Annotated in this window: 94 protein-coding genes, 2 pseudogenes and 1 riboswitch (1 of these 97 only partly in view); of the genes and pseudogenes, 50 read left to right on the top strand and 46 right to left on the bottom strand. The window is 64.9% G+C overall.

Features of this window, described 5'->3' with window-relative positions:
- Together flgK and flgL are read left to right on the top strand one after the other, a co-directional pair.
- Positions 1 to 785, top strand: partial view of a flagellar hook-associated protein FlgK gene (gene flgK / locus HDG39_RS23085; protein ID WP_184008932.1) — the 3' portion only. The gene continues 1210 nt to the left of window position 1, outside the view; 785 of the gene's 1995 nt are visible here — the last part of the coding sequence; the start codon falls outside the window, past its left edge; its stop codon occupies positions 783 to 785.
- 11 nt (positions 786 to 796) lie between these two features.
- The gene (gene flgL / locus HDG39_RS23090) at positions 797 to 2023 is read left to right on the top strand and encodes a flagellar hook-associated protein FlgL (RefSeq protein WP_184008934.1); all 1227 of its coding nucleotides are present in this window, start codon (positions 797 to 799) and stop codon (positions 2021 to 2023) included.
- Between the two features lie 67 nt (positions 2024 to 2090).
- Here the strand turns inward: flgL and fliR are convergent, their stop codons facing one another.
- The 13 genes from fliR to fliF all read right to left on the bottom strand — a co-directional run bounded on the left by fliR (position 2091) and on the right by fliF (position 14768).
- Positions 2091 to 2873 (bottom strand): flagellar biosynthetic protein FliR, encoded by a 783-nt coding sequence (gene fliR / locus HDG39_RS23095; RefSeq protein ID WP_184008936.1) that lies wholly within the window; start codon positions 2871 to 2873, stop codon positions 2091 to 2093.
- 31 nt (positions 2874 to 2904) lie between these two features.
- Positions 2905 to 3174, bottom strand: coding sequence for a flagellar biosynthesis protein FliQ (gene fliQ / locus HDG39_RS23100; protein WP_026225505.1), 270 nt, complete (start codon positions 3172 to 3174; stop codon positions 2905 to 2907).
- Positions 3175 to 3208: 34 nt separating this feature from the next.
- Complete coding sequence (gene fliP / locus HDG39_RS23105) at positions 3209 to 4018, bottom strand: flagellar type III secretion system pore protein FliP (protein ID WP_018418754.1); 810 nt, start codon at positions 4016 to 4018, stop codon at positions 3209 to 3211.
- Complete coding sequence (gene fliO / locus HDG39_RS23110) at positions 4018 to 4533, bottom strand: flagellar biosynthetic protein FliO (RefSeq protein ID WP_018418753.1); 516 nt, start codon at positions 4531 to 4533, stop codon at positions 4018 to 4020. Before fliO ends, fliP begins: the two co-directional genes overlap by 1 nt.
- A complete protein-coding gene (gene fliN, locus HDG39_RS23115) occupies positions 4530 to 4994 on the bottom strand; it encodes a flagellar motor switch protein FliN (protein ID WP_184008938.1) in 465 nt (154 codons plus the stop codon). Before fliN ends, fliO begins: the two co-directional genes overlap by 4 nt.
- On the bottom strand, positions 4987 to 5985 hold the full coding sequence (gene fliM, locus HDG39_RS23120; RefSeq protein ID WP_018418751.1) for a flagellar motor switch protein FliM: 999 nt from the start codon (positions 5983 to 5985) through the stop codon (positions 4987 to 4989). The genes fliN and fliM overlap by 8 nt, the downstream gene beginning before the upstream one ends.
- Positions 5986 to 6043: 58 nt before the next feature.
- Positions 6044 to 6544, bottom strand: coding sequence for a flagellar basal body-associated protein FliL (gene fliL, locus HDG39_RS23125; RefSeq protein WP_184008940.1), 501 nt, complete (start codon positions 6542 to 6544; stop codon positions 6044 to 6046).
- Positions 6545 to 7302: 758 nt separating this feature from the next.
- On the bottom strand, positions 7303 to 8832 hold the full coding sequence (locus HDG39_RS23130) for a flagellar hook-length control protein FliK (protein ID WP_184008941.1): 1530 nt from the start codon (positions 8830 to 8832) through the stop codon (positions 7303 to 7305).
- 61 nt (positions 8833 to 8893) lie between these two features.
- A complete protein-coding gene (gene fliJ, locus HDG39_RS23135; RefSeq protein ID WP_184008944.1) occupies positions 8894 to 9343 on the bottom strand; it encodes a flagellar export protein FliJ in 450 nt (149 codons plus the stop codon).
- 330 nt (positions 9344 to 9673) lie between these two features.
- Positions 9674 to 11317: a flagellar protein export ATPase FliI gene (gene fliI / locus HDG39_RS23140; protein ID WP_184008946.1), complete on the bottom strand. Its 1644-nt coding sequence runs from the start codon at positions 11315 to 11317 to the stop codon at positions 9674 to 9676.
- Entirely contained in the window at positions 11311 to 11994 is a 684-nt protein-coding gene (gene fliH / locus HDG39_RS23145; protein WP_184008948.1) for a flagellar assembly protein FliH, read from the bottom strand. Before fliH ends, fliI begins: the two co-directional genes overlap by 7 nt.
- Positions 11987 to 12982 carry a flagellar motor switch protein FliG gene (gene fliG, locus HDG39_RS23150; RefSeq protein ID WP_184008949.1) on the bottom strand — a complete coding sequence of 332 codons (996 nt, stop codon included), beginning with the start codon at positions 12980 to 12982 and terminating at the stop codon, positions 11987 to 11989. Before fliG ends, fliH begins: the two co-directional genes overlap by 8 nt.
- Positions 12972 to 14768: a flagellar basal-body MS-ring/collar protein FliF gene (fliF, locus tag HDG39_RS23155; protein WP_184008951.1), complete on the bottom strand. Its 1797-nt coding sequence runs from the start codon at positions 14766 to 14768 to the stop codon at positions 12972 to 12974. Before fliF ends, fliG begins: the two co-directional genes overlap by 11 nt.
- A 236-nt stretch (positions 14769 to 15004) precedes the next feature.
- On the opposite strand from fliF, the gene fliE reads away from it, so the two are divergent.
- The 5 genes from fliE (at position 15005) to HDG39_RS23180 (ending at position 18241) form a co-directional block, all read left to right on the top strand.
- The gene (fliE, locus tag HDG39_RS23160) at positions 15005 to 15340 is read left to right on the top strand and encodes a flagellar hook-basal body complex protein FliE (RefSeq protein WP_184008953.1); all 336 of its coding nucleotides are present in this window, start codon (positions 15005 to 15007) and stop codon (positions 15338 to 15340) included.
- A gap of 271 nt (positions 15341 to 15611) precedes the next feature.
- On the top strand, positions 15612 to 16046 hold the full coding sequence (gene fliS, locus HDG39_RS23165; protein ID WP_026225503.1) for a flagellar export chaperone FliS: 435 nt from the start codon (positions 15612 to 15614) through the stop codon (positions 16044 to 16046).
- Positions 16043 to 16369 carry a flagellar protein FliT gene (locus HDG39_RS23170; RefSeq protein WP_184008955.1) on the top strand — a complete coding sequence of 109 codons (327 nt, stop codon included), beginning with the start codon at positions 16043 to 16045 and terminating at the stop codon, positions 16367 to 16369. Before fliS ends, HDG39_RS23170 begins: the two co-directional genes overlap by 4 nt.
- Before the next feature lie 106 nt (positions 16370 to 16475).
- Positions 16476 to 17882 carry a flagellar hook-length control protein FliK gene (gene fliK / locus HDG39_RS23175; protein WP_184008957.1) on the top strand — a complete coding sequence of 469 codons (1407 nt, stop codon included), beginning with the start codon at positions 16476 to 16478 and terminating at the stop codon, positions 17880 to 17882.
- Positions 17882 to 18241, top strand: coding sequence for an EscU/YscU/HrcU family type III secretion system export apparatus switch protein (locus tag HDG39_RS23180; RefSeq protein WP_184008959.1), 360 nt, complete (start codon positions 17882 to 17884; stop codon positions 18239 to 18241). Before fliK ends, HDG39_RS23180 begins: the two co-directional genes overlap by 1 nt.
- A gap of 672 nt (positions 18242 to 18913) precedes the next feature.
- Here the strand turns inward: HDG39_RS23180 and HDG39_RS23185 are convergent.
- A complete protein-coding gene (locus HDG39_RS23185; RefSeq protein ID WP_184008961.1) occupies positions 18914 to 20332 on the bottom strand; it encodes a coniferyl aldehyde dehydrogenase in 1419 nt (472 codons plus the stop codon).
- Between the two features lie 107 nt (positions 20333 to 20439).
- The gene (locus HDG39_RS23190; RefSeq protein WP_184008963.1) at positions 20440 to 22128 is read right to left on the bottom strand and encodes an isovaleryl-CoA dehydrogenase; all 1689 of its coding nucleotides are present in this window, start codon (positions 22126 to 22128) and stop codon (positions 20440 to 20442) included.
- Positions 22129 to 22443: 315 nt separating this feature from the next.
- On the opposite strand from HDG39_RS23190, the gene HDG39_RS23195 reads away from it, so the two are divergent.
- Positions 22444 to 24105 carry a GMC family oxidoreductase gene (locus HDG39_RS23195; RefSeq protein ID WP_184008965.1) on the top strand — a complete coding sequence of 554 codons (1662 nt, stop codon included), beginning with the start codon at positions 22444 to 22446 and terminating at the stop codon, positions 24103 to 24105.
- Between the two features lie 59 nt (positions 24106 to 24164).
- Here HDG39_RS23195 and HDG39_RS23200 read toward each other — a convergent pair whose 3' ends face one another.
- A complete protein-coding gene (locus tag HDG39_RS23200) occupies positions 24165 to 25133 on the bottom strand; it encodes a LysR family transcriptional regulator (RefSeq protein ID WP_184008967.1) in 969 nt (322 codons plus the stop codon).
- 112 nt (positions 25134 to 25245) lie between these two features.
- Between HDG39_RS23200 and HDG39_RS23205 the strand changes: the two genes are divergently transcribed.
- The 12 genes from HDG39_RS23205 to HDG39_RS23260 all read left to right on the top strand — a co-directional run bounded on the left by HDG39_RS23205 (position 25246) and on the right by HDG39_RS23260 (position 38489).
- Positions 25246 to 25737 (top strand): CidA/LrgA family protein, encoded by a 492-nt coding sequence (locus HDG39_RS23205; protein WP_184008969.1) that lies wholly within the window; start codon positions 25246 to 25248, stop codon positions 25735 to 25737.
- On the top strand, positions 25734 to 26459 hold the full coding sequence (locus HDG39_RS23210; protein ID WP_184008971.1) for an LrgB family protein: 726 nt from the start codon (positions 25734 to 25736) through the stop codon (positions 26457 to 26459). The genes HDG39_RS23205 and HDG39_RS23210 overlap by 4 nt, the downstream gene beginning before the upstream one ends.
- A gap of 65 nt (positions 26460 to 26524) precedes the next feature.
- A riboswitch (S-adenosyl-L-homocysteine riboswitch) is annotated at positions 26525 to 26658 on the top strand.
- 33 nt (positions 26659 to 26691) lie between these two features.
- Positions 26692 to 28110, top strand: coding sequence for an adenosylhomocysteinase (gene ahcY / locus HDG39_RS23215; protein ID WP_184008973.1), 1419 nt, complete (start codon positions 26692 to 26694; stop codon positions 28108 to 28110).
- A gap of 173 nt (positions 28111 to 28283) precedes the next feature.
- A complete protein-coding gene (locus HDG39_RS23220; RefSeq protein ID WP_018418731.1) occupies positions 28284 to 28637 on the top strand; it encodes a phage holin family protein in 354 nt (117 codons plus the stop codon).
- A gap of 11 nt (positions 28638 to 28648) precedes the next feature.
- Positions 28649 to 29479 (top strand): methylenetetrahydrofolate reductase [NAD(P)H], encoded by an 831-nt coding sequence (gene metF / locus HDG39_RS23225; protein WP_184009087.1) that lies wholly within the window; start codon positions 28649 to 28651, stop codon positions 29477 to 29479.
- A 158-nt stretch (positions 29480 to 29637) separates the two neighbouring features.
- On the top strand, positions 29638 to 31296 hold the full coding sequence (locus tag HDG39_RS23230) for an ABC transporter substrate-binding protein (RefSeq protein WP_184008975.1): 1659 nt from the start codon (positions 29638 to 29640) through the stop codon (positions 31294 to 31296).
- A gap of 204 nt (positions 31297 to 31500) precedes the next feature.
- Positions 31501 to 33132 carry an ABC transporter substrate-binding protein gene (locus tag HDG39_RS23235; RefSeq protein WP_184008977.1) on the top strand — a complete coding sequence of 544 codons (1632 nt, stop codon included), beginning with the start codon at positions 31501 to 31503 and terminating at the stop codon, positions 33130 to 33132.
- 156 nt (positions 33133 to 33288) lie between these two features.
- Positions 33289 to 34299: an ABC transporter permease subunit gene (locus HDG39_RS23240; protein ID WP_184008979.1), complete on the top strand. Its 1011-nt coding sequence runs from the start codon at positions 33289 to 33291 to the stop codon at positions 34297 to 34299.
- Between the two features lie 6 nt (positions 34300 to 34305).
- Entirely contained in the window at positions 34306 to 35223 is a 918-nt protein-coding gene (locus tag HDG39_RS23245) for an ABC transporter permease subunit (RefSeq protein ID WP_090802566.1), read from the top strand.
- Positions 35224 to 35225: 2 nt separating this feature from the next.
- Positions 35226 to 36230, top strand: a complete 1005-nt coding sequence (locus HDG39_RS23250; protein WP_184008981.1) for an ABC transporter ATP-binding protein — start codon at positions 35226 to 35228, stop codon at positions 36228 to 36230.
- Positions 36227 to 37246: a peptide ABC transporter ATP-binding protein gene (locus HDG39_RS23255; protein ID WP_184008983.1), complete on the top strand. Its 1020-nt coding sequence runs from the start codon at positions 36227 to 36229 to the stop codon at positions 37244 to 37246. The genes HDG39_RS23250 and HDG39_RS23255 overlap by 4 nt, the downstream gene beginning before the upstream one ends.
- On the top strand, positions 37239 to 38489 hold the full coding sequence (locus HDG39_RS23260) for a TraB/GumN family protein (RefSeq protein ID WP_184009089.1): 1251 nt from the start codon (positions 37239 to 37241) through the stop codon (positions 38487 to 38489). Before HDG39_RS23255 ends, HDG39_RS23260 begins: the two co-directional genes overlap by 8 nt.
- Before the next feature lie 65 nt (positions 38490 to 38554).
- Here the strand turns inward: HDG39_RS23260 and HDG39_RS23265 are convergent, their stop codons facing one another.
- The 5 genes from HDG39_RS23265 to pxpB all read right to left on the bottom strand — a co-directional run bounded on the left by HDG39_RS23265 (position 38555) and on the right by pxpB (position 43034).
- A complete protein-coding gene (locus HDG39_RS23265; protein ID WP_184008985.1) occupies positions 38555 to 39511 on the bottom strand; it encodes a DUF979 domain-containing protein in 957 nt (318 codons plus the stop codon).
- On the bottom strand, positions 39508 to 40281 hold the full coding sequence (locus HDG39_RS23270) for a DUF969 domain-containing protein (RefSeq protein WP_184008987.1): 774 nt from the start codon (positions 40279 to 40281) through the stop codon (positions 39508 to 39510). The genes HDG39_RS23265 and HDG39_RS23270 overlap by 4 nt, the downstream gene beginning before the upstream one ends.
- Positions 40282 to 40558: 277 nt before the next feature.
- A complete protein-coding gene (pxpA, locus tag HDG39_RS23275; protein WP_184008989.1) occupies positions 40559 to 41311 on the bottom strand; it encodes a 5-oxoprolinase subunit PxpA in 753 nt (250 codons plus the stop codon).
- A 20-nt stretch (positions 41312 to 41331) separates the two neighbouring features.
- On the bottom strand, positions 41332 to 42384 hold the full coding sequence (locus HDG39_RS23280) for a 5-oxoprolinase subunit C family protein (protein ID WP_184008991.1): 1053 nt from the start codon (positions 42382 to 42384) through the stop codon (positions 41332 to 41334).
- On the bottom strand, positions 42381 to 43034 hold the full coding sequence (gene pxpB, locus HDG39_RS23285; RefSeq protein WP_184009000.1) for a 5-oxoprolinase subunit PxpB: 654 nt from the start codon (positions 43032 to 43034) through the stop codon (positions 42381 to 42383). Before pxpB ends, HDG39_RS23280 begins: the two co-directional genes overlap by 4 nt.
- 212 nt (positions 43035 to 43246) lie before the next feature.
- On the opposite strand from pxpB, the gene HDG39_RS23290 reads away from it, so the two are divergent.
- Positions 43247 to 43759, top strand: coding sequence for a winged helix DNA-binding protein (locus HDG39_RS23290; RefSeq protein WP_184009002.1), 513 nt, complete (start codon positions 43247 to 43249; stop codon positions 43757 to 43759).
- Positions 43760 to 43810: 51 nt separating this feature from the next.
- Here HDG39_RS23290 and HDG39_RS23295 read toward each other — a convergent pair whose 3' ends face one another.
- Entirely contained in the window at positions 43811 to 44353 is a 543-nt protein-coding gene (locus tag HDG39_RS23295; protein ID WP_260328199.1) for a 5-formyltetrahydrofolate cyclo-ligase, read from the bottom strand.
- Positions 44354 to 44430: 77 nt separating this feature from the next.
- Here HDG39_RS23295 and HDG39_RS23300 point away from each other — a divergent pair, with 77 nt between their 5' ends.
- From HDG39_RS23300 to HDG39_RS23315, 4 genes are all read left to right on the top strand, one after another.
- The gene (locus tag HDG39_RS23300; protein ID WP_184009006.1) at positions 44431 to 46398 is read left to right on the top strand and encodes a lytic transglycosylase domain-containing protein; all 1968 of its coding nucleotides are present in this window, start codon (positions 44431 to 44433) and stop codon (positions 46396 to 46398) included.
- 81 nt (positions 46399 to 46479) lie between these two features.
- The gene (locus tag HDG39_RS23305; protein WP_184009007.1) at positions 46480 to 47433 is read left to right on the top strand and encodes a complex I NDUFA9 subunit family protein; all 954 of its coding nucleotides are present in this window, start codon (positions 46480 to 46482) and stop codon (positions 47431 to 47433) included.
- 29 nt (positions 47434 to 47462) lie between these two features.
- The gene (locus tag HDG39_RS23310; protein ID WP_184009009.1) at positions 47463 to 48116 is read left to right on the top strand and encodes a glutathione S-transferase family protein; all 654 of its coding nucleotides are present in this window, start codon (positions 47463 to 47465) and stop codon (positions 48114 to 48116) included.
- Entirely contained in the window at positions 48113 to 49345 is a 1233-nt protein-coding gene (locus tag HDG39_RS23315; RefSeq protein WP_184009012.1) for a multifunctional CCA addition/repair protein, read from the top strand. The genes HDG39_RS23310 and HDG39_RS23315 overlap by 4 nt, the downstream gene beginning before the upstream one ends.
- A 34-nt stretch (positions 49346 to 49379) precedes the next feature.
- Here the strand turns inward: HDG39_RS23315 and HDG39_RS23320 are convergent, their stop codons facing one another.
- Positions 49380 to 49574 carry a DUF2905 domain-containing protein gene (locus tag HDG39_RS23320; RefSeq protein ID WP_018418711.1) on the bottom strand — a complete coding sequence of 65 codons (195 nt, stop codon included), beginning with the start codon at positions 49572 to 49574 and terminating at the stop codon, positions 49380 to 49382.
- Positions 49575 to 49605: 31 nt separating this feature from the next.
- On the bottom strand, positions 49606 to 50808 hold the full coding sequence (locus tag HDG39_RS23325) for a class I SAM-dependent methyltransferase (RefSeq protein WP_184009013.1): 1203 nt from the start codon (positions 50806 to 50808) through the stop codon (positions 49606 to 49608).
- Positions 50809 to 50821: 13 nt separating this feature from the next.
- On the opposite strand from HDG39_RS23325, the gene HDG39_RS23330 reads away from it, so the two are divergent.
- From HDG39_RS23330 to HDG39_RS23355, 6 genes are all read left to right on the top strand, one after another.
- Positions 50822 to 51649 (top strand): SDR family oxidoreductase, encoded by an 828-nt coding sequence (locus HDG39_RS23330; protein WP_184009015.1) that lies wholly within the window; start codon positions 50822 to 50824, stop codon positions 51647 to 51649.
- 91 nt (positions 51650 to 51740) lie between these two features.
- Positions 51741 to 52136 (top strand): dihydroneopterin aldolase, encoded by a 396-nt coding sequence (locus HDG39_RS23335; RefSeq protein WP_018418708.1) that lies wholly within the window; start codon positions 51741 to 51743, stop codon positions 52134 to 52136.
- Positions 52137 to 52139: 3 nt separating this feature from the next.
- A complete protein-coding gene (gene ttcA / locus HDG39_RS23340; protein ID WP_018418707.1) occupies positions 52140 to 53141 on the top strand; it encodes a tRNA 2-thiocytidine(32) synthetase TtcA in 1002 nt (333 codons plus the stop codon).
- Positions 53142 to 53282: 141 nt separating this feature from the next.
- Positions 53283 to 54644 (top strand): bifunctional UDP-N-acetylglucosamine diphosphorylase/glucosamine-1-phosphate N-acetyltransferase GlmU, encoded by a 1362-nt coding sequence (glmU, locus tag HDG39_RS23345; RefSeq protein ID WP_184009017.1) that lies wholly within the window; start codon positions 53283 to 53285, stop codon positions 54642 to 54644.
- A 59-nt stretch (positions 54645 to 54703) separates the two neighbouring features.
- Positions 54704 to 56521 (top strand): glutamine--fructose-6-phosphate transaminase (isomerizing), encoded by a 1818-nt coding sequence (gene glmS / locus HDG39_RS23350; protein WP_184009019.1) that lies wholly within the window; start codon positions 54704 to 54706, stop codon positions 56519 to 56521.
- Positions 56522 to 56683: 162 nt separating this feature from the next.
- Positions 56684 to 57283 (top strand): rhomboid family intramembrane serine protease, encoded by a 600-nt coding sequence (locus HDG39_RS23355; RefSeq protein ID WP_184009021.1) that lies wholly within the window; start codon positions 56684 to 56686, stop codon positions 57281 to 57283.
- A gap of 51 nt (positions 57284 to 57334) precedes the next feature.
- Here HDG39_RS23355 and HDG39_RS23360 read toward each other — a convergent pair whose 3' ends face one another.
- Positions 57335 to 57595 (bottom strand): DUF6723 family protein, encoded by a 261-nt coding sequence (locus HDG39_RS23360; protein ID WP_018418703.1) that lies wholly within the window; start codon positions 57593 to 57595, stop codon positions 57335 to 57337.
- 240 nt (positions 57596 to 57835) lie between these two features.
- On the opposite strand from HDG39_RS23360, the gene HDG39_RS23365 reads away from it, so the two are divergent.
- The 5 genes from HDG39_RS23365 (at position 57836) to HDG39_RS23385 (ending at position 63332) form a co-directional block, all read left to right on the top strand.
- Positions 57836 to 59071, top strand: a complete 1236-nt coding sequence (locus tag HDG39_RS23365) for an alkaline phosphatase family protein (RefSeq protein WP_184009024.1) — start codon at positions 57836 to 57838, stop codon at positions 59069 to 59071.
- Positions 59072 to 59094: 23 nt separating this feature from the next.
- The gene (locus HDG39_RS23370) at positions 59095 to 60366 is read left to right on the top strand and encodes a cytochrome-c peroxidase (RefSeq protein ID WP_184009026.1); all 1272 of its coding nucleotides are present in this window, start codon (positions 59095 to 59097) and stop codon (positions 60364 to 60366) included.
- 125 nt (positions 60367 to 60491) lie between these two features.
- Positions 60492 to 61184, top strand: coding sequence for a lytic transglycosylase domain-containing protein (locus HDG39_RS23375; protein WP_184009028.1), 693 nt, complete (start codon positions 60492 to 60494; stop codon positions 61182 to 61184).
- Positions 61185 to 61378: 194 nt separating this feature from the next.
- Positions 61379 to 62296 (top strand): DUF2242 domain-containing protein, encoded by a 918-nt coding sequence (locus HDG39_RS23380; protein ID WP_184009030.1) that lies wholly within the window; start codon positions 61379 to 61381, stop codon positions 62294 to 62296.
- Positions 62297 to 63080: 784 nt separating this feature from the next.
- Complete coding sequence (locus HDG39_RS23385; protein WP_184009032.1) at positions 63081 to 63332, top strand: hypothetical protein; 252 nt, start codon at positions 63081 to 63083, stop codon at positions 63330 to 63332.
- 86 nt (positions 63333 to 63418) lie between these two features.
- Here the strand turns inward: HDG39_RS23385 and HDG39_RS23390 are convergent, their stop codons facing one another.
- Positions 63419 to 64348, bottom strand: a complete 930-nt coding sequence (locus HDG39_RS23390) for a DMT family transporter (protein ID WP_184009034.1) — start codon at positions 64346 to 64348, stop codon at positions 63419 to 63421.
- Positions 64349 to 64584: 236 nt separating this feature from the next.
- On the opposite strand from HDG39_RS23390, the gene HDG39_RS23395 reads away from it, so the two are divergent.
- The gene (locus HDG39_RS23395; RefSeq protein WP_184009035.1) at positions 64585 to 65337 is read left to right on the top strand and encodes an IclR family transcriptional regulator domain-containing protein; all 753 of its coding nucleotides are present in this window, start codon (positions 64585 to 64587) and stop codon (positions 65335 to 65337) included.
- Between the two features lie 265 nt (positions 65338 to 65602).
- Entirely contained in the window at positions 65603 to 65812 is a 210-nt protein-coding gene (locus tag HDG39_RS23400) for a hypothetical protein (RefSeq protein ID WP_184009037.1), read from the top strand.
- 151 nt (positions 65813 to 65963) lie between these two features.
- On the opposite strand, the gene HDG39_RS23405 is transcribed toward HDG39_RS23400, so the two are convergent.
- Positions 65964 to 66239 carry a hypothetical protein gene (locus HDG39_RS23405; protein ID WP_018418694.1) on the bottom strand — a complete coding sequence of 92 codons (276 nt, stop codon included), beginning with the start codon at positions 66237 to 66239 and terminating at the stop codon, positions 65964 to 65966.
- 53 nt (positions 66240 to 66292) lie between these two features.
- Positions 66293 to 67051: a Mut7-C RNAse domain-containing protein gene (locus HDG39_RS23410; RefSeq protein ID WP_184009091.1), complete on the bottom strand. Its 759-nt coding sequence runs from the start codon at positions 67049 to 67051 to the stop codon at positions 66293 to 66295.
- Positions 67052 to 67144: 93 nt separating this feature from the next.
- On the opposite strand from HDG39_RS23410, the gene HDG39_RS23415 reads away from it, so the two are divergent.
- Entirely contained in the window at positions 67145 to 68014 is an 870-nt protein-coding gene (locus tag HDG39_RS23415; protein WP_184009039.1) for an NAD(P)-dependent oxidoreductase, read from the top strand.
- Positions 68015 to 68120: 106 nt separating this feature from the next.
- Positions 68121 to 68756 (top strand): LysE family translocator, encoded by a 636-nt coding sequence (locus HDG39_RS23420; protein ID WP_184009041.1) that lies wholly within the window; start codon positions 68121 to 68123, stop codon positions 68754 to 68756.
- A gap of 243 nt (positions 68757 to 68999) precedes the next feature.
- Here the strand turns inward: HDG39_RS23420 and HDG39_RS23425 are convergent.
- The 5 genes and pseudogenes from HDG39_RS23425 to HDG39_RS23445 form a co-directional block, all read right to left on the bottom strand.
- Positions 69000 to 69284, bottom strand: a pseudogene (locus HDG39_RS23425) (OmpW family outer membrane protein); the annotation flags it as partial.
- A pseudogene (locus HDG39_RS23430) lies at positions 69269 to 70390 on the bottom strand (DUF2957 domain-containing protein); the annotation flags it as partial. The pseudogenes HDG39_RS23425 and HDG39_RS23430, both read right to left, overlap by 16 nt.
- Positions 70391 to 70865: 475 nt before the next feature.
- A complete protein-coding gene (argC, locus tag HDG39_RS23435; RefSeq protein ID WP_184009042.1) occupies positions 70866 to 71813 on the bottom strand; it encodes an N-acetyl-gamma-glutamyl-phosphate reductase in 948 nt (315 codons plus the stop codon).
- Between the two features lie 222 nt (positions 71814 to 72035).
- Entirely contained in the window at positions 72036 to 72608 is a 573-nt protein-coding gene (locus tag HDG39_RS23440; protein ID WP_184009044.1) for a flavodoxin family protein, read from the bottom strand.
- A gap of 91 nt (positions 72609 to 72699) precedes the next feature.
- Positions 72700 to 73296 carry a YbhB/YbcL family Raf kinase inhibitor-like protein gene (locus HDG39_RS23445; protein WP_184009046.1) on the bottom strand — a complete coding sequence of 199 codons (597 nt, stop codon included), beginning with the start codon at positions 73294 to 73296 and terminating at the stop codon, positions 72700 to 72702.
- Positions 73297 to 73565: 269 nt separating this feature from the next.
- On the opposite strand from HDG39_RS23445, the gene HDG39_RS23450 reads away from it, so the two are divergent.
- On the top strand, positions 73566 to 74255 hold the full coding sequence (locus HDG39_RS23450; protein ID WP_184009048.1) for a response regulator: 690 nt from the start codon (positions 73566 to 73568) through the stop codon (positions 74253 to 74255).
- A 144-nt stretch (positions 74256 to 74399) separates the two neighbouring features.
- On the opposite strand, the gene HDG39_RS23455 is transcribed toward HDG39_RS23450, so the two are convergent.
- The gene (locus HDG39_RS23455; RefSeq protein WP_184009050.1) at positions 74400 to 75086 is read right to left on the bottom strand and encodes an orotate phosphoribosyltransferase; all 687 of its coding nucleotides are present in this window, start codon (positions 75084 to 75086) and stop codon (positions 74400 to 74402) included.
- Between the two features lie 312 nt (positions 75087 to 75398).
- On the opposite strand from HDG39_RS23455, the gene HDG39_RS23460 reads away from it, so the two are divergent.
- Positions 75399 to 76649 (top strand): MFS transporter, encoded by a 1251-nt coding sequence (locus HDG39_RS23460; protein WP_184009051.1) that lies wholly within the window; start codon positions 75399 to 75401, stop codon positions 76647 to 76649.
- Between the two features lie 361 nt (positions 76650 to 77010).
- The gene (locus HDG39_RS23465; RefSeq protein WP_184009053.1) at positions 77011 to 79293 is read left to right on the top strand and encodes an NADP-dependent malic enzyme; all 2283 of its coding nucleotides are present in this window, start codon (positions 77011 to 77013) and stop codon (positions 79291 to 79293) included.
- A gap of 161 nt (positions 79294 to 79454) precedes the next feature.
- On the opposite strand, the gene HDG39_RS23470 is transcribed toward HDG39_RS23465, so the two are convergent.
- Positions 79455 to 83051 carry an indolepyruvate ferredoxin oxidoreductase family protein gene (locus HDG39_RS23470; RefSeq protein ID WP_184009055.1) on the bottom strand — a complete coding sequence of 1199 codons (3597 nt, stop codon included), beginning with the start codon at positions 83049 to 83051 and terminating at the stop codon, positions 79455 to 79457.
- Positions 83052 to 83437: 386 nt separating this feature from the next.
- On the opposite strand from HDG39_RS23470, the gene HDG39_RS23475 reads away from it, so the two are divergent.
- Positions 83438 to 83638, top strand: a complete 201-nt coding sequence (locus HDG39_RS23475; RefSeq protein ID WP_184009057.1) for a hypothetical protein — start codon at positions 83438 to 83440, stop codon at positions 83636 to 83638.
- 139 nt (positions 83639 to 83777) lie between these two features.
- Here HDG39_RS23475 and hppD read toward each other — a convergent pair whose 3' ends face one another.
- Positions 83778 to 84875 carry a 4-hydroxyphenylpyruvate dioxygenase gene (hppD, locus tag HDG39_RS23480; RefSeq protein ID WP_184009058.1) on the bottom strand — a complete coding sequence of 366 codons (1098 nt, stop codon included), beginning with the start codon at positions 84873 to 84875 and terminating at the stop codon, positions 83778 to 83780.
- A 189-nt stretch (positions 84876 to 85064) separates the two neighbouring features.
- Here hppD and HDG39_RS23485 point away from each other — a divergent pair, with 189 nt between their 5' ends.
- Complete coding sequence (locus HDG39_RS23485) at positions 85065 to 85562, top strand: Lrp/AsnC family transcriptional regulator (RefSeq protein WP_018418679.1); 498 nt, start codon at positions 85065 to 85067, stop codon at positions 85560 to 85562.
- 96 nt (positions 85563 to 85658) lie between these two features.
- Here the strand turns inward: HDG39_RS23485 and HDG39_RS23490 are convergent, their stop codons facing one another.
- The 8 genes from HDG39_RS23490 to paaA form a co-directional block, all read right to left on the bottom strand.
- Positions 85659 to 86327 (bottom strand): GNAT family N-acetyltransferase, encoded by a 669-nt coding sequence (locus tag HDG39_RS23490; RefSeq protein ID WP_184009060.1) that lies wholly within the window; start codon positions 86325 to 86327, stop codon positions 85659 to 85661.
- 277 nt (positions 86328 to 86604) lie between these two features.
- A complete protein-coding gene (locus HDG39_RS23495) occupies positions 86605 to 87216 on the bottom strand; it encodes a TetR/AcrR family transcriptional regulator (protein ID WP_018418677.1) in 612 nt (203 codons plus the stop codon).
- A gap of 17 nt (positions 87217 to 87233) precedes the next feature.
- Positions 87234 to 88049, bottom strand: coding sequence for a DUF1835 domain-containing protein (locus HDG39_RS23500; protein ID WP_184009062.1), 816 nt, complete (start codon positions 88047 to 88049; stop codon positions 87234 to 87236).
- A gap of 174 nt (positions 88050 to 88223) precedes the next feature.
- Positions 88224 to 89312: a 1,2-phenylacetyl-CoA epoxidase subunit PaaE gene (gene paaE, locus HDG39_RS23505; protein WP_184009064.1), complete on the bottom strand. Its 1089-nt coding sequence runs from the start codon at positions 89310 to 89312 to the stop codon at positions 88224 to 88226.
- A 1-nt stretch (position 89313) separates the two neighbouring features.
- Complete coding sequence (gene paaD / locus HDG39_RS23510; RefSeq protein WP_184009066.1) at positions 89314 to 89883, bottom strand: 1,2-phenylacetyl-CoA epoxidase subunit PaaD; 570 nt, start codon at positions 89881 to 89883, stop codon at positions 89314 to 89316.
- Positions 89884 to 89890: 7 nt separating this feature from the next.
- Positions 89891 to 90712, bottom strand: coding sequence for a 1,2-phenylacetyl-CoA epoxidase subunit PaaC (gene paaC / locus HDG39_RS23515; RefSeq protein WP_184009069.1), 822 nt, complete (start codon positions 90710 to 90712; stop codon positions 89891 to 89893).
- Positions 90713 to 90720: 8 nt separating this feature from the next.
- A complete protein-coding gene (gene paaB, locus HDG39_RS23520; RefSeq protein ID WP_018418671.1) occupies positions 90721 to 91005 on the bottom strand; it encodes a 1,2-phenylacetyl-CoA epoxidase subunit PaaB in 285 nt (94 codons plus the stop codon).
- 36 nt (positions 91006 to 91041) lie between these two features.
- The gene (paaA, locus tag HDG39_RS23525) at positions 91042 to 92040 is read right to left on the bottom strand and encodes a 1,2-phenylacetyl-CoA epoxidase subunit PaaA (RefSeq protein ID WP_184009071.1); all 999 of its coding nucleotides are present in this window, start codon (positions 92038 to 92040) and stop codon (positions 91042 to 91044) included.
- A gap of 477 nt (positions 92041 to 92517) precedes the next feature.
- On the opposite strand from paaA, the gene HDG39_RS35215 reads away from it, so the two are divergent.
- The gene (locus HDG39_RS35215) at positions 92518 to 92853 is read left to right on the top strand and encodes a CHAD domain-containing protein (protein ID WP_260328205.1); all 336 of its coding nucleotides are present in this window, start codon (positions 92518 to 92520) and stop codon (positions 92851 to 92853) included.
- A gap of 15 nt (positions 92854 to 92868) precedes the next feature.
- Here HDG39_RS35215 and HDG39_RS23535 read toward each other — a convergent pair whose 3' ends face one another.
- Positions 92869 to 93228 (bottom strand): hypothetical protein, encoded by a 360-nt coding sequence (locus tag HDG39_RS23535; RefSeq protein ID WP_184009074.1) that lies wholly within the window; start codon positions 93226 to 93228, stop codon positions 92869 to 92871.
- Positions 93229 to 93752: 524 nt separating this feature from the next.
- Between HDG39_RS23535 and HDG39_RS23540 the strand changes: the two genes are divergently transcribed.
- A complete protein-coding gene (locus HDG39_RS23540; protein ID WP_221305831.1) occupies positions 93753 to 94403 on the top strand; it encodes a hypothetical protein in 651 nt (216 codons plus the stop codon).
- A gap of 190 nt (positions 94404 to 94593) precedes the next feature.
- Positions 94594 to 95727 (top strand): TolC family protein, encoded by a 1134-nt coding sequence (locus HDG39_RS23545; RefSeq protein WP_409339022.1) that lies wholly within the window; start codon positions 94594 to 94596, stop codon positions 95725 to 95727.
- Between the two features lie 16 nt (positions 95728 to 95743).
- On the opposite strand, the gene HDG39_RS23550 is transcribed toward HDG39_RS23545, so the two are convergent.
- The gene (locus HDG39_RS23550) at positions 95744 to 96193 is read right to left on the bottom strand and encodes a hypothetical protein (RefSeq protein WP_035470484.1); all 450 of its coding nucleotides are present in this window, start codon (positions 96191 to 96193) and stop codon (positions 95744 to 95746) included.
- A gap of 685 nt (positions 96194 to 96878) precedes the next feature.
- On the opposite strand from HDG39_RS23550, the gene HDG39_RS23555 reads away from it, so the two are divergent.
- A complete protein-coding gene (locus tag HDG39_RS23555; RefSeq protein WP_184009076.1) occupies positions 96879 to 98501 on the top strand; it encodes an NAD(P)/FAD-dependent oxidoreductase in 1623 nt (540 codons plus the stop codon).
- A gap of 103 nt (positions 98502 to 98604) precedes the next feature.
- A complete protein-coding gene (locus tag HDG39_RS23560; protein WP_184009078.1) occupies positions 98605 to 99885 on the top strand; it encodes an SGNH/GDSL hydrolase family protein in 1281 nt (426 codons plus the stop codon).
- Positions 99886 to 100034 lie beyond the last annotated feature (149 nt).

Below are 100034 nucleotides of genomic sequence, written 5' to 3' on the forward strand. Positions count from 1 at the left end.
GCGGCACGATGAAGGCCGGCGACTCGTTCTCGGTCGAACCGACCCGCGGCGCGCTCGACGGCTTCGCGCTGACCACCACTTCGGCGTCGGCAATCGCGGCCGCGGCGCCGGTGCTCGCGTCGGCGTCGACGTCGAACACCGGCACCGGGACGATCACGCAAGGCACGGTATCTGCCGGCTACAGCGCGCCGACCAGCACCTCGACGATCACTTACACCGCGGGCACCGGCCTGACCGGCTTCCCGGTCGGCACGGTGGTGACAGTCGCCGGCTCGCCGTCCACGCAGTACACGATCAGCTCGGCGACGACCGCGGTGCCATACTCGCCGAGCTCGGGCGCGACGCTGACGATCACCAACCCGAGCAATTCGGCGAGCGCGGGCGTGATGAACAACGTGACGGTCACGATCAGCGGCACGCCTGCCAACGGCGACTCGTTCACGATCGGACCGAACACCGGCGCGACCAACGACGGCCGCAACGCGCAACTGCTGTCGAACCTGACTTCGGCGCAGGTGCTCAACGGCGGCACCTCGACGCTGACGGGCGCGTACGCGAGCTACGTCAACAACATCGGCAACCAGACCACGCAGATCCAGACGTCGGCGACCGCGCAAAGCACGCTCGTCACGCAGATCACGTCGGCGCAGCAGTCGGTGTCGGGCGTCAATATCAATGAGGAAGCGGCCAACCTGCTTCAGTACCAGCAGCTCTATCAGGCCAACAGCAAGGTCATCCAGACGGCGCAGACGCTGTTCCAGACTTTGCTTGGCATCTTCTCGTAAGGCGTTGAACCATGCGAATTTCGACCCAGCAGTACTTCAGCATGAACGTCGCGAACATGAGCAATCAGCAGGCTCAGTTGTCGCAGATCTATCAGGAAATCTCGAGCGGCCAAAGCCTGACCACGCCCGCCGACAATCCGCTCGGCGCCGCGCAGGCCGTGCAGCTCAGCTCGACGGCGTCCGCGCTGTCGCAGTACACGACGAACCAGAACGCGGCGCTCACGTCGTTGCAGGCCGAGGACTCGACGCTCTCCACCGTCATCACGACGTTGCAAAGCGCGAACACGTTAGGTCTGCGCGCCGGCGACGGCGGTTTGAACGACGCCGACCGCACGGCGATCGCCGCACAGCTGACCACCCTGCGCGACCAGCTCGTCACCTACGCGAATTCGACCGACAGCTCCGGCAATGCGCTGTTCGCCGGTTTCCAGAATTCGACCCAGGCCTTCACGACCGATGCGGCCGGCAACGTCACCTATACGGGCGACACGGGCACGCGCACCGTGCAGGTCACCGATAGCAACGCGGTCTCGACCGGTGACAACGGGTTGTCGGTGTTCATGAGCGTCGGCGCGACCAATGCGCAGCCGATCGCCTCGGGCGACCCGGCCAATACCGGCACCGGCGTGATCGGTGCGGTGTCGGTCAACGATCCGACCAACGCGGGGAACGCCGACTCGTACCAGATCAAGTTCAGCGGCAGCGGCAGCTCCCTCACCTACACGGTCACTGACACGACGACCGGCGTCGCGGGTACGGTGCAGCCGTACACGGCGGGCTCGGGCATCACGATCGCGGGCCAGACTGTCGAAATCACAGGCACGCCGGCCGCCAACGACAAATTCACGGTGCAGCCGGCCAACCAGGCGGGCACCAACGTGTTCGCGAACCTGAACGCGATGATCGCCGCGCTCCAGCAGCCGGTGAGCGGCAACCCCGCGGCCTCGGCGAAGCTGCAGAACTCGTTGAATACGGGCCTGTCGCAGCTTGGCAACACGCTGAACAACGTCACCGCGGTGCAGGCATCGGTCGGCGGCCGCGAGCAGGAAGTCAAGGCGCTGCAAACGGTTACGGAGACCAACTCACTGCAAACGCAAAGCGATCTCGCGGACCTGACTCAGACCGACATGGTCTCGACGATCAGCAAGTACACGATGGAGCAGGCGGCCTTGCAGGCTTCGCAGCAAGCTTTCGTGCAGATCCAGAACATGTCGCTGTTCCAGTACATCAACGGCTGATGCCGCTGCGGCGGCGCAATAAAGAAACCGGCGCGAGCCGGTTTTTTTATGTCCGCGATTTTCGGCGTTATCCCAGCGCCGCCGCGACCCGTCCCATCTCATCGATGCCGCTATCGAACAAGTGCACGAAGAATGGGATCATGTTCGGCAGCATCAGCTGCACGAGCAGCAGGCCGACCAGCATCGTCAGCGGAAAGCCGATCTGGAACACGCCGATCTGCGGCGCCGCGCGATTGAGAATGCCGAGCGCGAGGTTCGCGATCAGCAGTGCGACGACGACCGGCAACGCGAGCAGCAGCCCCGCCGAGAAGATCGAGCCGCCCCAGTTCGCGAGCGTCTGCCAACCGTGCGGCGCAAGCAGATTCGCCGACACCGGCACCGACTGGAACGTCGTCACGAGCGCGGCGATCATCTGCAGATGACCGTCGACGGCGAGAAACACCAGCGTCGCGATCGTCGTCATGTAGCGTGAGATCACGACGCCCGAGCCGGTCGCCTGCTGGTCGAAGAAGGTCGCGAAGCCAAGGCCCATGCCGAGGCCGATGAAGTAGCCGGTCGCGTCGACCGCCTGGAACACGACCTGCATCGTCACGCCGAGCGCGATGCCGATCAGGAACTGGTTGACGAGAATCCACACGCCGGCCGCGGAAAACACGGTGACCTGCGGCAGCGCGCCGATCGTCGGGGCGACGATGATCGTCGTGAACGCGGCGAGACCGATTTTCACGCGCGAGGGCAGCGACGTGTTGCCGAGCACCGGTGCGGTCGCGATCAGCGCGGCGATGCGCGCGAACGGCCACAGGAACGCGGTCAGCCAGACGTTCAGTTGCGCGTAGGTGACCGTGAACATGGAGTGGGGAGAGCGGAGGTGCCAGCGGCGCTCAGTTGACGAGCGTCGGAATGCTGGTGATCGTGTGGCGCAAATAGTCGAGCATCGTGGTCAGCATCCAAGGTCCGGCGATCACCAGCGTGAGCGCGATCGCGAGCAGCTTCGGGATGAACGACAGCGTGCTTTCGTTGATCTGCGTGGCCGCCTGGAACAGGCTCACGACCAGACCGACGACGAGCGCGACGAGCAGCAGCGGGGCGGCCAGCACGAGGCTGACGTACATGGCCTGGTGGGCCAGCGTCATGACTGCTTCGGGTGTCATCGTGAGTGCCTGAAGAACAAGGAGCGGAAAAATATCAGACGAAGCTCTGCGCGAGCGAGCCGAGCAGCAACTGCCAGCCGTCGACGAGCACGAACAGCATCAGCTTGAACGGCAGCGAAATCGTCGCCGGCGACACCATCATCATGCCCATCGACATCAGCACGCTCGCGACCACCATGTCGATGATCAGGAACGGAATGAAGATCGTGAAGCCGATCGTGAAGCCGGTCTTCAGCTCGCTCGTCACGAACGACGGCACCAGCAGCGACAGCGGCACGTCTTCGGGCCCCTGCATCGGCGCCGCGTGCGAGATGCGCGCGAACAGCGCAAGGTCGCTTTCGCGGGTCTGACGCAGCATGAAGGTCTTGAACGGCGCGACGCCGCGCGCCACCGCCTGATCCATCGACATCGTGCCTTCGGAGAACGGCTTGTAACCTTCGTTATAGGCTTTATCGAGCACCGGCGACATCACGAACAGCGTCAGAAACAGCGCGAGACCGACGAGCACCTGGTTCGGCGGCGTCGTGGTCGTGCCGAGCGCCTGGCGCAGCAGCGACAACACGATCACGATGCGCGTGAAGCTCGTCATCATCAGCACCATCGCTGGGAGGAACGACAGCATCGTGAGCAGCAGCATCGTCTGCACGCTCAGCGAGTAGGTCGTGCCGCCGTTGGGGCCGGGGCTCGTCGTGAACGCCGGCAGGCCGGCGGTTTGCGCGAAAGACAGCGTCGGCAGCGCGAACAGCAGTGCCGGCAGCGCGAGTTGAAGCGCTGCGGGGAGCGCCCGCCCCGCACGGCGCGTAAGCGTGAAGAACCAGCCTGACTGCCTGAAACTGACCTGCATTACCGATCCCCGCCGCCGTGCGCGTTGAAACGTTTGCCCACTTCGCTTTTCAGGGCGTCGCGAAAGCGTTGACCAAAAGTGCCGGAAAGCGGTGCTGGCGAAGCGGCAACCGTATCGGCCGAGACGGAACCCGCCGGCATCGTATGCAGCAGCCGCACGTTGCCGGGCGCGGCGCCGAGCACGAGCCACGTATCGCCGATCTCGACGACCGCGACGCGTTCCTTGCCACCGAGCGAAGCGCCGCCGACCGTCTTCACCAGACCGCCGCGCTGGCCCGGTTGCAGGCCGAAGCGTCGCGCGAGCCACGCGCAGCCGAACACGAGGCCGATCACGACCGCCAGCCCGACGAAGGTTTGCAGGACCGCGCCGACGCCGAGCGCCGGCACCGCGCTACCCGCGCCGACACCCGAGGCGATCTTCGCGGCGTTGTTGACCGCGTTCATGTCGGCGGCGTGCGCGACGGTGGACGCGAAAAGCGACGCGAGCAGCACGCCGCGACCTGCCAAACGGTTCATCGATTGAGTTTCCGGATGCGTTCGGACGGCGTGATGATGTCGGTCAGCCGGATACCGAACTTGTCGTTGACGACCACCACCTCGCCCTGCGCGATCAGGCAGCCGTTGACGAGCACGTCCATCGGCTCGCCGGCCATGCCGTCGAGTTCGACGACCGAGCCCTGCGCGAGCTGCAGCAGATTGCGGATCGCGATCTTGGTGCGGCCGAGTTCGACCGTCATCTGGACGGGAATGTCCAGGATCATGTCGATGTCGTTGTGCGTCGAGGTCGGCGCGGCCTTCGACAGCGGCTGGAACACGGCGCCCGCGGCCGGGTTGATTTCGTCGTTGCCGTTCTGCTCCGCGAGCGCGCTTGCCCAGTCGGCCATCGCCGCGTCGTCTTCCGCGACGGACAGCTCGCCGGCGGCGAGTTGCTCGGCTGCCGCGAGATCGGTCTCGGGCTTTGCGTTCAGGTCACTCATATCCACCTTCCTTCATCGTGTCGGCTGCGCTGATCATCTTCTGGACCCGCAACGCGTACTGACCATTGAAAATTCCGTAGCCGCATTCCATCACCGGCACGCCGTCTACTTTCGCGGTGATGTGCTCGGGGATGTTGATCGGCAGAACATCGCCTTTGCGCATGTTCAGGATCTGTTCGAACGTGACCGGCACCTGCGCGAGATCGGCGCTCAGCTGCACTTCGGCGGCCTGCACCTGCTGCGACAGCACGCGCACCCAGCGTCGGTCGACGTCCACCGCCTCGCCCTGGATCGGCGACGAGAGAATGTCGCGGATCGGCTCGATCATCGAGTAGGGCATGCAGATGTGCAGCGTGCCGCCCGTCGAGCCGAACTCGATCGAGAACTGCGTGACGATGACGATTTCGTTCGGCGTCGCGACGTTGGCGAACTGCGTGTGCATTTCCGAGCGCACGTATTCGAACTGCAGCGGACGCACGCTCTTCCACGACGCCGCGTAGTGCTCGAACGTCAGATTGAGCAGCTTCGTGATGATGCGCTGCTCGGTCTGCGTGAAATCGCGTCCTTCGACGCGCGTATGGAAACGACCGTCGCCGCCGAACAGGTTGTCGACCACGAAGAACACGAGGTTCGGATCGAACACGAACAGCGACGTGCCGCGCAGCGGCTTCACGTGGACCAGGTTCAGGTTGGTCGGGATCGGCAGGTTGCGCGTGAACTCGCTGTACTTTTGCACCTTCACCGGGCCGACGGAAATTTCCGCCGAGCGCCGCATGAAGTTGAAAATGCCGACGCGCAACAGGCGCGCGAAGCGGTCGTTGATGATTTCGAGGCCCGGCATCCGGCCGCGGACGATACGTTCCTGCGTCGCGATGTTGTACGGGCGCACGCCCGTGCGGTCGTTTTGCTCGGATTCCGTGTCGGATTCGCCGGTGACGCCCTTCAGAAGGGCATCGACCTCCTCCTGGGACATGAACTCTTCGTGGCCCATTGCTTATTCCTCGTGCGTCCCTTGGCGATTGATGGTGGCAGCGCTAAACAACGTCACGTCACTGCACGACGAATTCAGTGAACAGCACGTCCTGCACGCGGATCGGTGCGACGCTCTTGTCGGTCGGCGCGGTGATCAGCGTCTTCAGCTCTTCGGCGAGCGCGCGCTTGCCTTCGAGCGGCGCGAGTTCTTCGGGGTGCTTGTTCGACAGCGCGAGCAGGATGCGGCTGCGCACTTCCGGCATGTGATCGGTGAGCGCCTGCTGGGTGACGGCGTCGCCGAGCTTCAGCGTGAGGCCGATGCGCAGGAAGTGTTGCTGGCCGTCGTCCGATTGCAGGTTGACGGTCATCGATTCGAGCGGGAAGAACAGCGGCACGGCGGATTGCGCCGGCGCGGCTTCGGCCGATACGGCGACGGGTGCGCGCTTCGACAGGAAGAACCACACGCCGGCACCGGCAGCGCCCGCGGCGATCAGCGCAATGAGGACGATCAGGATAATGCGCTTCATGGGGCCCGGCGAGGCGGGCGCGGCTTGTTGCGGGGCGGTCGTGGTTGCCATTTGGGTTGCCAGCTTGTTGCTGGCCTAGTAAGGGTTAGGGTGATTGTTGTTGATTTGCCTGCGGCGCTATGGGTCGAAAAGAAGGGCTATTTCTGGCTATTTCTGGCCGTTTCTGGTTTTTGGGTTTTTTTTTGTCGTTGTTCTGGCTTTGTTGGCCTTTCCTTGCTGTCTTATCGGTCTATTAGCGTTGCCCCTGTGCGGGGCGGCACCTACTTTCTTTGCTGCTGCAAAGAAAGTAGGCAAAGAAGACAGCTAAAACCGCCAACTCTTAAGCGGGTCCCTCGGTCTGCATGAGGTAGTGGTGCATCTGGAATCCGTGCTCGCGCACATTCCGCGCCAATGACAAGGCAGTCATTCTTCCGGCGGCGCTGCGCGCGCCGAAACCCCGTTCCCAAACCACCGGTTGTTTCGGCGCATCGCCGAGGCGCAGCCGAGGGTCCCCGCTGCGCGGGCAAAACCATTGGTTTCCCTGGCGGACCCGTCCGCGACGCACGTAGTGCGGAGTGGGAGGGATGACGGCTTTGTCACGAACGGGGAATGTGCGGCGGCCCGGATTCCAGATGCACCACTACCCCTTCCAAGCCAGGGGACCCGCTTAAGAGTTGGCGGTTTGAGCTGTCTTCTTTGCCTACTTTCTTTGCAGCAGCAAAGAAAGTAGGTGCCGCCCCGCACAGGGGCAACGCTAATAGACCGATAACAAAGCAAGGAAAGGCCAACAAAGCCAGAACAACGACAAAAAAAAAGCGCCCCGCCTCGCTTCAGGCAAACGTATCGACCAGTCCAACCTGCTGCCGCACGGCAACACTCCCGATGGCATCGCTGGACTCCACCGAGCTGTCCCCTGCAAGGGCACCACCACCACTGCCCCTCTTCCCCCCACCCGCGCCAGCGCCCTGCTGTTGTTGCCCGCTCTGCCGCGCAAACCCATCACTCACACTCGCACTGCCAAGCCCAATCCCATTCGACTCCATCGCCTCGCGAAGCTTCGGCAACGCCGCCTCGACCGCCTCCCGCACCGACTGGTGCTGCGAAACGAACAGCGCATGCGCATGGTTATCCGCCACCTGCAACACGACCTGCAACGGCCCCAGATCCTTCGGATTGAGCGTCAGCTCAGCACTCTGCGAATGCGCATTCGACAAAAACACCACCTTCTGGCTCAGCGCGTCTTCCCAGTCGCTCGTGCCGACCTGCGGCGTCAACGCATTCGCGGCGGCGGCCGCGCTCGCATTGCCCGTACTCTGCGCTGCCGCCGTCGTGCTCGCGGCGTTCGCTGCCGCCTGCGTCGCGGCCAGCGCGGCGTTCGCCGCCTCGGACGCGCTGCGCGCCGATGCGAGGTTGTCCGCCTGGCCGCTCGTCGCGGCCGTGGCGCTCAACGCATCGGCGGCCGACTTCGCTGCCGACGGATCGGCCAGCGCGGTCGCGGCGGCCGTCGCCGTCGACGTCGTGTGGGTCGTCGAGGCGCCCTTGCCGTTGCCGAACAGGCCGCTCGCGAGCGTCTTGTCGTCCGACGTGCCGTTCAGGCCGTTTTTCGTGTTGCCCAAGCCGCCCGCCGCGCTCGACACACTCGCGGCTTTCGCGGCCGCGCCGCCAGCAAGCGCGGCCGCGGGCACCGCGCCCTGGCCGCTCGACAGCGCGGACAGCGCACTCTGCAACGCATCCTGCAGCGACTTCGGATCGACCGCGCCTTTCCTGCTTGCCGCGGCGGCCGCGAGCGCGCCCGTGGCCGTGCCGGCCAGCGCGCTCACCGCATCGGCGGCGGAGCTTGCGGCATCGGTCGTGGTGGTGGCGCTCGAGTCGGCGTTATTGGCGACGGCCTGTGCCTGCGCTTGCGCCTGAGCCTGGGCGGCAGCCGCAGCGGCGGCGAGCGCGCCAGCGTCGGTTTGCGCCTTGGTGTCTTTCTGCCTGGCTTGCGTCGCGGTCGTCTGGCTGTTCGAGGCCTGCTGCGTTGGTGTCGTCGGCGCCGTGGACGACGGCGATGACGCGCTGCTGCTGGCCGCGTTGCTCGCTGTGCCGTTGCCGTTCTGGCTGCCGCTCGCGCTCTGCTGCGAGGAAGCGGGAGCGGACGCTGGCGGCGGCGCGCTGGGCGCGCTCGACGCCGAGGCATGCGACGCCGTCGCTGAACTGGTCTGCTGTTGATTCGCGCTGTTCTGCTGGTCGATGCTTTGCTGCAAGGTCTGCGCGAACGGGCTCGAGCCCGCGGCGTTCGCGGCCGCGCTGCTCGACCCATTGCCGCTCGTGTCGAGCAGCGTGCTCAGTTGGGAGCCGATCTGTGAAAGAAGCGACATAAAGAATCCTGTGAATCGGTCGAACGGGTGTGCCGTAGGGCGTTAGCCGCGAGGCAAGGCCTCACGCGCCGTCGGCTCGCATGCGCAGACTCCGCGCGGCATATTCGTCGGCGTCGCGCTGTTCGCGCCGCGCCGCAACCTTCGCCTCGGCCGCTTCGCCGCGCGCCTGCAGCACTTCGTACGAGCCGAGCTTCTGCTTGTGGCGCTGCCAGTCGGGCTTCGCCGCCTCGAGGCGCGCGCTCGCCGCCGCCAGCAGGCTGCGCTGCTGCTCGATAGCGGCATCGAGCGTGTCGACGAACGCCTGGAAGTTGCGCATGTTGCCGGCCGGCATGCCCGACTGCGCGCTCTCCATGAAGCGTGCGTAGTATTCGTCGCGGTACTGCACGAGCGCATCGAGTTGCGCCTGTACGTCGTTGCGCTCGCGCTGCGCGCGGCCGAGCCGCTGCGCGGCGGCGTCCACGTCGTCCTGCGCGAGACCGATCAGCGTCTTGATCGGAAAATGTTTCGACATCGTCAGCCTCCTCGGCCCCAGGGTCTGTTTACATATGGAACGCACGTGCGTTGCCGCGAGAAGGGCCGCTCGCAAGGACTGCGACGCCGCGAATACTCGACGTATTCGCAAGGAGCATGACGCAGCGAGCGGCCCTTCTCGCGGCAACCCCATTGCCTGGAATTCATTTCAGGGGAATGCCCGCTATCGGCCGCATGGCGGCGTCGCGCGTCGCTCACGTGGCGAGGCCACGCAGCGCTCCTTACTCCTTGCCCTGCGCCCCGAAGGAAGTCCCCTTGGGGGACGGCCGATAGCGGGCATTCGCACGTGCGTTCCATATGTAAACAGACCCTAAGCAAACAGCGCGTTCAGCATGTCGATGCTCGGCTGGAAGTTCGCGCACTCGCGAAAGCCTTGCTGCAGGAACGCTTCCATCCGCGGATACAGCGCGATCGCGCGATCGAGCACCGCGTCGCGCCCGCTCGAATACGCGCCGACGTTGATCAGATCGCGGTTGCGCTGATAGCGCGACAGCATCTGCTTGAACATACGCGTTTTATTCAGATGGTTATCGTCGATCAGCGCGGTCATTGCCCTGCTAATCGACGCTTCGATATCGATCGCAGGGTAGTGGCCGGCTTCGGCGAGCGAGCGCGACAGCACGATGTGGCCGTCGAGAATCGCGCGCGCCGAGTCGGCGATCGGGTCCTGCTGGTCGTCGCCTTCGGTGAGCACCGTGTAGAACGCGGTGATCGAGCCGCCGCCCGCCGGTCCGTTGCCGGTGCGCTCGACGAGCGCCGGCAGCTTCGCGAACACCGACGGCGGATAACCCTTGGTCGCGGGCGGCTCGCCGATCGCGAGCGCGATCTCGCGCTGCGCCATCGCGTAACGGGTCAGCGAATCCATTAGCAGCAGCACGTGCTTGCCCTGGTCGCGGAAGTATTCGGCGAGCGAGGTCGAGTACGCGGCGGCCTGCATCCGCAACAGCGGCGACACGTCGGCCGGCGCGGCGATCACGACCGAGCGCGCCAAACCTTCCTCGCCGAGAATCTGTTCGATGAACTCCTTCACTTCGCGGCCACGTTCGCCGATCAGGCCGATCACGATCACCTCGGCGCTGGTGTAGCGCGCCATCGTGCCGAGCAGCACCGATTTACCGACGCCCGAACCCGCGAACAGCCCCATCCGTTGACCACGACCGACGGTCAACAGCGAGTTGATCGCGCGCACGCCGACGTCGAGCACCTTGTGAATCGGCTCGCGATTGAGCGGATTGATGACCGGCGCGGACAGCGGCGCGTCCTTTTGCGTGCCGAGCGGGCCGAGCCCGTCGAGCGGACGGCCCGATGCGTCGAGCACGCGGCCGAGCAATTCCCAGCCGACCGGCAGACGCTTCGCGCCCGCGAGCGGGTCGGCGATCGGCGCGCTTTCGAGCGGAAAGACCCGCGCGCCGGGCAACAGACCGATCACTTCGGTGGTCGGCATCAGGAACAGCTTGTCGCCGGAGAAGCCGACCACTTCGGCTTCGGCCATCGGCAGCGAACTGCCGGGCGGCAACTCGATCATCACTTCGGCGCCGACCGACAGACGCAGGCCGACCGCTTCGAGCACGAGACCAGCCGCGCGTGTGAGACGCCCGCACGCGCGCAGCGGCTTCGCGATCGCGTTGCGCGCGCGCAGCGCGTCGAGCTGGCCGCGCCATGCCTGCATGTGCGGATTGATGTCGAGCGCGGGATCGTAGGACGGCGCGTGCGGAGCGTGAGCGGCGCAAGCACTGCGCGCGGCGTGGTCCGTCGCGGCGGACTCGCGGCTCGCCGCCGCGCCTGTCGCTGGATGTGCGCTCGCAGGAGCGAGCCATGCCGCATCCGGGGGCTCCGGAATATCAGCCGACTCGGCATCGGCCAGCGCCTCGGCGCCGAACGACGCCAAGGCGAGCTCGCGTTCGAGCGGCGTCAGATCGCTCGCGCGGATCTCGTCGAGCGTCGGCTTCACCACGTGCTCACCTTGCCGAGCGCGGCGGCGACGCGCTGCCAGCGCGTGTCGATGCCCGCGTCGACCTCGCCGGTGCCGGCCTGCGCGCGGCAACCGCCACGCTCGACCGATGCATCGGTGCGCACGGTCCAGCCGCGCGTTTGCAATTCTTCGAGCAGATACGCCTCGACGACCGGCAGATCGGCGGGACTCACGATCAGCGCCGGCGCGCCGGCGAGCGCGGGCTCGGCCGCGAGTACCTCGCGCGCGGCCGCGATCAGTGCGGTCGGGTCGTGCTGCACGTGCTGGCGCACGACCTGCTGCGCGATGTCGAGCGCGAGTGCGATCAGCGTTTCGGAGATCGCGTGCTGCGCGCCATCGAGCGCGCGCTTGAAGGTTTCGGCGAGCGCGGCGAGCCGCATCGCTTCCTCGCGCGCCTCGGTCTGGCCTTGCGCGAAACCCTGCGCATGCCCCTGGTCATAGCCCGCCTGATAGCCGAGCGCCTGGCCGGCCACATGACCGGACGCGACGCCCTGTGCATGGGCGGCTTCGCGGCGGTGCTCGAGTTCGGCTTCGAACGCGCGCTCGTCGAACTCGGGTTCGGCCAGCGGCGGCGCCGGCGGAGCCGGGTCGAACGACGCCATCTCCCAGCGCTGGTAGGCCGAGAGGCTTTCCTTTGCCGGGGCGTTCGGATCAGACATAGGCGTCTTCCGCCTTGCCGCCGATCACGATCTGCCCGCTCTCGGCCAGGTTGCGCACGATCTGCAGGATGCGGCGCTGCTGCGTCTCGACTTCGGACACGCGTACCGGGCCGCGTGCGTCGAGGTCTTCGGCGAGCAACTCGGCCGCGCGCTGCGACATGTTCGACAGGAACTTCTGACGCAGCGCGGGCGCCGCGCCCTTCAGCGAGATGATCAGCGCTTCGGATTCGACTTCCTTCAGCAGCAGCTGGATCGCGCGGTCTTCGAGCTCGAGCAGGTTCTCGAACACGAACATCTGGTCGATGATCTTCTGCGCGAGCTCGGCGTCGTACTGGCGCACGTTTTCGATGACGCCTTCCTCGTGGTTGCTCGACATGAAGTTCAGAATCTCGGCCGCCGTGCGGATACCGCCCATCGGGCTGCGCTTCAGGTTGTCGCTGCCGGACAAGAGGCCGGTCAGCACGTCGTCGAGCTCGCGCAGCGCGGCCGGCTGGATGCCGTCGAGCGTCGCGATCCGCAGCAGCACGTCGTTGCGCAGCCGGTCCGTGAAACAGCCGACGATCTCCGAAGCCTGATCGCGGTCGAGATGCACGAGGATCGTCGCGATGATCTGCGGATGCTCGTTCTTGATCAGTTCCGCGACCGCCGCCGAATCCATCCACTTCAGGCCTTCTATGCCGCTCGTGTCGCTGCCCTGCAGGATCCGGTCGATGATCGCGCCGGCCTTGTCGTCGCCGAGCGCCTTGGTCAGCACGGAGCGGATGTAATCGCTCGAATCGAGCGACATGCCGGTGTGCTGCTCGGCCTCGCGCACGAACTCCTGCAGCACCTCGTCGACCTGCTCGCGGGTGACGTTCTTCAGCGCGGCCATCGCGACGCCGATTTTCTGAACCTCACGGGGGCCCAGAAACTTGAACACCTGCGCCGCCTCTTCCTCGCCGATCGACATCAGCAGCAGCGCGCTCTTCACTACGCCTTCAGCGCTCATCGGACACCCAGTTCTTGACGACGGTTGCTACGATCTTCGGATCCTGACGCGCGATGCTGCGCGCGAACTCCAGGTTCCGCTCGTATTTGTGCTTCGCGTTTTCGAGCGCGAGCTTCTCGCTATCCGCTTCGATTTCGACCACCGCGCCATCGCGCTCCTCGGCCGGGACGCCGTCGAGCAGCACCGGTTCGTCGGGCGCCATCAGCGCGGCAACGGGCTCGGGCGGCGGCGGGAAGGCGCGGCGCAACGCCGGCTTCACCATCACGAAGTAGAGGAACAGGGCCACCGCGCCGATGCCGAGGTACGTCGCGATCTGCTTGTACAGCGCGAGCATGTCGGGCGTGCGCCACCACGGCAGGTCGGCGTTCGGGTCGAGCTCGGTGGTAAACGCGCTGTTGACCACGTTGACCGAGTCGCCGCGCGACGCGTCGAAGCCCATCGCGTCCTTCACGAGCTGGGTGATCTGCGCGAGCTTGTCGGCGCTGACCGGCTGCATCGTCACGTGACCCTTCGGATCGACGACCCGCAGATAATTGACGACCACCGCGACCGACAGCCGGCGGATGCCGCCCATCGGCTGGTCGACGTGGCGCACGGTCTTGTCGAGCTCGTAGTTGGTGGTCGAATCCTTGCGGTCGCTGACCGGCGTCGTGGTGACCGAGCTCGCGCCGTTTCCCGCCACGATCGGCGCGGAGGCCGGCTGCGGCGGCTGGTTCGACAGCGCGCCCGGCACCCCCGAGGCGCCGCCTTGTGACATTTCAGTGGCGCTGCTCGACTGCTGGCTGCGGATCGCGGCCTGCTGCGGATTGCCGTTCGGGCCGTAGTTCTCGGAGGTCTGCTCGCTGTGCGAGAAGTCGATGTCGGCGCTGACCTGCGAGCGCGCGTTGCCGGCGCCGAACAGCGGCGCGAGGATCGTGTCGATGCGCTGCTGGGTGTTGCGCTCGATCTGCTGGCGGAACTTCAGCTGGGTCGCATCGAGTCCGCTGCCATTGGCGGGCTGCGTGAGCAGGTTGCCGTCCTGGTCGAGGATCGTCACGCCGCGCACCGGCATTTCCGGCACCGCCGAGGCCACCATGTGCGTAATCGCGACGACCTGCCCTTCGTCGAGCACGCGGCCCGGGTACAGGTTCACGAGCACCGCCGCCGACGGCGCTTCCTTGTCGCGCACGAACACGCTCGGCTTCGGAATCGCGAGATGCACGCGCGCCGATTTGACGCTCGAGATCGCTTCGATCGTGCGTTCGAGTTCGCCTTCGAGCGCGCGCTGATAGTTGATCTGCTCGTCGAACTGGCTGATGCCGAATTTCTGGTTGTCCATCAGCTCGAAGCCGACCGAGCCACTCTTCGGCAGCCCCTGCGATGCGAGGCGCAGGCGCATCTCGTGGACCTGCTCGGCCGGCACGAGGATCGCGCTGCCGCTTTCCGACAGCTTGTACGGAATATTGGCCTGCTGCAGCGCGGTGATGATCGAGCCGCCGTCGCGGTCGGACAGATTGCTGTAGAGCACCTTGTAGCTGGGCGCGCGCGACCACAGGAACAGGCCTGCGACGACCGCCACCAGCAGCGCGACCGCGAACACGAGCGGCGCGCGCGGGTTGCCGCGCATCTGCGCGAGTCCGGACAGACGCTGGCCGAAATTGCCGCCGATACCTCCCAGGCCGCCCAGGCCACCGAGGTCGGCCGTGCCGCCGGCCTGGCCGCTACCGGCCTGACCGGCAGCGGGCTGCGCGCCGGCGAGCCCCATACGGGCGTCGGGGTTGATCAACGAGTTGGCTGACGAATCCATGCGTCGGGTTTCTCCGGGAAATGCCTTGGCGTTCTGCCGTGATGCCGCGCCGGGGCTCGGCGGACGGACAGAGACTTTCACTTTTGAAATTATCCGCAGCGCCGCTCAACCCGATTGCTTGAATAGAGCCGGGTTTTCCCTCTAGTTTCGGGACTTTCCGCGAGGAGCCGCTGCTATGCTTTCGTCCAGATCGGTACACCGTCCGGCGGTCCGATCGCACATCCAACGGAGAAAACATGACCATGCCCGTGAACGCGCTATCGTCGGCGCTGCAACAGATGCAGGCGATGGCGGCGCAGGCGGCCGGCGACGCGACCCCGGCGGCGGAGCAATCCGGCGCGGCGACGCCCACCAACTTCGCGGCGGCGCTGAAGGCCTCGCTCGACAAGATCAGCGGCGACCAGCAGAAGGCGGTGGGCGAGTCGCAGGCGTTCGAGCTCGGTGCGTCGAACGTGTCGCTGAACGACGTGATGGTCGACATGCAGAAGGCCAATATCGGTTTCCAGTTCGGCCTGCAGGTGCGCAACAAGCTGGTCGCCGCGTACAACGACATCGCGCAGTTGTCGATCTGAGCGGGATCGCGCAGGTCTGCCTGAAAGACTGAATGAAGGTCCACACGAGTCCCGTCCGACGATCCGGCAAGCCGCTGCCGGCGCTTGCGCCGGCGGCTTCGTGCCGTGTTTTCCGTGCCCGCCCAGCGGCGCTTTCGATCCTCCTTACACCGGACTAAAGCTTTGTCGTCGCGCATCCGATAACACAAGTACAGGTCAGCAACCGGCGCGGCGACGCGCCGCGCGGCCACGCCACGACATAACCGCAGCCAGTATCAGAGGAGGAGCGCCGATGTTTTCCCAAGGACACGCTGGAGCCAACGCGTATGCGCGTGTCGGCATCGAGACATCCGTGATGGGCGCAAGTCCGCATCGTCTGATCGTGTTGCTGTACCAGGGCGCACGTCAGGCGATCGCGCAAAGCCGCATGCATTTGCAGCAGGGCAACGTGGCCGAGCGTGGCATGGCGATCAGCAAGGCGATCCGGATCATCGAAAGCGGGCTGCAGCAGTCGCTCAACCTCGAGGTGGGCGGCGAAATCGCCGAACGGCTCAATGCTTTGTACGACTATATGGCGCGTCGACTGTTGCAAGCCAATATCAATCAGAGCGAGGCGATGCTCGTGGAGGTGGACCGTCTGCTCGCGACGCTCGAAGAGGCATGGATCGGGATAGCCCCGGAGATCGCGCGGGTGGCAGCACAGCCAGCCGCGGAAAGCCTGAGATGACATCGAACGCAGAATATTTTGCCCGCTACGAGGCGGTTGCCGCGCTGTCCTGCCGCATGCTGATCGCGGCCCGTCGTGCACTGTGGAACGACCTGGCGCACTTGCAGGAAGAGTATCGGCAGCTCGTCGAAGCGCTGCGCGAAGCCGACGTGGGCGTCAAGCTCGACGAGGCCGAACGCCTGCGCAAGTACGCGCTGATCCGCCAGATCCTCGCCGACGACGCCGCGATCCGCGACCTCGCCAATCCGTGCATGGCGCATCTGTCGGCGCTGTTCGCCGGCCGGTCGACGCGCGTGCTGAAGGAGTTGTACGGAGCGCGCTGAGCGCGAGCGGGCGCGCGCGTGAGCTGGCGCCACGCCGCACGCGTCTGAAGGATCGGAGCAATCAGAGCATCGCGCGCGTTGCCGCCGATGCGACCAAGGAACCGGCATGAACGGAATCGATTCGGCCCTCGCTTCGGTGCTGTCGAGCCGGGTCGACAGCCTGCTCAGCATCGCGCCGGGAACCGCGACCACCTCGCAGACCGGCGCAGCCGGCGTCGATACCGCGGTTCCGGCGGCGCCTGCGAACGTGACGCCCGCGCCGCAGTCGTCCGCGCAAACCGCGCTGTCGGCCGTCGCGCTGACGCTGAATGCAATTGCGCACTCAGGCGGCGAGGCCACACCGGCGGTGCTCGGCCGCGCGCCGATCTGGGCGGCCGCGCCGGCGCTCGACGTCGCCATCGAAAGCTTGCCGCTGACCGATGCGGCAGGCGCCGCATCGGTCAATTTCGCTGCCGGCGATTCCGCCGCTGCTGCCAACAGCAATACCAATCCCAACGCTGCCGCCAACGCAACCGCGGCCGCCACCGCGAGCGTGGTGGCGACCGAAGTGCCGGTCGCGGCGCTCGCGGCCGCGCTGCAACAGACGGTCGCCGACACCGGCCTGTTCTACGAGGCGCATCTCGCGGCGTGGCTGGTTGGCCAGCGTTCGCCGGCGCAACTGGCGAACGAGGCGCAGAACCAGCTCGTCGCAGATTCTCAATTGCCTCCCGACTGGAGCGCCGACGCTGGCGACGCGAGCGCGCGGTCCGCTTCGGCGAACGGCGCCCCCGCGGCAACGCCACGCGGCGCGCCGAACGTTGCCGGGAACAACCCTGTCATGCACGCGATGCCGTCGATCCTGACCGCGCAGGCCGCGCGACTCGTCGCGGGTGAGCTGCTGGCCAGCTCGGTGTCCGACCTGAATGGCCAGTCCACACACGCGGGGCTGCACAGCGCGGCGTCCCAGGCGGCCGATGCCGGCTCGTCGCAGAACGCGCAGGCGATGGCGGCGGCGGTGCATCCGGCGACGGTGCCGCTCGTGCGCCAGCAGCTCGATCTGCTCGCGACCGGACAGTTCCGCTGGACCGGCGAGGCGTGGCCCGGCGCGCGTCTGGACTGGACGATCGAGCAGGATGGCGACGAATGGGACCGCAGCGGCGGCGGCCTCGCGAGCGAGGACGACCAGCCGTGGCGCACGCGCCTGACGCTGTCGCTGCCGACGCTCGGCACCGTCGATGCCGAACTGACGCTGACCGGCACGCGGCTGACCGCGCGCGTGCAGGCGAGCCCGCGGGGCGCCGCGCGGCTCGTGACGCAGGGGGACGGTTTCCGTCAGCGGCTCGCGGCGGCGGGGATCGAGCTGCAGGGATTGACGATTCGCGAGATCGGCGGCGGTGTGCCTGGCACTACTGCGGCGGGCACCTCCGCGGCGGGTGCGCAGGCCGCGGGCGCGTATGCACGGTCGGCGTCGGCGGCTGTGGCCACGTCGGCGTCGGGCGCTGCATCGCACGACGACTTCGATTGGGATATCTGATGAGCCGCACCCATCGTCGCAGCGCGGCTGCGCTTGTTTATGACTCTCATGGCGGTGAGCCCGCCCCGCGTGTGGTCGCCAAGGGGTATGGGCTGCTCGCCGAGATGATCGTGCAGCGCGCGAAGGAGGCTGGGCTGTATGTGCATGAGGCGCCCGAGATGGTGTCGCTGCTGATGCAGGTCGATCTGGATGCGCGGATTCCACCGCAGCTCTATCAGGCTGTCGCCGAGTTGCTGGCCTGGTTGCATCGGCTCGAGAGTGGGGCTGATGCTGAGCCGGGCAATGGCGCTGGCGCGCCGGATGTGGTTGATGTTGTTGCTACTGATGTGCCTGGCGGTGCTAGTACTGCGGATCACTGAAGGTGTGTGTTTGCCCTTTGGCAGGGCGGGGCGCTTTTTTGTCGTTGTTCTGGCTTTGTTGGCCTTTCCTTGCTTTGTTATCGGTCTATTAGCGTTGCCCCTGTGCGGGGCGGCACCTACTTTCTTTGCTGCTGCAAAGAAAGTAGGCAAAGAAGACAGCTCAAACCGCCAACTCTTAAGCGGGTCCCTCGGTCTGCATGAGGTAGTGGTGCATCTGGAATCCGTGCTCCCGCACATTCGGCGCCAGTGACAAGGCCGTCATTCTTCCGGCGGCGCTACGCGCGCCGAAACCTCGTTCCCAAACCACCGGTTGTTTCGGCGCATCGCCGAGGCGTAGCCGAGGGCCCCGCTGCGCGGGCCAAATCATTGGTTTCCCAGGCAGACCCGTCCGCGACGCACGTAGTGCGGAGTGGGAGGGATGACGGCTTTGTCACGAACGGCGGAATGTGCGGGGGCACGGATTCCAGATGCACCACTACCTCATGCAGACCGAGGGACCCGCTTAAGAGTTGGCGGTTTGAGCTGTCTTCTTTGCCTACTTTCTTTGCAGCAGCAAAGAAAGTAGGTGCCGCCCCGCACAGGGGCAACGCTAATAGACCGATAACAAAGCAAGGAAAGGCCAACACCACCAGAACAACGACAAAAAAGGCCTCACCCCGCCCAGGGGCTAAATCAGAACCTCATCATCACCTTCAACACCGCGTTCACGCGTCTCCCGTACGGTGGCGAGATCAACCCGCGCGCATTCAGCCGCGCCTGCACGAGCACGGGCTTCATCTTGGAAAAAGTAACGAACCCCTCATACCCGTGGTACGCCCCCATCCCACTCGCCCCGACCCCGCCGAACGGCAAACTCTCACATGCCAGATGCATCAGCGTCTCGTTAACCGCCATGCCGCCGGCGATCGTTTCATGCGTGACACGCTCAACCGTCCGCGCATCGTCGGCATAGAGATAAAGCGCCAGCGGCCGCGGCCGCGCATTGATCCACGCGATCGCGTCGTCGAGCGTGTCGTACGGCACGAGCGGCAACAGCGGCCCAAAAATCTCCTCCTGCATCAGCGCGCATTCGTCCGGCGCGCCAGTCACGGCGATCAGAGGAAAGCGCCGCCTCGCGGCATCGGGCGTCGCGTTGGTCAGCGCATGCAATTGCGCGCCCGCAGCCCGCGCTTCGTCGGCGAGACGTTCGAGCCGCTCGAAGTGCCGCGAAGAAATGATCGACGTGTAATCCGGGTTCTGCGCGAAGTCCGGATACATCCTCGCCATCCGCACGCGCGCCCGTTCGATGAACGCCTGCTCCTTGCCGCGCGGCACCAGCACGTAGTCGGGCGCCACACAGGTCTGCCCCGCGTTCAGCGTCTTGCCGGCGATCAGATTGTCGACCGCGTTGTCGAAACGCGCATGCGCGCCGATCAGCGCCGGCGACTTGCCGCCGAGTTCGAGCGTGACCGGCGTCAGATGCTCGGCTGCCGCGCGCATCACTTCGTGACCGACCTTCGTCGAGCCGGTGAACAGCAAATGATCGAACGGCAGCGCGCTGAACGCGGCCGCGAGCGCCGCATCGCCGTTGACGACCGCGACGTGAGTGCGCGCGAACGTCTGACCGATCAGCAGCTCGAATAGCGCCGAGGTGCGCGGCGTCAGCTCGGACATCTTGATGATCGCGCGATTGCCGGCCGTCAGCGCGCTGATCAACGGGCCGACCGCGAGCAGCACCGGATAATTCCACGGCACGATGATGCCGACCACGCCGAGCGGCTGCGGCACCACCTTCGCGCGCGCCGGCAGCAGCCACTTGTTGGTGCGGCGGCGCTGCGCTTTCATCCAGCGCTTGCCGTGACGCAGCGCGGCGTCGATCTCTTCCTTCACGAGCAGGAATTCGGCGAGCAGCACTTCTTCCTTCGCGCGATTGCCGAAGTCCGCGTGCATCGCGTCGGCGAGCGCGTCGCGATTGTCGAGCATCAGCTTGCGCAGCGCGCGCAGATGCGTCGCGCGCGTGTCCCACGACGGATACGGCACGCGCAGATACGCATGACGTTGATCGCGCAACAGTGCTTCGAGCGCGGCGACCTCCGGCACATCGTTCTTCATGTGAGTCCACTCCCAGATGGATGACCGTGCGCGTCGAGCGCGCTTATTGGTTCGAGGTTGAGTCGGAGTTGCGAGCGGTGCGCTCGGGGTTTGCGTGCCCGCCGCGCTTACTGGGGAAAGGCGCGCTTGACGATCGCCGCGTGATCGAACGTGGCCGGCAGCGTGCCGTACACGCGGCCGCTTTCGCCGCAGCCGTCGGCGAGACGCGTCGCGATGAACGCGTCGGCGACCTCGGCGGGCGCGTGCTGCGCGAGCAGCGTCGCCTGCGCGATCAGCACGATCTGCTGCGCGATACGTCGTGCCGACGCCTCGCGCTGTTCGGCCGGTCCGTTCAGCGTCGCGGCGAGGCGCGCGAGTGCCGCGCCCAACGCCGGATGCGCGCGCGCGACGTCCTGCCAGGCGGCGAACAGCGCTTGCGCGGCCTGCGGCTCGCGCTCCATCGCGCGCAGCACATCGAGGCACATCACGTTGCCCGAGCCTTCCCAGATCGAGTTGACCGGCGCCTCGCGATAGAAGCGCGCCATCGGCCCGGTTTCGACGTAGCCGTTGCCGCCCCAGACTTCCATCGCCTCGCCGGTGAATTCGAGCGCGCGCTTGCAGACCCAGTACTTCGCGGCAGGCGTAACGATGCGCCGCCAGGCGCGTTCGGCCGATGAAGCCGACGACGCGTCGGCGGATTCCTCGAACGCGCGCGCGAGACGCATGAACAGCACCGTAGCCGCTTCGGATTCGAGCGCGAGATCGGCGAGCACGTTACGCATCAGCGGCTGCTCGGCAAGGTGCCGGCCGAACGCGCTGCGATGCCGCGCATGATGGACCGCCTGCACGAGCGCGGCACGCATCAGCGCGGCGCTGCCGATCACGCAGTCGAGCCGCGTGTAGCTCGCCATTTCGATGATGGTCGGCACGCCGCGTCCTTCGTCGCCAATCATCACGCCGTACGCGTCGAGAAATTCGACTTCGCTGCTTGCGTTGGAGCGATTGCCGAGCTTGTCCTTCAGACGCTGGATCTGCACCGCGTTCTTGCTGCCGTCCGGCGCGAAGCGCGGCACGAAAAAGCACGACAGCCCCTCGTGCGCGTCGGTGCGCGCGAGCACCAGATGCGCGTCGCACTGCGGCGCCGAGAAGAACCATTTATGACCGACGAGCCGGTAGGCGCCGCCGCGTCCGCCGGCACCGTCGAACGCATGGGCGCGCGTCCGGTTGCTGCGCACGTCGGAGCCGCCCTGTTTCTCGGTCATGCCCATGCCGATCATCGCCGAGCGCTTTTGCGTGAGCGGCACGTCGCGCGGATCGTGCTCGCGTGTGTACAACTGGTCGCGCAGCGTGCCGAACAACGTGGATTCGCGCCGCAACACCGGAATGCTCGCGAAGGTCATCGTCGGTGGGCACAGCGAGCCGGATTCGATCTGCGCATGCATGAAGTAGCCGGCGCAGCGCGCGGCCATCGCGCCGCTTCGCGGCTCGGCGAACGGAAGCGCGTGTAGCCCTTCGCGGCGCAGCAGCGCCAGCAGTTCATGCCACGCGGGATGGAACTCAAGCGCGTCGATGCGCTCGCCGCGCGGACTATGCGTGACCAGCTCCGGCGTATGGCGGTTGGCGAGCTCCGCGAGCGCGAGCGTGTCGGGCGTCGTCAGCGTCGCGCCGTGTCGCAGCAGCGCCTCGCGATGCCAGCTCGCGCCGTCGCGATCGACGGCCGCGCTCAAAGCGGCGTCGCTCGCGAACAGGTTGTAGTCCGCGAGCGGCGGTGCCTGATTCGTCACCTCGTGAGTCTGGCCGAAGCCGTGCCGTTCCATCTGCTGTCTCCGTGCTTTCGCTATTGTGCGCCGCTTTGCCGACGGCATCCGCGATGCGCTTCGACGCATCTGTTCGAGCGCCGCAGTTGATGCCGCATGCGGAAGGAGGGCGCGCGTCGCGCCATGTTTGGAAGCCGCGCGCGGGCCGTGCGCGCCTTTCATCATAGGGGCGCGTTGCCGCCGGCGTTTAGAGGAATCGTTCTGTCAGGGAGCCGCCGCAGCCCCAATACGCTCCCTACAATGCGCAGAAAACACACGTAGACAAGTGTGCACGAGACAGGGTCCCCGAGCAACGCGGCCCATCAGGAGGAGCGCATGCAATACGACTACATCATCGTCGGTGCGGGCTCGGGCGGCTGCACGCTCGCGAGCCGTCTCGCGGATAGCTGTCCCGACGCGACCATCGCGCTGATCGAGGCCGGCCCGCATACCGGGCGCAATCTGTTGGTGAACATGCCGGTCGGCGTCGCGGCCGTGGTGCCGAACAGACTGAAGACCAACTACGGCTACCTGACCACGCCGCAACCGGGGCTCGCCGGTCGCCAGGGCTATCAGCCGCGCGGACGCGGTTTCGGCGGATCGAGCGCGATCAACGCGATGATCTACACGCGCGGCCATCCGCTCGATTACGACGAGTGGGCGCGGCTCGGCTGCGATGGCTGGTCGTGGGCCGAGGTGCTGCCGTATTTCCGCCGAGCCGAAGACAACGAGCGCGGCGCCGATGCGTGGCATGGCGAGGCCGGTCCGCTAACCGTGTCCGATCTGCGCTTCAGGAATCCGTTTTCCAGGCGCTTCGTGCAGGCCGCGCTCGAAGCGGGCTACCAAGCGAACGACGACTTCAACGGCGCGGACCAGGAAGGCATCGGCTTCTATCAGGTCACGCAACGTGACGGTCGCCGTTGCAGCGTCGCGCGCGCGTACATCTACGACCGGCCGCGCGCGAATCTGCACGCGATGGCCGACGCGACCGTGCTGCGCGTCGTGTTCGACGGCAAGCGCGCGAGCGGCGTCGAAATCGTGCGCGGCGGCCGCACCCAAACGCTCGCGGCGCGCGCCGAGGTCGTGCTCGCCGCTGGGGCGTTCAACTCGCCGCAACTGTTGATGTGCTCGGGCATCGGGCCGGCCGCGCATCTGCGCTCGCTCGGCATCGACGTGCTGCACGATGCGCCCGAGGTCGGCCAGAACCTGATCGATCACATCGATTTCACGATCATCAAGCGCGTGAGGTCGATCGAGCCCACCGGTTTCTCGGTGCGCGGCATCGCGCGGATGCTGCCGCAATTCGTGACCTTCATGCGACACGGGCGCGGCATGCTGTCGAGCAACGTCGCCGAGGCGGGCGGTTTTCTGAAGAGCCGGCCGACGCTCGCGCGGCCCGATCTGCAACTGCATTTCTGCGCGGCGATCGTCGACGATCACAACCGCCATATGCACTGGGGCCACGGTTATTCGCTGCATGTATGCGTGCTGCGTCCGCATAGCCGCGGCACCGTGACGCTCGCAAGCGCCGATGCGCGTGTCGCGCCGCTGATCGATCCGCGCTTTCTGAGCGACGTGCGCGATCTCGATCTGCTCGTCGAGGGCGCGAAGATGGCGCGGCGCATTCTCGGCGCGCCGTCGCTCGCGCTGCACGGCGGCGAGGAGTTGTACACGCGGCCGGGGCAATCGGATACGGAGCTGCGCCAGACGATCGCCGAGCGCGCGGACACGATCTATCACCCGGTCGCGACCTGCCGGATGGGCGGCGACGCGCGCTCGGTCGTCGATCCGCAATTGCGGGTGCGCGGCCTGACGGGGTTGAGGATCGTCGATGCGTCGGTCATGCCGACCCTGATCGGCGGCAACACCAATTCGCCGACGGTGATGATCGGCGAACGGGCGGCGGAGTTGATCGCGACGAGCCGGCGAGACGGAGCGGGGAGGTCGGCGACGTTGACGCCCCCGAACCGAGGTGACATGGCGGCGCAGGTGGTTTGATCGCCGTTTGCAAGGAGGTCGGGAAACGCGAGCGGCGTAACGCGGCTGGCCGCCGCCCGTCACTCGCCTGAGGGTGGCAGAGCTCCTTGCGGCGCTGCGATTCCGTTAAAGCCGATCCCCGGTCCGAGTATGAACTCGTCGCTGGCGTGTGTCGGCAGCGTTTCGCGCGCGACGTCGAGCCACGCGCGTGCCGCGTGCGACAGATAGCCGTTGCGGCGCCAGCCGATCGCCATTTCCCACGGGATCTCCGGTTCGATGACCGGGCGGCAGGTGAACTGCGCGGGATCGAGCCGCCGGCAATAGGGCGCGGGCAGCAGCGCGATGCCGACGCCAGCCAGCACCAGCGCCGCCATGAAGTCCCAATGCGCGCTGCGTCCGACGATCGCGGGCGCAAATCCCGCCGCGCGACACGCGTTCAACACGACGTCGTTCAGCGCGAGGCTTTCGCCGTAAAACACGAACGGCTCATTGGCGAGTTGGGCGAGCGGCACCTCGTCCAACGCATCCCAGCGCGAGCCGGCGCGCGCGACGAGCCACAACAGCTCGCGCGACATCGGCAGCACGTCGATGTTGTCGGGGTCGACCGGCTGCAACACACCGCCCAGTTCCAGTTCACCGTTGATCAGCGCGGCTTCGATCGCGCGCGAGCCCTGCTCGAACAGCTTCAGCTCGATCTTCGGATAGCGCTGGCGGAACGCGGCGATTGCGGGTGTGAAGAGCGCACCGCCCATCGGCGGAATGCCGATTGCCAGTTCACCGCGCCCGAGCGTGTCGAGATCGTTCAGCTCGGCCTGCAGTTGCGCGTGCGCGGCGAGCACGTCCTGGCCGCGCTGATAGACGATCCGGCCCACGTCGGTGAGAACCATCTGGCGGCCGTCGCGCAGCAGCAGCGGCGAGCCGATTTCGTCTTCCAGCGACTTGACCATCTTGCTGATGGTCGGCTGCGTGACGAACATCTGCTCAGCGGCGACGGTGAAGCTTTGTTGACGGACCACTTCGACGAAATAGCGCAGCGCGCGGAGTTCCATGAGCGTGATCTCCAGAATTCCAGTTTGGAATGGTTTCAATGATTGTAAGTCATTTTGTTTATGGCGCGGCGGGCCGCATACTAAGTGCCTTCCACGCCAGCCAAGGGATTTCATGTCCGCGCCAGTTTTCGCCCGTTCCGCGTGTCCCGCCGGTGGCGGCTCAAGTGGGGATGCGGGCGGCTTCGGCCGTGTCGCACGCATCGCCGTGCAAAGCGCCGCGATCGCGGCGCTGTGGATCGGCGCCGATTTCGTCGTGCGGCGGCTGCATCTGCCGGTGCCGGGCGGCGTGGTCGGTCTCGTCGTGCTGCTCGCGTTGCTGTTCTGTGGCGGTATCGCGCCGCGCTGGGTCAAGGCCGGCGCGGACTGGCTGCTGTCCGACATGCTGCTGTTCTTCATTCCGGCGGCGGTCGCCGCCGTGCAGTACGGCGGCCTGTTCCGCGCGGACGGCTGGCGCCTCGCGCTGGTAGTGATCGCCGGCACGCTGATGGTGATGGTCGCGGTAGCGTTCGCTGTCGATCAGGCCGCGCGCGTCGAACGGCGTTTCGAGCTGCGCCGCGTGCGGGTTGCGCGTAAGGCAGGCAGTCTGTCGCGCGAGCGCCGATGAACCCGGTCCCGTTCGCTTCGCTGTTGGCCGACGACGCCTCGCGCCTGATCGCGGCCGGCTGCCTCGTGCTGACGATCGCGCTGTACTTCGCGTCGAAGGCGCTGTATGCGCGCGTGCGCTCGCCGTGGCTCACGCCGATGCTGACGGTGCCGACCGCGCTGGTCGCGATCGTCGTACTCGCGCACATTCCGTATTCGCTTTACTTCGAGGACACGCGCTGGCTGATGTGGCTGCTCGGCCCCGCGACGGTCGCGTTCGCCGTGCCGATCTACGAGTACCGCGCACTGTTGAAGCGCCACTGGATCTCGCTGTCCGTCGGCGTGACGGTGGGCATTCTGGTCGGCGTCGGCGGCTCGCTGATGCTCGCGAAGCTGCTGCACCTGTCGCCGGACTTGCAGCGCAGCCTGATGACGCGTTCGGTGTCGACGCCATTCGCGCTCGCGGTGTCCGACAGGATTCACGCGCCGAAGGACCTGACCGCGCTGTTCGTGATCGCAACCGGCGTCTGCGGCATGCTGTTCGGCGAAATCGTGCTCGCGTTCGTGCCGCTGCGCACGCGGCTCGCGCGCGGCGCGCTGTTCGGCGCGGCCGCGCACGGCGTCGGCACCGCGAAGGCACGCGAGCTCGGCAGCGAGGAGGGCGTAGTGTCCAGCCTGACCATGATGATCGCCGGGGTCGCCATGGTGCTGCTCGCACCGATACTGGGGCTGCTGCCGATCTGAACCAGCGCGCTGCCGCACCATCCGGCGCGCGCCGAAGTCATCTCGATTTGCTACAATCGCCGTTCGTCTTCGAGGAGCGTTGCGACGGGTACCGCGAATCCGCATTCGCCGGCCGCCCGCCAGGCTCGAAGGCTTCAATTGGCAGCATGGAACGCGCTTGCGCGATTCCGAACGCTGCCTCAAACCGCGCTCACGTCACATTTCTAGTCAATTTCTTAGAAAGGAGGGCGTGATGAACGCCGCAGTTATCGATTCCCAGAACCAGGATTACGTTGTCGCCGACATGTCGCTCGCCGCTTGGGGCCGCAAGGAACTCACGATCGCCGAGACCGAAATGCCCGGCCTCATGCAGACCCGTGAAGAGTACAAGGCGCAGCAGCCGTTGAAGGGCGCGCGCGTCGCCGGCTCGCTGCACATGACGATCCAGACCGGCGTGCTGATCGAGACGCTGACCGCGCTCGGCGCGGACGTCCGCTGGGCCTCGTGCAACATCTTCTCGACTCAGGACCATGCCGCCGCCGCGATCGCGCAGGCCGGCACGCCGGTGTTCGCGTTCAAGGGCGAATCGCTCGATGAATACTGGGAGTTCTCGCACCGCATTTTCGAATGGCCGAACGGCGAGTTCGCCAACATGATCCTCGACGACGGCGGCGACGCGACGCTGCTGCTGATCCTCGGCTCGAAGGCCGAAAAAGACCGCTCGGTGATCGCCAGGCCGACCAACGAAGAAGAAGTCGCGCTGTACAAGTCGATCGCCGCGCACCTCGAGATCGACCCGACGTGGTACTCGAAGCGCCTCGCGGCAATCAAGGGCGTCACCGAAGAAACCACCACCGGCGTGCACCGTCTGTACCAGATGGAGAAGGAAGGCCGCCTGCCGTTCCCGGCGATCAACGTCAACGACTCGGTCACGAAGTCGAAGTTCGACAACCTGTATGGCTGCCGCGAGTCGCTCGTCGACGGCATCAAGCGCGCGACCGACGTGATGATCGCGGGCAAGATCGCGGTCGTGGCCGGTTACGGCGACGTGGGCAAGGGCTGCGCGCAATCGTTGCGCGGTCTGGGCGCGACCGTGTGGGTCACCGAAATCGATCCGATCTGCGCGCTCCAAGCGGCGATGGAAGGCTACCGCGTCGTGACGATGGAATACGCGGCCGACAAGGCCGACATCTTCGTGACCGCGACCGGCAACTACCACGTGATCAACCACGATCACATGAAGGCGATGCGTCATAACGCGATCGTCTGCAACATCGGCCACTTCGACTCGGAAATCGACGTCGCGTCGACCCGTCAGTACCAGTGGGAAAACATCAAGCCGCAAGTCGACCACATCATTTTCCCGGACGGCAAGCGCGTGATCCTGCTGGCCGAAGGCCGCCTTGTGAACCTCGGCTGCGCGACGGGCCACCCGTCGTTCGTGATGTCGAACTCGTTCACGAACCAGACGCTCGCGCAGATCGAACTGTTCACGCAGGGCGCGAAGTACGAAAACAAGGTGTACGTGCTGCCGAAGCATCTCGACGAAAAGGTCGCGCGTCTGCATCTGGCGCGCATCGGCGCGAACCTGACCGTGCTGTCCGACGCGCAGGCCGGCTACATCGGCGTCGACAAGAACGGTCCGTTCAAGCCGAACCACTATCGCTATTAAGCACGCGGCCGTCCGCGGCTCGATGCGCGCGTTCGCGCGCCTGGCCACGCGGGCGGCGCTAGAAGCTTGACGGTCCGATCTCGGGGCGGCGCGCAATGCGCCGCTTTGTTCGCCAGCGCCGCTTTTCGTTTGCTGGACATCTTCTCCGCACAGGTGCTTACAAGGAGTTCTACATGACCGTGCTGCTGACCTGGCTCATCAACGCGCTCGCGCTGCTGATCATCACCTACATCGTTCCGTCGATCCATATCCGTAGCTTCGGTACCGCGCTGATCGTCGCGATCGTGCTCGGCCTCATCAATACGGTGCTGCGGCCATTGCTGATCCTGCTGACGCTGCCCGTCACGATCCTCACGCTCGGACTCTTCATTCTGGTCGTCAATGCGCTGTGCTTCTGGCTGTGCGCGTCGCTGCTGAAGGGCTTCGAGGTGTCGGGCTTCTGGTCGGCGTTCTTCGGCTCGATCCTGTACAGCGTCGTGTCGTGGCTGCTGTCCGCGCTCATTTTCGGCAACCGCAGTCTCGCTTGACCTTTTTGACCATGAATCCGATCGAACTCTCATTCGAATTCTTCCCGCCGAAAACGCAGGAAGGCATCGACAAACTGCGCGCGACGCGCGCGGAACTCGTGTCGCTCAAACCGAAGTTCGTGTCCGTCACGTTCGGCGCCGGCGGCTCGACCCAGCAAGGCACGCTCGATACCGTCGTCGACATGGCGAAGGAAGGGCTCGAGGCGGCGCCGCATCTGTCGTGCATCGGCTCGTCGAAGGAAAGCCTGCGTGCGATCCTTAACGAGTACCGCGCGCACGGCATCCGCCATATCGTTGCGCTGCGCGGCGATCTACCCTCGGGCATGGGCGCGGTCGGCGAGCTGCGCTACGCGTCGGAGCTCGTCAGCTTCATCCGTGCCGAGTTCGGCGACTGGTTCTGGATCGAGGTGGCGGGCTATCCGGAATACCATCCGCAGTCGCGCTCGCCGCGTCACGATCTCGAAAACTTCGCGCGCAAGGTGAAAGCCGGCGCGAACTCGGCGATCACGCAGTACTTCTTCAACGCGGACGCGTACTTCCGTTTCGTCGACGATGCGCGCCAGCTCGGCGTCGACGTGCCGATCGTGCCCGGCATCATGCCGATCACGAACTTCTCGCAGCTGATGCGCTTCTCCGAAATGTGCGGCGCCGAAGTGCCGCGCTGGATCGCGCGCCGGCTCGAAAGCTTCGGCGACGACCGCGAGTCGATCCGCGCGTTCGGACTCGACGTGGTGACGGATCTGTGTCAACGGCTCGTCGATGCGAAGGTGCCCGGTCTGCACTTCTATACGCTGAACGCGGCCACGTCGACCAAGGCGATCTGCGAACGGCTCGCCGTGTGACTGCGATGCCCGCGCGGCCGCAACGGCCGCGCGGGCCCCGCCAGTCTGGCATGGGTCGCAAATTTGTCCCAAATAGCGTGGTAAGTCCCTGTTGAAGCTCATTTTTGGGCTGTCTATCATCGAAACGCAGCCAACCCGGCTGCTGTGCGGAGGACGATATGACAGTGACAAGAAAGACTGCGGCACACCGACGGTTCGCGCTTCACCCGTTCTGCCTGCCGGCTCTCGCCGCGCTCGCGGTCGCCGCCAGCGGCCTCGTGGCCGCCGCGTCGCAGGCGGCCACGCTGCCCGACAAGACGCTGGTCTTCTGCTCCGAAGGCAGCCCGGCGGGCTTCGATACCGCGCAATACACGACCAGCGTCGAGTTCAGCGCCGGCTCGTACACGGTCTATAACCGGCTCGTCGAATTTGCGCATGGCAGCACGGACATCGAGCCGGGTCTCGCCGAAAAGTGGGACGTGTCGCCCGACGGCCTCACCTATACGTTCCATCTGCGCCACGGCGTCAAATTCCAGACCACGTCGTACTTCAAGCCGACCCGCGAATTCAACGCGGACGACGTCGTGTTCACCTACGAGCGCATGCTCGATCCCGAGAACCCGTTCCGCAAGGCGTATCCGGTCAATTTCCCGTACTTCAACGACCTCGGTCTTGCGAAGAACATCGCGAAGATCGAGAAGGTCGATCCGTACACGGTGCGCTTCACGCTGAAGGAAGTCGACGCGCCGTTCCTGCAGCAGATCGCGATGCCGTTCGCGTCGATCCTGTCGGCTGAATACACGGATCAGCTGCTCAAGGCCGGCAAGGCGTCCGATATCAACCAGTACCCGGTCGGCACCGGTCCGTTCATCTTCCGCAGCTATACGAAGGACGACACGATCCGCTTCGACGGCAATCCCGACTACTGGAAGCCGGGCGTCGCGAAGGTCGGCAAGCTGATCTTCGCGATCACGGTCGATCCGGCCGTGCGCCTGCAAAAGCTCAAGCGCGGCGAATGCCAGGTGATGTCCTATCCGCGCCCGGCCGACATCCCCACCGTGAAGGCCGATGCGTCGCTCGCGATGCCGAGCGAAGTCGGCTTCAACCTCGGCTATATCGCGTACAACACGACCAAAAAACCGCTCGACAACGTGCTCGTGCGACGAGCGCTCGACATGTCGGTCAACAAGAAGGCGATCATCGATGCGGTCTACCAGGGCGCGGGCCAGGCCGCGACCAACCCGATGCCGCCGACGCAATGGGGTTACGACAAGAACCTGAAGGACGCGCCGTACGACGTCGACAAGGCGAAAGCGCTGCTGAAGCAGGCGGGCTACCCCGACGGGTTCGAGCTGACGCTATGGGCGATGCCGGTGCAGCGCCCGTATAACCCGAACGCGCGCCTGATGGCCGAAATGCTGCAGTCGGACTGGGCGAAAATCGGCGTCAAGGTCAACATCGCCACGTACGAGTGGGGCGAGTACATCCGCCGCGCGCATGCCGGCGAGCATCAGGCGATGCTGATCGGCTGGACGGGTGACTACGGCGATCCTGACAACTGGCTCGGCGTGTTGCTCGGCTGCGACGCGGTCAACGGCAGCAACTTCTCGAAGTGGTGCTACAAGCCTTACGACGATCTGATCAAGCAGGGCCGCAGTACCACCAACCTGGCCGATCGCACCAAGGCCTATACGCAGGCTCAGGAGATCTTCAAGGATCAGGTGCCGTTCACGCCGATCGCGCATTCGACCGTCTATCAGCCGATCAGCAAGAACGTGACGGGCTTCAAGATCGATCCGTTCGGGCCGACGCAATTCCTGGAAGTTGGGGTGAAATAAGCGGGCGCGGCGCGCTTTTTGCGCCGCATTCGTCGCCGGGCGGCTCGAATGGGGCCGCCCGGCCCGCGACAAAACCGTGGCAAAACGTTTGCACGAAGTGTTTCCTGTCGTCAACGGAGGGATTTTGCTCCGCTTGGTCGCCGGCCCAAGCTCAAGTAATATCCCGCTACGCCGGCGCAAGCCGGCCCCGAACCTGGAGGAAACATGAAGCAAAACAATCTGTTGCGCGTCGCGCGTAGGTCCATGCTCGTCGCTGCCGCAGCGGCATCCCTGCTTGGCGTCACGAGCGCGCAGGCTGCTGGGATCCCGAACAAAACCCTCGTTTACTGCTCGGAAGGCAGTCCCGCGGGTTTCGATCCGGCCCAATACACGACGGGCGTCGACTTCACGGCCAACACGTTCACCGTCTATAACCGCCTCGTCGAGTTCGAGCGCGGCGGCACCAAGGTCGAGCCCGGCCTCGCGGAGAAGTGGGACGTGTCGCCCGATGGCAAGACCTACACGTTCCATCTGCGTCATGGCGTGAAGTTCCAGACCACCTCGTTCTTCAAGCCGACGCGCGAATTCAACGCGGACGACGTGGTCTTCTCGTTCCAGCGCATGCTCGACCCGAACCAGCCGTTCCGCAAGGCGTATCCGGTGCAGTTCCCGTACTTCACCGACATGGGCCTCGACAAGCTGATCACGAGCGTCGAGAAAGTCGACCCGTACACGGTCAAGTTCACGCTGAAGGAAGTCAACGCGCCGTTCATCCAGAATCTGGCGATGGAATACGCGTCGATCCTGTCGGCTGAATATGCGGATCAGCTGCTCAAGGCAGGCAAGGCCGCCGACATCAATCAGTTCCCGGTAGGCACCGGTCCGTTCATCTTCCGCAGCTACACGAAGGACGCGACGATCCGCTTCGACGGCAATCCCGACTACTGGAAGCCGGGCGCGGTGAAGATCTCGAAGCTGATCTTCTCGATCACGCCGGATGCCGGCGTGCGCGTGCAGAAGATCAAGCGCGACGAATGCCAGGTGATGAGCTATCCGCGCCCGGCCGACATTGCGCCGCTGAAGGCCGAGCCGAACATCGACATGCCGTCGCAACCGGGCTTCAACCTCGGCTATCTCGCGTACAACGTGACGCACAAGCCGGTCGACAAGCTCGAAGTGCGTCAGGCACTCGACATGGCGATCAACAAGAAGGCGATCATCGACTCGGTCTACCAGGGCGCGGGCCAGCTCGCGACCAACCCGATGCCGCCGACGCAATGGTCGTTCGTCAAGAACCTGCCGGCCGCCTCGTACGATCCGGCCAAGGCGAAGGATCTGCTCGCGAAGGCGGGCTACCCGAACGGTTTCGACCTCACGCTGTGGGCAATGCCGGTGCAGCGCGCGTACAACCCGAACGCGCGTCTGATGGCGGAAATGATCCAGGCGGACTGGGCGAAGATCGGCGTGAAGGCGAAGATCGTCACGTACGAATGGGGTGAGTACATCAAGCGCGCGCACGCGGGCGAAGACGACACGATGCTGATCGGCTGGACCGGCGACAACGGCGATCCGGACAACTGGCTCGGCACGCTGCTCGGCTGCGAGGCGATCAACGGCAACAACTTCTCGAAGTGGTGCTACAAGCCGTTCGACGATCTGATCCAGAAGGGCCGCACGACTTCGGACGTGGCGACGCGCACGAAGATCTACGGCGACGCGCAGCATATTTTCGCGCAGCAACTGCCGTTCTCGCCGATCGCGCACTCGACCGTCTATCAGCCGGTCAGCAAGAAGGTGGTCGACATGCGCATCGAACCGCTCGGCTACGCGCGCTTCGACGGCGTCAGCATCAAGTAATCCGTAAAGTTCGCACAGTACGCCGCAATACAATACGCCGCAACACAGTACACTTTTCGCACGGTTAGAAAACTGGTCGAAATGGTCCGGCGACCGGGGTCACGAGCCCTCGTCGCCGGTTGCGTTTTTTCATCACCAGTACCATGGGAGCGAACCATGTTCCGCTTCGTTTTGCGCCGCATCGGCATGGTGATACCGACGTTCATCGGCATCACGATCCTCGCGTTCGCGCTGATTCACCTGATCCCGGGCGACCCCATCGAAGTGATGATGGGCGAGCGCGGCGTCGATCCGGCCATGCATGCGGCCGCGATGCACCGCCTCGGGCTCGACGAGCCCTTGCCAATGCAGTACTTCCACTACATCGTGCGCGCCGTGCACGGCAACCTCGGCACGTCGATCATCACCAACACGAGCGTGATGGGCGAATTCCTCGCGCGCTTTCCCGCCACCGTCGAACTGTCGCTCTGCGCGATGCTGTTCGCGCTGATCGTCGGCCTGCCGGCGGGCGTGTTCGCGGCGCTGAGGCGCGGCACGGTGGTCGACCACGGCGTGATGGGCACCGCCCTGACCGGCTACTCGATGCCGATCTTCTGGTGGGGCTTGATCCTCATCATGGTGTTCTCGGTCAAACTCGGCTTGACGCCGGTGTCGGGCCGCATCGCGGTCGAATACGACATTCCGCACGTGACCGGCTTCATGCTGATCGACTCGCTGATGTCCACCGACGAAGGCGCGTTCAAATCCGCACTCAGTCACCTGATCCTGCCCGCGATCGTGCTCGGCACGATTCCGCTCGCGGTCGTCGCGCGCATGACGCGCTCGTCGATGCTCGAAGTGCTGCGCGAGGACTACATCCGCACCGCGCGCGCGAAGGGTCTGTCGCCGGCACGCGTGATCGTCGTGCATGCGCTGCGCAATGCGCTGATTCCTGTCGTCACCGTGATCGGCCTGCAGGTCGGCACACTGCTTGCGGGCGCGGTGCTGACCGAAACGCTGTTTTCATGGCCGGGCATCGGCAAGTGGCTGATCGACGCGATCGGCCGGCGCGATTATCCGGTCGTGCAGGGCGGTATCCTGTTGATCGCCACGCTGGTGATCGTCGTGAACCTCGTCGTCGATCTGCTGTACGGCGTGCTCAACCCGCGCATTCGCCATACGAGGTAAATCACGATGGCTGACATTCAAAACACCGTCCCCCAAGCGGTCACCCCGCCGAGCGGCCGCGGCATCGCGGCACGCGAATTCTGGGCGAACTTCTCGCGCAACCGAGGCGCGGTCGGCGCGGGCATCATCGTGCTGGTGCTGGTCTTCATCGCGATCTTCGCGCCGCTGATCGCGCCGCACAGCCCGATCGAGCAATACCGCGACTCCGTGAAGATCCCGCCCGCATGGCTCGACGGCGGCAACTGGAAGTTCATTCTCGGCACCGACGAAGCGGGCCGCGACATCCTTTCGCGTCTGATGTACGGGGCGCGGCTGTCGTTCTGGATCGGCTTCGTCTCGGTGGTCCTCGCGCTGATTCCGGGCGTCGTGCTCGGCCTCGTCGCCGCGTTCTTCGAGAAATGGGCCGACACGCCGATCATGCGCATCATGGACGTGCTGCTCGCGCTGCCGTCGCTGCTGCTCGCGGTCGCGGTGGTCGCGATCATCGGTCCGGGTCTCGTCAACACGATGCTCGCGATCGCGATCGTCGCGCTGCCGGGCTATGTGCGTCTGACGCGCGCGTCCGCCCAGGGCGAGTTGCAGAAGGAGTATGTGACCGCTTCGCGGGTCGCGGGTGCGAGCACGTTGCGGCTGATGTTCTCGCAGGTGCTGCCGAACTGCACCGCGCCGCTGATCGTGCAGGCAACCCTTGGCTTTTCGTCGGCGATTCTCGATGCCGCCGCGCTCGGCTTCCTCGGCCTCGGCGTGCAGCCGCCGTCGGCGGAGTGGGGCGCGATGCTCGCGTCGGCGCGCGATTACATCGACAGCGCATGGTGGATCGTCACGATGCCCGGCCTGTCCATCCTGATCTCGGTGCTTGCGATCAACCTGCTCGGCGACGGGCTGCGCGACGCGCTCGACCCCAAACTGAAACGGATGGCCTGACCATGAGCAATCTACTGACCATCCGCAATCTCGCGGTCAACTTCGGTGGCCTGCCCGCGGTCGACCGCATCAATCTCGACGTCGCGCCCGGAGAAGTGGTGGGCGTGGTCGGCGAATCGGGCTCGGGCAAGAGCGTGACGATGATGGCGCTGATGGGCCTGATCGACGCGCCCGGCAAGGTCTCCGCCGACGAAATCACGTTCGACGGCAAGAACCTGCTGAAGGCCTCCGCGAAGGAACGCCGCAGGATCATCGGCAAGGACATCGCGATGGTGTTCCAGGACGCGCTGACGAGCCTGAACCCGAGCTACACGGTCGGCTATCAGATCAAGGAAGTGCTGAAGCTGCACGAGGGCCTGCGCGGCAGCGCGCTAGACAAACGCGCGCTCGAACTGCTCGACCAGGTCGGCATTCCCGATGCGAAAAACCGCATCGGCTCGTTTCCGCATCAGATGTCGGGCGGCATGAACCAGCGCGTGATGATCGCGATGGCGATCGCCTGCAACCCGAAGCTGCTGATCGCCGATGAGCCGACCACCGCGCTCGACGTGACGATCCAGGCGCAGATCATGGAACTGCTGATGCGCCTGCAGAAGGAACGCGGCATGGCGCTCGTGCTGATTTCGCACGATCTGGCCGTGGTGTCCGAGGTCGCGCAGCGCGTCGCCGTGATGTATGCGGGCGAGGTGATCGAGACGAACAAGGTGCCGGACATCTTCGCCGCGCCTCATCATCCGTACACGGAAGCGCTGTTGGCCGCGATTCCCGAGCACAACGTGGGCGCGGTGCGGCTCGCGGCGCTGCCGGGCATGGTGCCGGGCCGCGACGACCGGCCCAAGGGTTGCCTGTTCGCGCCGCGCTGCAAGTACGTGGTCGACGACTGCATGAAGGCCCGCCCCGCGCTCGCGCCGCTGCCCGCGCACGCCGAGCTCACGCGCGTGCGTTGCATCAAGCCGCTGAACCTCGAGAAGGACGCCAACGTTCACACGCAAGGAGGCGCCCGATGAGCGCAGTACCCGAAACCCGTCGCCAGTCCGATCGTACTGGCGATCACGTGCTCGTCGCCGACCAGCTCGCGCGCTACTACACGGTCAAGCGCGGCATGTTCGCGCACGGCACGGTGAAGGCGCTGAACGGTGTGTCGTTCGCGCTCGAACGCGGCAAGACGCTGGCGGTAGTCGGCGAGTCCGGCTGCGGCAAGTCGACGCTCGCGCGTCAGCTGACGATGATCGAAACGCCGAGCGCGGGCCGCCTGCTGATCGACGGCGAGGACGTGGCCGGCGCGAATCACGAGAAGATCGCGGCGCTCAGGCGCCGCGTGCAGATGGTGTTCCAGAACCCGTTTGCGTCGCTCAATCCGCGCAAGACCGTCGAGCAGACGCTCGGCGAACCGCTCGCGATCAACACGCAGTTGAGCGCGACCGAGCGCGCCGAGCGCATCGCGCAGATGATACGCACGGTCGGCCTGCGGCCCGAGCACGCGAAGCGCTATCCGCACATGTTCTCCGGCGGCCAGCGTCAGCGTGTGGCGATCGCGCGCGCGATGATCCTCGATCCGCAGATCGTGGTCGCCGACGAACCGGTCTCGGCGCTCGACGTCTCGATCCAGGCGCAGATCCTGAACCTGTTCATGGATCTGCAGGACGAGTTCAAGACGAGCTACGTGTTCATCTCGCACAACCTGTCGGTGGTCGAGCATATCGCCGACGACGTGATGGTCATGTACTTCGGCGGCGTCGCTGAACTCGGCGACAAGCAGCGCATCTTCTCGAAGCCGCGCCATCCGTACACGCGCGCGCTGATGTCGGCGACCCCGTCGATCTTCGAGGCCGACCGCACGATCAAGATCAAGCTGCAAGGCGAAATGCCGTCGCCGCTGAATCCGCCGTCGGGCTGCACGTTCCATCAGCGCTGCCCGTACGTGATCGACCGCTGCCGCAGCGAGGAGCCGAAGCTGCGAGAAGTGGATGGCCGCCTGGTCTCCTGTCACCGCGCTGAAGAGGTGGGGGACGTGGATGCCTGATGTGGTGGCGGCGCGTCGTCTTGCGCGCCGCTTGTGTGAGGGCGGCTGGATAGCCGCCTTCGCGCGGCGCCGCGGGGCGCGTGCGCTGGGAGGCGCCGCGCCCTGCGGCGCATTTGCTGGAAGGTTCGCCGGCAAGTTTTTTCGCACGTTTCTCTGCGCGTTTGTTCATGCGCTCGCGCGCGCCTTTTTCTCCGCATTTCTTCCCGCGTCGCTGTCCGCTTTATTTCGCGTAGGCTGCGCGCTGTCAGTCGGCACGGCCGTACCCTGCATCGCTCACGCGGCCGGCGCGGCGGCCAAGGCGCCAGCCCAGGCGGCCCGTCCTGCCGTCACGGTGCCAAGCCCGCCACCGCCGTCGATTGCGCCGCCCCCGGTCCCCGGCACCACGGCGAGCGGCCCGGTGCGCCAGCAACCGGCGCGCATGCCGTTCTATGTCGCGACGCGCGGCAGTACGACGATCTACGTGCTCGGCACGCTGCACGTCGGCGATCCCGCCGACTATCCGGCGGGGCAGCCGTTCCGCGCGCCGATCCTCGCGGCGCTCGCCGCGTCGCCGACGCTCGCGCTCGAACTGTCGCCCGACGAGCTGCTTGTGTCGCAGGACGACGTGTCGAAGTACGGCGTGTGCAAGCACGACTGCCTGCCGGGTCTGCTGCCCGAGCCGCTGTGGCACAAGCTCGCGTTGCGGCTGCGCGGCAACCCGGCCGCGCTCGATGCGATCAAAAAGATGCGGCCGTGGCTCGCGTCGCTGGTGGTCGAGACCTACGACTCTTTGTCCGCGGGTCTGCAAACGGAATACGGCACCGAAGCGCAATTGCAGAACGTCTATCTGAAGACGCGCGGCAAGATCGTCGGACTCGAAACGCTCGCGCAACAGATGCGCGCGTTCACCGGACTGTCGGCCGCGCAGCAGCGTGAGATGCTCGCGCAGGATCTGGTGCAGACGCCCGCGCAGAACGTCGAGGACGTGCGCACGCTGCACCGGCTGTGGCGGGTCGGCGATGCCGATGCGATCGCCGCGTGGCAGGCTGCCAAATCGGAGAAGCTCGCGCGCGACCCGCGCGTCTCGAATTCGATCGACAACCGGATCGTCTACGAGCGCAATCGCCGCTTCGTCGCGAGGATGCTGCAACTCGCCGCGCCGAACAAGCCGCTGTTCGTCGCGATCGGCGCGCTGCATCTGGGTGGACCGAAGGGCGTGCTGCAGCTATTGCGGCAGCACGGCTTCGTGGTCGAGGCGGGTTGATCGGCGCGAGACCGTTTGCGTCTGCTCACGTCCCGGTTGTCAAAACGACGAGCTTGTCAGCCGCCCTACAAAAACATCAAGAAATTCAACAGAAAGATATTGATCGCCAGCAGCGTCAACGCCGTCGGAATCTGCGCCTTGATCACCGCATTCTTGTCGGGTAATTCGAGCAGCGCAGCCGGCACCATGTTGAAGTTCGCAGCCATCGGCGTCATCAGCGTGCCGCAGTAGCCGGAGAACATGCCGATCGCGGCCATCACGGCCGGGTTGCCGTGGAACACGCCGACGAGGATCGGCACGCCGACGCCGCCCGTCATCACCGGAAACGCGGCGAAGCCGTTGCCCATCACCATCGTGAACAGCGCCATGCCGATGCAGTACACGGCCACCGCGACGAAGCGGTACTCGAGGTTGATATACGACGTGGTCACGTGCGCGACCGCCTTGCCGACGCCCGCGTCCGAGAACACCAGACCGAGCATGCCGAGCATCTGCGGCAGCACCGCGGCCCACGACAGCGCATCGACGAGGCGGCGCGCTTCCTTCATCGACTGGCCGACCGTGTCGCGCGTGATCACACAGGCGATCGCGAGTGCGATCACGCAGCCGAGACCGAAGCCGATCAGCGTGACGTTGGCCTTCTCGATCAACGGCACACCGCCGAACACGAGATGGCTTGCCGCGAGCGTGATGATCACGGTGACGACCGGAATCGTCAGCGCGGGCACGAACAGCTTGTTGCGCAGCCGCGCGGCGCTCGCCTGACGTGCTTCGAGCGACAGCGTCTTCGGCTTGCCCGCGGTGACGCCGCCGAAGCCCGCGATCAGCGCCATCGCGATCACCGCGACGCCGACCACGGCCGGCGGCAGCCGGTCGCCGATCAGGAAGATCAGCGCGTAAAGAATCCAGAAGCCGCCCGCGGTGAGGCGGCGCGGATGCTCGCGGTCCGTGACGATCATGCCGCCGACGATCAGCAGCACGATACCGAGCAACCAGAACAGATAGGTGATCGTGAAGGTCATGCTTCGTCTCCGGTAGCACGCGTGGCCGACGACGGCGTCGATGCGGCGGTCGCCTTCGCGGTCGACGTGCTGCCCGGCGCCTTGCCGCGCAATTCACGCTCGAGCCGCCGGTCGAGCAGCCAGAGCCGGAAGCCATGCACGATGAACGCGCTGATCGCGGTCGGAATGCCCCACACGGCGACGTGAATCGGCTCGACGACGATGCCCGCTTCCTTCAGGAAAGTCGTCATCAGCACGATCGCGCCGAACGCGACGAAGATGTCCTCGCCGAAAAAGAGGCCGACGTTGTCGGTTGCGGCCGAGAATGCGCGCAGCCGGAAGCGCACCGCGTCGCTGATCTTGCCGAAGCGGTTCTCGGTCGCGCCCTCGGCCATCGGCGCGATCAGCGGACGCACCATCTGCGGATGGCCGCCGAGCCCGGTCAGGCCGACCGCGGCGGTCAGCTCGCGCACGAGCAGATAGACGATCAACAGACGTCCGGCGGTCGCCGCCTTGATGCTGCTGATCCACGCCTGCGCGCGCTCGCGCAGGCCGTGTCGTTCGAGCAGGCCGATCACCGCGAGCGGCAGCAGGATGATCAGAGGGATGTTGCGCGTCTTGATGAAGCCGGTGCCGATCAGCGCGAGGATTTTTTCCGGCGGGAAATGCGCCGCGAAACCGGTGACGATCGCGGCGACGGCCACGATCAGCATCGGATTGAAGCGCAACAGAAAGCCAACGATGATGACGGCCACACCGATGAGCGGCCATAGACTGACAGTTGTCTGCATCAGGATCTCCAGGAGGTCATTCAATTTCGCCGCGGGTAGCGGCCGTTATGAACCGGCGCGTGCGGCTTCATGCGCCGGCTTGCTGCCGCGGCTCTGCGGCCGCGTCGAACTCTCTTTACCTGCCCCGTGAATGCGCGTCGGCATCCGTGGGTTTGCAGCGGGCATCGCGATTGATGCCGCGGCTGGCAATCGCCCCGCATGGGTGCGGGGCGCTGGATCGGTCACGCGCGCCGGATCGGAGCGACGCGCGCAGTGGGTAGGACGGTGAGGCGAACGCTCAAGCGCGCGCGGCGCTCGCCGCATGCACTTCGATGCCTGCGTCGGCGAGCGCGCCGCGAATGCGTCGCGCGAACGCCAGCGCATGCGGGCCGTCGCCGTGCAGGCAGATGGTCTGCGCGTTCAACGGCACCCACTGTCCGTCGACGGCTTTCACGCGTTGCTCGCGGATCATCGCGAGCGTGCGCGCGAGCACTTCGTCCTCGTCGTCGAGCAGTGCGCCCGGCTCCTTGCGCGGCACGAGCGAGCCGTCCGCGCGATAGCCGCGGTCGGCGAACACTTCCTCGATCGCGGTCAGGCCCGCGTTGCGCGCGGCGCTCACGAGCCCGCTGTTGGCGAGCGCGAACACCGCCACGGACGGATCGAAATCATGCACCGCGGAGACGATCGCGTCGGCGATCTTCGCCTCGCGTGCGGCCTGGTTGTACAGTGCGCCGTGCGGCTTCACGTGCGCGATGCGCCCGCCCTCGGCCTGCGCGATCGCCGACAGCGCGCCGAGCTGATACAGCACGCCCGCGTAGATCTCGTCCGCCGGCAGATCCATTTCCTTGCGGCCGAAATTCTCGGGATCGTTGAAGCTCGGATGCGCGCCAATCGACACGCCTTTTTGCACGGCCCAGCGCACGCAGTCGCGCATCGCGTTGGGGCCGCCCGCATGCCAGCCGCATGCGATGTTGGCCGAGCTCACGAGGTCGAGCAGCGCCTCGTCGGAGCCGCAGCCTTCGCCGAGATCGGCGTTCAGATCGATTTCCATGGGGATTCCTTTACTTAGTGTCACGGCGCCGCGGGCGCCGCCTGGCGCGCGCAACGCTCTTCATGCATCGCGATCGCGGCATCGATCTGCCGCAGATACGTGCGTTCTTCCAGCAAAGCCTGGCGCGCTTCGTAGGGCGTCGTCGGGATGAAACGGACAGCACCGTTCAGGCGCACCTGCGCGAGCTTCCACAGATCGGCCTGAATCACCGCGCCGATCTTCGGATAGCCGCCGGTGGTCTGCGCGTCGCTCATCAGCACGATCGGCTGACCGTTTGGGGGCACCTGGATCGTGCCGGGCAGCACCGCGTGCGACAGCAGGTCAGTCTTGTGCGTGCGCTTCAGCTCGGTGCCGGCAAGGCGATAGCCCATGCGGTTGCTGTTCGGCGTCACGAGCCACTCGTCGGACCAGAACGACTGCTGTGCATCCGCGGTGAAGCTGTCGTATTCGGGGCCGCGCAGCACGCGGATCGGTATGGCCCACGGCACGCCCGACGGATGACGACCGCGCCGCAGCGGCTCGTTGACGAGCACGAATTTGCACCAGGCGGGCGCCTTCACGCCGAACTCGGGCGCCTCGGGCGTGAAGCCGAGGTGGCCGCGCTGCTGCGGCGCGCCGACCGGCAGACGGTCGCCGTCGTTGAGCGCGCGGCCGCCGAGTCCGCCGAAATGGCTGGCGAGGTCGGTGCTGCGCGAGCCGAGCATCGGCAGCACGTCGATGCCGCCCGCCACGCAGACATAGCCGCGCATGCCGCGCTTGGCCGCGTGCAGCACGAGCTCCTGGCCAGCCTGCACGGGCAGACTCCAAAATGAATAAACGGGTTTGCCGTCGAGCGTCGCACCGAACTCGGTGCCGGTGATCGCGACCCGCGTCGCGCGCAAAAAGCGCAGCACGGTCGGGCCGAAGGTGATTTCGAGGCCGGCCGCGTCGGGGCGGTTGCCGACCAGCCGGTTGCCGACTTCGAGCGACAGCCGGTCGAGCGCCCCCCCCATCGCGACGCCGAGATGCCGATAGCCGTGGCGGCCGAGGTCCTGGATCGTGGTCTGGAGACCCGCGCGGATCACGTCGATCATGCGTGCATCCCCGCGATCTTGAAGCGCACCCGGTCGCCGGGCTGCAGCAGCGTGGGGGGCCGGCGCGCCGGATCGAACAGCGGCACCTCGGTGCGGCCGATCAGCTGCCAGCCGCCCGGCGACACCGCCGGATAGATGCCAGTCTGCTCGCCGCCGATGCCGACCGAGCCGGCTGGCACCTCGAGCCGCGGCGACGCGCGGCGCGGCGTGTGCAGCGCGGTGTCGAGCCCACCCATATAGGCGAAGCCGGGCTGGAAGCCGAGAAAGAACACCACGTAGGCGCCGCCCGCATGACGTTCGACGACCTCGCGTGCGCTCAAGCCCGTATGTTCGGCGACCGCCTGCAGATCGGGGCCGAATGCGCCGCCGTACTGCACGGCAATTTCGACGTCGCGCCCGGGCGCGACGGCTTTGGCCGCTGCGTTCCAGGCCGTCAGCAACTGCTCGCCGAGCGCGTCGGCGTCGGTCGAGAGCGGGTCGAACACGAGCGTCAGATTGTTCATGCCGGGCACGACTTCGAGCACGTTCGGCCAGTCGCGCGCGGCTTCGGCCGTAGCCCACACGCGCTGCTGGCACTCCAGCGTGGCGGGCGGCGGCGCTTCGCAGACGAGCGCGGCATCGCCGAGGGGAAAAATTCGTGGTTGGCTCATGACTGGGCGGCCCGGATCGAGTCGGAGGATGAGGCGGACAGCCCGGATGCGTTGGCGCATGCCACGCACGGAGTCGGCGACATTTGAAGCCTACATTATCAATAAAATATCGACGATATACCAATAAGCGTATTTGCCAGGCTCGTCGGCGGCGGGGCATCGTCGTACACTTGCGACACTTTTCCAGCCCATTTTCGTCACGGGAACCTCGTATGACGCGTCATCCCACCAAGATCGTTTCGTCGGAACACCTCGTCTCCGAAAGCAGCGCGGAACTCTCGGAACTCGAATACGCGCTGATCATGGCGGGCAATGCGTTCAACCGCTGGATGGTGCGCTGCATGTCGGCGGCCGGCGACAAGGACATGACCGCGATCGAGGTGTCGCTGCTGCACCACGTGAACCATCGCGAGCGCCGCAAGAAGCTCGCGGACATCTGCTTCGTGCTGAACATCGAGGACACGCACGTCGCGACGTACGCGTTGAAAAAGCTCGTAGCTAGAGGGTACGTAAAAAGCGAAAAGACCGGCAAGGAAGTGTTCTTTTCCGCAACCGACGCGGGCCGCGAACTATGCCTGAAGTATCGCGAGGTGCGCGAAAACTGCCTGATCTCGACGCTCAAGGAAAGCGGCCTGACCAACCAGCAGATCGGCGAGGCCGCGCAGTTGATGCGCAATGCGTCGGGCCTGTACGACACGGCGGCGCGCGCGGCGGCTTCGCTGTAACGACGAAACACCGCGCTAGCGCCGGCGCGTCACACGCCGCGCATCGCGCGTTCAGCCCGGCAGCGCCGGATGAAACCCCGCCTCTGTGATTATCAGATCGAGCGCAATGTCATGCGCCTCGCGTTCCAGCGTGTCGGTGTGGCACGCTTCGTACGCGATGCCGACCGTGATCGGCTTGTGCGCCGCCGGCCAGCCGGCCAGCGTGCGGTCGTAATAGCCGCCGCCGTAGCCGAGGCGGTAGCCGTCCGAGTCGAAACCCACGCAGGGCACGAACAGCAGCTCGGGCAGCACCGCGCGCCCCGAGGTGGGCTCGGCAATCTTGTGATGGCCGATTTTCATCGGCGTCGCGGGCGTCCAGGCATGGAATTCGAGCGCCATGCCACGTTCTTTAATGATTGGCAGACTGGCTTCGTGATGCGAGTCCGCGGCAAGCCAGATCGCAATCGCGCCGCGCGCGTCGAACTCGCCGGCAAGGGGCCAGTAGAATCCCGCGCTGCGTACTGCGTAGTGCTTCAACGCGTCGAGCATCCGACGCCCGAGCGCGGCATTCTTCGCCGGCTCGGAAGCCGCTTGCAGACGGCTTTCCAGCAACATCCGGCGCAGCGCCTTTTTCGTTGCCGGGACAGGGTTGCATGCTATGCTTGGGTCCAATTCGCGCTCCAGAAACAACGATGTCAAAACGCCTTTTTCGAGTATATCGCGCGGCCGGTATCGCGCTTGCCGCAGCGGCACTCGTGGCCTGCAGCACTGCTTCGGCCGTCAAGCCCCTTCCAATCTCGCAACTCACGAACGACGACCAGATTTTCGTCCAGCTTCGCGAAGCCTCGCGTACTAACGACGCGGCGCGCGCAGCCCAGCTCGCGAGCATGATCCCGAATTATCCGGCGCCCTCGTATCTGGAGTACTTCCAGATCAAGCCGCAGCTGTTCGATTCGACCGGCCATGCGCGCATCGATGCGCCGGACGCGCCCGTGCTCGCGTTCCTGCAGAAGTACGACGGCCAGGCGATCGCCGATCGCATGCGCAACGACTATCTGACGGTGCTCGGCACGCGTCACGACTGGCGCAACTTCGACCAGCAGTACGCGAAGTTCGTGCTCGATGACGACACTCAGGTCAAGTGCTACGCGCTCGAATCGCGCGCGTCGCGCGGCGAGAACGTCGCGGACGCGGCGCGCGCGCTGCTCGTCGAGCCGAAGTGGTACGGCGACGGCTGCGTCGATCTGATCACGGTGCTCGGCGTGAACCACCAGTTCAGCGCCGACGACATCTGGGCGCAAATTCGTCTCGCGTACGAGCAGAACTACACGAGCACCGGCAGCAAGCTCGTCGACGCGCTCGGCGACCAGCCGCCCGACCCGGTGCTGTTCAGCCAGGCGACCAATACGCCGCCGCTATTGCTCGCGCGCGGCGTCGGACCGGATGCGCAATCGCATCAGCTGGCGCTGCTCGCCATCACGCGCATGGCGCGCAACGATCCGGCCATGGCCGCGGCCACGTTCGCGTCGGTCGCGCCGTCGCTGAATTCGCCGGAACGCGCGATCGGCTGGGGCACGATCGGCTATCAGGGCGCGCTCAAGCAGATGCCTGGCGCGGTCGACTGGTTCCGGCTGTCGGCCAACGCGCCGCTGTCGAATCCCGCGTATGAATGGCGCACACGCAGCGCGCTGCTCGCTGGCGACTGGAACATGGTGCGCTGGTCGATCGAGCAGATGCCCGAGTCGCTGCGCAAGCAACCGTCGTGGGTGTACTGGCACGCGCGCGCGCTGAAGCAGGCAGGCGACACGGCCACGGCCAGTCAGGAATTCCAGTCGATCGCGTCGAACTTCAACTTCTACGGCCAGCTCGCGCTCGAAGAGCTCGGCCAGAAGATCACCGTGCCGCCAAAAACCACCGTGACCGACGCCGAAGTGCAGCAAGCCGGCACCACGCCGGGCTTCGATCTCGCGCAGCGCTTCTATGCGCTGAATCTGCGGCTCGAAGGCAATCGCGAGTGGAACTGGCCGTTACGCAACATGTCCGACCGGCAACTGCTCGCCGCCGCCGAGTACGCGCGCCGCATCGAGCTGTACGACCGCACCGTCAACACCGCGGACCGCACGAAGAGCGAGCACGATTTTTCGCTGCGCTATCTATCGCCGTTCCGCAACATCGTCGAGCAGGACGCGCAGTCGAGCGGGCTCGACGTCGAGTGGGCGTACGGGCTGATTCGCCAGGAGTCGCGCTTCATCATCAACGCGCGCTCTGACGTCGGTGCGGGCGGACTGATGCAGCTGATGCCCGCAACCGCGCAACTGGTCGCGAAGAAGATCGGTCTGGGACCGATGTCGCGCGAGCAGATGAACGACATCAACACCAACATCCTGCTCGGCACGAACTACCTGGCGATGATCTACAATCAGTTCGACGGGTCCGCCGTGCTGGCCACCGCTGGCTACAACGCAGGTCCGGGCCGTCCGCGCAACTGGCGGCAGTCGCTGCAGCGCCCGGTCGAAGGCGCGGTCTTCGCCGAGGCGATTCCGTTTCAGGAAACTCGCGACTACGTGAAAAATGTGTTGTCCAACACGGTCTACTACGCGGCATTGTTCGAAGGCCGTCCGCAATCGCTGAAGGCGCGCCTGGGTTACATCGCACCGTAAGCGCCTTGGCGCCGCAATCTCGCTTCGAGGTTGCGGCGCGCTTCGCCAGCCGTTGCCGCGGCTTCCATCAGGGAGTCGAAAATGCGACATCAAGCCATCGCGGTCATCGGCGGTTCAGGGTTTATCGGCAGCTACCTCGTCAACGCGCTCGTCGAGATGGGCAAGGATGTGCGCGTCGCCACACGGCGACGCTACAACGCGCGCCATCTGACCATGCTGCCGATCGACGTGCTCGAAACCGACGTGTTCGATCCGGTGCAACTCGCGCGCTTCGTCGAGGGCGCGGATTGCGTAATCAATCTCGTCGGTATCCTGAACGGCAAACGCGGCAAGCCCTATGGGCGGGAGTTCGCGCATGCGCACGTCGAGCTGCCGACGCGCATCGTCGCCGCGTGCGAAGGCAAGGGCGTGCATCGGCTGATTCATCTGAGCGCGCTAGGCGCCAATCCGAACGGCCCGAGCATGTATTCGCGCTCGAAGGCCGACGGCGAGAAAGCCGTGCATGCGGCCAACGTCGCGTGGACGATCTTCCGGCCGTCGGTCGTGTTCGGACCCGAGGACGCGTTTCTGAACAAGTTCGCGTTCCTGCAGCGCGTGTTTCCGGCTATTCCGCTCGCGATGCCGGACGCGCAGTTCCAACCGGTCTATGTCGGCGACGTCGCGAAGGCGATCGTCAACGTGCTCGATCTCGATGGCGCGAGCGGCCGCACCTACGAGCTTGGCGGCCCGACTGTCTACACGCTCGAAGATCTGGTTTCGTACTGCGGCGACGTGATCGGCAAGCATGCGCGCATCATCCGTCTGCCCGAGCCGCTCGCGCGCCTGCAGGCATTGAGCTTCGAAATGGCGCCGGGCGAACCGGTGATTTCGCGCGACAATCTCGATTCGATGAAGGTCGCCAACATTCTGAGCGGGCCGCTCGCGCCCGAGCTCGGACTCGAACCGGTCAGCATCGAGGCGATCGTGCCGACGTACCTGACCGGTGCTGCCTCGGGTTCGCGACTCGACACGTTCCGCGCCAACGCCGGACGCTGAAGCCTATTTCCCTCTACCCGATAACCAGTATGAAACTGCTGATTGGTGACAAGAATTATTCGTCGTGGTCGATGCGTCCGTGGCTGCTGCTCACGCACTTCGGCATTCCGTTCGACGAGGAACTGATCCTGCTGTACGAAGCGGACACGAATGCGAAGATCCGCGCTCAGGCGCCGCGCGGACCGGGCAAGGTGCCATGCCTGATCGACGACGCCGGGCAGGCCGTGTGGGATTCGCTGGCGATCGCCGAAACGCTCGCCGAGCGCTTCCCGCAACACGCGCTGTGGCCGCGAGACGCGGCGGCGCGCGCGCATGCGCGCAGCGTCAGCGCTGAGATGCATTCGGGGTTCGGCGAGTTGCGCTCGAAGATGTGGATGAACATCCGTGCGTCGTTCCCGGGCAAGAACGCGACGCCGGGCGCGCTCGCCGATATCGCGCGGATCGAGACGATCTGGCGCGACTGCCTCGAGACCTACGGCGGCCCGTTCCTGTTCGGCGAATTCGGCATTGCCGACGCGATGTTCGCGCCGGTCGCGATGCGCTTCAACACGTGGAAGCCGGCGTTGTCGGAGACCGCAGCTGCCTATGTCGAGCGGCTCACCGAGCTGCCCGCGGTCAATGCATGGATCGACGCCTCGCGCTGCGAAACGCACGCGATCGCCTATCAAGACGAATGCCCATGAATATCTATGCAGTAGGTGGCGCGGTCCGCGACGAGCTGCTCGGCGTGCCGGTGCAGGACCGCGACTACGTGGTGGTGGGAGCGACACCCGAGCAGATGGTCGCGCAGGGCTATCGGCCGGTGGGCAAGGACTTTCCGGTATTCCTGCATCCGCAGACGCAGGAGGAGTACGCGCTCGCGCGCACCGAGCGCAAGACGGCGGCCGGCTATCACGGCTTCCAGTTTTTCTATGCGCCCGACGTGACGCTCGAAGAAGACCTCGCGCGCCGCGATCTGACGATCAACGCGATGGCGCGCGAGGTGCGCCCGGACGGCGAGCTGACCGGCCCGGTCATCGATCCGTTCAACGGCCAGGCTGACTTGCAGGCGCGGCTTTTTCGCCATGTCAGCGCCGCGTTCCTCGAAGACCCGGTGCGGATTCTGCGCATCGCGCGTTTCGCGGCGCGTTTCGTCGATTTCACGGTCGCGCCGGAAACGCTGGCGCTGATGCGCGAGATGGTCGCCGACGGCGAGGCCGATGCGCTGGTGGCCGAGCGCGTGTGGCAGGAGGTGTCGCGCGGGTTGATGGAGAAGAAGCCGTCGCGGATGTTCGGCGTGCTGCGCGACTGCGGCGCGCTCGCGCGGATTCTGCCGGAGATCGACGCGCTGTTCGGCGTGCCGCAGCGCGCCGACTATCACCCCGAGGTCGATACCGGTGTCCACGTGATGATGGTGCTAGACCATGCCGCGCAGCAGGGCTACACGCTGCCGGTGCGCTTCGCGGCGCTGACGCACGACCTCGGCAAGGCGACCACGCCCGAGGACCTGCTGCCACGGCACATCGGCCACGAGGGCCGCAGCGTCGATCTGCTGAAGCCGCTGTGCGAGCGGCTGCGCGTGCCGAACGAGTGCCGCGATCTGGCGGTGTTGGTCGCGCGCGAGCACGGCAATATCCATCGCGTGATGGAGATGGGGGCGGCAGCTCTGGTGCGCCTGCTCGAGCGCAGCGACGCGATCAGGAAGCCGGCGCGCTTCGCCGAGGCGCTGCAGGCCTGCGAGTCGGATGCACGCGGGCGGCTCGGCCTCGAGATGAGCGAGTACCCGCAGGCCGAGCGGCTGAGGCTTGCACTGGTGGCCGCGCGAGGCGTGGATGCAGGGGCAGTGGCGCAGCGGCTCGCCGATGCGCCGGCCGGCATCAAGGACGCCGTGCATGAGGAGCGCGTGCGTGCGGTAGAGGCTGCGCTGGCTTGAAGTCGCGCGGGCGTAAAGTAGCGCGCGACGGCGCCTACAACACCCGCGCCAACAGCGACAACAGCATCGACAGCACCAGCGTCGACATGAACGGAAACGGATACTCGCGGCCGAACAGCCGCAAGGTCACGTCGCCGGGCATCCGGCCGATGCCGAGCTTCCTCAGCCACGGCCAGCACGACGACAGCACCGCGACGGCAACGAAGGTAGTCAAAAGCCAGCGAATCATCGCGAGTCCTCGAGCCAGAGCGGATTCACAATCACAGCGTATGCGAACGATCGCCGCCCGAAAAGGCGCGCAGCGTATCGTCGAGTCCGCGCGAAAACGCGATCACCTTGAAGAGCTCGCCCATCTCCGCCTCGGACAGCAGCTTCTGTACCGCGTTGGCGGCGGGAAGAAAGCGCGCGGCGTCGGCGGGATCGATTTCGCCGAGCACCTCGGTGACGCCTGCGTTCAGCAGGAAGCGCGCTTGCGACGTGAAACCGAGCAGGTCCGCGCCGGTCTCGACGCCCGCCTCGGCGATGCCGGTGAATTCGACGTGCGCGGTGATGTCCTGCAGACCGGGGTACAGGAACGGGTCGCCGTGCGCTCGGTGCCGGTAGTGGCACATCAGCGTGCCCTGCGCGCGCTGGTCGTGGTAGTACTCGTGGCGCGGAAAACCGTAGTCGATCAGCAAGATCGCGCCGCGCGCGAGCATTGTGCAGATGGTGCGCGTGAAGGCGCGCGCGGCTTCGTGCGTTTCTGTCACGTAGTCGTCGCCGGCCGGTTCGCGGGTCGCATCGATTTCGGTCAGCAGCGCGAGGTCCGCAGCGGCCGCGACGGGGCGGTCGTCGAACGCCAAGGCGCCGTCGCGCCACACCACGCCGCGCTCGCGCCAGACACCGCTGTTTTGCGCGAAGAGCCGCACCGGCATCGCATCGAGCACCTCGTTGCCGATCACCACGCCTTCGAAGCGCTGCGGCAACGCGTCGAGCCAGCGCACTTTCGCGAGCAGCGCGGGCGCGGCCGCCGCGATCGTTTCGCGCTGCCGCTCGCGCAGCTCACCCGATAGATCGATGATCGAATAGCTGTCGAACTCGGCGCCGAGCGTGTCGAGCGCATTGAGCAAGCCCGCGGCGAGCTTGCCGGTGCCGGCGCCGAACTCCATCACATCGCGCGTGCCACTCGCCTCCAACGCTTCGGCGAGCGGTCGCGCGAGCGTCGCGGCGAACAGCGGCGACAACTCCGGCGCGGTGACGAAGTCGCTGCCATCGTCGGCGCGCAGGCCGAATTTACGCGCACCGCCGCTGTAGTAGCCGAGTCCCGGCGCGTACAACGCGCGCTCCATGTAGCGGTCGAACGGCAGCCAGCCGCCGGCCGCGTCGAGCTGCGCGCGGATCTCGGCGACGAGCGCGTCGGACTGCGCGAGCGCGCTCGGGCCGGGAGCAGGTAAACTGTCGGGTTGGTGAGCTTTGGGATTCATCCCCGCATTGTAAATGACCGCTTCTCCGGACATCGCTGCCCGCGCGGCTGAACTGCCGCCCGAAAAGCCCCGCGTCGCGCTGATTACGGGCGCCTCGCGCCGCATCGGGCGCGCGCTCGCACTCGGCTTCGCCGCGCGCGGCTGGGACGTGGCCGTGCACTACGGTGCCTCGCGTGAGGACGCCGACGAAGTGGTCGCGCAGATCGTCGCGCTGGGCCGCCGCGCGGTCGCGCTGCACGCCGAGCTCGGCGACGAGGCGCAGGTCGCCCGGCTGCTGCCCGACTGTGCCGCTGCGCTCGGGCGGCCGTCGTGCATCGTCAATAACGCGTCGCGCTTCGAGGAAGACACGGCGCGCGACGTCGGCTACGAGCTGCTGATGAAGCTGACCGCGATGAACGTCGGCGCGCCGCTCGTGCTCGCGCGCATGCTTTACGAAGCGACGCCCGATGCGGCGTTGCGCGACGAAAGCCAGCGCGGCGTCGTCATCAATGTGCTGGATCAGAAGCTGTACAACATGAACCCGGACTATCTGTCGTACACGCTGTCGAAGGCGGCGCTGCAGACCGCGACGGTCGCGCTCGCTCAGGCGCTCGCGCCGAAGCTCCGGGTGGTCGGGCTCGCGCCCGGGCTGACCATGCAATCGGGCGACCAGACCCAGCACGGGTTCGAGGCCGCTCACCGTATGACGCCTCTTGGCCGTGCGTCGCGGCCCGAGGATATCGTCGCCGCCGCGCTGTATCTCGCGGATGCAGCCGGCGTTACCGGAACGACGCTGGTGGTCGACGGCGGGCAGCATCTCGTGCCGCTGCCGCGCGACGTGATGTTTTTGACGGGCGCCTGACACGCGCGCGTGGCCGGCCTTCGAGGCGGTCATCGCGTGTGGCGAAGCGTCCCTTTGCGTGCCCCGCGCGCTTTTTTGGACTGGAACGAACATGTTTGCCGCTCTTTCGCACCCCCGGCTCGCCGATTGCCGGCGGCTTTTTCTGCGCAACTACGAAGTGCACATCAATATCGGCGTGCACGACTTCGAAAAGCGCGGCGAGCAGCGCGTCGTGATCAACGTCGAACTGTTCGTGCCGCTCACGATGTCCACGCCGGTGCACGACAAGCTCACCGAAGTCGTCGACTACGACTTCATGCGCTCGACGATCGCCAGACGCGTCTCGCAAGGCCATATTCATCTGCAGGAAACGCTGTGCGACGACCTCGTGCGCGCGATGCTCGAACATCCGCAGGTGCGCGGCGCGCGCGTGTCGACCGAAAAGCCGGACGTGTATCCGGACTGCGATGCGGTCGGCGTCGAAGTCTTCCGCATCAAGGAGGACTGAGCGATGAACGCACCGGAAATGCTGAACGCAGGCAACCAAGCCGCCGAGGCCACCGCGGCACCGAGCGCCGCCCGCGCCTCGAAATCGCCGCTCACGCGCCGCGAGCAGAAGGAAGCGTACGAGAACAACAAGCTCTTCAAGCGTCTCGCGCGCCAGGTCGGCCAGGCGATCGGCGACTACAACATGATCGAGGACGGCGACAAGGTGATGGTGTGCCTGTCGGGCGGCAAGGACAGTTACGCGATGCTCGAGATCCTGATGCGGCTGCGCGAGCGCGCGCCGATCAATTTCGACATCGTCGCGGTAAACCTCGACCAGAAGCAGCCGGGCTTCCCCGAGCACGTGCTGCCCGAGTATCTGACCCAGCTCGACATCCCGTTTCACATCGAGAATCAGGACACCTACAGCATCGTCAAGCGGCTCGTGCCGGAGGGCAAGACCACCTGTTCGCTGTGCTCGCGGCTGCGGCGCGGCATCCTGTATCGCGTCGCCGGCGAGCTCGGCGCGACCAAGATCGCGCTCGGCCATCATCGCGACGACATCCTGCAGACGCTGCTGCTGAACCTGTTCTACGGCGGCAAGCTGAAGGGCATGCCGCCCAAGCTGCAATCGGACGACGGCAAGAACATCGTGATCCGGCCGCTCGCCTACGTGAAGGAAACCGATCTGGAGAAGTACGCCGAGCTGCGTGAATTCCCGATCATTCCGTGCAATCTGTGCGGTAGCCAACCAAACCTTAAGCGCGCGGAAATGAAGGCGCTGGTCCGCGACTGGGAAAAGCGTTTCCCGGGCCGCATCGAGAACATGTTCAATGCGTTGTCGAACGTGGTGCCGTCGCATCTGATGGATCACCAACTGTTTCCGTTCGCGGGGCTGCGCGCGACCGGCGAAGCCGACCCGCAAGGTGACATCGCGTTCGACGAAGAACCATGCTCGAGCGGCGACGAAGGCGCGCCGCTCACCAGTGCGAAGACCATTTCGCTGGTCCAGTTCGACGACCTGTAACGAGCGAAAAGTGCCTGTTCCGGCGGCATTCCGGCGCTTTTCCGCTGGCTTGCAAGCCCTGCCGAGGCCGCGTCTGCGGCCTTTTTTGCAGGTGCAGCATGATAGAATCGTCCGCTCCAAACTCGTCTATTTGCCGACACCATGAACATCGTCATTTTGGCGGCAGGTACCGGCAAGCGCATGCGGTCCGCGCTTCCCAAGGTGCTCCATCCTCTGGCCGGCCGGCCGCTCCTCGCTCATGTCATCGACACCGCCCGCGCGCTGAAGCCCGCGCGCCTGATCGTCGTGATCGGCCACGGCGCCGAAGCCGTGCGCGAAGCCGTCGCGGCGCCCGATATCCAGTTCGCGGTGCAGGAGCAACAGCTCGGAACCGGCCACGCGGTGCAGCAGGCGCTGCCGCTGCTCGATCCTTCGTTGCCCACGCTGGTGCTTTATGGCGACGTGCCGCTCACGCGTGCGCAAACGCTGCGCGCACTGACCGGGCGTGCCGGCCAGGACGGCTACGGCGTGCTCACCGTCGCGCTCGACGACCCGACCGGTTACGGCCGCATCGTGCGCGATCTGCACGGCAACGTGCAACGCATCGTCGAGCAGAAGGACGCGAGTCCTGAGCAGCTGAAGATCGCCGAAATCAACACCGGCATCATCGTCGCGCCGACCGCGCGCCTTGCCGGCTGGCTCGCGGCGCTCAGAAACGACAACGCGCAAGGCGAGTTCTATCTGACCGACGCGGTCGAAATGGCGATCGAAGCCGGCCTCGAAGTCGTCACCACGCAGCCCGACGACGAGTGGGAAACGCTCGGTGTCAACAGCAAGCAGCAGCTCGCCGAGCTCGAGCGGATTCATCAGCGCAATGTCGCCGACGCACTCCTGGTCGCGGGCGTGACGCTCGCCGACCCGGCGCGCGTCGACGTGCGCGGCACGCTCGAATGCGGCCGCGACGTGTCGATCGACGTCAACTGCGTGTTCGAAGGCCGTGTGACGCTGGCCGACAACGTCAGCATCGGGCCGAACTGCGTGATTCGCAACGCGAGTATCGGCGCCGGTACGCGCGTCGATGCGTTCACGCACATCGAAGGCGCGGAAGTCGGCGCGAAGGCCGTTGTCGGTCCGTATGCGCGCTTGCGCACAGGCGCGGCGCTGCAAGACGAGTCTCATGTAGGGAACTTCGTCGAGATCAAGAACGCGGTGCTCGGTCATGGCTCGAAGGCCAACCACCTCACCTACATCGGCGATGCGGATGTCGGCGCGCGCGTGAATATCGGCGCGGGCACGATCACCTGCAACTACGACGGCGCCAACAAATTCCGCACCGTGATCGAGGACGACGTGTTCGTCGGCTCGGACACGCAACTGGTCGCACCGGTGCGCGTGCAGCGCGGCGCGACGATCGCGGCCGGCACCACAGTGTGGAAGGACGTCGCCGCCGACGTGCTGGTGTTGAACGATAAAACCCAGACGAGCAAGACGGGCTACGTGCGCCCTGTCAAAAAGAAAAGCTGATCGATACGGCGTGCCCACGAGGCGCGCTCACTGAATCCGGCACTGAAAAGGAATACACCATGTGCGGCATTGTCGGCGCGGTTGCGCAACGTAATATCGTTCCCGTCCTGATCGAAGGACTGCGGCGCCTCGAATATCGCGGCTACGATTCGTGCGGCGTCGCCGTGCTCGGGGTTCGCGGGCCGAGCCGCGCGCGCAGCGTCGCGCGCGTGGCCGACCTCGAAGGCCAGGTGCGCGACGGTCACCTCGAAGGCGTGACGGGCATCGCGCATACACGCTGGGCCACGCATGGCGCACCGGTCACCGACAACGCGCACCCGATCTTCTCGCGGGATGCGCTGGCGTTGGTACACAACGGCATCATCGAAAACTACGAGACCTTGCGCGAAATGCTGCGCGGCAAGGGTTACGAGTTCGTCTCGCAGACCGACACCGAGGTTATCGCGCACCTGATCCATAGCCTGTATCGCGGCGACCTCTTCGCTGCGGTGCGCGAGGCGATCGCGCAACTGCACGGCGCGTATGCGATCGCGGTGCTGCACAAGGATCAGCCGCATACGGTGGTCGGCGCGCGCCAGGGCTCGCCGCTCGTGGTCGGGCTCGGCGACGGCGAAAACTTCCTCGCGTCGGACGCGCTCGCGCTCGCAGGCAGCACCGAGCGCTTCATCTTCCTCGAGGAAGGCGACGTCTGCGAACTGTCGCTCGATGGCGTGCGCATCGCCGATCGTCAGGGCGAGGCCGCGCAACGCGAGGTGCGCCAGGTCGCGGCCTATGGCGGCGCGGTCGAACTCGGCCCGTATCGCCACTTCATGCAGAAGGAAATCTTCGAGCAGCCGCGCGCGATCACCGACACGATTCCTCAGGCCGACGCGTTCGATGCGTCGATCTTCGGCGAAGGCGCGCGCCAGGTGTTCGCGGACATCGACAGCCTGCTGATTCTCGCGTGCGGCACCAGCTATTACTCGGGGCTCACCGCCAAGTACTGGCTCGAATCGCTCGCGAAGATTCCGACTCAGGTCGAGATCGCGAGCGAGTATCGCTATCGCGAGTCGGTGCCGAATCCGAAGTCGCTGGTGGTGGTGATTTCGCAGTCGGGCGAAACCGCCGACACGCTCGCGGCGCTCAAGCATGCGCAGGGGCTCGGCCACAAGCACACGCTCGCGATCTGCAACGTCGGCACGAGCGCGATGGTGCGGCAGACCGAGTTGTCGTTCCTCACGCACGCGGGCCGCGAGATCGGCGTCGCGTCGACCAAGGCATTCACGACGCAGCTGGTTGCGCTGTTCACGCTGGCGGCAACGCTCGCGAAGCTGCGCGGACGTTTGAACGACGAGCAGGAAGCGAGTTATCTGAAGCAGTTGCGCCACCTGCCGGCCGCGCTCAACAGCGTGCTCGCGCTGGAGCCGCAGATCATCGCGTGGTCGGAGGAGTTTTCGCGCAAGGAACATGCGTTGTTCCTCGGACGCGGCATGCACTATCCGATCGCGCTCGAAGGCGCGCTGAAGCTCAAGGAGATTTCGTATATCCACGCCGAGGCGTATCCGGCTGGCGAGCTGAAGCACGGGCCGCTGGCGCTCGTGACCGAAGCGATGCCGGTGGTGACGGTCGCGCCGAACGACACGCTGCTCGAAAAGCTGAAGTCGAACATCCAGGAAGTGCGCGCGCGCGGCGGCGAGCTTTATGTGTTCGCCGATGCCGATACGAAGATCGTCAACGGCGAAGGGCTGCATGTGATCCGGATGCCAGAGCACTATGGCTTGCTGTCGCCGATCCTGCACGTCGTGCCGCTACAGTTGCTCGCGTATCACACCGCTTGTGCGCGTGGCACGGATGTGGATAAGCCGCGGAACCTGGCGAAGTCGGTGACGGTGGAGTGACGAAGACGTAGCGGCAACCCGGGCCGCAAGCTCACGCGATCCGCCGCACCGCCATGCGGTCCGGCGGACGAAACACCATCGGCATCTGTCTTGCCACGATGCCTCGACGTGACGACGCCACATCGACTACCCTCTGTCGACATCCCACGTGGCCTCGTCATCATGAAGACCTCGTCTCCCAACACGCTAACCGAAAAGCTGAAGTCACGCGTCGTGCTAATCGCGCTGTTCGTCGGTTCGATGTGGGCGGTGTTCTTTCTGTCGGTTGCGTTGCCGTTCCTGCATCTGAACGAGCACGGCGTCGTGCCGCGTTCGCTCGGCGGCTTGCAGGGGATCCTGTTCGCGCCGTGGCTGCATGCGAGCCTCGGGCACATCGCCGCCAACACGAGCGGGCTCGTCGTTCTCGGCTGGCTGTGTACGTGGCCGGATATCGCCGGCTTCTGGCGCGCGACCCTTGGCGCGATGCTCGGCGCGGACCTGTGCGCGTGGCTGTTCGGCGCGTCGTATTCGGTGCATATCGGCGCGAGCGGGCTGGTGTTCGGCTATGCGGGCTACCTGGTCGCCCGCGGCTACTACACGCGCAATCTCGTGTCGATCCTGGTAGCCCTGGTCGTCGTCAGCAGCTACGGTCTGAGCCTGCTGTTCGGCGTACTGCCTATCTATCCGGATGTGTCGTGGCAGAGCCATGTCGGCGGCGTGCTCGGTGGTGTGCTCGCCGCGCGTGCGCGGGCCGGCGCGGCGAACCGGGTACGCGTGCGCTGACCCACCTGCATTTTTTCGCGTATCGGCATATCGCCGGGCGATCGACGAATCCTACAACTCCGGCCGCTCCAGATCGCTCGCGACGATGTGTTCGCCATACACCTGCGCGGCCGCGAGCGCTTCGAGTCGGCTCGCGTGTGGGCCCAGTTCGGGCGCGCCATCGAATGGAAACAGCATGCGGCCGTCGGTCGTGCGCACCACCTTCAACACGCCGAAGAAGCGCCGGTAGCCGGCCATTTTCGCGCTCGCCGAAATCTCGAAGTCGTCCTCCGACGTGCCGGGGACGCTGGGAATAAACGCGGTCTTGCTCATAGCTGAAAACATCGGTTGTTCGTTGAGGCGGCGCGCAACGATGCGCGCGGTCGACGGGCATTGTCTCAAATCGGCGCGAAGCGTGAATCGAGTGGGCAACCCGCTGATTCGCCAATGGTTTTATCGGTGGACTAATGTCAACTTTCACGGCAATGTCATAGGCGCTCCATAAAGTCTGCCCGCGAATAGAACGGCATTCCCGACAGGGCAACAAAAAGACAGCAACAGAGGTCAACGAACATGTCACACCGCATTGGGCTACGCGCATTCATCATGGCCGCTTGCGCGGCTTTAATCGCTTCGATCGTGGCCGCCTGCGGCTCGTCGTCTTCGTCCGGCGGGCTGCAACTGACCGGACAGCAGCAGATTCGCCACGTGTTCGTGATCACGCTCGAAAACGAAAACTACGCGACCACGTTCGGCGCCAACACCAAAGCGCCGTATCTCGCGCAGACACTGGCATCGCAAGGCGCGCTCGTGCAGCAGTACTACGGCACGGGCCACGTGAGTCTCGACAACTACATCTCGATGATCAGCGGCCAGTCGCCGACCAACGAGACCGACAACGACTGCATGACCTATCAGGACTTCAAGCTGACCGGCATGACGTCCGATGGCCAGGCGATCGGCTCGGGCTGCGTGTATCCGGCGAGCGTGAAGACGTTGCCGGACCAGCTGAAGGCAGCGGGCTATACGTGGAAGGGCTATGAAGGCGACATGGGCAACGATCCGTCGCGCGAAGCCGCCACCTGCGGCCATCCGACGCTGAACACGACGGACCTGACGCAGTCGGCCGAAGCGCCGAGCGCGGCCGTGCCGCTCGGCGACCAGTATGCGACGCGCCACAATCCGTTCATGTACTTCCACTCGATCATCGATTCGCCGGACTGCGGACAGCACGTCGTCAATCTGAATAACCTGCAGAACGATCTGCAATCGGTCTCGACCACGGCGAACTTCAACCTGATCACGCCGAACCTGTGCGACGACGGCCACGACGCACCTTGCGTGAACGGCCAGCCGGGCGGCCTGACGAGCGCGAACACGTTCCTGCAGAAGTGGGTGCCGATCATTACCGCATCGCCGGCGTTCCAGAAGGATGGCCTGCTGATCATCAACTTCGACGAAAGCAGCTACGCGACGGTCACGCAGTCCGCGTCGGGCGAGGATCTGGTATTTGCCGGCACGACCTGCTGTAGCCAGCAGCCCGGCCCGAACCTGCCGTCGTTCCCTGAGACTTCGTCGCTCGCCTATAACGGCATCACGATCAACCTGACCAAGTCGAGCTACGGCGGCGACCAGACCGGCGCCGTGATGATCTCGAAGTTCATCAAGCCGGGTACGGTGTCCTCGGTGCCGTACAACCACTATTCGATGCTGAAGAGCATCGAGGACATCTTCCAGCTGGACCACCTCGGTTATGCGGGACAGGCAGGTCTGGTGGGGTTCGGCAGCGACATCTTCACGAACCTGTAAAAGACTCGATGCTGTCTTCTGTCATGCGATTCACGGCGCGCGCAAGCGCGCGTCGGATAGCACTCGCCGCCCTGATGGGCGGCGCGTTACTGGGGGGCGCCGGTGTGGCGCCCGCTGTTGCGTCGAATGCGACACCGGCATCCGCCGATGCGAAGCCCGTCTATAGCGACGCCGCCGCGCTCGGCAAACTGATGTTCTTCGATCCGGCGCTGTCGGCCTCGGGCAAGATGTCGTGCGCGAGCTGTCACAGTCCCGAGCACGCGTACGGGCCGCCCAACGGTCTCGCCGCGCAACTCGGCGGTGCGGATTTGCATCAGCAGGGCACGCGCGCGGTGCCGAGCCTGCGCTACGTGCTGAACCGTACGCCGATCTGGACGCACGCGCAGGCGGCGAGCCTGTCCGAGCGGCTCAGCGAAACGGACAACGCGCCGGTCGGCGGCTTTGGCTGGGACGGGCGCTTCAACTATCTGCACGATCAGGCGAGCTTCCCCCTGTTCAATCCGAACGAGATGGCCAACAAGGATCCGGCCGCATTGCTCGCGAAGATGCAGCGCGCGCCATACGCCGCGCGCTTCAAGGAAGTATTCGGCCAGAATATTTTTGCCGATCCGACCAAGGCGTTCACCCAGGCGATGTACGCGATCGAGCGCTTCGAGCTCGAAGACCCCAGTTTTCATCCGTACACGAGCAAGTTCGATTACTACCTGGACGGGAAAGTGCAACTAACTGCACAAGAGTTGCGCGGCAAAAAACTGTTCGACGACCCCGCCGGCGGCAATTGCGCATCCTGTCATATCGACCAGTCGGGCGTGAACGGCGCTCATCCGCTTTTCACCGACTTCAACTTTCAGGCGCTTGGCGTGCCGCGCAACGCTGAACTGAAGGTCAACGCCGATCCGAAGTATTTCGACATGGGCCTGTGCGGACCATTGCGTACGGATCAAAGCGACAAGCTGAACTGCGGACTGTTCAAGTCGGTATCGCTGCGCAATACCGCGACGCGTCATGTGTTTTTTCACAACGGTCGCTTCCACACGCTGAAAGAGGCGTTGCGTTTCTACGTGCAACGCGATACGAACCCGGACAAGTGGTATCCAAGGGATGCGCACGGCAAAGTCGACAAATTCAACGATCTGCCGGTCGCACTGCGCGTGAACGTCGATACGACCGACGAGCCGCTGACGCGCAAAACGGGCGAGCGTCCGGTCTGGTCCGAGCGTGATATCGACGACGTCGCCGCATTCCTCGCGACGCTGAGCGACGGCTATGACCTGAAGTTAAAAACGGTCAAATGAACGCATCGGAAAATGGGATGAGTTCCGGTCACCATTGATTTAAAAGACAAAAATTGCCGAGGAAAGGCGCCGCCCGATGCGGCGGCGCTATAATGCGCGGATCTTTGCTTCCTCCGACGTCCACCATGAGCCGGTTACTTTGCCTGATCGTGCTTTCGCTCGGCCTCGCCCAAACCGCTGCGGCCGACGAAAACACCGACCGAATATCGGCGTACCTGACGCATAAGTTTGGTGTGGGCAAAGAAAAGGCTCAAAAGATCTCCGACGCGGTGCAATCCGCCGCCAACAAATACTCCCTTCCTCCGGCGCTGCTGCTCGCCATCATCTCGATCGAATCCCGCTTCAAGGAAAAAGCCCGCGGCGCCAATGGCGCGACAGGGCTGATGCAGGTCGTGCCGCAGGCGCACCGCGGGCTGCTGCGCAACGTGAAGGATCTGACCGAGCCGGGTGCGAACATCGAAGCGGGCTCGGCGATTCTGTACGGCTACATGCGCTCGGCGAACGGCGATCTGAATACCGCGCTCAAGAGCTATGGCGGCTCGAAGGCCTATGCGCAGAAGGTGAATCTGCGCGTGGAGGATTTCGCGGCGGTTGCGACACCCTCTGAGGGCGCTTCCGGGGCCGCTGGGCGGTCCGCGTCGTGCGAGGCGGATCGTTGCGCCAGCGCGAACCCGTGGGCCGACGCGTTCAGCGTGCCGGCGGCGCTCGTTGCATCCGCGGCACCCGTCGCGAGCGGGGCAGCCGGGGCATCGTCGGCCGCGCCCTCTGGGTCGACTTCGGCCGCGACGGTGGGCTCGACGCGCACGACGTCGAACTAGGCACGCGCGCGCGATTTCTTTCGCATTTTCGCCCGCATGCACGGCGAGGGCGCGGCGGCGTGCTTCAAGTTGACGCGCTGTTTTCCGCTGCAATAGGGTCTGGGCTGCACCTTGCACGCTTTTTACGCACGTGACGCTGCCCGCTCTACAATGCATTTCCATTCGCGCTCACGAGGCGCTTCTCGCAACTGATCATGCAGAACCCCTTTTCCCGCACCACCGCCGCGGCCCTGTTCGGGCTGGTCGCGCTCACGGCATGCAGCAGCACGCCGCAACCCAAATTCACTCAGGAACTCTTCGAAACCGGCGCAAGCCCGTACGCGCGCAATTTCAATTCGAGTACGGGCGATAGCTGCGAAGCCGCGCGACGCGCATTGCTGAGCCAAGGCTATCTGACGACGATGTCGCGTCCCGATACCGTCGACGGCACGAAGAATTTTCAGCCGACCGGCGATTCGCACGTGGTCGTCGAATTTCACGTCGTGTGCACGCCCGGCGAAGAGGCGGCCGATACCAGCATCGTGTATGTGAACGCGGTCCAGAACGGCTTCGCGTTGAAGAAGAGCGATACGTCGGCGAGCGTCGGGCTCAGCGTGCTCGGTTCGCTGTCGCTGCCGATTCGCTCCAATAGCGACGCGATGGTGAAGATCTCGAGCGAGACGATTCCGTCGGGCAAGTTCTATGACCGCTTTTTCCGTCTCGTCGATCATTACTTGCAGACGGTCGTGCGCACGCAGCCGGTGACGAGCAGCCCGATCGAGACGCGGACGCTGCCGATGCCGGTAGCAGCGCCGCTTCAACTGACGATCCCTGAGCCGGTGCCCGAGCCGGTAGCGGCGACCACTTCCGCTGCAGTTCAAGCGACGCCGACCGTACCGGTTCAGAGGACGTCACCAGCGCTCGCCCAATCGACGACCGACAAGCCTGTGGCGGTGACGCCACCAGCTGCGGCTCAGCCGGTCCAGTCAGCGCCCGCGCCAGTGCAGTTAACCACGCCCGCACCGGCTCCGTTGACGACACCGTCGACATCCTCGCGGGTCCAACCCGCCGACCCGATTGGTCAGGCTGCAGCGATCGAACCCACGAGCGGCACGGCGCCTCTGGTGCCGTGACAGCGGCGCAGCGGCTTTCGCATCGAGGCTGATCAAGATCCGATCAGCCTCTGATTCAGGCGCGCAGCGATATTCACCGTATGGTGTTTACTTAATACGTATACATACGTAGTAGTAGTAGTTAACAAGGGTTAACCGATTCTGTGGATAAGTCGCGAATGTCGCGCCGCTTCAACGTCATGCGAAACCTATAACCCTGCGGAACACGTCGGTAGAAAAACTACATAACTGGGATAAGTTCGAACACCCGTTAACCGACCTGATCCTTATCAAGATTTCGCGCACAGGCTGTTCGTCGCGCTATCCCGAAGTTATTCAGAGGTCGCTGTGGATAACCACGCCTCCGAACGACACTTCCCGTTGGTCCCGCATCGACGCTTCGCACGATGCGAAGCGCTCGCCAACGCACAGATTTCCGCCCACCGAACGCGCACATTGGTAACGCGGTACGAAGATTGCGCGTCTTCTTATTGCAAGCGCAACTGTTGCTATTTAGTCAAAATCATTTGCCCAACGAACAATCCGGCATAGAGTTAAAGTGCTTTGTGAGGTTTCTGGTGCAGTGCGGGGGACGTATGAAACGCAGATCAGCACGACAGCTAGTCCGTCTTCTGTTGGACCTTCGACATGCGGCCCATTGCAGTTCGCTGCGCGCGGCCGCGACCGGTCGGATGATGGCGCTGGCAGCCGCCGAGGCTGCCGAGAACGGCGACGCCACTCGCGACGACGACAGTCCCGAGTCCACGCGCGATGCGCAGCGCGACAAGCTGTTCCGGAGCAGATCATGAGAGCCGCGAGCGAACGGTCGTTGCGGTTTCTGGTCGAGAAGTGGCTTTCGCCATCGCCGGCCGAGCCGGTTCACGTGACGGAGTTCAGCCGCACGCGCGCGGGCGGGCGGCGCTATGTGCGGGTGGAGACGTCGTCGGAACAGGGCGGGCGGGGTTTGTTCTTCTTTCGCCACGACGACGGCTGCTGGTGCGTGTTTCCGCCAACCGCCGATACGCCGAGCCTATTCGCTCATCCGCGCGCGGCTTAGTTGGGAAGGGGGCAGGACGCCTGTCGGCGCGTAATCGCGCATCGCGCACCGGGCGTCGGCGTCGAATCGTTTTATAACGCTGTAAATCACGACACCTGCGGCGCACGCTGCCGGGCGCGCTTCCAGCCCGGCAGTACCTGACACACGATCAATCCCGCGAGCATCAGCGCACAGCCGAACAACGCGCGAGTCGTGAGCATTTCGCCGAGGACGAGCCAGCCCGCGAACGCCGCGAACACGCCTTCCATGCTGAAAATCACCGCCGCATGCGAGGGCGCCGCGTAGCGCTGCGCGACCACCTGGATCGTATACGCGACGCCCACCGATAACGCACCGCCGTACGCGATCGTCGGCGCGGCTCGCGCAATTACCGCAGCGCTAACGGGTTCGACGGCAAGGCCGATCGACAAACACACGAGCCCACAGGTCACGAACTGCACGAATGCGAGCATCAGCGTGTCGTGGCGAGCCGCGAAGCGGCCGACCAGCATCATCTGCGCGGAAATCACCAGCGCCCCGGCGAGCTGATACCAGTCGCCGTACAGCATCGAAAAGTGCTCGTCGACGCTCAGGAAGTACATGCCAACGGCCGCCAGTAGTGCGCCAAGCCACGTACCGAGGCCAGTCCGGTGGCGAAACAGCACGCCAAGCAGCGGCACGATCACCACATACAGCGAACTGATGAAGCCCGCGTTCGCGATCTTCGTGTACTGCAGGCCGATCTGCTGCAGCGAGATCGACACGGCCAGCACGATGCCGAGCAGCCCACCCGCGCCAAGCAGTTCGCGGGCTCCGCCGGGCGCGCGCTTCGTCAGCTCGGCGAGCGCCGCGCGGCGCACGCAAACGATCATCGTCAGCACGACGAGCGCGCCGAGCAGAAAGCGCAAGCCGGTGAACAGGAACGGGCCGATCGTATCGAGGCTCAGTCGCTGTGCGACGAACGCGGAGCCCCAGATCATCGCGGCGAGCAGCATCAGCACGTTCGCGCGAAGGTGTTGGCGGGTATCGGGATTCAAGATTTCTTCTGATTTGTGTTGGGATCGCGCTGGGAAGCCGCGCAGGCGCGCCACGCGGTGCTCAGCCGGTAAGGAATCGCTCACATGATACGCGGGCCTCGCGCGCCGGGCAGGCAAAGCCCGCGAGTCGCGCGATAATCGCGCAACGGCCGTGCGGTCGCCGGCCTGCGGATCGCGATGATCAATCTACTTGCGGAGCGGACCGCGATCCCCCGCTCCTTCCACGAGCAAACGAAATGGACGACAAGGATTGGATCGCGGGCGCCGCGAAGGCGCTCGCGATCATCGAAGCATTCGACGAAGAGCACGCGCGCATGACGCCAACGATGGTCGCCGCGCGCGCCGGCCTGTCGCGCACGGCTGCGCGCCGCTATCTGCTGACGCTGCGCGAGCTCGGCTACATCGACACCGACGGCAAGCTGTTCTGGCTCGCGCCGCGCGTGCTGCGGCTCGGCCAGTCTTACCTCGATTCGGCGCGCTTGCCGCGCACCGTGCAGCCGTTCCTGCAGCGGATTACCGCGACCGTGCAGGAAACCGCGCTGGTCGCGATCCTCGACGAACACGACGTCGTCTACGTCGCGCGCAATGGCGTGAATCGGGCGATGGCGGTCGGCTTCGTGACCGGCTCGCGCGCGCCGGCGCCGTTATCGTCGGCGGGGCTCGTGCTGCTCGCGTTCCAGCCGCCCGACAGCATCGACCCGTGGCTCGCGTCCTATCCGATCAAGGTTTTCACGCCGTACACCTATTCGACGGTCGAACGGCTCAGAGAAGTGCTTGGCGAAATCCGCCGCAACGGCTACGTGGTCACCGACCAGCAGCTCGAGATCGGTGTGCGCGGCGTCGCGGTACCGCTGCGCGACCGGCACGGTACAGTGGTCGCGGCGATCAGCGTCAGCATGCCGATCGGCGAGGAGTCGGCAAACGCCGCGCTGCACCGGGTTTTGCCGGCGCTGCAGGAGACCGCAAGCCTGCTGCGGAACCTGGTTTGAGCGCCGCGAAGCGGTCGGCGAGGCACGCGGGCGGCGGCTTCACGAGGACCTGGTAGGGTCCGTGACGCGCCTTGCAGGTAGATGAAAGCACGCTGAAAGCAGGCTGTCTCCCGGAAAATACATATCGAGTTTTGCGCATGACAAACCGCCTACGCTTGGGTAATACTCTCCCGCGGGGAGCACAAGGCACCTCGAAGTCCAGCCGCTCTACCGTGCAGCTGTATTCATTCACATTGACTCAGTCGTCTGGTTTGGGGATCAACACATGAAAAAAGTTATCGTCTCGCTCGCAGCCGCTTCGATCGCACTCGTTTCCGTTCAGGCTTTCGCGCAGGCATCGGATGCCGCTCCCGCGGCAGCGGCAAGCGCACCGAAGAAGCACCACATCAAGCAGCTGAAGACCCACGGCAAGAAAGCTCCGGTTTCCGCCGCAGCTTCGGCCGCTGGCACGAACGACAAGGGCGCGCAGAACTAAGCCAACGCGCGCTCGTCGGGCGCGACATAGCGCTGCGCCGCACCGTTTGCCGGTCGGTGCAGCCGGTGGCGGCAGATGCGTTGCCAGCAAAAAGGCCAGAGCTCGCGCTCTGGCCTTTTTGCTTTTGCGGCGGATTTTGCGCGCGGGAAGATCAGCCCGCGAGCCCGCGCCGGATCACTTCATCCAGCAGCCCGTTCAGGCCGTCCGGATGACTGGCGGCGCGCGTTTTCAGCTCCTCCACCAGCTCGCCGTTGAGCTTGCACGCAAACGGGACGAGGCCTTGCGCCTGATCGAGCTTGCGCTGCTCGCGCCGGTCGATCTTCGGCTCGGTCGCCGCGTTCTTGCCACCGCGGTTAGCGGTCGCCTGTTTCATCGCGTTGCCCAGTTTCAGCGCCTTGTTCTTTTCAAGGTCGGTTTTTTTCATCATCGGAAAGGCCTCTGCCAAATAGATCAACCCGCATTGTACGCAAGCGCGGGGCGTCAGCCGACACGGTCCGGTGCGCCGGCGGAGACGCTGTCCATCAACGCGCGCATCCTCTGCCAATGGGTGCCTTCCCAGAACACGCGTCGGCATACATCGCAGGTCACGAAGCGGCTGTGCCGCTGCAGCACGCCGTGCGGCACGCGCGGACCGGCTTCCTCGCGCGCGATGCGTCGCAGCGGCGCGTTGCATACGAGGCATAGCCGAAACGGTTGCGCGCTGCGCGCGAGGTCGAGCCGCTCGAACACTTCGCGCAGCTGCTCGCGCGGCCGCAGCGCGCGCACGTAGCAGCCATGCGTGATGTTGCGGCGTTTAAGCAGCTCGCGGTCGCGTGTCAGCACGATGCGCTGCTGCGCGGCGGCGAGCGCCTCGATATCGGCGTCGGGAAAGTGGTTGTCGTACAGCGTATCGAAGCCCGCAAGCCGTAGAAGCGGCGCGAGGCCGCCGAGATGCGCATCGGCGATGAAGCGCATCACGCGCAACGGACGCTCGCGCACGCGCAGCAGCGGCTGGATGTCGAGCGCTTCGAATTTCGGATAGACCGCGACGCGGTCGCCGTCGGCGAGCGGATGATCGAAACCGACCGAGTCGCCGTTCACCAGTATCAGCTCTACCTCGGTATGCGGCACACCGAGCACTTCGATCATATGCTTGGTCGATGCGCCGCGCGCGCAGACGCAGGAGAACGCGCGCCGGCGCAGCGGCCGGGCGATGAAGTCGTTCAGCTCCTCGTAGAAGCGGAATGTCGCGGTGACCATGCCTGCAGTATCGCACCGCTCGGGTTGCGCGTTGTCCTGCGCTTGTCGCATGAGTGTGCTCTACTTCAGGTTCTTTAGAAGACGGAGCGATAGATGGACATCGGTTTTATCGGTCTCGGCGAGATGGGCGCCGCGATGGTTGCAAACATTCTGAAAGCCGGGCACCAGGTGCGCGTGTGGAACCGCTCGCCGGAAAAGGCACAGGAGCTGGCCGGGCTGGGCGCGCAGGTCGTCGCGACGCCGGCTGAAGCGTTTGCGGGCGACGCCGTGTTCTCGATGCTCGCCGACGATGCCGCGCTGCGCGAAGTCATCACCGCGTCGTTGCTCGAACATGCGCCGCGCGGGCTGATCCACGCGAATATGGCGACGATTTCCGTGGCGCTCGCAGAGGAACTGGCGACCGCGCACGCGTCGCGCGGCGTGCATTACGTCGCCGCACCGGTGCTCGGGCGGCCCGACGTCGCGGCCGCGGGCAAGCTGACGATCGTCGCGGGCGGCCCGGCCGAATCGATCGACCGGATCCAGCCGATTTTCGACGCACTCGGCCAGAAGACCTGGCGCATCGGCTCGCTGCCGCAGCAGGCGAACGTGATGAAGCTGGCCGCGAACTTCATGCTCGGCGCGGCGATCGAGACGCTCGGCGAAGCGGCCGCGCTCGTGACGGGCCACGGCCTCGTGATGCAGGACTTCCTCGACGTGATCACGAGCGGCCTGTTTCCGGGACCGGTGTACTCCGGCTACGGCAATCTGATCGCCGAGCAGCGCTTCGAGCCGGCGCTGTTCAAGGCGCGTCTGGGACTGAAGGACGTGCGGCTCGCGCTCGCCGCCGCCGATGCGGTGACGACGCCGATGCCGGTCGCGAGCGTGGTTCGGGACAGCCTGATCGAGGCGATCGCGCACGGCGACGGCGAGAAGGATTTCGCGGTGCTGGGTCAGGTCGCGACGCGCCGGGCCGGCCGCTGACGGCGCTGTCGATCGCCGGACGCAAGCGATCGACGCTACGAGGCCGCATGAGTCGCGCTGGGCGGCAAGGCATAATAGCCGCCCGATCCCCCTACACCCGATTTCGATGACTCTGCATACCTGGTGGCTGTTCGCCGCCACCGTTTTCGTCGTTTCCGCGATTCCCGGTCCCAACATGCTGCTCGTGATGACGCACGGCGCCCAGAACGGCCTGCGTCGCGCGAGCGCGACGATGGCCGGTTGTCTGTCGGCGCTGGTGCTGATGCTGGCGGTATCGGCGGCGGGGCTCGGCGTGTTTCTGGCGGCATGGCCGACCATGTTCAACGCACTGCGCATGATCGGCGCGGCCTACCTCGTGTATCTAGGCATCAAGGCATGGCGCGCGCCGGCCAACGAAACCGCCGCGCACAACGTCGACGACCTGACGGCCAGGCCCGCGCGCTCGCGCTTCGCGCTATTTCGCAACGGCTTTCTGGTCGCGAGCAGCAATCCGAAGGCGATCCTGTTCGCGGCCGCGCTGCTGCCGCAATTCATCGATGCAACCCAGCCGAAGTTGCCGCAGTTCGGCGTGCTGCTCGTGACGTTCGCGTCGATCGAGGTCAGCTGGTATCTGGTGTATGCGGGTTTTGGCACGCGCATCGGCGCCAGGTTGAAGAGCCGCAGCGTCGCGCGGATGTTCAACTGGCTGACGGGCGGTGTATTCGTCGGTTTCGGCGCGATGATGGCGCTGGTGAGGAACTAAGCACCGCGCGTGTCGGCAGACAAGGGAAAACTGAGCCGTCCCAATGTGACTGTTGTATGTCTGCAACATCGAGGGTCAACCCTAATTTGCATGTTGCAACGCACCAAGCGGTTTGCTATAGTTCGTCTTGTCTCCTCCATGTCTCCTCTGATATGGATTCAGCCCGCCAACCTAGGTGGGCTTTTTTTTTGCCCGGAATTCGCCGCGCGCCCAAAGCGGCGCCGCGACCGCGGAAAATCAGATTCAGAACTTATACGATACGGCCAGGAAGGAAATGATCGGGTTTGCGCTCAGATCCGCCTTCGACACGCCAAGCTCCGTCCCATCCGCCGCCTTGATAATGACCGACGACGTCGTCTTCAGCGGGATATACGTGACCGACGCGACGAGCCCCCAGTGCTCGGTGATGTTGTACGCAAGGCCCGCGTTGAACACCGGCGCCCACGACGACGACGCCTTCGCCGACACCTGCGTCAGCCCCGGCTTGCCCGCACCGGCGGCGAGTATGGCGCCGAGGCTGTTCTGCGTCGACTGCACGAAGTTCTGACGTAGCCGCCGTCGAAGCCGCCCGACGCAAGCGGCGTCGCCGCGGCGAGCATCGCAATGCCGGATTCGTCGTCGACCTGCGGGGAGATCAGGTTGCTCGTGTCGACGAAACCGGTGCGGACCACGAGCGGGACCGTTGCGCCGTTGAGCTGGCCGAGGATCATGTGCGCGGTGCCGTACTTGCCGGTGCGCAGCGGATTGCTGGTGGCGCCGATACCCGGCACGATCTGCGGCGGGTTGGCGCTGTCGAAATAGCCGTTGCTGTTCAGCGTCAACGGGTTGCCGGTGCTCAGACACCCGGCCGCGCTCGATGACGTGCAGTTGCCGCTCGCGTCGAAGGTTTCGACGGCGTTCGTGGCCACGGTTTCGTAGTTCGCGGTCGGCTACAGGTGGTACAGCAGCGCGTTGTAGGTGCCGGGAAGCTTCGCGACGTCGGTAGCCGTGCTCGCGAAGCCGAGGAACGGATAGAAGTCGAGGTGCCGCTTGTTGACTGCGCCGATGGCCGGAACGCCGGGCAGCAGCGTGATGCCTGCATACTGGATCGTCGCGCCCGGAATCCCGCCGCCCGCGACGCCCTTGCCGATCAGGATCATCGGCGGGTTCGGGTTGTCGACGAAGTCGGGCGTCGTGTAGGTCGTGCCGTCCGACGCGGTGTCGGTGCCCGCGCCGAGGATGAACGCGCAGCGTGTCTGCTCGGCGGTCGGCAGCATGCCGGTGGGCGGGTGAATCACCGCGCCAGTGATCTGCGTGCCCCTGCGTGTGACGGAGACGCTCGCGCTGGTGAGCGGAACCGGCGACTCGAGCCACTTTAGCGTGTAGGTCATCGCGGTCGCGTCGATATTCAGCTGAACGATTTCACCGCTGCCGGCGCCACCGAGGTAAGTGCTTTTGACGATGTGCGCGGTGTCGGGGCACAGCGTCGCGGTGCTAGCGCTGGGCGTCGGCGCACCTTGCGTACCGCAACTCGCGCCCGCGCATTGCGCCGGTGTGACGGAGCCCGGATTGTCGGCTTTGACGCCGCCGCAAGCGATAAGAAAAGGTGCTGTGGCAATAGCCATTGCCAGGCCGCGAGTTATGCCGTGCGACATGCCGCTGTCTCCCTTTATTTAATTGTGCGGAGTCATTTTGCTGTGCATTTATTCGCTGTCAATTGAAGTAGCAATCTAAAAATATCGATTCAAAACAGCACGAATTTCAGCGCGCGCACTGCACGGCCATGCGTGGCCTTTTTAAACGGAAAAGATTCTTCACGCTGAACGCGGCATCGTTGTTTCGTCGCATACCCTTTCTGGACAAGCGTCGCGGCAAAAAGGCTCTATCATCCTGACACGCCCATTCGCAAAAAATTCTGAGTTTCCCTATGCGGAAAACAATTCAGTGCGAAGCAATTACGGGGAATGAATTACCGACTCGAATGAGCAATCCGATTTTTATTTCGGGTAATTCGGGCGACTACCAGGCAGAAATGGTTTTATCAATTTTAATGAGCGGGCTTTAAAACAAAAAAGCCGGTCTGTGAAGACCGGCTTTTTTTCGTGGCACAGCGGATGCGGATCGACTCGCCTAACGCTTCAAACCGGTGTCTTCGGCCGCGCCGATCGCGAGATTCATGCACTGGATCGCCGCACCCGATGCGCCCTTACCGAGATTGTCCAGCCGCGCGACGGTCACGAAGCGCTCTTCGTTGCCGAACACGAACAGGTCGACGCGGTTGGTGTCGTTGTTCGCCTGCACGTCGAAGAAGCCGTTGTCGAGACTCGCGTCGGCGTTGAACGGCGCGACGTGCACGAACGCTTCGCCCGCGTAGTATTCGGCGAACTGAGCCTGCACGTCCTGCGGCGTCGTCTTCTTCGCGAGCTGTCCCGGCGAGAAGTACGTGGTGACCGCGAGGCCCTTGTAGAAGTCGCCGACGATCGGCGTGAAGATCGGCGCCGACTTCAGGCCCGTATGCGTGGCCATTTCTGGCAGGTGCTTGTGCGTGAGGCCGAGCGCGTACGGGCGCGGGCTCTTGAGTCTGTCGTTGCCGCCGGCTTCGTAGTCGGCAATCATCTTCTTGCCGCCGCCACTGTAGCCAGTGATCGAATACGCGTGCGCGGCGAACTCGGGTGCGACGACGCCGCCTTCGACGAGCGGGCGCATCGCGAGCACGAACGCCGAGGCGTGGCAGCCCGGCACGGCGATGCGTTTGGCGGTGCGCAGGCGCTCGCGCTGCGAGCGAGCCAGCTCGGGCAGGCCGTAGGCCCAGTCGGGCGAGGTGCGGAACGCGGTGCTCGCATCGATCAGCACCGTGCGGTCGTTCCCGACGAGCGAGGCCGACTCGCGCGAGGCGACATCGGGCAGACACAGGAAGGTGACGTCCGACGCGTTGATGAGACGACGGCGCTCGTCCAGGTCCTTGCGCTTCGCTTCTTCGATACGCAGGATTTCGACGTCGGCGCGCTGCGACAGGTATTCAAAAATTTTCAGGCCGGTCGTGCCTTCCTGTCCGTCGACAAAAACTTTCGTGCTCATCTCGATCTCACTCGCTGGAAACGGGGCGCGACGCCGCGCCGGAACGTTATTTTAAGACGTCATCGCCGCGACCGTGCGGTGCAGCGCGAAAAAACGACGATGCGCGCACAACGTGACGTCGGCGTGACCCGTTGCGCGGCGAATGCGGGCTGATGACCGAAGATGAACCGCAAATGGGCCGCCACGTCGTTTCGGCGCCGTTCAGCCACTAGCCGCGCGCCGCTACCCGCGCGGCGCGATCCAACGCGCGGTGACGCCCGCAATGCGCGCGCCGAACAGGCGCGCGGTTTCGAGATCGCCCGGCGGCGGCGCTTCGTCGGGCGACGCATCGGCCGCCGATTGCGTAAGCAGTCCGGTAAAGCCGCCGACGAAGTTCAGATCGTTGCGCGTCGCGGCCTTCGTGTTCGACGGCATCATGCCGGTGCCGGTCCAGATCATGCTGTGCTGCATCGCCAGCGTGACGAAGTACTGAATGGTCGAGAACTTGTCGCCGTTCATCGTCGCCGAGTTCGTGAAGCCGGCTGCGATCTTGTCTTTCCACGCCTGCGCGAACCACGGTTTCGAACTGGCGTCGGCGAACTTCTTGAAGTCGGCCGACGGACCACCCATGTAGGTCGGCGCGCCGAAGATCAGCGCGTCGGCGGCGGCGAGTTCGTCCCACGAGGCGTCGTCGAGGTCGCCGACCGGCATCATCTTCGCCTGCGCACCGGCTTCCAGCGCGCCCGCGAGCACGGCTTCGGCGACCTTCTTCGTGTGGCCGTAGCCACTGTGATAAACGATGACGATCTTCGACATGAAGTGCTCCAGCAAAGCGATCGGGAAGGCGAACGGCGCAAGCCAGGCGATGCGGCGCGGCGGCGCCCCATGACGACCGCGATGGCCGCCACTAGCGCCCGTAATTGACCACCAGCCGCGCGCTGCCGATCGCGGCCGTGCCGATCTCGTGATCGAACATCAACGCGGGACGTCCTTGCGCGAGACGCAGATCGGCCGAGTTCAGCGCGTACACGGTGATGATATAGCGATGCGGTTTGCCGGGCGGCGGGCACGGGCCGCCATAGCCGTCGGTATCGAAGTCGTTGCGCGCTTCGACCGCGCCGAGCTTGCGCAGGAAACCGGACGAGCTCGCATTCTCGGGCAGGCTGTCGACCGTGGCGGGGATGCCCGCGACCGCCCAGTGCCACCAGCCGCGCCCCGGCGCGTCCTCGTCGAACATCGTGATGGCGAAGCCGCGCGTACCGGCCGGCGCGTCGCGCCATGAGAGCTGCGGTGAACGGTTGCCGCCCTTGCAGTCGTTCCGGTCGAACACCTGCGCATTCTCTACGGTGCCGCCCGCGCGCACGCTCGCGCTCGTCAGCGTGAACGGCTCGTCGGCCCGCGCACCGGCGCTATGCGCTGCGAATAGCGCGAGCATCGCGCCGACGGCGAACGATCGATGCCGCCAAGATGAAGCCAGCGAAACAACCAGGCAACGCACGGGCATATGCCGGTTCTCCTGTCAGGGCGCGAGGCTCGGGTCCTCGCGACGGTCATTGTCCTGAATTGTGCCCCAAGGTCGAGTCAAGTCTAACATCAGCGCTGATTAGCTCTGCGACGCAATATGTTCGCGTCCCGCGGAATTCGCAGACAGGAAATCAGCTATAGTAAGAGGGTTGTCGCGCGACCCTTGCCGCATTTGACTCGTTTAAATAGCGAGCGTCGAAAGCAGTGTTAGAAGTTGTGGAGACCGGTTTATCCGTCCAGAGGAGGACGATGCAAGTTTCACTCAGGGTCGTGGTGGCAGACGATCATCCGGTTATTCTGTTTGGCGCTGAAAATGCGCTGCTCAAATTTCCCGGTATGCAAGTCGTTGGGCGTGCAAGGCAGTCGACTGAACTTATCAAATTGTTGCAATCCACCGAATGCGACGTGCTCGTCACCGACCTGGCCATGCCGGGCGGTCAGTACGGCGACGGCTTGCAACTCATCGACTATTTGCGCCGCAATTTCCCGAATCTGCCGATCGTCGTGCTCACCATGCTCGAGAACGCCGCATTGCTCAAACGGCTCAAGGAACTTGGCGTGACGTCGGTCGTGAACAAATCGGACGATCTCAGCCATATTGCGCTTGCGGTACAACACGTGGGCCGTCGCATGACCTATATGAGTCCGTCGGTGAAGGCGGTGCTCGATGGGTTGCGGGTCAATTCAGCCGGCAAGCGCGACGACTCGAAGCTGTCGCGGCGCGAACTCGAAGTCGTGCGCCTGTTCGTATCGGGTATGACGATCAAGGAAATATCGGGGCGTTTGAATCGCAGCATCAAGACGATCAGCACACAAAAAAACGCGGCCATGCGCAAGCTCGGAATCGATCGCGACTCCCAACTATTCCAGTATGCGCAGAGCAATGGTTTGCTGAATCTTTCGTCGAACTCGAATAAGGACATCGCGAACCAGTCCTGATATCGGGCCTCGTTTCGTCCGCCGGGTAATCGGCGATAAACAATCGGCGATAAAAAAAGCCGCCTGTTGCGAAACAGGCGGCTTTTTCATTCAATCCGCATAAAGCGGCTACGTTGTTATTGTCACTGCCTTACCGCGATGGCTTTATTGCGGCGTAGACATCGCACCGCCATGTGCAGCGGACCACTCGGCCGGCGCGTGCAGGAATTTTTCCACTTCGTCGATCGTCTTCGTGTCGAAGTAGTTGTTCTGCTTCGCGACGCGCAGCACGTCCCACCACGTGGCGAGCGCGTGCAGATCGACGTCGATGTCTTTCAGCACCGACACGCTTTCCTTGAAGATGTTGTAGTGGAACAGCACGAAGCAGTGGTTCACCGTCGCGCCGGCGGTGCGCAGCGCGTTGATGAAGTTGATCTTGCTGCGGCTGTCGGTCGTCAGGTCTTCGACGAGCAACACGCGCTGGCCTTCGGTCAGCAGACCTTCGATCTGCGCGTTGCGGCCGAAACCCTTCGGCTTCTTGCGCACGTACTGCATCGGCACCATCAGTCGGTCGGACAGCCATGCCGCGAACGGGATGCCCGCGGTTTCGCCGCCGGCGACCGCGTCGATCTGCTCATAGCCGACGTCGCGCAGGATCGTCGCTTCGGCCATTTCCATCAGGCCGCGGCGCACACGCGGATACGAGATCAGCTTGCGGCAGTCGATATACACCGGGCTCGCCCAGCCGGACGTGAAAATATACGGTTTCTCCGCGTTGAAATGCACTGCTTGCACTTCGAGCAGCATCTTGGCGGTGGTGTCGGAGATCGTCTGGCGATCGAAGCCTGTCATGGGCGGATCCTTCGGAGTGAGCGGGGGAGAAGCGGGCGCCGGGCCCGGTGGCGCAGCAAGCGGGGTATGCCGCGCCATGCTGGGCGGGATACGCGGCCGGGGGAAGAGCACAGACCGGCTTTTGCTGCGCGCGTGGGCCGCTATTTTACCTGAAATGGGTCGCACAGAGGAGGCCGTCATGCGCGGCGGCGCAGCCGGCGGGCGCTTTGGCGCGCGCATCGTCTTGTGACCGGGTGAGGCCGCCTTTACACTCACGCGACTTTCCCGGGACGCTTCCCACGCAGCAGCCTTCAGACCTACGGAATGCTTTCAATGAACACCGCTCCACTCGCCTCCGCCACCGCCACCGCCACCGAAACCCGCTCCGCCGTCAAACCGGGCTATGCGGGCCGCGCGCTGCTTGCGTCGGTGCTGGGCTATGCGATGGACGGCTTCGATCTGCTGATTCTCGGCTTCATGCTGCCGGTGATCGCCGCCGACCTGCATCTGAGTTCCTCGCAGGCCGGCGCGCTGGTCACATGGACGCTCATTGGTGCGGTGGCGGGCGGCGTGCTCTTCGGCGTGCTCAGCGATTATTTCGGCCGCGTGCGCATGCTGACGTGGACGATCCTGATCTTCGCGGTGTTCACCGGCCTGTGCGCGCTCGCGCAGGGCTACACGGACCTGCTGATCTATCGGACTATCGCCGGGATCGGGCTGGGCGGCGAATTCGGCATCGGTATGACGCTGGTCGCCGAAGCGTGGCCGGCGTCGCGGCGGGCGCGGGTGTCGTCGTATGTCGGGCTCGGCTGGCAGCTTGGCGTGCTGGCGGCCGCGTTGCTGACGCCGCTGCTGCTGCCGGTGATCGGCTGGCGCGGCATGTTCGCGCTCGGGCTGCTGCCGGCGGTTGCGTCGTTCTTCGTGCGGCGCCGCGTCGAGGAACCGGCGCTTTTCGACCAACGCGTCGCGCGCGGCATGCGCAAGCTGCCGCTGAAACTGCTGTTCGTCGATGGACGCACGACGCGCGCGAGCCTCGGCGTCACGATCCTGTGCTCGGTGCAGAACTTCGGCTATTACGGGTTGATGATCTGGCTACCTAGCTATCTGTCGAAGACCTTCGGCTACTCGCTGACCAAATCGGGGCTGTGGACCGCCGCGACGATTCTCGGCATGGCGGCCGGCATCTGGCTATTCGGCATCGCCGCCGACCGCTTCGGCCGCAAGCCGACGTTCCTGTTCTACCAGGCGGGCGCCGTCGTCATGGTGTTCGTCTATGCGCAACTGACGACGCCGATGGCGTTGCTGATCGGCGGCGCGGCGATGGGGGTGTTCGTCAACGGCATGATCGGCGGCTACGGCGCGCTGATTTCGGAGCTCTATCCAACCGATGCGCGCGCCACCGCGCAAAACGTGCTGTTCAACGCGGGTCGCGCGGTGGGCGGCTTTGGGCCGGTCGTCGTGGGCGCGCTGGCGGCGCGCTACTCGTTCGGCGCGGCGCTCGCGCTACTGGCGTCGATTTACCTGCTCGACATCCTCGCGACCCTGGTTCTGATACCTGAGCGACGCGGCGTCGAACTCGACTGACCGCGTCGACGAAGCGCGTCCTTCAATCGCTTCGAATACTGCGAATACGTGGACCATGCGGCCCGCATGGCGCCCCGTCGCGTGGCGGAAAAGCACATGGCCGGGTCGTGGCGACGCAGCGTCCTGAGCGTCTGTTTCGCTAATGGCGAGTCCTGTTAACCACTCAGTGCATCGACACGTCCGGGGTGTACACTGATCGACCCGCGAAGCACTCCACATCGTCCGTCTTCGTCGAGGTAAGCCGTCGTGCCTGACCGGGCGCGTGCGAAAACCGCCTCGGCCGGCTATCCGTCCGACAGATGAAAGCGCTGCAACGGTGTGTGTCGCCGGGCCCAATCACTTACGTTTCGCAGGCCTAGAAATGGACGAACAACTCAAGCAAAGCGCTCTCGCATATCACCAGAATCCGAAACCTGGCAAGATTTCGGTGACGCCCACCAAGCCGCTGTCGAACCAGCTGGATTTGTCGCTCGCGTATTCGCCGGGTGTGGCGGCAGCCTGTATGGCAATTCACGAGGAACCGCTCGACGCGCAGAAGTACACGTCGCGCGGCAACCTCGTCGGCGTGATCACGAACGGCACCGCGGTGCTCGGCCTCGGCAATATCGGCCCGCTTGCCGCGAAGCCGGTGATGGAAGGCAAGGGGTGTCTGTTCAAGAAGTTCGCGGGCATCGACGTGTTCGACATCGAGTTGAGCGAATCCGATCCGGACAAGCTCGTCGAGGCGATCGCAATGCTCGAGCCGACGCTGGGCGGCATCAACCTCGAGGACATCAAGGCGCCCGAGTGCTTCTACATCGAGAAGAAGCTGCGCGAGCGTATGAAGATTCCGGTCTTCCACGACGATCAGCACGGCACCGCGATCATCGCGTCGGCGGCGATCCTGAACGGCCTCAAGGTGGTCGGCAAGAGGCTCGACGACGTGAAGCTGGTCTGTTCGGGCGCGGGCGCGGCGGCCATTGCGTGTCTGGATCTGCTCGTCAATCTCGGTCTGTCGAAGAACAACATTCTCGTCGCCGACTCGAAGGGCGTGATCTACGAAGGGCGCGGCAACCTCGATCCGTCGAAGGAACGCTACGCGGCGCACACCGAAGCGCGCTCGCTCGCCGATGCGATCCGCGGCGCCGACGTGTTCCTTGGCTGCTCGAGCGCCGGCGTGCTGAAGCCGGAGATGGTCGCCGAAATGGGCTCGCAGCCGCTGATTCTCGCGCTCGCGAACCCCGAGCCGGAAATCCGCCCGGAAGAAGCGCGCAAGGTGCGCCCGGACTGCATCATCGCGACCGGCCGGTCGGACTATCCGAACCAGGTCAACAACGTGCTGTGTTTCCCGTTCATCTTCCGCGGCGCGCTCGACGTCGGCGCGACGACGATCACCGAAGAAATGAAGCTCGCGTGCGTGCGCGCGATTGCCGAACTGGCCGAGGAAACCGACCAGGGCGATGAAGTCGCGAAGGCCTACGAAGGCCACTCGCTCGAATTCGGTCCCGAATACCTGATTCCGAAGCCGTTCGATCCGCGCCTGATCATCAAGATCGCGCCGGCCGTCGCGCAGGCCGCAATGGACTCGGGCGTCGCGACCCGCCCGATCCAGGATATGGATGCATACCGCGAACAGCTCGGCGCGACCGTCTATCGCTCGGGCATGGTGATGCGGCCGGTGTTCGCGGCGGCGAAGTCGGCACCGGCGCGCATCGTGTTCGCGGAAGGTGAAGACGAGCGCGTGCTGCGCGCCGCGCAGTTCGTGCTGCTCGAAAAGATCGCCAAGCCGATCCTGGTCGGCCGTCCGTCGGTGATCGAGATGCGTCTGAAGAAGATGGGCTCGAAGCTCAAGTGCGGCGAAGACGTCGAGATCGTCGATCCGGAAGACGATCCGCGCTATCACAAGTGCTGGCAGGCGTATCACGAACTCGGCGCGCGCGAAGGCGTGACGCCGGACGTCGCGAAGGCCGCGATGCGCAAGTTCAACACGCTGATCGGCGCGATCCTAGTGCGCCTTGGCGAAGCGGACGGCATGATCTGCGGCATGATCGGCCAGTACCACACGCATCTGAACTTCATCGAGCAGGTGCTCGGCAAGGCCGACGACGTCGAGAACTTCGCCGCGATGAACCTGCTGATGCTGCCGGGCCGCAACATGTTCATCTGCGACACCTACGTGAACGAAGTGCCGACCGCCGAGCAGCTCGCCGACATGACGATGCTCGCCGCGCGCGAAATCGAGAAGTTCGGCATCACGCCGAAGGTCGCGCTGCTGTCGAACTCGAACTTCGGCAGCGCGCCGTCCTCGTCGTCGCAGCGCATGGCCGCGGCGCGCAAGCTGATCACGCAACGCGCGCCGTCGCTCGAAATCGACGGTGAAATGCACGGCGACGCGGCGCTGTCGGAGACGATCCGCAAGGCCGCGTTCCCGGGCACGACGCTCGCCGGCGAGGCGAATCTGCTGATCATGCCGAACGTCGAAGCGGCGAACATCGCGTACAACCTGCTGAAGGTCGTGGGCGGCGAGGGTGTGACGGTCGGGCCGTTCCTGCTGGGTGCGGAAAAGCCGGTGCATATCCTGACGCCGGCCGCGACCGTGCGCCGGATCATCAACATGACGGCGGTCGCTTCGGCGAACGCGCGCAAGTCGGTGAACGCGAAGTAACGTGCGTCACGTGAGGTTGGCGCGGGCGCAGCAGTAACGCGCGCGCGGCGGCCCAGGCAGAAGCGCTACGGAACTGCGGTTCCGTAGCGTTTTTTTTGCGCCTGAAAAAAAAGCGGCGGTCCGTGCAGACCGCCGCTTTTCGGTTCAGCAGGGAGAGTCGATCAAGCCGCGTGCTGCGTCTTGCCCGCATTCGGCGAACGCCAACGCGCGAGCAGCTCGTTCCACTTGATGCGCACGCCTTTCAGGTTGTTTTCCTTCACATGCCCATAGCCGCGGATGCCGTCGGGCAGATCCGCTAGCTCGACCGCGAGATCGCGTTTCTGAGAAGTCAGCCCGCTGATCAGCTCACGCACCAATGCCTCGTATTCGCCGATCAGCGCGCGCTCGGTGCGACGCTCCTCGGTGTTGCCGAACACGTCGAACGCGGTGCCGCGCAGGAACTTGAGCTTCGCGAGCACGTGCATCGCGCGGAACATCCACGGGCCGTACTTCTTCTTCACCAGATGGCCGTGCGCGTCCTTCTTCGATAGCGTCGGCGGCGCGAGATGCAGGTGCAGCTTCCAGTCGCCTTCGAACGTCGCGTTCAGTTTTTCGATGAACGCCGGGTCGCTGTACAGACGCGCGACTTCGTATTCGTCCTTGTACGCCATCAGCTTGTGCAGGTTCTTCGCGACCGCCTCGGTCAGCGGCATTTGGCCGTCGGCGGAATCGAGCGCTTCTTCCGCGGCCCGCACCTGCGACACCAGCGCGCGATAGCGCTCCGAGTACGCACGGTTCTGCCAGGCCGTCAGATAGTCGGCGCGCTTGTCGATCAGCGTGTCGAGCGCCTTCGGCGTATGCAGCGCGATGATCTTGCCGCCCGCGCTGTCGGCCGGATCGCCGCGTCCCTGCGTTTGCGCGAGCTTGCGTACCGCAGCCAGATCGTGCGCGGCACGCCGGCCCCATTCGAACGCCGCGAGGTTCTTGTCCACCTGCACGTTGTTCAGCTCGATCGCGCGAATCAGCGACTCGTGCGTGAGCGGCACCCAGCCGCGCTGCCACGCATAGCCGAGCACGAACGGGTTCGTGTAGATCGCGTCGCCGAGCAGCGCGACGGCGAAGTGATTCGCGTCGACAGTCGAGACATTGTCATTGCCGGCCGCGGCGCGCACGTCGGCTTCGGTGCTGCTGCCGGGGAAGCGCCAGTTCGGGTTCTTGATCAGCTCGGCCGTCGGCGTGTGCGCGCTGTTCAGCACGACGCGCGTGCGATCCGCGTGCATCCGCGACACGCATTCGTCGCTGGCGGTGACGATCGCGTCGCAGCCGATCACGAGGCTCGCTTCGCCCATTGCGATGCGGGTCGCGTGGATGTCGGCGGGCTGCTTCGCGATCTGCACGTGGCTCATCACGGCGCCGCCTTTCTGCGCGAGGCCGGTGACGTCGAGCACCGTGACGCCCTTGTTCTCGAGATGCGCGGCCATGCCGAGCAGCGCGCCGATCGTGACGACGCCCGTGCCGCCGACGCCCGTCACCAGAACGCCGTACGGACGGTCGATGGACGGCAACTCGGGGTCCGGCACCGGCGGCATTTCGGCGCCGGCGCCCGACGCCGCCTTCGGCTTGCGCAACTGGCCGCCTTCAACGGAGACGAAGCTCGGGCAGAAGCCGTTCACGCACGAGAAGTCCTTGTTGCAGGTCGACTGGTTGATCTGGCGCTTCGTGCCGTACTCAGTGTCGAGCGGTTCGACCGACAGGCAGTTCGACTTCACCGAGCAGTCGCCGCAGCCTTCGCACACCGCTTCGTTGATCACGACGCGCCGTGCAGGATCGGGATACGCGCCGCGTTTCCTGCGACGGCGCTTTTCGGTCGCGCAGGTCTGGTCGTAGATCAGGATCGTGGTGCCCGCAACCTCGCGCAGCTGACGCTGCACGTCGTCGAGCTGGTCGCGGTGGTGAATGTCGACGCCGGGCGCGAGGCCGACGTTTGCCGCGTACTTCTCCGGCTCATCGGTGACGATGACGATCTTCGCCGCGCCTTCGGCGGCGAGCTGATGCGTGATCTGCGGCACGCTCAGCACGCCATCGACCGGCTGGCCGCCCGTCATCGCGACCGCGTCGTTGTACAGCAGCTTGTAGGTGATGTTCGCCTTCGACGCGATCGCCGCGCGAATTGCGAGCAGCCCCGAGTGGAAGTAGGTGCCGTCGCCGAGATTGGCGAACACGTGCTTGTCGTTCGTGAACGGCGCCTGGCCAATCCACGCGACGCCTTCGCCGCCCATCTGGCTGAACGTGCTGGTACTGCGATCCATCCAGACCGTCATGTAATGACAGCCGATGCCGGCCATCGCGCGCGAGCCTTCCGGCACGTTGGTCGACGTGTTGTGCGGGCAGCCCGAGCAGAACCACGGCTTGCGCTCGACTTCGACGCGCGGCCGCGCGAGCGCCTTTTCCTTGGCCTCGATCACCGCAATGCGCGAGGCGATGCGGGCGCGCACATCCGACGGCAGATCGAACTTGTCGAGTCGCGTGGCGATCGCCTTCGCGATGATCGCGGGCGACAGTTCGTAATGCGCCGGCAGCAGCCAGTTGCCCATCGGCACCGACCATTCGCCGCCCGCGCCGTCCTTTTCGTCGAACTTGCCGAATACGCGCGGGCGCTGCGCGTCGGGCCAGTTGTACAGCTCTTCCTTGATCGCGTATTCGAGGATCTGGCGCTTTTCCTCGACCACCAGAATTTCGTCGAGACCGCGCGCGAAGGACTGCGCGCCTTGCGCCTCGAGCGGCCACACGCAGCCGACCTTGTACAGCCGGATGCCGATGCGCGAGCAGGTTTCGTCGTCGAGACCGAGGTCGGTCAGCGCCTGACGCACGTCGAGATAGGCCTTGCCGCCGGTCATGATGCCGAAGCGCGCATGCGGCGAATCGATTTCGACGCGGTCGAGTTTGTTCGCTCGCACGTAGGCGAGGCCCGCGTACCACTTGTAGTCGAGCAGACGCGCTTCCTGCACGAGCGGCGGATCGGGCCAGCGGATGTTCAGCCCGCCGTCGGGCATCACGAAGTCTTCCGGCAAGATGATGTTGGTGCGGTGCGGATCGATATCGACCGATGCGGACGATTCGACCACGTCGGTCACGCACTTCATCGCGACCCAGAGGCCCGAGTAGCGGCTCATCGCCCAGCCGTGCAGGCCGAAGTCCAGATATTCCTGCACGTTCGACGGAAACAGCACCGGCAGCCCGCATGCCTTGAAGATGTGTTCGGACTGGTGCGCGAGTGTCGAGGATTTGGCCGCGTGATCGTCGCCGGCGAGCACAAGAACGCCGCCGTGCCGCGACGAGCCGGCCGAGTTGCCGTGCTTGAAGACGTCACCGGACCGGTCGACGCCGGGGCCCTTGCCGTACCACATCGAAAACACGCCGTCGTATTTGGCGCTCGGGTACAGATTGACTTGCTGCGAACCCCACACCGCGGTGGCCGCGAGGTCTTCGTTGACGCCGGGCTGGAACACGACCTGGTGCGCGGCCAGATGCTTTTTCGCTTTCCAGAGCGACTGGTCGAGCCCGCCGAGCGGCGATCCGCGGTAGCCGGAGATGAAGCCGGCCGTGTTGAGGCCGGCGGCGCGGTCACGTTCCTGCTGCAGCATCGGCAGACGCACCAGCGCCTGGATGCCGCTCATGTACGCGCGGCCGCGATCGAGGGTGTATTTGTCGTCGAGCGTGACGGAAGACAACGCGGCTTCGAGCGAGGCTCGCTGACCTGCGTCTAGCGGGGCATTCATTGTGTGTACTCCTCCACTTCAGCTTGGGATCACCAAAACTTTTCTGGCCCCGGCATCTCGTGAATGCTGGGGCCGGGGTCGTCATATTGACGGGTTTTAAGCGATGGTAGCACTGGTGGAAACCCGCCGCAGCGGATCAAAAATCGCCCGCGCACGATCTTATTTCGGCCGGTTTCGCGACGAGTTGCCTACGTGTTGTCAGCAGTTGTCGCGGATTTCCGCCGGAATGGAGTTGTATTGCGCCTGCGCGTGTAACAGGCTGTAAAACCTACAAATTTGCGGAACCGCAGTGAAAACCACTGTCTAACCCCCGACCTGCGAGCGATGCCGAACGCCGCGCATTCTGTGCAGCTTCTGGACAGCAGGTAGTTAGAAAAGGAGTACGCATGAACACAAGAAACATCCAGACCTTCCTGATGGTTTCCGCCGCTTTCTTCGCGATGAGCGCGCCGGTGCGCTCGAATCCGGGCAGCACGGGGGCACTGTCGAACGCGATTATCCGCACGGCGCAGGTGGCGCCGGCGCGTGTGGGAACGGCGCGGGTCGACGGTGCGATCGGCAGCGACCTGTACAGGCAGAATTCATGACGCACCGCATCGCGCGCGTCTAATGACGACCGGCCGCCGTTCCGAAGAGAGCGGCGGCGTTGCAACGCAAAAGGGCGAGGATTCCTGCGATCCTCGCCCTTTTTTCTGCTGCGCGCCGATCAGGCGCGAGTCTCCGTGGTCAGGTCTTGTCCTGAACGACGCCGCGGCGAATCTGATCGAGCTCGATCGATTCGAACAGCGCCTTGAAGTTGCCTTCGCCGAAGCCCTGGTTGCCCTTGCGCTGAATGATCTCGAAGAAGATCGGGCCGATCTGGTTTTCGGTGAAGATCTGCAGCAGCAGATCGTCCGGTGCGCCGTCGATCAGGATCTTGCGCTTGCGCAGTTCGTCGAGCGGCTCGCCATGATTTGGCACGCGTCGGTCGACGAGTTCGTAGTACGTGTCGATCGTGTCGAGCAGTGAAATGTCCGATGCGCGCAGGCCGTCGACCGTGCGGTAGATGTCGCTGGTGCCGAGCGCGATGTGCTGGATGCCTTCGCCGTGGTACGCGTCCAGATATTCCTGGATCTGACCGGCGGTGTCCGAGCCTTCCTCGTTGATCGGAATGCGAATCTTGCCGCACGGCGAGGTCATCGCCTTCGACTTGACGCCCGTCACCTTGCCCTCGATGTCGAAGTAGCGCACCTCGCGGAAGTTGAACAGGCGCTCGTAGAATTCCGCCCATTCCTGCATGCGGCCGCGATGCACGTTGTGCGTCAGGTGATCGATATAGGTCAGGCCGTGGCCGACCGGGTTCGGGTTCGCGCCCGGAATCGGCTCGAAGTCGACGTCGTAAATATCGATGTCACCGATGCTGTTCGGCGCCGCGCCGTTCTTGCCGCGCCAGCGGTCGACGAAATAGATCAGCGAATCGCCAATGCCCTTGATCGCCGGGATGTTCAGCTCCATCGGGCCGGTCTTGTTGTCGAAACCCCATGCGCCTTTTTCGAGCGCTTGGGCGTAGGCCTTCGCGGCGTCCTGTACGCGAAACGCAATCGCGCCGATCGACGGGCCATGCAAGCGCGCGAAGCGCTGTGCAAACGAATGCTTCTCCGCGTTGACGATGAAGTTGATGTCGCCCTGACGATACAGCGTCACGTCCTTATGACGATGCCGCGCGACGGCCGTGAAGCCCATCCGTTCGAACAGCTTGCCGAGCGCTATCGGGTCCGGCGCTGCGTATTCGATGAATTCGAAGCCGTCGGTGCCGACCGGGTTTTCCCAAGTAGAAACCTGCATTGTCTGTCTCCAATCCCGTGCAAGAGGGTTGCCGAGGCGCGCTGGTGGTGAGCGCGCGGGACGGTCGGCTGGGCGCGACCGGATAGGGCGAGTGTAGGACTGAGATGAAGGCAAATACTTGCGAACTTAATCGCGCGTCGCTACGCTTGAGGCAGTTTATGGCTTTATTCAACGAATGCGCGGCAGAACATGGCTAATAACGGGATAGACGCGATCGATCGACGCATTCTGACGATCCTTCAGGAGAATGGCCGGCTGTCGAATCAGGAGATAGCGGAACGGATCAATCTGTCGCCGAGTCCGTGCCTGCGGCGGATTCGCCGGCTCGAGGAAAGCGGCGTGATTCGCGGCTATGTCGCGCTGCTCGACGCGCAACGTCTTGGGCTTGACCTGCTCGCGTATGTCAGCGTGCGGCTGGAGAAGGGTGGCGGTCGCGCATTCAGTCCGCATGGCGAGGCCACGCACGCCGATCTGTTCGGCGCGGCCGTGCAGACGTGGCCCGAAGTTGTCGCATGTCACGCGATGACGGGTGAGATGGATTACCTGCTGCGCGTCCAGGTGGAGGACATGGCGCACTTTTCACGCTTCGTGCAGGATCAATTGCTGCGGCATCCATCGGTGATCGATGTGAAATCGAGCTTTTCGCTAGAAAGGATCAAGGAAACGACAGCGCTGCCCATTTTGTAGCTTCACGCGCACGGTCCTACGTGTGGCGTTGATTGGGTACAGATAGAAAAAAGGCGACCTTGCGGCCGCCCCATCTCATTTCCCCGTAGCGATTATTCAGGCAGCGACAGCCACCGGCATGAACGACTCGAACAGTCGCGATGCCTGGCGTGCGTGGCGCTTGAGCGCGTAATCGAACACGGCGGCCTGCTCCTGCAGCATTTCCGCGAGGATGCTCGACTGATCGGCCGGCGACAGCGTCAGATAGGCGTCGGCCTCGCCGTACGCGTACTCGATTTTCATGCCGGCCTTCCTGGCGATGTGCATCATGGTCGAATTGCGCGCCAGGCAGTGGATGTACAGCGTCGTCACATGCGTGTTGCGGCTGCGGATCGCGGCGCGCTCGAATAGCTTCGAGCCGATACCGATGCCGCGTGCGCTTTCGAGCACGGAGACGCCGAATTCGGCGGTGCGCTTGTTGCCTTCGGCCGGCAGGTAGGCCAGATGGCCGACGCCGCTCAGTTCCAGCTTGCTGTTGAACACACCGAACACGGTGTCGCGCGTGAAGTCGATCGCGCGCACGTAGTTTTCGATCACATGATTCGGCACGACCTGGCCGAAGCGCAGCAGACGGTCTTCTTCGTCGAGCGCGAGGAAGTGAGCAAGCAGGCGTTCGCGATCGGCGGCGGTGAGTTCACGGACCAGAACGTGCGCGCGTCCAGCAGGCAGCAACGCGCGATCGTTCGGCGCGATCGACTCGGTGTTGCGATGGGTCAGCATGTTCATGGTCGGGTTCTCCTTTTAATCAGGCGGCGTTGTGCACCGCAAAACCGATTTTAACGGAAACCTAAGCCATTCACTAGGGAAAACCCGTATTAAAATCGAGGTGAATACCTAGAATGCTGGAGCCATAAATCTAATTAGTTGATTATAAACGGAAATTAAAAGTGAGCGCACGTTCGTGACATGATGCCGGAGGGATTCCCTGTGCTGATTTATTTGGTCTGCATGTTGTTGCTTTGCAACATCAAGTGCGCGGGTTGCGATCTGTTCAGACCATCGTCTATCTGGCCGGCGCGCTGCCGAGACCATGCTCGACCATGCCGACCACCTGCTCGGCGAACTCGCGATAGCCCATCCGGCCGTCCGGCTTGAGCCACGTGAACGTCCAGTTGATCATGCCGAACACCATCATCGTCAGCGCGGTCTGGTTGTCGCGGGTCGCGCGTTCGGGATAGGCGCGCACGAGCTGCCGCGCGAAGGCGGCGACTACGTCGCGCTGACGGTTCAGGATTATCTCGCGCTGCGAATCGACCAGATACTTGACATCGTTCAGCAGCGCGACGTGCCGGCTGTGCGACGTCTCATACTCGGACAGGAACGCGCGGATCAGCTCCGCGAAGGTTTCTCGCTCGCTCAGTTCGCGCCGCTGGCTCGATCCTTCCACCTCGGCGATGATCAGCATCAGGCGCTTCGTGTAGCGATCGAGCAGATCGAAAAGGATTGCTTCCTTGCTCTCGTAATAGTGATAGAGGCGCGCTTTCGAGGTGCCGCTCGCCGCGGCAAGATCGGCCATCGACGTGCTTGGATAGCTGGTCTGCGCGAACTTCGCGGCGGCCAGTTCGAGAATCTGCTCGCGTTGGGTTTCGTGGTCGGGGGCTCGGGTGCGGGCCATGTTCGTCTGTTCTTATCTTATTGGGGTGAGCAGGGGACGGATGCCGCGCGCAGTTCGAGCGAGCGCCATTCGTTCGCGTCGCCGCGCAGGCGGATGCGCCGCAGCGCCGCGAGTTCGCGCATGCGCCACAGCACGATGCTGTCGCTGACGAGGAACCACAACCCGGCGGTCATCACGTAGGCGGCGACGCGCGCGGCGGGCTGCCAGTCGTCGGTTGCGAGTTCGAGGATCAGCGCGTCGATTTCGGCAACGCTGCCGCTCGTGAAGGTGTTGTCACGCCAGCGCCGCGTCTCGCCGTTCGCCTGTTTGACCTCCTGCCATTCGAGCGCGAGCCGGCTGATGCGCAACACGGAAATCGGCGCGGCGTCCGGCAGGTGTGTCTGCAATACGTCCGGCGCAAACATGCCGACCGATGTCGCGCGATCCGTGCGGGTATGCGCCCACGCTTGCGGATCGGTGAGGTTGGCGATCGACAGACGCACTTCGTTCAAACGTTGCGGGCTGTTGCGCACCAGGTAGCAGACGCGGCGCAGCATCAGTTGATCGGACGCGCTTTCGCCGTGCCACACCACGAGATTCGCGGTGCTGCTGGCGAGGCCGTCGAGCACTGCGGCCTGTTCGCGGAACTCGCGCACGAAGTCGCGTTGCGTGTCGGCGCTGACGCGTTCCCAGAAGTCGGCGCGCACGTGCGGAGCATCGTCGACGCCGCGTAACGGGCCGACCGCCAGATCGTCCCGCAGCGGCTGCACGCGATCGTCGCGGCCCGCCTGGTCCAGCGCGGTACGCAGCGACTCGGCGGCGACATCTCCGATGGTGAGGTGAATCGTGCTCATGGGCAAGGGCTTGCAGTGACGCCAGCAGCTGTAACAAAAAGAGGCCGCTCGCCGACTGGAACCCGATGTCCCGATCGATGAGCGGCCCCTAGTTTAAGCGGATCGCGAAACGGCCGAAAGCGGTGGCGGACGTCACAGGAGGGCAGTCCGTACCTAGCCACGAAAGCACTCGACTCAACGTTCGTCGTAACTGACGACGACCTTGTCGCTAACCGGATGACACTGACAGGTCAGCACGAACCCGTCGCGGACCTCGTGTTCTTCGAGCGTGTAGTTCTTTTCCATCTTCACTTCGCCCTCGAGCACCTTCGCGCGACAGGTGCAGCACACACCGCCCTTGCACGCATACGGCAGCGCGAGACCGGCGCGCAGCCCGACGTCGAGCACGCTCGCGCCCTGATACGGCAGGCGCAGCTTGCGCCGCTTGCCGTCGAGCACGATTTCCAGGTCGGCAGCGGGGGTGTCCGCAGTGATCTCGCCGGGCGGCACGCCCGCCTGCGGCAGCGGCGTGCCGAAGCGCTCGACGTGCACCTTCGCGGGCGGCACGCCGGCTGCCTTGAGCGCGGCCTCGGCCGCGTCCATCATCGGTGCGGGGCCGCAGATGAACGCTTCGTCGATCGCGTCCGCCGGCAGGAGCTGCTCGATGAACGCCGCGCATTTTTCCTGGTCGAGCACGCCGTTAAACAGCTCGACGTCCTGCAGGTCGTCCGACAGCACGTGATACAGCACGAAGCGGTTCATGAAGCGGTTCTTCAGATCCTCGAGCTCCTCGGCGAACATGATCTGGTCGACGCTGCGGTTGCCGTACACGAGCGTGAAGGTGCTGCGCGGCTCGACTTCGAGCGTCGTCTTGATGATCGCGAGCACCGGCGTGATGCCCGAGCCGCCCGAGAACGCGAGGTACTGCTGCCCCTGTTCCGCGTTCAGGTGCGTGAAGAAACGGCCGTCGGGCGTCATCACGTCGATCGTGTGGCCGGGCTGCAGCGTGTCGAACGCGAAGTTCGAGAAACGCCCGCCGCGCACGCGCTTGATGCCGATGCGCAACTCGCCGTCGCGATCGTAGTCGGTGACGCCCACGCAGATCGAATACGAACGGCGCGTTTCCTCACCTTCGATATGCGTCTTCAGCGTGACGAACTGGCCCTGCGTGAAGCGATAGTGGTCGCGCAGTTCGGGCGGGACTTCGAAGGCGACCGAGACCGCATCGGCGGTTTCGGGGCGCACTTCGCGGATACGCAGCGCGTGGAATTCCGGGGTGGCCATATCAGTACGGTTTGAAGTAGTCGAAGGGTTCGCGGCAGTCGAGGCAGCGATACAGGGCCTTGCAGGCGGTCGAGCCGAATTGCGCGAGCCGCTCGGTGTGCGCCGAGCCGCAACGCGGGCAGCCTGGGGCCGGCAGCGCGCGCGGCACGAAGCGCAGGACTTTCTCCTGCGGCGCGGACGTCGCGGCTGAAACGCAGTTGCCCGTCGGCGGCGCGATGCCGTAGACGCGCAATTTTTCGCGGGCTTCGGCCGTGATCCAGTCGGTGGTCCACGCCGGCGCGAGCACGGTGGCGACGCGGTATGGCGTGAGCTGCGCGGCCTCGAGCGCACGGCCGATGTCTTCGGCAATCTGCGACATCGCCGGGCAGCCCGAGTAGGTCGGCGTGATCACGACTTCGAGCGCGCCGTCGGCGGCGCGTCGCACGTCGCGCAGGATGCCGAGCTCGCGGATCGACACTACCGGGATCTCCGGGTCGGGTACCGCTTCGAGCACGGTCCATGCGCGGATGAACGCGGCGTCGGTCGTGGCAGCGGCGGCGTTCGCGGGCTGCGGGGCGGTCGAGGTCGTCATCGCGTACTCACCAGCTGGCGCCCGGATGCTGGCGCGCGAGGCTCTGCATTTGCGCGAGCACGAAACCCATGTGCTCCGAATGCTCGCCGTGCTTGCCCGTGCTCACGTGCCGCAGCGCCGCGGGCAGCGTCAGCGTGGCCTGGTCGAGCGTGGCGCGCACGTCGTCGAGCCACGCGGCTTCCAGCGCCGAGGTGCGCGGGCCGATGCCGGCCGCGGCGACCGCGTCTTCCACTGCGTCCGCGCTGAAGAACTCGTACGTGTACGGCATCAGATAGTCGAGCGCGGCCTGCGCGCGACGGTGCGATTCGTCGGTGCCGTCGCCGAAACGGATCAGCCACTCGCTCGCGTGATGCGCGTGGTACTGCGTTTCCTTGATCGACTTCGCGGCGATCGCGGCGAGCTGCCCGTCGCTGGAGCCCGTCAGCGCACCCCACAGATGCATCATCAGCGTCGCGTACAGGAAGTTGCGCACGATCGTCACCGCGTAATCCTTTTCGGCCTGCGCGGTGCCGGCGAGCGGCCCGTAATGCGGCAGCTCGGCGAGCGTGTAGTTCGCGAATTCGCGCTCGGCGCGGAAGTACGCGTAGTCGTCTTCGGTGCGCTGACGGCCGGTGAGCTGCGCTTCGAGCGCGGCCGCGTGCGTGTACAGCAGGCGCGCCTGGCCGATCAGGTCGAGGCTCATGTTCGACAGCGCGATGTCCTCTTCGAGGATCGGGCCGTGGCCGCACCACTCGGTGTTGCGCTGACCAAGGATCAGCGCGGTATCCGCGAGGCGCAGCACGTACTGGAGATGTTCGGGCGTAGTGGATGTAATGGACGTAGTGGTCATGGCCGCGCTTACATGTGGTTGACTTCGTCGGGGAGCGTGTAGAACGTCGGGTGGCGATAGATCTTGTCGCCCGCCGGTTCGAATAGCTCGGCCTTCTCGTGCGGCGCCGAGGCCGTGATCGCCGAGGACGGCACCACCCAGATGCTCACACCTTCCTGGCGGCGCGTGTAGACGTCGCGCGCCATGCGCAGCGCCATCGGCGCGTCGGCGGCATGCAGACTGCCGCAGTGTTTATGGTCGAGCCCCTGCTTGCTGCGCACGAACACTTCCCAAATCGGCCATTCCTTGTTCATTGCTGATCTCCTGATTCCTTTGATGTGCGGTGCCACTCAGGCGGCGTGCTGTTGCGCGCGCTGGCGCTGCTTTTCCGCGTGGGCGAGCGCGGCTTCGCGTACCCAGGCGCCGTCTTCATGGGCCTTCACGCGGGTCGCGAGGCGCTCGCGGTTGCACGGGCCGTCGCCATTGACGACGCGCCAGAACTCTTCCCAGTCGATGTCGCCGTAGTCGTAGTGGCCGCGCGCCTCGTTCCATTTGAGGTCCGCGTCGGGCAGCGTGACGCCGAGCACCTTCGCCTGCTCGACGGTCGCGTCGACGAATTTCTGGCGTAGGTCGTCGTTGGTGATGCGCTTGATGCCCCATCTGGCCGACTGGTTGCTGTGGACCGAGTCCTTGTCGCTCGGGCCGAACATCATCAGCACCGGCCACCACCAGCGATTCACCGCCTGCTGGACCAGCTCGCGCTGCGCCTCGGTGCCGGCCATCATCGCGAGCAGCGCGTCGAAGCCCTGGCGCTGATGGAACGACTCCTCCTTGCAGATGCGGATCATCGCGCGGGCGTACGGGCCGTACGTGCAGCGGCACAGCGGGATCTGGTTCATGATCGCCGCGCCGTCGACGAGCCAGCCGATCACGCCGACGTCGGCCCAGGTGGGCGTCGGGTAGTTGAAGATGCTCGAATACTTGGCCTTGCCCGCGTGCAGCGCGTCGATCAGCTGCTCGCGCGACACGCCGAGCGTTTCTGCGGCGCTATACAGATAGAGGCCGTGGCCGGCTTCGTCCTGCACCTTGGCGATCAGGATCGCCTTGCGCTTGAGGCTCGGCGCGCGCGTGATCCAGTTGCCCTCGGGCAGCATGCCGACGATCTCCGAGTGCGCATGCTGCGAGATCTGCCGCACCAGCGTTTTGCGGTACGCGTCGGGCATCCAGTCCTGCGGCTCAATCTTGCCGTCGGCGGTCATGACCGCGTCGAAGCGAGCCTGTTCGGGCGAATCCGCGTCCGCGTCCAGCGGGGCGACGTTGCCGGGGATATCGAGGGATTGGGTGTACATGAGGGACGCTCTCTCTGGAGGAGTGGTCTGTGTCGACCTAGTATAAACCAACCGACCGGTCGGTTAATAAATTTTTTTGTGAAGAGGCGTTGGGGCTTTGTCGGTTGCCGTGTATGTCAAATTCAAGCGAGTGCTCGCGGGATCGACGCTTGCACATGCGGGGGCCAACGGGAATGCGGACGTCTCGGCTGTCCGCCAGGCGTGCGAGCGAATCGCCGTCAACAACCGGCAGCGGGCGGCAGCCGCAGTCGAGTCGGTTCGCTATACCCGGCTGGTTCTCCAACTCGCGCCCTGGTTAAACCGGAAGGGCCGGCAAGACGGGATGTCCGACAAGCAGCGCTAGGGGATTGGCAGGCGCGCCGGGCAGTTCACCGCGCAAGTCGTGCGCCGCCGGCACAGGAAACTGATCAAACGTGGCAAGCGGCTCGCCGATCTCGGCGATCACTGTCGCCACCGCGCCCGCATTGCTGCGAGACAGTGCGATACGCGACCGAGTTTTTCGCGTCGCTGTGCGCGAGGCGCGCCGTCCGGCATTATGTCGACGCGTTGATCGAGCTCCAGGATGATCTGGGCTGGCGCAACGATGCCGTTGTCGCCGACCAGCTCCTGAAGCCGTTGCCACGAGCATCGCCCGAAGCGGCCTTGGGCGCAGCCTTCGCGCGAGGTTATCTCGCTTCACGCGTCGCTGCCGATGATCAGACATTGAAGAAGCGGTGGAATCGCTTCAGGCGCCTCCCGCCACCGCACCAGGCGCGCCTGTGGCTCAAGGGGGAAGAGTCCGCTTCGCAGCTTGTGGACGTTGGACGCTTTTGACAGGCAGTGGCTCGCTCAACCCTCCGTTGGTCGTTGCTGTGGCTTCTTACTACGGGTCGTGTTGTCCGTCTCGCGCAGCGCCGCGTTTGCCCTGACTAACAATGCTGCATCGTGGTCACGCAGCACTGCGTCGACTGCGTCGAAGGCCTTCTTTAGCTCCTTTTTTCCAGGCTTCGTTGAATTGTCGCCTTCCGATATGGCATCAGCTTCCTTCTGCAACCGCTTGACGAGTTTCGCAGCAAACCGGCTATCGAGCGATCTGTTCTGGACGAACTCCTTGATCTGTATGGTCAACGCCACCAACGCCTGTTCAGTTGTTTCATTTGAGGTTTCATTTGAGTCGCTGGCATTGTCAGAAAACGATTTCTTCCCCATCAGAATTCTCCAAAGTGTATTTACTCTTAGCGAGCAGCGGCGAAGAGAGAGCGTAAAGTTGCGAATCGGAATGCCTGAGAGTATCACTTCGTGAATCTGCGCGATCACTGCCTCGGCTTGTGTCTGTCTCGTCCCTCGGCAAATCCATAGAAAGTGAAGATCATCAATCACGCGCGCCTACGCATTTACCCAGCAGGTAGGTGGGGGCTTTTGCCAAGGGCGATAACGGCTTGACTTCGGTCGTTCGGTCTTGAGTAGGCCGAAAGTCGGTTCTGGTCGGCTGATGCCAAATGCACGCCGCAAGCGCTCGAGAAGAGGGTCGCGCCTGCCCCTAGGACCCGATCTGGCCACGAACGGCCGATCAGCCTTGGCCTCCGATCGGTCGCTCCTGACGACGGATGGGACGTTCCATGTCAGCTTACGACCTTGTTGATCGGAAGTCGGACGATTGAGTGCGTCGACTCGCTCAAGACGCTGCTCGCCGTTCTGGCCGGCTATGTGTTCTACCTGAAATCCGCGACCGGATGGTGGGCATTCTGCTGGGCGTCGGCGTGGCGACCTTCGTGCAGACGTCGTTCTGGCGCGAGGGCGAAGGTGACGTGCTGCGGCAGAAGCTGGCAACCATGTTGCGCGCGATTGCCGCACATCTGAGCGCATCGCATGCAGACGCCGACAGGCGCGATGAATTGCCCTACGCTCAGCGCCAGTTGCAGGCGTGGGCTGTGCTGGCCAATTGCGAGGCGACGCTCTCGCGCGTCGCGCTCGAGCCGGGCTGGCAGGAGACGGAACAGACGCAACTGACGCAACTGACGCTGCGCGCACAAACGGTTCTCGCGCAGGGGCGCGAGATCATGCTGGCGGGCGATGCGTTGCGCAACACGCTGGTTGCGCAAGCGGGATCGTGGAGCCCACCAACGATCGATGCAGTGCGCTCGACCTGGGAACAGGCGTTCGCCGAACTCAACCGATACGCGGATGAACTCGCGGCCAGCCCGCCCGACGCCCGCGCGCCGCGCCGCATGGAAATCGCCGCGCGAGCCACCGAACCGGCCCAACTGCTCGACATGCCACTCATCGCTGCAGCGGAACATCTGGCACGGCAGGTCGCCGGGTTGTCGGACTGGCGCGTCGTGGCACCCGTTAAGGCGCCTGCTTCTCGGGCCGCACGAACATGAAAGCGCAATCAGTGTCTCGCGTGTCGGCGGCAGCCTGGTGGGGTGTGCGCTGATCCATCACAACGGCACGCCCTATCCTGCGATCTCGCCGGAATAGATCAATCTCGCCGACGACATCCATCTCGCGCGCGATGGATGACCGGCCGCGCGCTGGTGGACGCGCTATCACGATGCGCAACTCAGTGCGCTGATCGATCAGGCGCTAAGCGATGCGCCGACGATGGTGATCGCGCGCACGCGCGTGGCCCAGGCGAGGTCGGATGTCGAGCTTGTCAGAACGGGGTCGAGTCTTCAGGTCGTGGCGCTTGCGCTGCTGAATTGCGAGCATGTTTCCGCGAACGGCTTCATCGGCCCGTTTGCGATGAACGAACCGGCGTTGGGGCTGACGGGCCCGTGGTACACCGAGGGCGTCGTCGGACTTGGCGCAGGTCTCACCGTCGACATCTGGGGCAAGCAGCGCGCGCAGGTCGCGGCGTCGCTCGGCGTGAGCAATGCGCGGCTCGCCGAGACGTCCGCCGTCGAACTCGAAATCTCGACGGATGTCGCGCAGCTTTACTACGGCATTCAGACGACTTACCAGCTTCTCGATCTGCTGGACGAATCGCATGAAGTGGCGGAATTCTCGGTGGAGGCACACGAAGCTCGTGTGGCGCGGGGCCTCGAAGCCCGCACGCTACTGGAAGAAGCAAGAACTGAGCAACTGGCCATCGAACAGCAGACTGTGGCGGCGCAAGGACAGGTCAGGCAGTTTCGCGAATCGATGCGAGCGCTGGCGGGCGCGGGACCCAACGGCTTGCCAGCGATCGAGCCCGTGGCGCTGCCGCGCTCGAAGGCGGCTTTACCGACGACGCTTTCATACGAACTCCTTGCCCGGCGGCCCGACCTGCAGGCGATGCGATGGTGTGTAGAGTCATCGTTCGACCGGATCGACGCAGCTAAAGCGGCGTTCTACCCGAGCTTCGACATCAAGGCGTTCTTCGGCTTCAACGCATTGCATCTCGCCGACCTCTTCACGCATGCAAGCCAGCAGATCAACCTGATCCCGGGCCTGTATCTGCCGATCTTCGACAGCGGCCGGCTCAACGCCAACCTGAGCGGCGCGCGCGAGGGCAGCAATCTGTTGATCGAGCAGTACAACCAGGCGGTTCTCAACGCGGTACGCGATGTTGCGCAGACGGCGCTCGAAGCGCGCCAGCCGGTGATCGCCGAGCAGGTTGCACTGCTCACGCTCCGAGTGCAGATGCTCAGTCAGGAAATTGCGTTGACCAAGGCGCTCGGCGGCGGGTATCGAGCCGAAGCACCCGTCGAACTCATGCCGCGCTGAACGGTGCGAGCGGGCATCAATCCAGTTGCGCGCGAAGCGATGCAAACTCCGCGCGGCATGCGTCGCTGAAGTTGTTGAGGATATCGACCGAGCCGTCCGCAAGCATCTCGCGAATCTCGAGGAACGACTTGTCCGGCGCGAGGTAGGTGTCGACGATCTTGCGTCCGATCACGTCGGCTTCGTCTGCGACTTCGCGTGAAGACTGGATCCGCATCCGGCCGATTTTAGCGTAGAGGCTGCCAACCGAGTTCAGATCCGGCTCGTTGTGTTGCAGTGCGTCAACGTAGCACCTGGTCGCCTCCTCGATGAACTCCTTGTAGAGTTCCTGACGCCGGACGCGGTCATGTGCCCGCCACTCCGCGCGAACCTGGGTGCGTTGGGTCAGCCATGAAGCCAGAACCGAAGTGAGGCCGCCGATTGCAGCGCCCACGAGTGCAGCCAGTGCGGAAATGATCGATGCATTCATGGAGCTGCCGCTCATTGCTGTTTGCGATCGTCCATATTAGCGCCCGCGCGCGCAGTTCCTGGGAGTAGTGCCAAGACTGTGAGCCAACAGGGTGAAGTAGACCGGTCCCGCGGTACCTGCCAGCAGGTGCGACCGGCAGGCTGACCTGGCTTGGGATCGCAGCCGCCGAAGGGCTAGTCCGGTCCGAAAGCTGGCGTTGGGTCTTGTGAGGCCGGACGGGTGGTCAGGGTCGAACTGAGACGATCGCGTGATCTGGTTCTGCGCGGCCGCAAGCTGATACCGGCGTAACGCGGTCTAATGGCTGTCGGCGGAACAAACCAACGGAGCACGGCTTCCGGTCTGGAAGATTTACGAACCTCCAGCAACGGCGGTCCCGATTGATGCGCGTCCGCAAATGCTCAAGTTTGTTGTCAAGTAGCCCGGAATTGCTCAAGTTAGCTGACAAGCTCGCGTCGAGCGCTCATGGCAATGTGAGCGCTAAATTATCGATTTTATAGCGCCCAGCGCTCAACTTAGATAACAACCGATAGGGCTGATAGCTCATTGAGGGCGTCGAAGCATGCATGCTGGTTTGCCCAGTTTCGATGGGCCGGCGGTTCAAGACCGGCCGCCACCCCGCGCCGACACTTACCGGTAAAATTGCGCATTGGCCGCGATTTGCGGCCCACTTGCATCTCCGGTACTCATGTTACGTCTAAGCGAAATCAAACTCCCGCTCGATCATCCCGAAAGCGCCCTTGAAGCCGCCATCCGTGCGCGCCTCACGGAACTCGGCGTGGCGCGGGACGGGCTCATCCGGTACACCGTGTTTCGCCGCGCGCACGACGCGCGCAAGCGCGCCGACATCAAGCTCACCTATATCGTCGATGTCGAGGTAAAGGATGAAGGGGCCGCGCTGAAACGGCTCGCCGACGTGCCGCATTGCGGCGTGACGCCCGACATGAGCTACAAGTTCGTCGCCGAAGCGCCCGCCCAACTGAGCACGCCGCGTCCGGTCGTCATCGGCATGGGGCCGTGCGGACTGTTCGCGGGCCTGATCCTCGCGCAGATGGGCTTCCGGCCGATCATCCTCGAGCGCGGCAAGGCCGTACGTGAGCGCACCAAGGACACGTTTGGCCTGTGGCGCAAATCGGTGCTGAATCCCGAGTCGAACGTGCAGTTCGGCGAAGGTGGCGCGGGCACCTTTTCGGACGGCAAGCTCTACAGCCAGATCAAGGACCCGAAACACTACGGCCGCAAGGTGCTCGACGAATTCGTGCGGGCTGGTGCGCCGGAGGACATCCTGTACCTGAGCCGGCCGCATATCGGCACGTTTCGTCTCGTCAGCATGGTCGAGAAGATGCGCGCGAGCATCCACGAACTGGGCGGCGAAGTGCGCTTCGAAGCGCGTGTCGAGGACATCGACATCGACAACGGCCAGGTGCGCGGGCTGACGCTGTCGACCGGCGAGACGCTGCGCTGCGAACACGTTGTACTGTCGGTCGGACATAGCGCACGCGATACCTTCCAGATGCTGTACGACCGCGGCGTTCACGTCGAGGCGAAGCCGTTTTCGCTCGGTTTCCGGATCGAGCATCCGCAAGGGGTGATCGATCGGAGCCGTTTTGGGAAATTTGCCGGTCACAAACAGCTCGGCGCAGCCGACTACAAGGTGGTGCACCACTGCAGCAACGGGCGAGCGGTCTATAGCTTCTGCATGTGTCCCGGCGGCACCGTGGTGGCGGCCACGTCGGAGCCGGGGCGCGTCGTCACAAACGGCATGAGCCAGTACTCGCGCGCGGAGCGCAACGCGAACGCGGGCATCGTGGTCGGCATTACTCCAGACGACTATCCGGGCGGGCCGCTCGCCGGCATCGCGTTCCAGCGCAAGTGGGAGGAGCGGGCGTTCGAGCTCGGTGGCGGTAACTATATGGCTCCAGGGCAGTTGGTCGGCGACTTCATCGCGGGGCGGCCGTCCACTTCACTCGGCTCGGTCGTTCCGTCGTACAAGCCGGGCGTGCGGCCAACCGATCTCAGCACCGCGCTGCCCGACTACGCGATCGAAGCGATTCGCGAAGCGCTGCCACAGATGGAGAAGAAAATCGCCGGTTTCGCGATGCATGATGCGGTGCTGACCGGCGTTGAAACGCGAACTTCGTCGCCGGTACGCGTGCGTCGCGGCGACGACTACCAGAGTGTCAACGTCAACGGGCTGTTTCCGGCGGGCGAGGGTGCGGGGTATGCGGGCGGGATCTACTCGGCGGCAATCGACGGAATCGAGGTCGCCGAAGCGGTCGCGCTGAAGATCATGAGTCAGCAAACGGCGTGAGTCCGAGCCGGCACAGCCGCCGGGCGCCGGGGTAGGCGCACCTGCCGGCGATTGCCGCGTCGTTCGGGCAAAATGCGCGTTTCGCCTCGAACCGATCCTCCGAATGACCAATCGCACCCTGGCTGCCGCATGCGGCGCGGCGCTGCTTGCCCAATTTGCCCCGTTTGTCGTTTCATCGAGTGCGTTCGCTGCCGAAGCGCCCGAGCATTGGGTCGCCGTTTGGGCGACCGCGCTGCAACCGATTCCACAGCGGGCCGAGTTGCCACCGCTGTATCGCGCGCCGGAAGTCGCCGGGCGCACCGTTCGGCAAATCGTGTATCCGACGTTGTCGGGGAGGGTGGCGCGAATTCATCTGAGCAATGCGTACGGCAAGACGCCTCTCGTCATCGACGAACTGCGCATCGCGCGCTCGGCCGATGGCACGGCAGCGGTCGAGGGCGCCGGCAGTCGGGTGACGTTTGGCGGTAAGGGCGCGGTCAGCGTTCCGCCTGGCGGCGAGGTGGACAGCGATCCGGTCGCGATCGATGTCGTCGAGGGCGCGCCATATGCGATCAGTGCGTTCGTGGGACCGGAGCAGCGGATCGTCGCATGGCACCGAGTGTCGAATCAGGTGAATTATGTGTCGGGGCCCGGCAATCACACCGCCGACGCGTCCGCCACGGCGTTTCGCGGCCGCTTCACGCAATATGTGTGGGTCACGGGCTTGTCGGTGGAGGCGGCGGCACCGTCGCTTGCCGTGGCCGCCATCGGCGACTCGATCACCGACGGCATGCGCTCTACCCTCAACCAGAACCGTCGCTGGCCGGATGCGCTGGCTCGGCGGCTGGCGGTGAGCGGCGCGCAGTCGACCGCGATCGTGAATCTCGGCATCAGCGGCAACCGGCTCCTGAGCGACTCGCCTTGCTATGGCGACGCGCTTGCGAGCCGCTTCGAGCGCGACGTTTTGCGACGTCCAGGCGTCAAAGCGGCGATCCTACTGATTGGCATCAACGACATCAACTTTGCGGCAATGCCACCTCATGGCGGGCTCGACTGCGATTTTCCTCATACGTCGGTCACGGCTGCCGATCTGATCGCCGGCTACCAGCGAGTGATCGCGGCCGCGCGGCGCAACGGTGTCAAGATGTTCGGCGCGACGCTGACGCCGGCGTCGCTGCCACACGAGCGGGAAAACATCCGACTCGCGGTTAATCAGTGGATCCGGACTAGTCGTGCTTTCGATGGCGTCGTCGACTTCGACGCGGCGTTGCGCGATCGGGCGCAGCCGGAGCGTCTGCAGCGCGCTTTCGATAGCGGCGATCACATCCATCCAAGCGACGCGGGCTATGCGGCTATGGCCGCTGCAGTTCCTGTCGAGGCCGTGGTGGATGCGACCCGGAAGTGAGCGGCAACTTTTTTAAGCGAAAGCAAAAACGGGTATTGACGACACGCGAAAGAGTCTCCATAATCCCGTTTCTCTGCTGCAGACGCAGCGACGCAAACGAAGCAGTGCCGGGTAGGAGTGGTTCAGGCGCGGCGGGTTTGGCGGACCGA

The sequence above is a fragment of the Paraburkholderia lebeckiae genome (assembly GCF_014201005.1).
Lineage (GTDB): Bacteria > Pseudomonadota > Gammaproteobacteria > Burkholderiales > Burkholderiaceae > Paraburkholderia > Paraburkholderia tuberum.

Excerpts from the sequence above, each read along its gene's own strand:
- flgL (WP_184008934.1), top strand. The coding sequence starts at position 797 with ATGCGAATTTCGACCCAGCAGTACTTCAGCATGAACGTCGCGAACATG.
- fliR (WP_184008936.1), bottom strand. The coding sequence starts at position 2,873 with ATGTTCACGGTCACCTACGCGCAACTGAACGTCTGGCTGACCGCGTTC.
- fliQ (WP_026225505.1), bottom strand. The coding sequence starts at position 3,174 with ATGACACCCGAAGCAGTCATGACGCTGGCCCACCAGGCCATGTACGTC.
- fliP (WP_018418754.1), bottom strand. The coding sequence starts at position 4,018 with ATGCAGGTCAGTTTCAGGCAGTCAGGCTGGTTCTTCACGCTTACGCGC.
- fliO (WP_018418753.1), bottom strand. The coding sequence starts at position 4,533 with ATGAACCGTTTGGCAGGTCGCGGCGTGCTGCTCGCGTCGCTTTTCGCG.
- fliN (WP_184008938.1), bottom strand. The coding sequence starts at position 4,994 with ATGAGTGACCTGAACGCAAAGCCCGAGACCGATCTCGCGGCAGCCGAG.
- fliM (WP_018418751.1), bottom strand. The coding sequence starts at position 5,985 with ATGGGCCACGAAGAGTTCATGTCCCAGGAGGAGGTCGATGCCCTTCTG.
- fliL (WP_184008940.1), bottom strand. The coding sequence starts at position 6,544 with ATGGCAACCACGACCGCCCCGCAACAAGCCGCGCCCGCCTCGCCGGGC.
- HDG39_RS23130 (WP_184008941.1), bottom strand. The coding sequence starts at position 8,832 with ATGTCGCTTCTTTCACAGATCGGCTCCCAACTGAGCACGCTGCTCGAC.
- fliJ (WP_184008944.1), bottom strand. The coding sequence starts at position 9,343 with ATGTCGAAACATTTTCCGATCAAGACGCTGATCGGTCTCGCGCAGGAC.
- fliH (WP_184008948.1), bottom strand. The coding sequence starts at position 11,994 with ATGTCTGATCCGAACGCCCCGGCAAAGGAAAGCCTCTCGGCCTACCAG.
- fliG (WP_184008949.1), bottom strand. The coding sequence starts at position 12,982 with ATGAGCGCTGAAGGCGTAGTGAAGAGCGCGCTGCTGCTGATGTCGATC.
- fliF (WP_184008951.1), bottom strand. The coding sequence starts at position 14,768 with ATGGATTCGTCAGCCAACTCGTTGATCAACCCCGACGCCCGTATGGGG.
- fliE (WP_184008953.1), top strand. The coding sequence starts at position 15,005 with ATGACCATGCCCGTGAACGCGCTATCGTCGGCGCTGCAACAGATGCAG.
- fliS (WP_026225503.1), top strand. The coding sequence starts at position 15,612 with ATGTTTTCCCAAGGACACGCTGGAGCCAACGCGTATGCGCGTGTCGGC.
- HDG39_RS23170 (WP_184008955.1), top strand. The coding sequence starts at position 16,043 with ATGACATCGAACGCAGAATATTTTGCCCGCTACGAGGCGGTTGCCGCG.
- fliK (WP_184008957.1), top strand. The coding sequence starts at position 16,476 with ATGAACGGAATCGATTCGGCCCTCGCTTCGGTGCTGTCGAGCCGGGTC.
- HDG39_RS23180 (WP_184008959.1), top strand. The coding sequence starts at position 17,882 with ATGAGCCGCACCCATCGTCGCAGCGCGGCTGCGCTTGTTTATGACTCT.
- HDG39_RS23185 (WP_184008961.1), bottom strand. The coding sequence starts at position 20,332 with ATGAAGAACGATGTGCCGGAGGTCGCCGCGCTCGAAGCACTGTTGCGC.
- HDG39_RS23190 (WP_184008963.1), bottom strand. The coding sequence starts at position 22,128 with ATGGAACGGCACGGCTTCGGCCAGACTCACGAGGTGACGAATCAGGCA.
- HDG39_RS23195 (WP_184008965.1), top strand. The coding sequence starts at position 22,444 with ATGCAATACGACTACATCATCGTCGGTGCGGGCTCGGGCGGCTGCACG.
- HDG39_RS23200 (WP_184008967.1), bottom strand. The coding sequence starts at position 25,133 with ATGGAACTCCGCGCGCTGCGCTATTTCGTCGAAGTGGTCCGTCAACAA.
- HDG39_RS23205 (WP_184008969.1), top strand. The coding sequence starts at position 25,246 with ATGTCCGCGCCAGTTTTCGCCCGTTCCGCGTGTCCCGCCGGTGGCGGC.
- HDG39_RS23210 (WP_184008971.1), top strand. The coding sequence starts at position 25,734 with ATGAACCCGGTCCCGTTCGCTTCGCTGTTGGCCGACGACGCCTCGCGC.
- ahcY (WP_184008973.1), top strand. The coding sequence starts at position 26,692 with ATGAACGCCGCAGTTATCGATTCCCAGAACCAGGATTACGTTGTCGCC.
- HDG39_RS23220 (WP_018418731.1), top strand. The coding sequence starts at position 28,284 with ATGACCGTGCTGCTGACCTGGCTCATCAACGCGCTCGCGCTGCTGATC.
- metF (WP_184009087.1), top strand. The coding sequence starts at position 28,649 with ATGAATCCGATCGAACTCTCATTCGAATTCTTCCCGCCGAAAACGCAG.
- HDG39_RS23230 (WP_184008975.1), top strand. The coding sequence starts at position 29,638 with ATGACAGTGACAAGAAAGACTGCGGCACACCGACGGTTCGCGCTTCAC.
- HDG39_RS23235 (WP_184008977.1), top strand. The coding sequence starts at position 31,501 with ATGAAGCAAAACAATCTGTTGCGCGTCGCGCGTAGGTCCATGCTCGTC.
- HDG39_RS23240 (WP_184008979.1), top strand. The coding sequence starts at position 33,289 with ATGTTCCGCTTCGTTTTGCGCCGCATCGGCATGGTGATACCGACGTTC.
- HDG39_RS23245 (WP_090802566.1), top strand. The coding sequence starts at position 34,306 with ATGGCTGACATTCAAAACACCGTCCCCCAAGCGGTCACCCCGCCGAGC.
- HDG39_RS23250 (WP_184008981.1), top strand. The coding sequence starts at position 35,226 with ATGAGCAATCTACTGACCATCCGCAATCTCGCGGTCAACTTCGGTGGC.
- HDG39_RS23255 (WP_184008983.1), top strand. The coding sequence starts at position 36,227 with ATGAGCGCAGTACCCGAAACCCGTCGCCAGTCCGATCGTACTGGCGAT.
- HDG39_RS23260 (WP_184009089.1), top strand. The coding sequence starts at position 37,239 with ATGCCTGATGTGGTGGCGGCGCGTCGTCTTGCGCGCCGCTTGTGTGAG.
- HDG39_RS23265 (WP_184008985.1), bottom strand. The coding sequence starts at position 39,511 with ATGACCTTCACGATCACCTATCTGTTCTGGTTGCTCGGTATCGTGCTG.
- HDG39_RS23270 (WP_184008987.1), bottom strand. The coding sequence starts at position 40,281 with ATGCAGACAACTGTCAGTCTATGGCCGCTCATCGGTGTGGCCGTCATC.
- pxpA (WP_184008989.1), bottom strand. The coding sequence starts at position 41,311 with ATGGAAATCGATCTGAACGCCGATCTCGGCGAAGGCTGCGGCTCCGAC.
- HDG39_RS23280 (WP_184008991.1), bottom strand. The coding sequence starts at position 42,384 with ATGATCGACGTGATCCGCGCGGGTCTCCAGACCACGATCCAGGACCTC.
- pxpB (WP_184009000.1), bottom strand. The coding sequence starts at position 43,034 with ATGAGCCAACCACGAATTTTTCCCCTCGGCGATGCCGCGCTCGTCTGC.
- HDG39_RS23290 (WP_184009002.1), top strand. The coding sequence starts at position 43,247 with ATGACGCGTCATCCCACCAAGATCGTTTCGTCGGAACACCTCGTCTCC.
- HDG39_RS23295 (WP_260328199.1), bottom strand. The coding sequence starts at position 44,353 with ATGTTGCTGGAAAGCCGTCTGCAAGCGGCTTCCGAGCCGGCGAAGAAT.
- HDG39_RS23300 (WP_184009006.1), top strand. The coding sequence starts at position 44,431 with ATGTCAAAACGCCTTTTTCGAGTATATCGCGCGGCCGGTATCGCGCTT.
- HDG39_RS23305 (WP_184009007.1), top strand. The coding sequence starts at position 46,480 with ATGCGACATCAAGCCATCGCGGTCATCGGCGGTTCAGGGTTTATCGGC.
- HDG39_RS23310 (WP_184009009.1), top strand. The coding sequence starts at position 47,463 with ATGAAACTGCTGATTGGTGACAAGAATTATTCGTCGTGGTCGATGCGT.
- HDG39_RS23315 (WP_184009012.1), top strand. The coding sequence starts at position 48,113 with ATGAATATCTATGCAGTAGGTGGCGCGGTCCGCGACGAGCTGCTCGGC.
- HDG39_RS23320 (WP_018418711.1), bottom strand. The coding sequence starts at position 49,574 with ATGATTCGCTGGCTTTTGACTACCTTCGTTGCCGTCGCGGTGCTGTCG.
- HDG39_RS23325 (WP_184009013.1), bottom strand. The coding sequence starts at position 50,808 with ATGAATCCCAAAGCTCACCAACCCGACAGTTTACCTGCTCCCGGCCCG.
- HDG39_RS23330 (WP_184009015.1), top strand. The coding sequence starts at position 50,822 with ATGACCGCTTCTCCGGACATCGCTGCCCGCGCGGCTGAACTGCCGCCC.
- HDG39_RS23335 (WP_018418708.1), top strand. The coding sequence starts at position 51,741 with ATGTTTGCCGCTCTTTCGCACCCCCGGCTCGCCGATTGCCGGCGGCTT.
- ttcA (WP_018418707.1), top strand. The coding sequence starts at position 52,140 with ATGAACGCACCGGAAATGCTGAACGCAGGCAACCAAGCCGCCGAGGCC.
- glmU (WP_184009017.1), top strand. The coding sequence starts at position 53,283 with ATGAACATCGTCATTTTGGCGGCAGGTACCGGCAAGCGCATGCGGTCC.
- glmS (WP_184009019.1), top strand. The coding sequence starts at position 54,704 with ATGTGCGGCATTGTCGGCGCGGTTGCGCAACGTAATATCGTTCCCGTC.
- HDG39_RS23355 (WP_184009021.1), top strand. The coding sequence starts at position 56,684 with ATGAAGACCTCGTCTCCCAACACGCTAACCGAAAAGCTGAAGTCACGC.
- HDG39_RS23360 (WP_018418703.1), bottom strand. The coding sequence starts at position 57,595 with ATGAGCAAGACCGCGTTTATTCCCAGCGTCCCCGGCACGTCGGAGGAC.
- HDG39_RS23365 (WP_184009024.1), top strand. The coding sequence starts at position 57,836 with ATGTCACACCGCATTGGGCTACGCGCATTCATCATGGCCGCTTGCGCG.
- HDG39_RS23370 (WP_184009026.1), top strand. The coding sequence starts at position 59,095 with ATGCGATTCACGGCGCGCGCAAGCGCGCGTCGGATAGCACTCGCCGCC.
- HDG39_RS23375 (WP_184009028.1), top strand. The coding sequence starts at position 60,492 with ATGAGCCGGTTACTTTGCCTGATCGTGCTTTCGCTCGGCCTCGCCCAA.
- HDG39_RS23380 (WP_184009030.1), top strand. The coding sequence starts at position 61,379 with ATGCAGAACCCCTTTTCCCGCACCACCGCCGCGGCCCTGTTCGGGCTG.
- HDG39_RS23385 (WP_184009032.1), top strand. The coding sequence starts at position 63,081 with ATGAGAGCCGCGAGCGAACGGTCGTTGCGGTTTCTGGTCGAGAAGTGG.
- HDG39_RS23395 (WP_184009035.1), top strand. The coding sequence starts at position 64,585 with ATGGACGACAAGGATTGGATCGCGGGCGCCGCGAAGGCGCTCGCGATC.
- HDG39_RS23400 (WP_184009037.1), top strand. The coding sequence starts at position 65,603 with ATGAAAAAAGTTATCGTCTCGCTCGCAGCCGCTTCGATCGCACTCGTT.
- HDG39_RS23405 (WP_018418694.1), bottom strand. The coding sequence starts at position 66,239 with ATGATGAAAAAAACCGACCTTGAAAAGAACAAGGCGCTGAAACTGGGC.
- HDG39_RS23410 (WP_184009091.1), bottom strand. The coding sequence starts at position 67,051 with ATGGTCACCGCGACATTCCGCTTCTACGAGGAGCTGAACGACTTCATC.
- HDG39_RS23415 (WP_184009039.1), top strand. The coding sequence starts at position 67,145 with ATGGACATCGGTTTTATCGGTCTCGGCGAGATGGGCGCCGCGATGGTT.
- HDG39_RS23420 (WP_184009041.1), top strand. The coding sequence starts at position 68,121 with ATGACTCTGCATACCTGGTGGCTGTTCGCCGCCACCGTTTTCGTCGTT.
- argC (WP_184009042.1), bottom strand. The coding sequence starts at position 71,813 with ATGAGCACGAAAGTTTTTGTCGACGGACAGGAAGGCACGACCGGCCTG.
- HDG39_RS23440 (WP_184009044.1), bottom strand. The coding sequence starts at position 72,608 with ATGTCGAAGATCGTCATCGTTTATCACAGTGGCTACGGCCACACGAAG.
- HDG39_RS23445 (WP_184009046.1), bottom strand. The coding sequence starts at position 73,296 with ATGCCCGTGCGTTGCCTGGTTGTTTCGCTGGCTTCATCTTGGCGGCAT.
- HDG39_RS23450 (WP_184009048.1), top strand. The coding sequence starts at position 73,566 with ATGCAAGTTTCACTCAGGGTCGTGGTGGCAGACGATCATCCGGTTATT.
- HDG39_RS23455 (WP_184009050.1), bottom strand. The coding sequence starts at position 75,086 with ATGACAGGCTTCGATCGCCAGACGATCTCCGACACCACCGCCAAGATG.
- HDG39_RS23460 (WP_184009051.1), top strand. The coding sequence starts at position 75,399 with ATGAACACCGCTCCACTCGCCTCCGCCACCGCCACCGCCACCGAAACC.
- HDG39_RS23465 (WP_184009053.1), top strand. The coding sequence starts at position 77,011 with ATGGACGAACAACTCAAGCAAAGCGCTCTCGCATATCACCAGAATCCG.
- HDG39_RS23470 (WP_184009055.1), bottom strand. The coding sequence starts at position 83,051 with ATGAATGCCCCGCTAGACGCAGGTCAGCGAGCCTCGCTCGAAGCCGCG.
- HDG39_RS23475 (WP_184009057.1), top strand. The coding sequence starts at position 83,438 with ATGAACACAAGAAACATCCAGACCTTCCTGATGGTTTCCGCCGCTTTC.
- hppD (WP_184009058.1), bottom strand. The coding sequence starts at position 84,875 with ATGCAGGTTTCTACTTGGGAAAACCCGGTCGGCACCGACGGCTTCGAA.
- HDG39_RS23485 (WP_018418679.1), top strand. The coding sequence starts at position 85,065 with ATGGCTAATAACGGGATAGACGCGATCGATCGACGCATTCTGACGATC.
- HDG39_RS23490 (WP_184009060.1), bottom strand. The coding sequence starts at position 86,327 with ATGAACATGCTGACCCATCGCAACACCGAGTCGATCGCGCCGAACGAT.
- HDG39_RS23495 (WP_018418677.1), bottom strand. The coding sequence starts at position 87,216 with ATGGCCCGCACCCGAGCCCCCGACCACGAAACCCAACGCGAGCAGATT.
- HDG39_RS23500 (WP_184009062.1), bottom strand. The coding sequence starts at position 88,049 with ATGAGCACGATTCACCTCACCATCGGAGATGTCGCCGCCGAGTCGCTG.
- paaE (WP_184009064.1), bottom strand. The coding sequence starts at position 89,312 with ATGGCCACCCCGGAATTCCACGCGCTGCGTATCCGCGAAGTGCGCCCC.
- paaD (WP_184009066.1), bottom strand. The coding sequence starts at position 89,883 with ATGACGACCTCGACCGCCCCGCAGCCCGCGAACGCCGCCGCTGCCACG.
- paaC (WP_184009069.1), bottom strand. The coding sequence starts at position 90,712 with ATGACCACTACGTCCATTACATCCACTACGCCCGAACATCTCCAGTAC.
- paaB (WP_018418671.1), bottom strand. The coding sequence starts at position 91,005 with ATGAACAAGGAATGGCCGATTTGGGAAGTGTTCGTGCGCAGCAAGCAG.
- paaA (WP_184009071.1), bottom strand. The coding sequence starts at position 92,040 with ATGTACACCCAATCCCTCGATATCCCCGGCAACGTCGCCCCGCTGGAC.
- HDG39_RS23535 (WP_184009074.1), bottom strand. The coding sequence starts at position 93,228 with ATGGGGAAGAAATCGTTTTCTGACAATGCCAGCGACTCAAATGAAACC.
- HDG39_RS23540 (WP_221305831.1), top strand. The coding sequence starts at position 93,753 with ATGGTGGGCATTCTGCTGGGCGTCGGCGTGGCGACCTTCGTGCAGACG.
- HDG39_RS23550 (WP_035470484.1), bottom strand. The coding sequence starts at position 96,193 with ATGAATGCATCGATCATTTCCGCACTGGCTGCACTCGTGGGCGCTGCA.
- HDG39_RS23555 (WP_184009076.1), top strand. The coding sequence starts at position 96,879 with ATGTTACGTCTAAGCGAAATCAAACTCCCGCTCGATCATCCCGAAAGC.
- HDG39_RS23560 (WP_184009078.1), top strand. The coding sequence starts at position 98,605 with ATGACCAATCGCACCCTGGCTGCCGCATGCGGCGCGGCGCTGCTTGCC.